99 protein-coding genes and 1 pseudogene (2 of these 100 cut by a window edge) are annotated in these 115,343 nt (G+C 58.8%); 57 read left to right on the top strand and 43 right to left on the bottom strand.

Features of this window, described 5'->3' with window-relative positions; all coding sequences use genetic code 11:
* The 3 genes from QPJ95_RS05700 to pdxR form a co-directional block, all read right to left on the bottom strand.
* Nucleotides 1-1,040, bottom strand: the 5' portion of a protein-coding gene (locus QPJ95_RS05700) for a rod shape-determining protein (RefSeq protein WP_270919355.1). The gene continues 7 nt to the left of window position 1, outside the view; only the first 1,040 of its 1,047 coding nucleotides appear in the window; the start codon lies at nt 1,038-1,040; its stop codon lies off the left edge, out of view.
* A 770-nt stretch (nt 1,041-1,810) separates the two neighbouring features.
* Nucleotides 1,811-3,385, bottom strand: a complete 1,575-nt coding sequence (locus QPJ95_RS05695) for a 2-isopropylmalate synthase (RefSeq protein WP_270919354.1) — start codon at nt 3,383-3,385, stop codon at nt 1,811-1,813.
* Between the two features lie 205 nt (nt 3,386-3,590).
* Nucleotides 3,591-4,979: a MocR-like pyridoxine biosynthesis transcription factor PdxR gene (gene pdxR / locus QPJ95_RS05690; RefSeq protein WP_270919353.1), complete on the bottom strand. Its 1,389-nt coding sequence runs from the start codon at nt 4,977-4,979 to the stop codon at nt 3,591-3,593.
* Nucleotides 4,980-5,078: 99 nt separating this feature from the next.
* Here pdxR and QPJ95_RS05685 point away from each other — a divergent pair, with 99 nt between their 5' ends.
* The gene (locus QPJ95_RS05685; protein WP_270919352.1) at nt 5,079-5,756 is read left to right on the top strand and encodes a pyridoxamine 5'-phosphate oxidase family protein; all 678 of its coding nucleotides are present in this window, start codon (nt 5,079-5,081) and stop codon (nt 5,754-5,756) included.
* Nucleotides 5,757-5,810: 54 nt separating this feature from the next.
* On the opposite strand, the gene QPJ95_RS05680 is transcribed toward QPJ95_RS05685, so the two are convergent.
* Nucleotides 5,811-7,280, bottom strand: coding sequence for an MORN repeat-containing protein (locus QPJ95_RS05680; RefSeq protein ID WP_270919351.1), 1,470 nt, complete (start codon nt 7,278-7,280; stop codon nt 5,811-5,813).
* A gap of 165 nt (nt 7,281-7,445) precedes the next feature.
* Between QPJ95_RS05680 and QPJ95_RS05675 the strand changes: the two genes are divergently transcribed.
* The 10 genes from QPJ95_RS05675 (at nt 7,446) to QPJ95_RS05630 (ending at nt 17,122) form a co-directional block, all read left to right on the top strand.
* On the top strand, nt 7,446-9,104 hold the full coding sequence (locus tag QPJ95_RS05675; RefSeq protein WP_270919350.1) for an NAD+ synthase: 1,659 nt from the start codon (nt 7,446-7,448) through the stop codon (nt 9,102-9,104).
* Between the two features lie 298 nt (nt 9,105-9,402).
* A complete protein-coding gene (locus QPJ95_RS05670) occupies nt 9,403-9,660 on the top strand; it encodes a hypothetical protein (protein WP_270919349.1) in 258 nt (85 codons plus the stop codon).
* 650 nt (nt 9,661-10,310) lie between these two features.
* Nucleotides 10,311-10,643: a hypothetical protein gene (locus QPJ95_RS05665; RefSeq protein WP_270919348.1), complete on the top strand. Its 333-nt coding sequence runs from the start codon at nt 10,311-10,313 to the stop codon at nt 10,641-10,643.
* Nucleotides 10,640-10,957 carry a hypothetical protein gene (locus QPJ95_RS05660; RefSeq protein ID WP_270919347.1) on the top strand — a complete coding sequence of 106 codons (318 nt, stop codon included), beginning with the start codon at nt 10,640-10,642 and terminating at the stop codon, nt 10,955-10,957. The genes QPJ95_RS05665 and QPJ95_RS05660 overlap by 4 nt, the downstream gene beginning before the upstream one ends.
* 40 nt (nt 10,958-10,997) lie before the next feature.
* On the top strand, nt 10,998-11,360 hold the full coding sequence (locus QPJ95_RS05655; RefSeq protein WP_270919346.1) for a regulatory protein GemA: 363 nt from the start codon (nt 10,998-11,000) through the stop codon (nt 11,358-11,360).
* A gap of 442 nt (nt 11,361-11,802) precedes the next feature.
* Nucleotides 11,803-12,270, top strand: a complete 468-nt coding sequence (locus tag QPJ95_RS05650; RefSeq protein WP_270919345.1) for a hypothetical protein — start codon at nt 11,803-11,805, stop codon at nt 12,268-12,270.
* Nucleotides 12,271-12,757: 487 nt separating this feature from the next.
* Complete coding sequence (locus QPJ95_RS05645) at nt 12,758-13,387, top strand: hypothetical protein (protein ID WP_270919344.1); 630 nt, start codon at nt 12,758-12,760, stop codon at nt 13,385-13,387.
* Between the two features lie 115 nt (nt 13,388-13,502).
* The gene (locus QPJ95_RS05640) at nt 13,503-14,834 is read left to right on the top strand and encodes an NAD(P)/FAD-dependent oxidoreductase (protein ID WP_270919343.1); all 1,332 of its coding nucleotides are present in this window, start codon (nt 13,503-13,505) and stop codon (nt 14,832-14,834) included.
* 134 nt (nt 14,835-14,968) lie between these two features.
* On the top strand, nt 14,969-16,294 hold the full coding sequence (gene gltX / locus QPJ95_RS05635; protein WP_270919342.1) for a glutamate--tRNA ligase: 1,326 nt from the start codon (nt 14,969-14,971) through the stop codon (nt 16,292-16,294).
* A gap of 456 nt (nt 16,295-16,750) precedes the next feature.
* A complete protein-coding gene (locus QPJ95_RS05630; RefSeq protein WP_270919341.1) occupies nt 16,751-17,122 on the top strand; it encodes an eCIS core domain-containing protein in 372 nt (123 codons plus the stop codon).
* A 113-nt stretch (nt 17,123-17,235) separates the two neighbouring features.
* Here the strand turns inward: QPJ95_RS05630 and trxC are convergent, their stop codons facing one another.
* Complete coding sequence (gene trxC / locus QPJ95_RS05625) at nt 17,236-17,661, bottom strand: thioredoxin TrxC (protein ID WP_270919340.1); 426 nt, start codon at nt 17,659-17,661, stop codon at nt 17,236-17,238.
* Between the two features lie 178 nt (nt 17,662-17,839).
* Here trxC and QPJ95_RS05620 point away from each other — a divergent pair, with 178 nt between their 5' ends.
* Nucleotides 17,840-18,421, top strand: a complete 582-nt coding sequence (locus QPJ95_RS05620) for a L,D-transpeptidase (protein WP_270919339.1) — start codon at nt 17,840-17,842, stop codon at nt 18,419-18,421.
* Between the two features lie 68 nt (nt 18,422-18,489).
* On the opposite strand, the gene QPJ95_RS05615 is transcribed toward QPJ95_RS05620, so the two are convergent.
* A complete protein-coding gene (locus QPJ95_RS05615) occupies nt 18,490-19,134 on the bottom strand; it encodes an arylesterase (protein WP_270919338.1) in 645 nt (214 codons plus the stop codon).
* Nucleotides 19,135-19,183: 49 nt separating this feature from the next.
* On the opposite strand from QPJ95_RS05615, the gene QPJ95_RS05610 reads away from it, so the two are divergent.
* Together QPJ95_RS05610 and QPJ95_RS05605 are read left to right on the top strand one after the other, a co-directional pair.
* The gene (locus tag QPJ95_RS05610) at nt 19,184-19,891 is read left to right on the top strand and encodes an ABC transporter ATP-binding protein (protein ID WP_270919337.1); all 708 of its coding nucleotides are present in this window, start codon (nt 19,184-19,186) and stop codon (nt 19,889-19,891) included.
* Nucleotides 19,888-22,419, top strand: a complete 2,532-nt coding sequence (locus tag QPJ95_RS05605; RefSeq protein ID WP_270919336.1) for an ABC transporter permease — start codon at nt 19,888-19,890, stop codon at nt 22,417-22,419. The genes QPJ95_RS05610 and QPJ95_RS05605 overlap by 4 nt, the downstream gene beginning before the upstream one ends.
* Nucleotides 22,420-22,439: 20 nt before the next feature.
* Here the strand turns inward: QPJ95_RS05605 and QPJ95_RS05600 are convergent, their stop codons facing one another.
* Complete coding sequence (locus tag QPJ95_RS05600; RefSeq protein WP_270919335.1) at nt 22,440-22,886, bottom strand: RrF2 family transcriptional regulator; 447 nt, start codon at nt 22,884-22,886, stop codon at nt 22,440-22,442.
* A gap of 106 nt (nt 22,887-22,992) precedes the next feature.
* Between QPJ95_RS05600 and QPJ95_RS05595 the strand changes: the two genes are divergently transcribed.
* Nucleotides 22,993-23,562, top strand: a complete 570-nt coding sequence (locus tag QPJ95_RS05595; protein ID WP_270919393.1) for a gamma-glutamylcyclotransferase family protein — start codon at nt 22,993-22,995, stop codon at nt 23,560-23,562.
* A 247-nt stretch (nt 23,563-23,809) separates the two neighbouring features.
* Here the strand turns inward: QPJ95_RS05595 and QPJ95_RS05590 are convergent, their stop codons facing one another.
* Nucleotides 23,810-24,178 carry a hypothetical protein gene (locus QPJ95_RS05590; protein WP_270919334.1) on the bottom strand — a complete coding sequence of 123 codons (369 nt, stop codon included), beginning with the start codon at nt 24,176-24,178 and terminating at the stop codon, nt 23,810-23,812.
* Nucleotides 24,179-24,373: 195 nt separating this feature from the next.
* Here QPJ95_RS05590 and QPJ95_RS05585 point away from each other — a divergent pair, with 195 nt between their 5' ends.
* Nucleotides 24,374-24,769 (top strand): hypothetical protein, encoded by a 396-nt coding sequence (locus QPJ95_RS05585; RefSeq protein WP_270919333.1) that lies wholly within the window; start codon nt 24,374-24,376, stop codon nt 24,767-24,769.
* A 73-nt stretch (nt 24,770-24,842) separates the two neighbouring features.
* On the opposite strand, the gene ettA is transcribed toward QPJ95_RS05585, so the two are convergent.
* Nucleotides 24,843-26,498, bottom strand: a complete 1,656-nt coding sequence (gene ettA, locus QPJ95_RS05580; RefSeq protein WP_270919332.1) for an energy-dependent translational throttle protein EttA — start codon at nt 26,496-26,498, stop codon at nt 24,843-24,845.
* 182 nt (nt 26,499-26,680) lie between these two features.
* On the opposite strand from ettA, the gene QPJ95_RS05575 reads away from it, so the two are divergent.
* From QPJ95_RS05575 to QPJ95_RS05565, 3 genes are all read left to right on the top strand, one after another.
* Nucleotides 26,681-27,022: a hypothetical protein gene (locus QPJ95_RS05575; RefSeq protein ID WP_270919331.1), complete on the top strand. Its 342-nt coding sequence runs from the start codon at nt 26,681-26,683 to the stop codon at nt 27,020-27,022.
* Between the two features lie 55 nt (nt 27,023-27,077).
* On the top strand, nt 27,078-27,608 hold the full coding sequence (locus tag QPJ95_RS05570; protein ID WP_270919330.1) for a YcnI family copper-binding membrane protein: 531 nt from the start codon (nt 27,078-27,080) through the stop codon (nt 27,606-27,608).
* A gap of 103 nt (nt 27,609-27,711) precedes the next feature.
* Nucleotides 27,712-28,356 (top strand): nicotinate-nucleotide adenylyltransferase, encoded by a 645-nt coding sequence (locus QPJ95_RS05565; protein WP_270919329.1) that lies wholly within the window; start codon nt 27,712-27,714, stop codon nt 28,354-28,356.
* Here the strand turns inward: QPJ95_RS05565 and QPJ95_RS05560 are convergent.
* Nucleotides 28,306-29,133, bottom strand: a complete 828-nt coding sequence (locus QPJ95_RS05560) for a DMT family transporter (protein WP_270919328.1) — start codon at nt 29,131-29,133, stop codon at nt 28,306-28,308. The two genes, QPJ95_RS05565 and QPJ95_RS05560, sit on opposite strands and share 51 nt — an antisense overlap.
* 94 nt (nt 29,134-29,227) lie before the next feature.
* On the opposite strand from QPJ95_RS05560, the gene dacB reads away from it, so the two are divergent.
* Nucleotides 29,228-30,718, top strand: a complete 1,491-nt coding sequence (gene dacB / locus QPJ95_RS05555; protein ID WP_270919327.1) for a D-alanyl-D-alanine carboxypeptidase/D-alanyl-D-alanine endopeptidase — start codon at nt 29,228-29,230, stop codon at nt 30,716-30,718.
* A 285-nt stretch (nt 30,719-31,003) separates the two neighbouring features.
* Nucleotides 31,004-31,678, top strand: coding sequence for a hypothetical protein (locus QPJ95_RS05550; protein WP_270919326.1), 675 nt, complete (start codon nt 31,004-31,006; stop codon nt 31,676-31,678).
* Between the two features lie 91 nt (nt 31,679-31,769).
* On the opposite strand, the gene QPJ95_RS05545 is transcribed toward QPJ95_RS05550, so the two are convergent.
* Together QPJ95_RS05545 and QPJ95_RS05540 are read right to left on the bottom strand one after the other, a co-directional pair.
* Entirely contained in the window at nt 31,770-32,192 is a 423-nt protein-coding gene (locus QPJ95_RS05545) for a tellurite resistance TerB family protein (RefSeq protein ID WP_270919325.1), read from the bottom strand.
* 134 nt (nt 32,193-32,326) lie between these two features.
* Nucleotides 32,327-33,631, bottom strand: coding sequence for a TlpA family protein disulfide reductase (locus QPJ95_RS05540; protein WP_270919324.1), 1,305 nt, complete (start codon nt 33,629-33,631; stop codon nt 32,327-32,329).
* A 245-nt stretch (nt 33,632-33,876) separates the two neighbouring features.
* On the opposite strand from QPJ95_RS05540, the gene QPJ95_RS05535 reads away from it, so the two are divergent.
* Nucleotides 33,877-35,520 carry a lysine--tRNA ligase gene (locus QPJ95_RS05535; protein WP_270919323.1) on the top strand — a complete coding sequence of 548 codons (1,644 nt, stop codon included), beginning with the start codon at nt 33,877-33,879 and terminating at the stop codon, nt 35,518-35,520.
* A gap of 100 nt (nt 35,521-35,620) precedes the next feature.
* On the opposite strand, the gene QPJ95_RS05530 is transcribed toward QPJ95_RS05535, so the two are convergent.
* The 4 genes from QPJ95_RS05530 to QPJ95_RS05510 form a co-directional block, all read right to left on the bottom strand.
* On the bottom strand, nt 35,621-37,531 hold the full coding sequence (locus tag QPJ95_RS05530) for a methyl-accepting chemotaxis protein (RefSeq protein ID WP_390923780.1): 1,911 nt from the start codon (nt 37,529-37,531) through the stop codon (nt 35,621-35,623).
* Nucleotides 37,449-37,703 (bottom strand): hypothetical protein, encoded by a 255-nt coding sequence (locus QPJ95_RS05520; RefSeq protein WP_270919395.1) that lies wholly within the window; start codon nt 37,701-37,703, stop codon nt 37,449-37,451. Before QPJ95_RS05520 ends, QPJ95_RS05530 begins: the two co-directional genes overlap by 83 nt.
* A gap of 88 nt (nt 37,704-37,791) precedes the next feature.
* Nucleotides 37,792-40,164, bottom strand: coding sequence for a methyl-accepting chemotaxis protein (locus tag QPJ95_RS05515; protein ID WP_449301432.1), 2,373 nt, complete (start codon nt 40,162-40,164; stop codon nt 37,792-37,794).
* 344 nt (nt 40,165-40,508) lie between these two features.
* The gene (locus QPJ95_RS05510) at nt 40,509-42,722 is read right to left on the bottom strand and encodes an NADP-dependent isocitrate dehydrogenase (protein WP_270919321.1); all 2,214 of its coding nucleotides are present in this window, start codon (nt 42,720-42,722) and stop codon (nt 40,509-40,511) included.
* Between the two features lie 403 nt (nt 42,723-43,125).
* Here QPJ95_RS05510 and nrtS point away from each other — a divergent pair, with 403 nt between their 5' ends.
* A complete protein-coding gene (gene nrtS / locus QPJ95_RS05505) occupies nt 43,126-43,434 on the top strand; it encodes a nitrate/nitrite transporter NrtS (protein WP_270919320.1) in 309 nt (102 codons plus the stop codon).
* Complete coding sequence (locus QPJ95_RS05500) at nt 43,424-44,704, top strand: adenylate/guanylate cyclase domain-containing protein (RefSeq protein ID WP_270919319.1); 1,281 nt, start codon at nt 43,424-43,426, stop codon at nt 44,702-44,704. Before nrtS ends, QPJ95_RS05500 begins: the two co-directional genes overlap by 11 nt.
* A 12-nt stretch (nt 44,705-44,716) precedes the next feature.
* Here the strand turns inward: QPJ95_RS05500 and QPJ95_RS05495 are convergent, their stop codons facing one another.
* The 5 genes from QPJ95_RS05495 to QPJ95_RS05475 all read right to left on the bottom strand — a co-directional run bounded on the left by QPJ95_RS05495 (nt 44,717) and on the right by QPJ95_RS05475 (nt 48,845).
* Nucleotides 44,717-45,325 (bottom strand): carboxymuconolactone decarboxylase family protein, encoded by a 609-nt coding sequence (locus tag QPJ95_RS05495; RefSeq protein WP_270919318.1) that lies wholly within the window; start codon nt 45,323-45,325, stop codon nt 44,717-44,719.
* Nucleotides 45,326-45,389: 64 nt separating this feature from the next.
* A complete protein-coding gene (locus tag QPJ95_RS05490; protein WP_270919317.1) occupies nt 45,390-46,199 on the bottom strand; it encodes an ABC transporter permease in 810 nt (269 codons plus the stop codon).
* The gene (locus QPJ95_RS05485) at nt 46,192-46,959 is read right to left on the bottom strand and encodes an ABC transporter ATP-binding protein (RefSeq protein WP_270919316.1); all 768 of its coding nucleotides are present in this window, start codon (nt 46,957-46,959) and stop codon (nt 46,192-46,194) included. Before QPJ95_RS05485 ends, QPJ95_RS05490 begins: the two co-directional genes overlap by 8 nt.
* 112 nt (nt 46,960-47,071) lie before the next feature.
* Nucleotides 47,072-48,091, bottom strand: a complete 1,020-nt coding sequence (locus QPJ95_RS05480; protein ID WP_270919315.1) for an ABC transporter substrate-binding protein — start codon at nt 48,089-48,091, stop codon at nt 47,072-47,074.
* A 271-nt stretch (nt 48,092-48,362) separates the two neighbouring features.
* Nucleotides 48,363-48,845 carry an SH3 domain-containing protein gene (locus tag QPJ95_RS05475; RefSeq protein ID WP_390923778.1) on the bottom strand — a complete coding sequence of 161 codons (483 nt, stop codon included), beginning with the start codon at nt 48,843-48,845 and terminating at the stop codon, nt 48,363-48,365.
* Nucleotides 48,846-49,101: 256 nt separating this feature from the next.
* Here QPJ95_RS05475 and QPJ95_RS05470 point away from each other — a divergent pair, with 256 nt between their 5' ends.
* The 10 genes from QPJ95_RS05470 to QPJ95_RS05425 all read left to right on the top strand — a co-directional run bounded on the left by QPJ95_RS05470 (nt 49,102) and on the right by QPJ95_RS05425 (nt 60,124).
* Complete coding sequence (locus QPJ95_RS05470) at nt 49,102-50,088, top strand: 2-hydroxyacid dehydrogenase (RefSeq protein ID WP_270919314.1); 987 nt, start codon at nt 49,102-49,104, stop codon at nt 50,086-50,088.
* A gap of 30 nt (nt 50,089-50,118) precedes the next feature.
* Nucleotides 50,119-50,667: an RNA 2',3'-cyclic phosphodiesterase gene (thpR, locus tag QPJ95_RS05465; protein WP_270919313.1), complete on the top strand. Its 549-nt coding sequence runs from the start codon at nt 50,119-50,121 to the stop codon at nt 50,665-50,667.
* A 60-nt stretch (nt 50,668-50,727) separates the two neighbouring features.
* The gene (gene ggt, locus QPJ95_RS05460) at nt 50,728-52,524 is read left to right on the top strand and encodes a gamma-glutamyltransferase (protein ID WP_270919312.1); all 1,797 of its coding nucleotides are present in this window, start codon (nt 50,728-50,730) and stop codon (nt 52,522-52,524) included.
* A 102-nt stretch (nt 52,525-52,626) separates the two neighbouring features.
* The gene (locus QPJ95_RS05455; protein WP_270919311.1) at nt 52,627-54,030 is read left to right on the top strand and encodes an FAD-binding oxidoreductase; all 1,404 of its coding nucleotides are present in this window, start codon (nt 52,627-52,629) and stop codon (nt 54,028-54,030) included.
* Between the two features lie 129 nt (nt 54,031-54,159).
* The gene (locus QPJ95_RS05450; RefSeq protein ID WP_270919310.1) at nt 54,160-54,474 is read left to right on the top strand and encodes a hypothetical protein; all 315 of its coding nucleotides are present in this window, start codon (nt 54,160-54,162) and stop codon (nt 54,472-54,474) included.
* A gap of 115 nt (nt 54,475-54,589) precedes the next feature.
* Nucleotides 54,590-54,982, top strand: coding sequence for a hypothetical protein (locus QPJ95_RS05445; protein WP_270919309.1), 393 nt, complete (start codon nt 54,590-54,592; stop codon nt 54,980-54,982).
* A 233-nt stretch (nt 54,983-55,215) separates the two neighbouring features.
* Nucleotides 55,216-57,714, top strand: coding sequence for a GcvT family protein (locus QPJ95_RS05440; protein ID WP_270919308.1), 2,499 nt, complete (start codon nt 55,216-55,218; stop codon nt 57,712-57,714).
* Between the two features lie 331 nt (nt 57,715-58,045).
* Nucleotides 58,046-58,738: a phosphatidylserine decarboxylase gene (locus tag QPJ95_RS05435; protein WP_270919307.1), complete on the top strand. Its 693-nt coding sequence runs from the start codon at nt 58,046-58,048 to the stop codon at nt 58,736-58,738.
* Nucleotides 58,739-58,741: 3 nt separating this feature from the next.
* A complete protein-coding gene (gene pssA, locus QPJ95_RS05430) occupies nt 58,742-59,494 on the top strand; it encodes a CDP-diacylglycerol--serine O-phosphatidyltransferase (protein WP_270919306.1) in 753 nt (250 codons plus the stop codon).
* A gap of 3 nt (nt 59,495-59,497) precedes the next feature.
* A complete protein-coding gene (locus QPJ95_RS05425) occupies nt 59,498-60,124 on the top strand; it encodes a class I SAM-dependent methyltransferase (RefSeq protein WP_270919305.1) in 627 nt (208 codons plus the stop codon).
* 85 nt (nt 60,125-60,209) lie between these two features.
* On the opposite strand, the gene QPJ95_RS05420 is transcribed toward QPJ95_RS05425, so the two are convergent.
* The 3 genes from QPJ95_RS05420 to QPJ95_RS05410 all read right to left on the bottom strand — a co-directional run bounded on the left by QPJ95_RS05420 (nt 60,210) and on the right by QPJ95_RS05410 (nt 62,355).
* Nucleotides 60,210-60,545 (bottom strand): carboxymuconolactone decarboxylase family protein, encoded by a 336-nt coding sequence (locus tag QPJ95_RS05420; RefSeq protein ID WP_270919304.1) that lies wholly within the window; start codon nt 60,543-60,545, stop codon nt 60,210-60,212.
* Between the two features lie 74 nt (nt 60,546-60,619).
* A complete protein-coding gene (locus QPJ95_RS05415) occupies nt 60,620-61,279 on the bottom strand; it encodes a DUF938 domain-containing protein (RefSeq protein WP_270919303.1) in 660 nt (219 codons plus the stop codon).
* Nucleotides 61,279-62,355, bottom strand: a complete 1,077-nt coding sequence (locus QPJ95_RS05410; protein ID WP_270919302.1) for an NAD(P)/FAD-dependent oxidoreductase — start codon at nt 62,353-62,355, stop codon at nt 61,279-61,281. Before QPJ95_RS05410 ends, QPJ95_RS05415 begins: the two co-directional genes overlap by 1 nt.
* A 203-nt stretch (nt 62,356-62,558) precedes the next feature.
* Here QPJ95_RS05410 and QPJ95_RS05405 point away from each other — a divergent pair, with 203 nt between their 5' ends.
* Both QPJ95_RS05405 and QPJ95_RS05400 read left to right on the top strand, forming a co-directional pair.
* Nucleotides 62,559-63,038 (top strand): hypothetical protein, encoded by a 480-nt coding sequence (locus tag QPJ95_RS05405; RefSeq protein WP_313851512.1) that lies wholly within the window; start codon nt 62,559-62,561, stop codon nt 63,036-63,038.
* A complete protein-coding gene (locus QPJ95_RS05400) occupies nt 63,031-64,266 on the top strand; it encodes an HlyD family secretion protein (RefSeq protein WP_270919301.1) in 1,236 nt (411 codons plus the stop codon). The genes QPJ95_RS05405 and QPJ95_RS05400 overlap by 8 nt, the downstream gene beginning before the upstream one ends.
* A gap of 256 nt (nt 64,267-64,522) precedes the next feature.
* Here QPJ95_RS05400 and QPJ95_RS05395 read toward each other — a convergent pair whose 3' ends face one another.
* From QPJ95_RS05395 to xdhA, 7 genes are all read right to left on the bottom strand, one after another.
* Nucleotides 64,523-65,596, bottom strand: coding sequence for a BMP family ABC transporter substrate-binding protein (locus QPJ95_RS05395; protein ID WP_270919300.1), 1,074 nt, complete (start codon nt 65,594-65,596; stop codon nt 64,523-64,525).
* Nucleotides 65,597-65,665: 69 nt separating this feature from the next.
* On the bottom strand, nt 65,666-66,586 hold the full coding sequence (locus tag QPJ95_RS05390) for an ABC transporter permease (protein ID WP_270919299.1): 921 nt from the start codon (nt 66,584-66,586) through the stop codon (nt 65,666-65,668).
* Between the two features lies 1 nt (nt 66,587).
* Nucleotides 66,588-67,670, bottom strand: a complete 1,083-nt coding sequence (locus tag QPJ95_RS05385) for an ABC transporter permease (RefSeq protein WP_270919298.1) — start codon at nt 67,668-67,670, stop codon at nt 66,588-66,590.
* A 77-nt stretch (nt 67,671-67,747) separates the two neighbouring features.
* Nucleotides 67,748-69,265, bottom strand: a complete 1,518-nt coding sequence (locus QPJ95_RS05380; RefSeq protein ID WP_270919297.1) for an ABC transporter ATP-binding protein — start codon at nt 69,263-69,265, stop codon at nt 67,748-67,750.
* On the bottom strand, nt 69,262-70,206 hold the full coding sequence (gene xdhC, locus QPJ95_RS05375; protein WP_270919296.1) for a xanthine dehydrogenase accessory protein XdhC: 945 nt from the start codon (nt 70,204-70,206) through the stop codon (nt 69,262-69,264). The genes QPJ95_RS05380 and xdhC overlap by 4 nt, the downstream gene beginning before the upstream one ends.
* A complete protein-coding gene (gene xdhB, locus QPJ95_RS05370; RefSeq protein ID WP_270919295.1) occupies nt 70,196-72,580 on the bottom strand; it encodes a xanthine dehydrogenase molybdopterin binding subunit in 2,385 nt (794 codons plus the stop codon). Before xdhB ends, xdhC begins: the two co-directional genes overlap by 11 nt.
* Nucleotides 72,577-73,956 (bottom strand): xanthine dehydrogenase small subunit, encoded by a 1,380-nt coding sequence (gene xdhA, locus QPJ95_RS05365; RefSeq protein WP_270919294.1) that lies wholly within the window; start codon nt 73,954-73,956, stop codon nt 72,577-72,579. Before xdhA ends, xdhB begins: the two co-directional genes overlap by 4 nt.
* A 356-nt stretch (nt 73,957-74,312) precedes the next feature.
* Here xdhA and dnaE point away from each other — a divergent pair, with 356 nt between their 5' ends.
* Both dnaE and QPJ95_RS05355 read left to right on the top strand, forming a co-directional pair.
* The gene (dnaE, locus tag QPJ95_RS05360) at nt 74,313-77,825 is read left to right on the top strand and encodes a DNA polymerase III subunit alpha (RefSeq protein WP_270919293.1); all 3,513 of its coding nucleotides are present in this window, start codon (nt 74,313-74,315) and stop codon (nt 77,823-77,825) included.
* Nucleotides 77,826-78,101: 276 nt separating this feature from the next.
* Nucleotides 78,102-78,533, top strand: coding sequence for a nuclear transport factor 2 family protein (locus QPJ95_RS05355; RefSeq protein ID WP_270919292.1), 432 nt, complete (start codon nt 78,102-78,104; stop codon nt 78,531-78,533).
* Between the two features lie 64 nt (nt 78,534-78,597).
* Here the strand turns inward: QPJ95_RS05355 and QPJ95_RS05350 are convergent, their stop codons facing one another.
* Nucleotides 78,598-78,792, bottom strand: coding sequence for a SlyX family protein (locus QPJ95_RS05350; protein ID WP_270919291.1), 195 nt, complete (start codon nt 78,790-78,792; stop codon nt 78,598-78,600).
* A gap of 236 nt (nt 78,793-79,028) precedes the next feature.
* Between QPJ95_RS05350 and hisS the strand changes: the two genes are divergently transcribed.
* The 3 genes from hisS to hisG are packed head-to-tail and all read left to right on the top strand — an operon-like array spanning nt 79,029 to nt 82,303.
* Entirely contained in the window at nt 79,029-80,516 is a 1,488-nt protein-coding gene (gene hisS / locus QPJ95_RS05345; RefSeq protein ID WP_270919290.1) for a histidine--tRNA ligase, read from the top strand.
* Between the two features lie 3 nt (nt 80,517-80,519).
* Nucleotides 80,520-81,608, top strand: coding sequence for an ATP phosphoribosyltransferase regulatory subunit (locus QPJ95_RS05340; protein WP_270919289.1), 1,089 nt, complete (start codon nt 80,520-80,522; stop codon nt 81,606-81,608).
* The gene (hisG, locus tag QPJ95_RS05335) at nt 81,605-82,303 is read left to right on the top strand and encodes an ATP phosphoribosyltransferase (protein WP_270919288.1); all 699 of its coding nucleotides are present in this window, start codon (nt 81,605-81,607) and stop codon (nt 82,301-82,303) included. Before QPJ95_RS05340 ends, hisG begins: the two co-directional genes overlap by 4 nt.
* 80 nt (nt 82,304-82,383) lie before the next feature.
* Here hisG and QPJ95_RS05330 read toward each other — a convergent pair whose 3' ends face one another.
* Nucleotides 82,384-82,815 (bottom strand): DUF1489 family protein, encoded by a 432-nt coding sequence (locus QPJ95_RS05330; RefSeq protein ID WP_270919287.1) that lies wholly within the window; start codon nt 82,813-82,815, stop codon nt 82,384-82,386.
* Nucleotides 82,816-82,991: 176 nt separating this feature from the next.
* On the opposite strand from QPJ95_RS05330, the gene QPJ95_RS05325 reads away from it, so the two are divergent.
* Both QPJ95_RS05325 and htpG read left to right on the top strand, forming a co-directional pair.
* On the top strand, nt 82,992-85,274 hold the full coding sequence (locus QPJ95_RS05325) for an adenosylcobalamin-dependent ribonucleoside-diphosphate reductase (RefSeq protein ID WP_270919286.1): 2,283 nt from the start codon (nt 82,992-82,994) through the stop codon (nt 85,272-85,274).
* A 390-nt stretch (nt 85,275-85,664) separates the two neighbouring features.
* Nucleotides 85,665-87,530 carry a molecular chaperone HtpG gene (htpG, locus tag QPJ95_RS05320; protein ID WP_270919285.1) on the top strand — a complete coding sequence of 622 codons (1,866 nt, stop codon included), beginning with the start codon at nt 85,665-85,667 and terminating at the stop codon, nt 87,528-87,530.
* Nucleotides 87,531-88,032: 502 nt separating this feature from the next.
* On the opposite strand, the gene QPJ95_RS05315 is transcribed toward htpG, so the two are convergent.
* Nucleotides 88,033-88,743 carry a helix-turn-helix transcriptional regulator gene (locus QPJ95_RS05315; RefSeq protein ID WP_270919284.1) on the bottom strand — a complete coding sequence of 237 codons (711 nt, stop codon included), beginning with the start codon at nt 88,741-88,743 and terminating at the stop codon, nt 88,033-88,035.
* A gap of 161 nt (nt 88,744-88,904) precedes the next feature.
* Between QPJ95_RS05315 and QPJ95_RS05310 the strand changes: the two genes are divergently transcribed.
* From QPJ95_RS05310 to QPJ95_RS05290, 5 genes and pseudogenes are all read left to right on the top strand, one after another.
* A complete protein-coding gene (locus QPJ95_RS05310) occupies nt 88,905-89,465 on the top strand; it encodes a glutathione S-transferase family protein (protein WP_313860120.1) in 561 nt (186 codons plus the stop codon).
* Nucleotides 89,425-89,799, top strand: a pseudogene (locus QPJ95_RS05305) (helix-turn-helix domain-containing protein); the annotation flags it as partial. The gene QPJ95_RS05310 and the pseudogene QPJ95_RS05305, both read left to right, overlap by 41 nt.
* A gap of 492 nt (nt 89,800-90,291) precedes the next feature.
* Nucleotides 90,292-90,840, top strand: coding sequence for a YaeQ family protein (locus QPJ95_RS05300; RefSeq protein WP_270919282.1), 549 nt, complete (start codon nt 90,292-90,294; stop codon nt 90,838-90,840).
* Nucleotides 90,841-91,173: 333 nt separating this feature from the next.
* Nucleotides 91,174-92,303 (top strand): IS3 family transposase gene (locus QPJ95_RS05295; RefSeq protein WP_390922366.1). Its coding sequence is split into 2 segments (ribosomal slippage): nt 91,174-91,417 and nt 91,417-92,303, totalling 1,131 coding nucleotides; the frame shifts between segments, so codons are not numbered across the junction.
* Nucleotides 92,304-92,443: 140 nt separating this feature from the next.
* Nucleotides 92,444-92,923, top strand: a complete 480-nt coding sequence (locus tag QPJ95_RS05290) for an IS110 family transposase (protein ID WP_270920830.1) — start codon at nt 92,444-92,446, stop codon at nt 92,921-92,923.
* 190 nt (nt 92,924-93,113) lie between these two features.
* Here the strand turns inward: QPJ95_RS05290 and QPJ95_RS05285 are convergent, their stop codons facing one another.
* The 3 genes from QPJ95_RS05285 to QPJ95_RS05270 form a co-directional block, all read right to left on the bottom strand.
* Nucleotides 93,114-93,938, bottom strand: coding sequence for a glycosyltransferase (locus tag QPJ95_RS05285; RefSeq protein WP_270920829.1), 825 nt, complete (start codon nt 93,936-93,938; stop codon nt 93,114-93,116).
* Between the two features lie 841 nt (nt 93,939-94,779).
* Nucleotides 94,780-96,606, bottom strand: a complete 1,827-nt coding sequence (locus tag QPJ95_RS05275; RefSeq protein ID WP_270920828.1) for a methyl-accepting chemotaxis protein — start codon at nt 96,604-96,606, stop codon at nt 94,780-94,782.
* 44 nt (nt 96,607-96,650) lie between these two features.
* A complete protein-coding gene (locus QPJ95_RS05270; protein WP_270920827.1) occupies nt 96,651-97,229 on the bottom strand; it encodes a hypothetical protein in 579 nt (192 codons plus the stop codon).
* 257 nt (nt 97,230-97,486) lie between these two features.
* Between QPJ95_RS05270 and QPJ95_RS05265 the strand changes: the two genes are divergently transcribed.
* Nucleotides 97,487-97,834, top strand: coding sequence for a RidA family protein (locus QPJ95_RS05265; protein ID WP_270920826.1), 348 nt, complete (start codon nt 97,487-97,489; stop codon nt 97,832-97,834).
* Between the two features lie 5 nt (nt 97,835-97,839).
* On the opposite strand, the gene QPJ95_RS05260 is transcribed toward QPJ95_RS05265, so the two are convergent.
* From QPJ95_RS05260 to QPJ95_RS05250, 3 genes are all read right to left on the bottom strand, one after another.
* The gene (locus QPJ95_RS05260; protein ID WP_270920825.1) at nt 97,840-100,044 is read right to left on the bottom strand and encodes a hybrid sensor histidine kinase/response regulator; all 2,205 of its coding nucleotides are present in this window, start codon (nt 100,042-100,044) and stop codon (nt 97,840-97,842) included.
* Nucleotides 100,041-101,231 carry an FIST N-terminal domain-containing protein gene (locus QPJ95_RS05255; RefSeq protein ID WP_270920824.1) on the bottom strand — a complete coding sequence of 397 codons (1,191 nt, stop codon included), beginning with the start codon at nt 101,229-101,231 and terminating at the stop codon, nt 100,041-100,043. The genes QPJ95_RS05260 and QPJ95_RS05255 overlap by 4 nt, the downstream gene beginning before the upstream one ends.
* 70 nt (nt 101,232-101,301) lie before the next feature.
* Nucleotides 101,302-101,994 carry a response regulator gene (locus QPJ95_RS05250; RefSeq protein ID WP_270920823.1) on the bottom strand — a complete coding sequence of 231 codons (693 nt, stop codon included), beginning with the start codon at nt 101,992-101,994 and terminating at the stop codon, nt 101,302-101,304.
* Between the two features lie 216 nt (nt 101,995-102,210).
* Here QPJ95_RS05250 and QPJ95_RS05245 point away from each other — a divergent pair, with 216 nt between their 5' ends.
* The 3 genes from QPJ95_RS05245 (at nt 102,211) to fdhF (ending at nt 107,663) form a co-directional block, all read left to right on the top strand.
* Nucleotides 102,211-103,098 (top strand): LysR family transcriptional regulator, encoded by an 888-nt coding sequence (locus tag QPJ95_RS05245; protein WP_270920822.1) that lies wholly within the window; start codon nt 102,211-102,213, stop codon nt 103,096-103,098.
* A gap of 95 nt (nt 103,099-103,193) precedes the next feature.
* Nucleotides 103,194-104,882, top strand: a complete 1,689-nt coding sequence (locus QPJ95_RS05240; RefSeq protein WP_270920821.1) for an NAD(P)H-dependent oxidoreductase subunit E — start codon at nt 103,194-103,196, stop codon at nt 104,880-104,882.
* Between the two features lie 3 nt (nt 104,883-104,885).
* Nucleotides 104,886-107,663 carry a formate dehydrogenase subunit alpha gene (gene fdhF, locus QPJ95_RS05235; RefSeq protein WP_270920820.1) on the top strand — a complete coding sequence of 926 codons (2,778 nt, stop codon included), beginning with the start codon at nt 104,886-104,888 and terminating at the stop codon, nt 107,661-107,663.
* Between the two features lie 99 nt (nt 107,664-107,762).
* Here the strand turns inward: fdhF and QPJ95_RS05230 are convergent, their stop codons facing one another.
* The 3 genes from QPJ95_RS05230 to QPJ95_RS05220 all read right to left on the bottom strand — a co-directional run bounded on the left by QPJ95_RS05230 (nt 107,763) and on the right by QPJ95_RS05220 (nt 111,043).
* Nucleotides 107,763-109,193, bottom strand: a complete 1,431-nt coding sequence (locus tag QPJ95_RS05230; protein ID WP_270920819.1) for an NAD-dependent succinate-semialdehyde dehydrogenase — start codon at nt 109,191-109,193, stop codon at nt 107,763-107,765.
* A 104-nt stretch (nt 109,194-109,297) separates the two neighbouring features.
* Nucleotides 109,298-110,242: a LysR substrate-binding domain-containing protein gene (locus QPJ95_RS05225; RefSeq protein WP_270920818.1), complete on the bottom strand. Its 945-nt coding sequence runs from the start codon at nt 110,240-110,242 to the stop codon at nt 109,298-109,300.
* Between the two features lie 9 nt (nt 110,243-110,251).
* On the bottom strand, nt 110,252-111,043 hold the full coding sequence (locus QPJ95_RS05220; protein ID WP_270920817.1) for an aspartate dehydrogenase: 792 nt from the start codon (nt 111,041-111,043) through the stop codon (nt 110,252-110,254).
* A gap of 157 nt (nt 111,044-111,200) precedes the next feature.
* Here QPJ95_RS05220 and QPJ95_RS05215 point away from each other — a divergent pair, with 157 nt between their 5' ends.
* The 5 genes from QPJ95_RS05215 to QPJ95_RS05195 all read left to right on the top strand — a co-directional run.
* Nucleotides 111,201-112,154, top strand: coding sequence for a dihydrodipicolinate synthase family protein (locus tag QPJ95_RS05215; RefSeq protein ID WP_270920816.1), 954 nt, complete (start codon nt 111,201-111,203; stop codon nt 112,152-112,154).
* Nucleotides 112,155-112,320: 166 nt separating this feature from the next.
* Nucleotides 112,321-112,881, top strand: coding sequence for a 3-hydroxyanthranilate 3,4-dioxygenase (locus QPJ95_RS05210; RefSeq protein ID WP_270920815.1), 561 nt, complete (start codon nt 112,321-112,323; stop codon nt 112,879-112,881).
* A gap of 29 nt (nt 112,882-112,910) precedes the next feature.
* Nucleotides 112,911-113,885, top strand: a complete 975-nt coding sequence (locus QPJ95_RS05205; protein WP_270920814.1) for a TRAP transporter substrate-binding protein — start codon at nt 112,911-112,913, stop codon at nt 113,883-113,885.
* A gap of 65 nt (nt 113,886-113,950) precedes the next feature.
* Nucleotides 113,951-114,484: a TRAP transporter small permease gene (locus QPJ95_RS05200; protein ID WP_270920813.1), complete on the top strand. Its 534-nt coding sequence runs from the start codon at nt 113,951-113,953 to the stop codon at nt 114,482-114,484.
* On the top strand, nt 114,481-115,343 hold the 5' portion of the coding sequence (locus QPJ95_RS05195) for a TRAP transporter large permease (protein ID WP_270920812.1). The gene runs 397 nt beyond the window's last position; only the first 863 of its 1,260 coding nucleotides appear in the window; it begins with the start codon at nt 114,481-114,483; the stop codon falls past the right edge of the window. Before QPJ95_RS05200 ends, QPJ95_RS05195 begins: the two co-directional genes overlap by 4 nt.

Raw genomic sequence — 115,343 nt, 5'->3', positions numbered from 1 at the left:
TCGTAATCAATTGCGTGGCGCAGTTGCTTTTCAAATTCCAGCGCCTTGCCAGTGCCCAGAGCCACGCAATTCAGACTTTCATCGGCAATCGACACCGCCAATCCGGTCTGTTCACGCAATGTCAGGTCCAGGTCGCCGAGCAGGGCGCCGCCACCGGTCAGCATGACGCCACGGTCGACAATATCCGCGGCCAGATCCGGCGGTGTGGCCTCAAGCGCTGTCATCACCGCTTCGCAGATTTGCTGAACCGGTTCGGCCAGCGCCTCGGCGATTTGCGCCTGACTGATCTCGATTTCCTTGGGGACGCCGTTCAGCAGGTCACGACCGCGAATCTGCATCGACTGGCCGCGGCCATCGTCGGGCATCCGGGCGGTGCCGATTGAGGTCTTGATGCGCTCAGCGGTGGCTTCACCGACCAACAGATTCTGCTGACGTCGCAGATAAGAAATAATCGCTTCGTCCATCCGGTCGCCGCCAACCCGCACCGAGCGCGCATAGACGATGTCACCCAGCGACAGGACCGCCACTTCGGTGGTGCCGCCGCCAATATCGACCACCATATTGCCGGTGGGGTCGGTGATGGGCATTCCAGCCCCAATGGCCGCCGCAATCGGTTCGGCAATCAGCCCGGCCTTGCGGGCCCCGGCTGACAGCACCGATTGTCGGATTGCCCGCTTCTCAACCGGCGTGGCACCATATGGCACACAGACGATAATCTTGGGTTTGGAGAAGGTTGACCGTTTGTGGACCTTGCGGATGAAGTACTTGATCATCTCTTCGGCGGTGTCAAAATCGGCAATGACACCTTCGCGCATTGGCCGGATCGCCTCGATCGAGCCGGGGGTTCGGCCCAGCATCAGCTTGGCGTCCTCGCCGACAGCCAGCACGGTCTTGACGCCATCCTTGACGTGATAAGCCACCACCGAAGGTTCGGACAGGATCACGCCCCGGCCTTTGACGTAGACCAGGGTGTTTGCTGTTCCAAGGTCAATAGCCATATCCGACGTGAACAGGCCGGACAAAAATCCAAAGATCGACATATTAAAGGGATCCTGTAAATGCTGTACCAGTGGCCCGCGACTCCGCGTAAATCGCGGGCATCAGATCTTATAAGCGGCACAGCGGCGTCGCGAAAGAGTGTTTTCTGTCCAACTAGCGCCTTTTCGCCGGGCGCGCCCGCTTTTCGCGGCTCAGGTCTTGGGTATTGGAGCCCGGTCTGCAGCCACTTCACTCCGGGTGCGGGTAAAGGCCGCCGCGCCACCCTGACACCGAGCTCCGCGCCAGCGCCAAGGCGCTGTAGCCCTGCCGTGATGTCGCAGCGAACCGGGCTGAGGGTTTACACACGACCGATAGGTAGCGGCCCAGCTTTAGTGGCCGCCTATTGATCTAGGCGGTGCACTCCCGCGCCTTTGCCGCTCATCACAGATGAGAGGCAAAGCCTTGGGCGTGGCGCCGCTGCGCGGCGCAGGTCAGCTGATTTGGCGGGTTTATCACTTCCTGGTGCAAGGCGCAGTGCGCACTTTTTGATCTGATGGCGCCCCGGTGTTTTATCAGACATATCTGCAGGTCGCCTTGGTTCTCAAATGAAGCCTGCAACTGCAGCCCATCAATGGCGCATTCAGGGCAGACCTGTCGCTGAAACGTTTCCCCCGCAACACTTTGCACCGCGTAGCGGTGCCGGGCCCAAGGCCCTAATCTGTTGCGGCGCAGCCGCACCAGCTTGGGGCGCGGGAGATCGCCGTTTCAAAGCCGCTGGGAAACAAAAAGGGCCACCCAGATGGATGGCCCCTCTCTATCCTGACGTCACCACTCAGGTGACGTCTTTATACGAGATCTCGCGGGTGTCGGCACCTTCACCAACTTTTCCACGGCGTATGATCAGCCGGTTCAGCGCGTTCACATAGGCCTTGGCCGAGGCCACAACCGTGTCGGTATTTGCGCTCTCACCGGTGGCAATCATGCCGTCCTCTTCCAGCCGCACCGAAACCGTGGCCTGGGCGTCGGTGCCCTCGGTCACCGCCTGCACCTGATACAGTTGCAGGCGGGCGGTGTTGGGGTGAATCTCCCGGATCGCCTTGAAGGTGGCATCCACCGGGCCGTCGCCACTGGCGGTGGCGCTGACATCCTGACCGTCGATCTCCATCTCAATGGTGGCTTCCGCCGGGCCGCCGGTGCCGCAGACCACCTTCATCGACACGATCTGCAGATGATCATTCTCGGCATCCTCGCCGGACCGCATCAGGGCGATGATATCGTCGTCAAACACCTCTTTCTTGCGGTCGGCCAGCTCTTTGAAGCGCACAAAGACGTCCCTGAGCTGGTTGTCACCCACCTCAAAGCCAAACTGCTGCAGCTTGTCGCGCAGCGCCGCCCGGCCCGAGTGTTTGCCCAGCGGCAATGACGTCCCGGACAGCCCCACATCCGAGGGCCGCATGATCTCGAACGTCTCGGCGTTTTTAAGCATGCCGTCCTGATGGATGCCAGACTCGTGGGCAAAGGCGTTCTTACCGACAATCGCTTTGTTGAACTGCACCGCAAAGCCGGACACCGCCGCCACCCGGCGCGAGATATGCATGATCTTTCGGGTGTCGATGCCGGTGCTCCAGGGCATGATGTCATTGCGCACTTTCAGCGCCATCACCACCTCTTCCAATGCGGTATTGCCGGCCCGCTCGCCGAGCCCGTTGATGGTGCATTCGATCTGCCGCGCGCCGCCAGCCACAGCTGCCAGCGAGTTCGCCGTCGCCATGCCCAGGTCATTGTGACAATGGGTGGCAAAGATCACCTCATCGGCGCCCGGCACCGTTTCGATCAGACGTTTGATCAGCTCAGCGCTTTCCACCGGGGCCGTGTAACCAACCGTGTCGGGGATGTTGATGGTGCTGGCACCGGCCTTGATGGCGATCTCGATCACCCGGCACAGATAGTCCCACTCGGTGCGGGTGGCATCCATCGGCGACCACTGCACGTTGTCGCACAGGTTGCGGGCATGGGTGACCGATTTGTGGATCACATCGGCCATCTCATCCATCGTCAGGTTTGGAATAGCGCGGTGCAGCGGCGAGGTGCCGATGAAGGTATGGATGCGGTTCTTCTCGGCGTGTCTTATCGCCTCCCAGCAGCGGTCTATATCGCCGGTCTTGGCACGCGCCAAGCCGCAGATGCGGCTATTGGTGGCGTTCTTTGCAATCTCGGATACGGCGTTGAAATCGCCCTCAGATGCAATTGGGAAGCCGGCCTCGATGATATCGACGCCCATGTCATCCAGCAGCCCGGCAATCTCGAGCTTTTCATTGTGGGTCATGGTGGCGCCGGGGCTTTGTTCGCCGTCGCGCAGGGTGGTGTCAAAGATCACCACGCGGTCTTTGTCAGATGTCATAGTCATATTGGGTATCTTTCGTGTCTGTCCTAAGCCAAATGGCGCGCTGGCGATCCCCTCTGAGCGGACGCGCCGAATGGCACGCTCAGAGGCGAGTTAGGATCAGTAGGCCACGCAGCGAGGCGCTGCAAACAGCAGCGGCAGGGGAAAGGATATGTGCGCGGTTGATCATGGCTGCGATTTATACATCCCCTTTGGTAAATGAAAAGCCTCAATCGGCAGAATTTTTGCAGCCCTGAAGAACCGCGCGCAGGGCGTCATATTGACCGGCAATGTCTTCTGGTTGCGACTGACAGAACCCGATGAGCAAGCCCTGTGCCTGACCTGACGGGTCACAGCCCGACAGCCCGCGAATGGCAAAGCCGGCTGCATTGGCGGCGGTGACGAGGGTTTGCTCATCCTGCGCTTGGTCCAAATGCAGGGCGATTTGCATCCCGGCCTCGTGCCTGCGGAACTGTCCCAGTTCAGCAGGCCAGCCCTCCAGCGCCTTTACGGCAGCGCCGTAGCGCTGGGCATAAAGCCGTCGGGCGCGGCGGATATGCCGGTCGTATTGCCCCGAGGCCATGAAGTCGGCCAGGGGTCGTTGGGCGGTAACGGCGGCACTGCTGGTGGGGTGTCTCAGGGCGGCGCGAAACCGGTCAACCAGCCCCGGCGGCAGGATCAGATAGCCCAGTCGCAGCGCATGGGAAAAGGTTTTTGAGAAGGTGCCGACATAGATGCATCGACCATCGTGATCCAGCGCCGCCATAGCGGCGAGCGGCTGACCTGCATAGCGAAACTCGCTGTCAAAATCATCCTCAACGATCCAGCCACCACAGCCTGCAGCGGCTTTTAGGAACGCCTGACGCATCGCTATGGGCAGGCTGCCCCCCAAGGGAAACTGGTGCGAGGGGGTCAGCACTGTCACCGGTGAAGGATGCGGTGGCAGCTGCACGCCCGATGCCGTCACCGGCATCCAGTTAACCTGCCACCCCCGCGCCGCAGCAAACATTTGGGTGGGCACATAGCCCGGAGCCTCCAGCGCCAGTTGCCCCTCGCGGACCAGCAGCGCCAAGGCCAGCTCCAGGCCGGCGCTGGCGCCACTGGTCACCAGAACCTGATCCGCCGTCGCCGTGATTCCGCGCCACCTGCCAGCATATGCCGCAATCTGCTGCCGTAGCTCAGGGTCTCCAAAAGGATCGTCAAGATGCACCAGCGCCTTGGGCGCCATGCGCGCGACCCGGGCGATGATTTTGGCCCAGGGCTGCACCGGAAAGACCTCCGGGTCCGGGGTGCCCGGCGCCAATAGTCCTGAGATGGCAGGGACAACCGCCGTGGCCGTAGCGGCTACCGCCATGGGAGTGGTCAGTGGCGCAATGTCGCAGACATAGATCCCCGATCCCCGGCGGCTTTCCAGATAGCCTTCGGCGACCAGCTGGTCATAGGCCAAGACAACCGTGGACCGGGCCACCCCGAGGTCCTGTGCCAGGGCGCGCGAGGCGGGCAGGCGGCGGCCCGCGCTCAGGCTTCCTTCGGTCATCTGCGCCCGCAATCCCGCGCTGATCTGCAAATAACGCGGCGCCGCAGCACTCGGGGACAGCAGGCGGGCAAGGTCAGGCATGATTGGACTGCTCATTATGTCAAAAAGTGGAGCTTAATAGAAGTCCACATTGTGGCTATCCGTCAAGCCAATTGATGAACTTGATAAAGGGCCCAGCAGATGCGCCAGACCTCCGCCGACAGTCTCAAGACAGACACACTCAAAACCGACCGCAGCCGCCTGCGCCGCGCCCACGAGAAGGGATCTTATGACCGCGACAGCCTGCATGCGGTGCTCGATGCGATGCCGCTGTGCCACATTGGCTATCAGATCGACGGCAAGCCCTCGGTGCTGCCAACCCTGCAATGGCGCGAGGGCGATCACATCTATTGGCACGGCTCCTCAGCCAGCCGCGCCATTCGCGCAATGGAGGCGGCGGATGTCTGCCTGACCGTCACCGTGCTGGACGGTTATGTGCTGGCACGCTCGGCCTTTCACCACTCGGTCAATCACCGGTCCGCGATGGTCTTTGGACGTCCGCAAAAGGTGACAGACACCGCCGCCAAACAGGCACATCTGAAAACCATGGTCGAGATGATCTTTCCCGGCCGCTGGGAAACCCTGCGGCCGATGACGGATCAAGAGGTCAAGGCGACAACGGTGCTGCGGATGCCAATCACCGAAGGGGCCGCCAAGCTGCGAAGTGGGCCGCCGGTGGATGATGACGAAGATTACGCCTTGGCGATCTGGGCTGGGGTGGTGCCGATGTCACTGCAGTTGCATCCCCCCGAGCCGGACCCGGCGAACCTGCAGGGTCTGGCGATGCCCGACCACCTCAGCCGCATTCGGATCGGTTGAGGTTACTGTAGGGTGCGTGCTTGCACGCACCGCCTGCCACTGGCTGACGCTGGCTTAGTTGCCAGCGTCATTTGTACCCGTGTTACTTGTGTCTGCGGTATCCGACGGCTCACCACTCACCGCTTCACCGGACGCGCCCCCCAGTGCACCATTGTCCCAACTGCCGCTGTCCTCTTCGCCGGTGGCATAACGCATGGTGCCAGAACCCTGACGCTTGCTGTTCAGAAAATATCCCTCATAAACGTCGCCATTGGCATAGGTGGCAACACCCTGACCACTGATTTTACCCTGCTGCCAGTCACCCTGGTAAACGAACCCGTCCGGCCTTTCGATTTTGCCGTTGCCATGGCGCTGCCCTTCGTAAAACGCGCCGGTGTAAATTGAGCCGTCGGCATAGGTGACCCTGGCCTCACCATGGCGCACACTGTTTTGCCAGTTGCCATCATAGCGATAGCCGTCGGTATAGGTCATGACACCCTGACCGTGGTTGCGCGCATTCTTGAAGGCGCCTGTATAGATCAGCCCGTTGGGGTATGTGGCGGTGCCCTGGCCTTCGATAACGCCCGCGATCCAGTCGCCCTCATAGGTCGATCCATCCCGGTAGGTGATCTTCCCCTGACCATCGGGCAGATCGGCGCGGAACTGGCCCTCATAGACCGAGCCGTCCGAATAGGTCACATGGCCCTGGCCCTCAATTTGGCCGCCCTGCCAGGCACCGGTGTAGACATATCCGTCGGTGCCAGAAAATATGCCCTGACCATGGCGCAGATCGTTGTTGTAGTTGCCGGTGTAAATATCGCCGCTGGCATAGGTCTGTTTGCCTTGCCCATGCCGCCGCCCGGCGTCCAGTGGCCCCTCATAGATATCGCCATTGGGCAGTGTCAGAACCCCGGTGCCATGCATCTGATCGTCGGCCCAGCTGCCGTCGTAGATCAACCCGTCAGGCAGGGTCAGTTTGCCCTGGCCATGCAGCTTGCCCGCCAGCACATCGCCTTTATAAACCGCACCATTGGGATAGGAGATCACTGCCTTGCCCTCTTTTCTGCCGTTCACCCATTCGCCGTCATATTCATAGCCGCCGGGGTTTTGCATGGTGCCGTGACCGGAGTGCTGGCCATCTACAAAGCCCCCTTCGTAGCGCACCCCATTGGCGTAGATAGAGATGCCCTGACCGTTGATGACACCATCGGCCCAGTTGCCCTCAAAGGTGCCCCCGTCTGAGAAGGTGATCTTGCCCAGCCCCTCTTGTTTGCCCTTGGCAAAGGCGCCTTCATAGACAGATCCATTGGGAAAACGCGCAACCCCCTGGCCGAGAACCTCGCCATCAACCCAATCGCCTGAATATTCATACCCGTTGGGCAGCCGATAGGTGCCGGTGCCATGCTGTAGCCCGCCGCGAAAGGTGCCTTCATAAACACCGCCGATTTCGTCCTGGGTTGAAATCACCGGGCCATCCTGCGCCAGTGCTGCCGAGCCCATCACGAGAGCCAGGGAAAATGCAAGTATGTTGCCAAATCGGATCATCGGAACCTCTGCCTGCGCCTGAATTAAACTGCCGCAGCGTATCACGGCTTGACGTAAAGCTAGGGCAGCCCGCAGTTTGCCGCAATGTCTTTTGCGTCTGCTCTCTTTCCCTTGATGCCAGATCTGTTAAATGGCTGCATTGGATTGTTAAAGGACTAGAGCAGGATGACTGATCGCTTCCGCGTAACCCTGGCCCAGCTGAACCCCATTGTGGGAGACCTGCCCGGCAATGCCGCCCAGGCCCTGCAGGCCTGGCAACAGGGGCGCGACGCCGGTGCCGATCTGGTGGCGCTGCCAGAGATGTTCATAACCGGTTACAATACCCAAGATCTGGTGATGAAACCCGCGTTTCATCAGGCCGCCATTACTGAGGTCGAAAAACTGGCCGCCGCAGTGACCGATGGCCCCGCACTGGCTCTGGGCGCGCCCTGGGTTGAGGGCGGCAAGCTCTACAACGCCTACCTGATCCTCAAAGGTGGCAAGATCGCCAGCCGTATCCTGAAACACCACCTGCCCAATGAAACCGTGTTTGACGAGGTCCGCATATTCTCCGCCGGACCGCTGGGCGGACCTTATGCGGTGGGCGATACCCGCATTGGCAGCCCGATCTGCGAGGATGGCTGGCACGAAGACGTCGCCGAAACCCTCGGGGAAACCGGCGCCGAATTTCTGCTGATCCCCAATGGCTCGCCCTATTACCGCAACAAGATGGAGGTGCGGTTCAACCACATGGTGGCCCGCGCGGTTGAGACCGGCCTGCCGGTGATCTATCTGAATATGGTTGGCGGCCAGGACGATCAGGTGTTTGACGGCGGCTCCTTTGCGCTGAACCCCAGCGGCGCACTGGCGCTGCAAATGCCGGTGTTTGACGCGGCAATCACCCATCTCGATCTGGAGCGCACCGCCGACGGCTGGCGCGCCGTCGATGGTGAAAAGGCACATCTGCCAGACGCGTGGGAGCAGGATTACCGTGTCATGGTCGAGTCTTTGCGCGACTACCTGCGCAAATCCGGCTTCTCCAAAGTGCTGCTGGGCCTGTCCGGCGGGGTGGATTCTGCCATTGTCGCCGCCATTGCGGTGGATGCGATCGGCCCGCAAAATGTCCGCTGCGTGATGCTGCCATCCGAATACACCAGCTCGGACTCGCTGGACGATGCCGAGGCGGTCGCTAAGGCGCTTGGCGTGCATTACGATTATGTCCCGATAGACGCGGGCCGAAGCGCCATCACCAATACCCTGGCGCCGCTGTTCGCCGGACGTGACGCCGATGTCACCGAGGAAAACATCCAGTCCCGCCTGCGCGGGCTGCTGCTGATGGCGATGTCCAACAAATTTGGCGAAATGCTGCTGACCACCGGCAATAAATCCGAGGTCGCAGTGGGCTATGCCACCATCTATGGCGACATGAACGGCGGCTACAATCCGATCAAGGACATGTATAAAACTCGCGTCTTTGAAACCTGCCGCTGGCGCAACGCCAACCACCGCCCTTGGATGAAGGGCCCTCTGGGCGAGGTGATCCGCGCCAATGTGATCGACAAACCGCCCACGGCGGAACTGCGAGACGACCAAAAAGACAGTGACAGCCTGCCGGACTACCCTGAGCTGGACGCCATTCTGGACATTCTGGTAGATCAGGATGGCTCCATCGCCGATTGCGTTGCTGCCGGTTTTGATCGCGATGTGGCCAAACGGGTCGAACACCTGCTCTATATCAGTGAATACAAACGCCACCAGTCCGCCCCCGGCGCCCGCCTGACGCCGCGCGCCTTCTGGCTCGACCGCCGCTACCCAATCGTCAACCGCTGGCGCGACCCCAGCTAAGGCCGCAGGCCTCAGCTCTGCTACTGATCTGGCGATTGACCCGGCTGGTTTCTCGTTGTCAAAAATACCTCCTGGGGGGAATGGACCGCCAATCTATTGGCTGTACAGAGGGGGCATCTGAGCGCTTTCATTAGGTTTGATTCCCCTCGACAAATTTTCATCATCAAATCAATCCCTTACAGATACGCAATTTCTTAGGGTTTGATGCCTTTGAGGGAATTCCAGCAATAATTTGGGGTGGGACACTTGAGATTGCATTAAATAACCCAATGAATTCAATAGGCGACCGTAGTCGATAGTGTCCACCGACCACCGCTCGTTACGCTATGACTTAACGATTAACGGTCATTCCTTGGCTTTGAACTCTTTTCCGCTCATCGTATTCAATGCCTCGGACCTCCCGAAGCCGGAACGCCTTGCTTACTTTCGCCGCCAGATCGAAGAGCAAAAGCTTGACCCCGGCACCCATAACGATGCGGCACATGCAGCCTTCATAGAAGCCACGCTTGCACGGCGGGACCGTGCGGAACGCAAAGCCGCGATTGCACGCTTGTAGGTGGTTCTGGGGCAAAGTGTGGCTGGTCAGAGCGTATCCGCTTGGTGCAAGAATAGTACGGGTCAGAAGGCACCTCAAAACCCCGTTTAGAGGTCCTATTAAGGGCCGTTAAAGGGGTTGACCCGATCAACTATGCGCCTGCTTTACTGGACAACTTCAAAGGCAAGAGCTCAACGGCAGAAAACACGCCTCAGGCATGGTCCTTTTTCTGACGACAATCCGAGATGCAGCGCCAGAATTCCCATTGATACAGGCTTGGCGCGACACACGCGATATAGGGCGCAAGTCTGGTTGGGCGTGGCCGTCTTATCCCACTGTCTACCGGCGTTGGAAGGCGATGGGCGAGGCTCAGAAACTTGCAGCACGGCACGGGCGAGCCGACGCGGCAAAACAGCTTACCCAGCCCGCACACCGCGACAAAACGTCTATCGGAGTTCTGGAATGGGTTTCGCTTGATGGCCGGATGCAGGATTTTTGGGTGGATTGGGGCGATGGGCGGGCTGTTCGGCCTATCATGCTGGCGCTTGTTGATGTGGCTACCAAGGAGTGCGTCGAGTTCTAGTGGTGGATGAAGCGCAATACTTATACCAAAAAATCCCAAGACCGGACAAACTGGTGAAGCTTTTGAATGGCTTCGCGCCACAGCTGACATGGGTGGCTTTGACCTGGTGTTCTGCGGAGACCTCCAGCTGCCCAATGCCATCAACGCTATGCCTCAGTTGCAAAGCAGGATGTTGCGTCCGGTGATCGTCAAAGAGGTGAGCCGCGCAGATGTAGCCGCAGTGGTTGAAGGCACTGCCTTTGCTAGTGAGAGGGCAATTGATGCCCTGCACGCGGTTGCGCGGCAGAAAGGTGGACTACGCAATGTGGCCAATGTCACACGAATTGCCCAGCTTTTTTCTGGAGCAGGCAACCCCACACCAGCCCATTTGAAGGCTGCGATACTGGATTTGAAGCTGGCACCTAGGGGAGCGAAACTATGAGCGGGACAATAGCGGTTGAAATTGAGGTATCCGAAGCCCCAGACCAGATTTCGCAACGGTGCGATGGCTTGGTGGATTTACTGCACTTTTACCTTCAAGCAGGAGAGGTTGTCAGCCTTCTTCGTAAGCAGATCAGCGGTGGAGAACATCACCAGAACCCAGCCCTCGTACATTCGCTAATTTCCGTTCTAGACGATGCACTCAACCAGCACTGGAGCGTCAAGGCCAGTCAGGCGATTAATTGCGTTGAGAACCTGGGTGGCGCATTTCTCCTAGAGGCCGCCTCACTCAAGGAGGCTGTTCATGCTGCTTAGTCGCAAATAAATCGCACTGCTCCACGTTGCCAAGGGGAAATTGAAACTTTCAGAGGTGAGTTTCCGGTCTGCGCTGGTCCAGATCGGCGGCGTTGCCAGTCTGAAGGATCTGGACCAACAGGGCTTTGAAGCCCTCATTGGGTTCTTTGAATATCTGGGTTTTGCGCCGCTGGTGACGCAAGGGCGCACCTATGGAAAACGCCCTGACATGGCGTCACTTGCCCAGATCGAGTTAATCCGCACCTTGTGGGGTGAGTTCACTCGTGGCGCTTATGATGGTGAGGACGAATTGAACAAGTGGCTTGAACTTAGTTGGAAGATTTCCAGTCTGCGCTTTCTCAAAGTGGAGACTGCCCGCAAGATAATCACGGCACTCAAGGCGATGAAGGCCCGAGCGGCTTAGGACCGTCTGAGCTTCTTGCCAAGAGGAGGGCGGCGCGAGAAATCGTACCGCCCTTAGCATTTACAGAAAAGCGGTCCACGGAAATTAGCCCGTACAGTTTCTGAAGTGGCCAGTCCTGCATGGGCACCTCATGAAATTCCACAAAGGCCCTTTAAGTGGTATTTAACGCGGCTCTCAGGCGGCAACCCGACTGCCCGCTACCATGCCATCGCTCGCGATATCCAGAAAAATGCAATTTGCTGATGGTTTTGCTTTCGATATGATTATTCGTGCTGACCGGCGCATGTGACCGTCAGGCTCATAACCTGAAATCGTTTCGGACGTTAGAGGCGGGGCCGATCAGCACTCCTCCACATTCAATGCACCCGCACCCTGGTGCGGGTTAATTTATATCCGCCGCCTTCCTATCCTGTCCCAGATTATCCCGACAGGAGACCATCAGGTGACAGCTCTTACATCCGACCGAAACACGCCATCCACTCTTGGTGACATACGGCAAGGCTCCATGGCCGCCGACGAAAAGATTTTCGCCGGAGCATTCGTCATGCGCAATGCTGCTGGCTACCTGGTCAAAGGCGTTACCGGGTTGAACTTGATCGGCGTAGGGCGTGCCGAAGACACGATCGACAACACCGGTGGGGCAAATGGGGGCGCGTCGCTGACCTATCGCGCTGGCGTGTTTCGATACGTCAACGACGGCACTGACCCCATCACCATGGCCGATATCGGACAGGTTTGCTTTGTGATTGATGACCAGATCGTCGCCAAGACAGATGGGACCGCCACCCGCTCTCGCGCCGGAATTGTTGAGCTGATCGAGACCCAAGGTGTTTGGGTGCGCTTCGACGAAGCCCTGGCCCGCGCGGCTGTGCTATCGCCGCGAGAATATAAACCACCCCAACTTCAATAACTCGAGCACAGGGTCAGATACAATGAACTTACCGGCCAGACCGTTCCCAAAACCTCCGACACAGGTCGAAATCTATGTGAAAACCCTTGGAACGGACCTGACAATTGAATTCCTGTTAAAGTTCGGTGGGGCAGAACTTTATATCCCAGAGGCACCCCAGGAGCGTTCACGGTTAACGGTATTGATCGGAATTGAGAAAACTAAAGAACTGGCTAAGCAGGACCACTCCCCCCCCCCCAAAAGACTCCCCCCCCCATACATAGAATCACCTATCTGAGATCACCCTTCCGGCTGAACTGTCTCCGATCCCGCAACAATGCCGTGAGCCTGCCGAATTGTCGCCGCATCACCGCCATTCATCGGGCATTTTCGACGAATTTGAGGCAAAATGAACAAAGCTGTGGCGAAACGGTCTAATTGTCATTTTCGGTCGGGCAGGCTCCAGGACAGGTGCCACTGCCCAGGTTTGATGTTGAGGAGCTGCCAAATGGGACAGAATTATCAGCCGGATTTTGACAAGCTGATCCAGGGACAAAGCACCATGGCCAGCGATGCGGAAATCATGGCGGAAATCCGCAAGGTGATGATTGCCGACACGGTTGTGCACCCCGAGAGTGTCAGGCCCCGGAAACGGCAGCCAAAGCCAACAGTGACAGCCACACCACAAAGCCCGTCTCCAGTGAAAACCGGGGGCCGTCGGCTCGCTCTGCGCCGGCTCACAGGCTACCAGCCCCGCTGGAGCCACAACCTGCTGATCCTGGCACTGGCGGCACTGCTCTACAGCCCGATGGCGGTGGTGACGGTGGTGACCCTGTTGCTGGCCGCACTGGCGCTGTTGTTCTGGAGTGTCGGGCCGGGTCGGCTGGCGACTTTTGGCCGCGCTTGTTTCGGCCACTACCACCGACTGCTGCCGGTGCAGGCGGATCAGGTCACGGATTGGGCCAACCGGGTCAGTGACCGGATGCAGGCCCTGTCTAACCGACTGCCCGCTGGTTTGACCCAGGGGCTCTATCTGCCCAGTTTCTCCCGCCAACCGATGGCTGAGCTGGATCTGGTGGAACCTTTTGACCGGCTGTTGGCGCGGCGCCGCGGTGAGCGTCAAGCCACCGCCGAGTGATCCGGCCCAGCTCCCAGCCGCACAGCGGCTGATTTCCCTTTTCACGGGTTCCGGGTCTTTGCATAGTGCAGCACATTGAACCTGCCCGTGAACCTGCCTGTGTCGGAGTCTCTATTTGCCTGGTCCTGAATTGCCGTCCTTTCCCGAGGACAAACGCCTGCCTAAATCTGTGGATACCGTGGTCATCGGCGGTGGTATCGTCGGCGCCGCAACCGCGCTGGAACTGGCGACGCGCGGCGTGTCGGTGCTGCTCTGTGAAAAAGGCCGTATCGGCGGTGAACAAAGCTCCCGCAATTGGGGCTGGGTGCGCCTGTCACAGCGCGACCCGCGTGAAATCCCGCTGATGATCGAGTCGATGTCAATCTGGCAGGGGCTAGAGGCCCGCACCGGCTACCGCACCGGCTATCATCGCTGCGGCAGCCTGTTTGTGGCCAATGGCGCCAAGCGAAGCGCGCATTTGCAGCGCTGGGCCCAGAACCTGCAAGACAGTGATGTTGCCAGCCATATGGTCAGCGGCGCTGCGCTGCAGGCCCTGTTGCCGGGCCACCGGGGCCCGATCCACTCGGCGCTTTCGACACCATTGGATGGCCGTGCCGAGCCGCAATGGGCAACCCACGCCATTGCCATGGGCGCACGCGACGCCGGGGCCGCTGTGATGACCCATTGCGCGGTGCGCTCTGTGGAGCTGCAGGCGGGCCAGATCGCCGGAGTGATCACCGAACGGGGCCGGGTGGCCTGCCGCTCGGTGGTGGTGGCCGGCGGCGCCTGGTCGCGGCTGTTCCTTGGCAATGCCGGGATCTCTCTGCCCCAGCTGAAGGTGCTGAACTCGGTGCTGCGCTGCTCAGCGGTGGCGGGCGGGCCGGACGTCGCCCTCTGGGCGGATGGCTACGCCCTCAGGAAGCGCGCCGACGGCGGCTATACCGTGGCCAATGGCACTGAGAACATGGTCGATATCGTGCCCGACAGCCTGCGCCTGGGGCTGCAATTCCTGCCGGCCTTTCTCAGCGAGTGGCGCTCGCTGCGGTTTCGCCTGTCGGGGCGCTGGCAGGAGGAGGCCGCCCAGTCGCGACGCTGGACGCCAGATCAGCAAACCGCATTTGAACAGTACCGGATCCTCGACCCGGCCGCCTCGCAATCGGCGCTGAAATCCGGCTGGGCGTCCGCGCAGCAGGCCTTTCCCTTTTTACAACAGGCCGAGGTGGTGCAAAGCTGGGGCGGCTTGATCGACGTCACCCCGGATGCCATTCCGGTGATCTCACCGGTGGAGCAGCTGCCGGGGCTGTTCATCGCAACCGGCTTCTCCGGTCACGGCTTTGGCATTGGCCCAGGGGCGGGGCGATTGATGGCAGATATGGTCACTGGGGCTACTCCGATTGTCGATCCACAGGCCTTTCGTCTGTCGCGGTTCAGCGATGGCAGCCGGGTGCGTCTGGACAACGGCACCTGACCTCAGAATTCCGGCCAGGGTTTCTTTTTGCTAAAATACTCGCGCCGCAGGCCCGCGCCTCTGGCGCGGCTCACGCGCATCAACTGGACAAAACCTTGCCTATGTGAGATGGGCAGGGCAACAGGAGACATGTGATGACCACCACCCGTTTTGCCCCGTCGCCCACCGGATATATCCACGTTGGCAACCTGCGTACCGCGCTGATGAACTACCTGATCGCCCGCAAGGCCGGCGGCACCTTCATTCTGCGTATCGACGACACCGACCCAAACCGGTCCGAGGAAAAATATGTCGATGCCATCAAGCGGGACATGGAATGGCTTGGCCTGACCTGGGACCGGGTTGAGCGCCAGTCCGAACGGCTGGAACAATACGCCGATGCCGCCGCCAAGCTGCGCGACATAGGTCGCTTCTACGAGGCGTTTGAAACCCCGATCGAGCTGGACCTGAAACGCAAAAAACAGCTCAACATGGGCAAACCGCCGGTCTATGATCGCGCTGCACTGGCGCTGTCGGATGCTGAAAAAAACACCCTGCGCGGCGAGCGTGGCGATGGTGTCTGGCGCTTCAAACTGGATCTTGAGCGGATCGAGTGGAACGATGGCGTGCTGGGCGATATCTCGATTGATGCCGCTTCAGTCTCCGACCCGGTGCTGATCCGCGGTGACGGCCAGGTGCTCTATACTATCGCGTCGGTGGTCGATGACACCGAAATGGGCGTCACCAATGTGGTGCGTGGCTCCGATCACGTGACCAATACCGCCACCCAGATCCAGATCATCAAGGCGCTGGGCGGCACCCCGCCCGAATTCGCCCACCACTCATTGCTGACCGGCCCTCAGGGCGAGGCCCTGAGCAAACGTCTGGGCACATTGGCGCTGCGCGATCTGCGCGAACAGGGGGTGCAGCCGATGGCACTGCTGTCGCAGATGGCCCGTCTTGGCTCCTCCGATCCGATTGAGCTGCGCTCTGAGATGGCCGAGCTGATCGACGGTTTCGACCTCAACCGCTTTGGCGCGGCGCCCACCAAATTTGACGTACAGGACCTGTTCCCGCTGACCGGTCGCTATCTGCAGTCCCTGCCGCTGGAAAAGGTGCAGTCCGACCTCGACGCGCTGGGCGTTCCGGCAGACAAACAACCCGCCTTCTGGGATGTGGCCAAAGAGAATATCACCACCCTGGGTGATCTTGAGACCTGGTGGAGCCTGTGCCGCGATGGCGCCGAGCCGCTGATCGCGGATGAGGACAAAGAGTTCATTGCCCAGGCGATGGCGCTGCTGCCCGAGGGTCCCTATGACGCGGACACCTGGAAAACCTGGACCACCGCGGTGAAAGAGGCCACAGGCCGCAAGGGCAAGGGCCTGTTCATGCCGCTGCGCCACGCGGTGACCGGCATGGAGCGTGGCCCGGACATGAGCGCGCTTCTGTCGCTGATGCAAGTGGTCCGCGCCCGCGGCTAACCGGGTTTCTCTCCTGAATTTTGAACCGCGCCTGCCAGATTGGCGGGCGCGGTTTTTTGTTGCCCTTTATCGCCCCGACCGTTCGCTCAATTAGCGTCAGCTTTACCCCGGTCTGGCAAAACGCTCCCCAATCGCGATTACCGCCGGGCCTGACATCCCCGGCACCTGGAACAGGGCCCCGCAAAGACTGGGGCGCGCAGAGACAACGTTTAGCACACGGGATTGATCTCCCGTCCAAATCCGCTTTGGTGGCGCCGCCACTTCTATCACCCGATTTAGCAATATTTGAGTGCAACCTGACTGTAGTACCGGAGGCCACGCGCTGACCGGCCTATTGACCTGCGGCAAGGTTATGATCCAGCACGTCGTTGTGTGGGTGAAATTTGACAGAATCCTCAGGAAATCTATTCTGGCCTGCAAGTCCAACGCGTGTTTCTACAGGAAGTGGAGTCTCCAATGGCCAAAAGCCCAGAAGAAATTGCCGCCATGGTCGAGGCCACTGGCGGTAAGAAGGCCAAACGCAAGGCGCTAAAAAACGCGCCCGAAGGAACCAAAGAAAAGAAACTGCCGAAAGATGTCCGTGACGGTCTGGAAAAGCACTTTGGTGCGAAGCTGGCCAAAGTGCGGGTGCACACCGGTGGCAACACCAAAGAGATCTGCAAAGAGCTCAAGGCCAAGGCATTTACCCAAGGGCCCAACGTGTACTTCATGCGTCCCGGGGATGCCAAGAAACCCGAAACGCTGGTGCATGAACTTGCCCATGTGCTGCAACAAACACGGGGCAAGGTCGCCAAGGTCAAAGAGGGCGAAGCACTGATCGCCAAGTAGCGTCAGTGGCAGTTCTCATATGGAAATGGTCTCGTTCAGATTGTCATCTGGCTGCCCGGGGCTCCGCCCGTTCGGGGTTGAAACACTTCCCCAGAGTGTTTCCCAGCCACCCCTCACCCTTTGACCCAGCCGACAATCTGACCTTCCCGCAGGGCACCCGACTGACGTTTCTTTTCCTTGCCACGCTCAAAGGCGATCATCGTGGGGATGCCCTTGATACGATAGCGCGCTCCGGTGGATTGGTGGGCCTGGGTGTTCAGCTTGACCAGCCGCGCCTTGCCGCTCAGCTTTTTGGCCGCCTTGGTGAACTCAGGTCCCATTGCCTTGCAGGGTCCACACCAGGGCGCCCAGAAATCGACGATCAGCGGCAGGTCATCGTTCTGCGCCGCCTTTTGCAACACCGCCGGGTCCACATCCACTGGCTTGACCGGCATCAGCGCCGCGCCGCAGGTGCCACAGATCGGCGCCGCGCGCAGTTTGTCCTCGGGGACCCGGTTCAACTGGGCACAAGACAGACAGGTCAGGGTTTTCGCCCCCATGATGCATCCTCCGCAACTGTATTCGAATTCCCGTATAGGCTTTGTGGCCCGGGGCTCAAGTTCAATTAATCGTCATCCAAGGTGATCGTGAAACAAGACATACAACCGCTAAAACCGTTGACCCAACTGGCCGCTGCGCCAACTGTGAACTCAGTGTTCCCAATTTACGAGTGTTGCCATGTTCCCTATCTGCCTTAATCGACGCCGTTTCCTCCACTCTGCTGTTGCTGGCGGGGCTGCCTTGTCGCTGCCCCATTTGGCAAGGGCCAGATCAAAGCCCGCAGTGTTTGACCCCACACCGCAAGAGGTGCGGATCAAAAAAGAGTTTGAGCCGGGGCAGATGCTGATCCTGCCGCGCTCATACTATCTGTATCTGGTCACCGATAAGCGCAAAGCGATGCGCTACGGTGTTGGCGTTGGCAAGGCGGGGTTGGAGTTCACCGGCGCGGCGGTGATCGAGGTCAAAAAGGAATGGCCGACCTGGCGTCCGACCGATGAGATGATCGAGCGCGAACCCCGCAGCTATGCGAAGTTTGTCGACAACAAATATGTGCAGCCCGGAGGTCCCGATAACCCACTGGGCGCGCGGGCGCTCTATCTGTTCCAAAACGGTGTCGACACCTATTTCCGCATCCATGGCACCACCCAGCCGCAAACCATCGGCCAATCCGTTTCAAATGGCTGCATCCGCATGCTGAACGAGCACGTCATTGACCTGTATCAGCGGGTTCCACTGGGAACTGTGGTGACGGTTCTTTGACCGGTTCAACATAACCAACTTTGCCGTTTGCGCTAATTTCCCTTGGCCGGCCCGCCGCCTGGCAAGAGCTAGGGACCGGAAATTCGCGCCACCAGTTTCAACGCTACAGGCCCCAGCGCCGCGACATTCAGCGCCACGCCTTCGGCATTGGGGTGAATGCCATCGCCCTGCAAATAGCGCTGTGCGGCGACCGGATCGCCAGAGACCTGCGCGGATATCCCGGCAAAGGCATCCTCAAACAGCAGGCTGTCATATTGCGCTGCCAGATCGCCATAGATCGCATCAAACTCGGCCTTGTAGACGGGTCCAAAATTGCCCGGTGCCAGCATCCCAATCAGCAGCACCTCGACCCCCTGTGCTTGGGCTGCGGACAGAATGGCCGACAGATTGGTCTTGGCCCTGTCGGCTGGCATGCCGCGCAGCAGGTCATTGCCACCCAGCAGTACGATCAGCCCCTGAGGATCATCGCTCAGCGTCCAGTCGATCCGCGCCGCGCCGCCCGCCGTGGTGTCGCCCGACACACCGGCATTGGTCAGCGTCACCTCGGCGCCGTGGTCCGTCAGCCAGCTCTGCAGTTGCGGCACCAGCCCCTGATCCGGGCCCAAACCATAGCCATGCACCAGACTGTCGCCAAATGCGGTGATGCGCAGCGGTTCGGCCAGGGCCCCGGTGGTAATAAATATAAAGGCCAAAGCGGCCAGCACCTTGTGCATTTCTGTAGAACCTCCATATCGCTACGATAAACCAATTAGGCAGAGCCCCATGACATTGCAAACCACCGCTCCAATTCTTCGTCTCCAAGATGCGTCTTTGTCGCTGAATGGCAATACCGGAGTGGTGGATATCCTGCAGCAGATCAATTTGGATGTTGCTGTCGGCGAGACACTGGGGCTGGTCGGCCCCTCGGGCTCGGGCAAGTCGTCGCTGCTGATGCTGATGGGCGGGCTGGAACAGGCCAGCGGCGGCATCATCACCGCGCTGGGCCAGGATCTGACCGCCATGAACGAGGACGCGCTGGCCCGGTTCCGCCGCGACCACATGGGCGTGGTGTTCCAGAGCTTCCACCTGATCCCCACCATGACCGCACTGGAAAACGTCGCCACGCCGCTGGAACTGGCCGGCCACACCGATGCCTTTGAGCGGGCCCAGGCTGAACTAGAGGCAGTGGGGCTGGGCGCGCGTGCGGGTCATTTCCCGGCGCAGCTGTCGGGCGGCGAACAACAGCGGGTGGCGCTGGCCCGCGCGGTGGCACCACGGCCTGACATTCTGCTGGCGGATGAACCCACCGGCAATCTGGACGAGGCCAATGGCCGCGCGATCATGGACCTGTTGTTTGACCTGCGCGACCGCCATGGTGCCACCCTGATCATGGTCACCCACGCCCCCGAACTGGCGGCGCGCTGTGATCGTGTGGTGCATCTGCGCGATGGTCATATTGATGCCGCAGCCAATCAAAAGGCCGCGGAATGAGCTCCCTGTTTCCCTCCCTGTCGCTGGCCTGGCGCTTTGCCCGCCGCGAGCTGCGTGGTGGGCTGCGAGGGTTTCGTATCTTTCTGGCCTGTCTGGCGCTTGGCGTTGCGGTGATCGCCGCCATTGGCACCGTGCGGGCCTCGATTGAATATGGCCTGTCCAGTCAGGGCGCGGTGATCCTTGGCGGTGACGCCGAGATGGAGTTCACCTATCGCTTTGCCGATGACGACAGCCGCGCCTGGATGGCAGACCGCGCCACCACAGTGTCCGAGATCGCCGAGTTCCGTTCCATGGCGGTGGTGGGCGAGGATCGCGCCCTAACGCAGGTCAAAGCGGTGGATGATCTGTACCCATTGACTGGCACCGTAGAGCTGGCGCCACCGATGCCACTAGAGCAGGCCTTGGCTGGCGCCGACGGAGTACCGGGTGCGGTCATGCAGCTGGCCTTGTCGGCGCGTCTGGGGCTGCTGCCGGGTGATGTCTTTCAACTGGGCACGCAGGATTTTCGTCTGATGGCGGATATCGTGGTTGAACCGGATGCGGCGGCTTCGGGCTTTACCATTGGGCCACGCACCTTGGTCGCAACCCATGCGCTGCAAGCCTCGGGTCTGCTGGCCCCTGGCACCTTGTTTGAAACCAAATACCGCATGGATCTGCCGGACGGCACCGATCTGGAGATGATCAAGCAACAGGCGCTGAGCCAGTTCGGGGACAGCGGCATGCGCTGGAGCGATGCCCGTAACGGCGCCCCCGGTATCACCCGGTTTGTCGAGCGACTGAGCTCGTTTCTGATCCTTGTTGGCCTGTCCGGTCTGGCGGTTGGTGGCATCGGGGTCTCGGCTGCGGTGCGGGCCTATCTGGCGACCAAGACCTCGACCATTGCCATCCTGCGCACCCTTGGCGCTGATCGATCAACCATCTTTCTGACCTATTTCCTGCAGATTGGCGCCTTGGCGCTACTGGGGATCGCCATTGGTCTACTGATTGGCGGCTTGGGACCGGTGCTGCTGGGGCCACTGATTGCGGCGCAGCTGCCGTTCCCGGCGGATTTCTCACTGTCCCCCTCGGCGCTGGCTGAGGCGGCAATTTATGGCGGGCTGACCGCCTTTATCTTTACCCTCTGGCCACTGGCCCGCGCCGAACGCATTCGGGCCGCAGCGCTGTTTCGCGATGCTTTTGCGGGTCGCAACCACCTGCCTGCACCGCGCTATCTGCTGGCCACCGCCCTGGCGCTGGCGCTGCTGGTGGGATCGGCGGCGCTGTTTAGCGGATCGCCTGAATTGACCCTGTGGAGCGCCGCTGGTTTGGCAGCGGCACTGTCGGTGCTGCTGCTGGCGGCGCTGGCGCTTGGCGCTGTGGCGCGGCGCTCAACCCGATTGGCGCGGGGGCGTCCGGCGCTGCGCTGGGCACTGTCGGCGATTGGCACTGCCCGTGACGGCGCCACTCCGGTTGTGCTGTCGTTGGGACTGGGGCTGACGGTGCTGGCGGCGATTGGCCAGATCGACGGCAACATGCGCCGCGCCATTGGCGATAACCTGCCAGACCGCGCGCCGTCTTATTTCTTTGTCGATATCCAACGCGACCAGATGCCGGCCTTTGCCAAACGCATCAATGATGATCCGGCAGTGTCGAAAATGCAAAGCGCGCCGATGCTGCGCGGCGTTGTCACCAAGATCAACGGCCAGCCCGCGCGCGAAGTTGCCGGCGATCACTGGGTGGTCCGGGGCGACCGCGGCATCACCTATGCGGGCGCGCAGCCCGAGGGCACCCAGATCACCGCCGGCAGCTGGTGGCCAGAGGATTACAGCGGTCCGCCGCAGATCAGTTTTGCCACTGAGGAGGCCGAGGAACTGGGGCTGCAGCTGGGCGACAGCCTGACCCTGAATATTCTTGGCCGCGACATCACTGCAAGTATCACCAGCCTGCGCGAAGTGGATTTCTCCAGCGCCGGAATGGGCTTTGTGCTGGTGCTGAACGAGGCGGCGCTGGCCAAGGCACCGCACAGCTTTATCGCTACGGTTTATTCCGACGAGCAGGCCGAGGCGCAGATCCTGCGCGATCTGGGCCGCGACATGCCCAATGTCACCGCGATCCGGGTGCGCGACGCGATTGAGCGGGTGTCCGAGATCCTGCGCCAGATCGCCTCGGCCACCGCTTACGGTGCGGCAGCAACGCTGCTGACCGGGTTTCTGGTGCTGCTGGGGACCGCTGCTGCGGGGGAGCCGGCACGGCGCTACGAGGCGGCGCTGCTGAAAACCCTTGGTGCGTCACGGGCGCGTATTCTGGCCAGCTTTGCCCTGCGCTCGGTTATTCTGGGGGCAGGGGCCGGGTTGGTGGCACTGGCGGCCGGAACCGCAGGGGCCTGGGCGGTGAACACATATGTGTTTGAAATCAGCTATCAGGTGATCTGGCCCAATGCGCTTGCCATCATCGCCGGCGGTGTGCTGGCCACTCTGCTGGCCGGGCTGGCCTTTGCCTGGCAACCGCTGGCGACCCGTCCGGCCGGGCAGCTTCGGTCCCGCGAATAGGATCAAATCTTAGCTGCGGCTTAGCGGCCGCAGCTGATGGGTTGCAGGATCTTCATTAGATCATGGTTGTCACAGACCAGCGCCTCGAGGGTGATATCGTCCAGCGCGCCATAAAAGGCCTGCGCCGCATCTGTCAGCGCCATCTTCAGGCGGCAGGCATTGGTCAGCGGGCAGCTGTTGTCCGAATCGGCAAAACACTCGCCGCTGGGCACTTCGCCTTCGACCTTGCGGAACACGTCGCCGATGCGGATCTGGCCGGTGGGCCGGGCCAGGGTCATGCCGCCGTTGCGGCCCCGCTGGGTGTTTAGAAAACCCAATTGGCCCAATTGATTGATCACCTGGGCCAGATGGTTTTCAGAGACATTGCAGCACTTGGCGATCTCGGCCTTGGTGACCAGGCGATCGGGGTTTGCGGCACAGTACATCAGCAACCGCACCGCGATGTTGGTTCTTTTGGTAATGCGCATTTGCAATGCTCCAATTGGAATTTCGCATTCTGTATTGCACAGTGCGGCAAAAAGCGGTTTGACATACATCAAAACCCTGATCGACTGCCTGCGAGGCCCTGAGCGGATGTCCCCCCCCTATTTCTTTGGCTATGGCAGCCTGGTGAACCTGGGCACCCATGCCTATCACGACCCGCAACCAGCGCGCCTATCCGGCTGGCGCCGCGCCTGGGTGCATACTGAATTGCGCGAGGTGGCGTTTCTGTCGGCAGTGCCCTGCGCTGGCAGCGAGATCGACGGGCTGATCGCGGCGGTGCCGGGGGCGGATTGGGACGCACTGGACGGTCGTGAATACGCCTATGACCGGCTGCCGCTTTTGGGCGCGGTTGCGCATGGGCTGCGGCCGGCGCCCGAGATCTCGCTATACGCGGTGCCACGTTCTGCCCAAATGCCGGGGTCGGCGCGGCATCCGATCTTGCTGAGCTATCTGGATGTGGTGGTGCAGGGTTATGATCAGGTGTTTGGCGTGGCGGGTGTGGCGGCGTTTTTCGCCAGCACCGACGGCTGGGAGGCCCCCATCCTGAACGACCGCGCCGCACCGATCTATCCCCGTCATCAATTGCTAGAGGTCGCACAGCGAGAGCTGGTGGATCATCATCTGGATGCCATCGGTGCGAAGGTTATTGTGGTGGGGTAGGGCGGTTCTGCCTACTTTGGGACGTAAGGCGAAGCCGCACGGCCCGCGCCTGATCTTCCCCCCGGGAAGGCGCATTCACGCCTCCCCAAGGTCAGGCGCGGGCCTGTTGTCGGGGGCGCTAGTCGGGAACTCAGGATGGGACGCAACGCTCACGTTAGTCGAACGAATCCAAAAATGTGAAAGCTCCCATTATCTTGAAGTTCATTGTTAAAACGGAACCAGAATCACCACGTCCCATTCGATATTCCTACATATTATACACCACTTGAAACATGGCTATTGGCGCGATAATCGCGGTTTGTGCCATAACTAGAAAACAAAACCCCACGACAATCTTTTGCCGCAGCCGAAGCGCTTTCATCGCGCTTGAACCCAGTTCCAAAGAGATTAAGTCATTTGACGCGTAATAATTATACTGGCCCTCGGTGATATATCCATGAGACTGAAGCACCTTGAGTAATAAAAAACGCATGAAACCCTTCGGATCTCGAACATAGGATGACTTTCCCAGCCTTAAGCCTGCTGACCGACAAAGAAACACCAAGACGAGAACGGTTGCGGTAGTGAAGGCAAACATAAATCCCAGCGGTATCAATAAGTCTTTGTAATCTGCCATTTGCGCGGCCCCTAGTCAGAAATTTCCCCCGAGAAGGCGAGGGGCTGTCGCAGTGTATTGTCTGCCAGCAATCCAACCTGTACGTTATGAGTGTATTGGATTTAAGGTTGTTCCCTTTGAGCGAAAAAAGATCATCTGTCAAACGCCATGTTATTAAGTGGGCAATTCTATTGCGAATTCAGGAGCATCCTAGTTGTGCTACTTAGTCTAGTTCTTAAGGTGCCAAGGCTGAAATATGCATTGGCGCGTGTTCGATTTCTGAAATTGTACGCCTCTTGCCTCGAGATTTCATCAAAAGGCTGGTTTTTTGCATGGATTGTGTTTGTGATGATTTCCGTGGTTGCGAGCTGGCTGGAATCTGCCTTTGACCTAATTGATGAATATAGCGCCGTGCTGGGTGCTCACGGACTGGGTGTCATGCTCATAGTCGTTATCTCTTTGCCGTTAGGAATATTGATATTCGTGACCTGCATGGATTGTATGATCGCTGGTCTTCGGGCTCGAAATCAGTTTCTTTTGGGCAGTCTTTTCAGCAGTAAATCTTACGATGAAAAACAAGCTAAATTGCTACGTCAAATTGAGAGTTGTTGATCGCCAATAAGAATAAATAGTCTGAGGTAGAGTGGACCAAGTGCAAAAAGGTACTTGATCCACTCCAGTATTATTACCGCACAAACTTCTTATGCTTCAACCGCTTGGGCTCTAGCGCATCGGCGCCCAGACGGCGTTTCTTGTCTTCCTCATAGTCTTCAAAGTTACCCTCGAACCATTCCACATGGGCATCGCCTTCAAAGGCCAGCATGTGGGTACAGATCCGATCAAGGAAGAAACGATCGTGCGAGATCACCACGGCGCAGCCGGCGAAATCGACCAGCGCGTCTTCCAGTGCGCGCAGGGTTTCCACGTCCAGATCGTTGGTCGGCTCATCGAGCAGCAGCACGTTGCCGCCTTCCTTGAGCAGCCGCGCCATGTGGACCCGGTTACGCTCACCACCCGATAGCAGTTTCAGCGGCTTCTGCTGATCGCCACCCTTGAAGTTGAAGGACGAGCAATAGGCGCGGGAATTGACCTGCGCATCGCCCAGCTCGATGATTTCAGCGCCGCCGGAAATCGCCTGCCAGACGGTCTCGTCGTCTTTCAGGTCATCGCGCGACTGATCCACATAAGACAGTTTGACCGTGTCACCAAAGCTGACCGAGCCCTGATCGGGTTGTTCCTGACCGGTCAACATGCGGAACAGGGTGGATTTACCGGCGCCGTTGGGGCCGATGACGCCGACGATACCGCCGGGTGGCAGATCAAAGGTCAGACCCTCGACCAGCTGTTTGTCGCCATAGTGCTTGGCCAGATTTTCGACCTCGATCACCTTGTTGCCCAGACGTGGGCCGTTGGGGATGACGATCTGGGCGCGGGTTAGCTTCTCGCGTTCGGACTGGTCGGCCAGATCGTTATAGGCGTTGATCCGGGCCTTGCTCTTGGCCTGGCGTGCCTTGGCACCCTGACGCATCCAGTCCAGCTCGCGTTGCAGGGTCTGCTGCTTGGATTTGTCCTCGCGGGCCTCCTGGCTCAGGCGTTTGGCCTTTTGCTCCAGCCAGTCAGAGTAGTTGCCCTCATTCGGGATACCCTTGCCGCGGTCCAGTTCCAGAATCCAGCTGGTGATGTCATCCAGGAAGTAACGGTCGTGGGTGACGATCAGGATGGTGCCCTTGTAGTCCATCAGGTGCTGTTGCAGCCAGGCGATGGTTTCGGCGTCCAGGTGGTTGGTCGGCTCATCCAGCAGCAGCATGTCCGGCGCTTCGAGCAGCAGCTTGCACAGCGCCACGCGACGCAGCTCACCACCCGAGAGGTTGGCGATTTCGGCGTCATCCGGCGGGCAGCGCAGGGCCTCCATCGAGACGTCAATCTGGCTGTCCAGATCCCACAGGTCCTGGGCGTCGATCTTGTCCTGCAGCTCGGCCATCTCGTCGGCGGTCTCGTCCGAGTAGTTCATCGCCAGTTCGTTATAGCGATCCAGGATCGCCTTTTTCGGCGCCACACCCAGCATGACGTTTTCACGCACGGTCAGCGTCGCGTCCAGCTTGGGTTCCTGCGGCAGATAGCCAACCCGGGCACCTTCGGCGGCCCAGGCCTCGCCGGTGAAGTCCTTGTCGAGACCGGCCATGATCTTCATCAGGGTCGATTTACCGGAGCCGTTGACGCCGACAACACCGATTTTAACGCCGGGGAGAAAGGACAGGTGGATGTTTTCAAAGCATTTTTTGCCACCCGGGTAGGTCTTGGAGACACCCTGCATGTGGTAGACGTATTGATAGGCGGCCATGATAGGGCTCCGTGATGAGGGGATTTGAATTTGGGAGGAGTGATAGCGGATGGGACGGGTGGGGGCAATGTCAGGTATTGACCCTTGGGCGGTAGTTTGTTGCGCTGGATCAAAGAGTGTGATCCGTCGCTTAGTTAGGTGAGGTGGAACCACGGTAATGGGTCAAAGGGTAAACAGGCAGAATGGCGGCTTGGCAGAGGCATAAAACGGGACTGGCGCTGATCGCGGCGCTGTGTTTTGCCGTATTGTCGGGTTTGCATGCTGCACGTCCGGTCTCGGCTGAAGTCGTGTTCTCGGCCTATGGTTACGCGGCGGGGGATATTTGCGGGTTTGGCCAAGAGGCTGGCCAACCTGACTGTCCAAACTGTACATTGGCCACTGGCCTTGTGGTGTTGGGACATGTCGATTTTCTGGTCTGGCAGGCTGTTTCTACCGGGCGGCTATTGCTGCTCAGATCAGATATCGCAAACTGCGGTGGGGCAATTGATCCCCATCAGGCACGGGGTCCGCCACTGTTCACATGATACTCATCGCCGGGCGCGCCCGGCACAGATAAATATGTGAACAGGACTAAAACAAATGAAACTGATCAAATTTGCTTCGGCTGCGCTGTTGGCGGCTGCTCTTGGAACCTCGGCTACGGCACATGCGTCGTTGGAACAGCAAGAGGCCAAAACCGGCTCGTTCTACAAAGGCGTGATGCGTATTGGCCATGGCTGTGGCGAGCAGGCGACGTTAAGGCTGCGGATCACCATTCCCGAAGGTGTGGTTTCGGTGAAGCCAATGCCAAAGCCGGGTTGGGCGCTGGAGACCGTGACCGGGGCGTATGAAGGCAGCTATGACTATTACGGAAAAACCCTGACCGAAGGTGTGACCGAGATTATCTGGACCGGAGAACTGGCCGCAGAACATTACGACGAATTCACCTTTCGCGGCAAACTGCATGACACGCTGGAAGCTGACAAGACGTTGTTTTTTCCAACTGTGCAAGAATGCGCGGATGGTGAAAATGGCTGGGTCGAGATCCCTGCAGAGGGTCAGGACCCACATGAGCTGAAACGCCCGGCGCCGGGACTGCATCTGGTCGCACCAGACGCGCATACTCATTAACTGTTCAAAATCGCGGTGAAACAGGGCAGCACGCAATCGCGTGCTGCCCTATGTTTTGCGCAGGGCTTGGAATCCCTTGCCAAATATGTGCATCAAGCCGGGGATGAGACATGGGTTTCCATATCTTCGCCCCGGCATGACCGTGGGGCTGCTGGGTGGATCTTTTGATCCGGCCCACATGGGTCATGTGCAGATCAGCCGGGCGGCGCTGGCGCAGTTTGGGCTGGACCGGGTCTGGTGGCTGGTGTCTCCGGGTAATCCGCTAAAACGCCATCAGCCGGCCCCGCTAGAGCAGCGGATGGCGGCGGCGCGGGCGATCATGCGGCACCCAAACATCCATATCAGCGATGCCGAGGCGCAGCTGGGAACACGCTATACCGCACAGACCCTGCGGCATCTGCGCAGGCTCTATCCCGGTGTGCGTTTTGTCTGGCTGATGGGGGCCGATAATCTGGCGCAGTTTCATCGCTGGAGGGACTGGCGGCAGATCCTAGATACGGTGCCGGTCGGCGTGATGGCACGACCGGGGGATCGGATCTCGGCGCGGCTGTCACCGGCGGCGCGGATCTATGCGCCATATCGGTTGAAGGGGAGCGAGAGCCGCCTGTTGGCTCATGCACAGTGCCCGGCCTGGTGTTTTGTCAATGTGCCAATGGTTGACGCCAGCTCCTCGGCGATCCGGGCGCGCGGAGAGTGGTCAGCGTCGCAGGAGCGCCGAGCCAAGACCGGCGCTGACGACCACAGCTAGACCCAGCCAGGTCAGCATGTCCGGCAATTGGCCAAAGGCGGCCCAGCCAAGCGTCACTGCGGCGATCAGCTGGAAATAGACCATCGGCGCCAGTTTGGTGGCTGCGACCTTGCTGTAGGCAAACAGCAGAATCAGATTACCCAGCATCGAAAACGCGGCGCTGCCCAGCGTCAGGATCGAGGTGCTCAGGGTGAGCTCGGGCAGGTTTGCCAACCCCATTGGCAGCATGACAAGGGCGGCCAGCAGCAATTGGATCAGGCTCAGCTCTAGCGGTGACCCAAGATGTGAAAGCCAGCGGCCGGTGGTCAGAAAACAGCCGTAGAAACCGCCGGCAAGCACCGCCCACAACAGGTTGATCGAGCCTCCGAAGCCGGGGCGAACCACCAAAATAACACCGGCAAAGCCGACAAGCATGAGCAGCGACCGCAGCCAGGTGGTGGGTTCGCGCAGGAACACAGCCGACAGACCATAGCTGATGATCGGGCCGATAAAGAAGGCGGCGAACACATCTGCCATCGGCTCGGTCTTAAGGGCTGTCTGCACCGAAACGATGCCGCCGACCAGCAACAGGGCCCGCAGCCACATGCGGCGATCTTTCATTAATGAATACGCGCGAAGCGGAACAAAGGGCAGCAACAAGGCGCTACCAATGACAAAACGCGAAGAGGCGATGAAAGCCGGTGTGGCAATGCCACTGCTGGTCAGCAGTTTGCCACATAGATCACCCGCAGGGATCATTGACATAGCGACGAACATGAGAGTGACTGCCTGTAACATGGTTTCACCCTCTAACAGGCAGTGCGCTTACTAAGAACCCCAAATCGCCTGACTGTTTGCCGTTTCGAAATGAATTTATTACACTAAGGGTGATATGGTTACGCGACGATTTTTTCTGCTTTCTGGTTCTGCCCTGATCGGGGCAGGTGGGGCCTGGGCCAATGCCCCGGTCACCTCCTTGCGACCTCATGCCCGACGTCAGGCTGTTATGCACAGCCCGGCGGACGGGCTCAAACGTGTGCTGCAGCGGGCGGGGCTGCCGGGAGAGGTGGCCTGCGCTGTGGCGGACGTGGAGACAGGTCTGCGGCTTGAGGCCGAGAATGGCGCCTCGGGACTGCCACCGGCCAGCGTCGCCAAGGCGCTGACCTCGCTTTACGCGCTGGATGTGCTGGGGGCCGAGCATCGGTTTCACACCCGGGTGATGGCCACGGGCGGCGTTATCGGCGGCGTGGTGCAGGGGGATTTGATCCTGGTTGGTGGCGGCGACCCCACATTGACCACCGATCATCTGGCGCAACTGGCCAAAGCGCTGAAATCTGCCGGCGTGCGCGAGGTCAGGGGCGGCTTTAAGCTGTGGGACGGGGCGCTGCCCTATGTGCACACCATTGACGCCGATCAGCCGGATCACGTCGGCTATAGCCCGGCGATCTCGGGGCTGGCGCTGAACTATAACCGGGTGCATTTTGAATGGAAACGGGCAGGCCAGGGCTGGTCGGTCAGCATGGATGCCAGGACTGAGAAATACCGCCCCGAGGTGGCCGTGGCCCGGATGAAAGTGGCAAAGCGAACCGCCCCGGTCTACACCTATGCCGACAGCGGCGGTGCCGATCAGTGGACGGTGGCCAATGCTGCCTTGGGCAAGGGCGGCTCGCGCTGGCTACCGGTGCGCCGTCCGGCTGAATACGTAGGCGATGTTTTCCGCACCATGGCGCGGGCGCATGGGATCGTGCTGGCCAAGCCGCAAGTGGTGAAATCCCTGCCACAGGGTCAGGGGCAGGTGCTGGCGCAGCACAGCAGTACGGCGCTGTTGGTGATGCTGCGCCGCATGTTGAAATACTCAAACAATCTGATGGCCGAGATGATCGGCATGTCCGCCACCGCGGCATCTGGGCGTCGGCCCGGATCGCTAAGGGCCTCGGCGCAGGCGATGAACAGCTGGGCGGGTGCCAAATATGGCATGACCGGCACCCGGCTGGTGGATCATTCGGGTCTGGGCGACGCGTCGCGGATGACGCCCGACGATCTGGTTGGGGCATTGATTGCCGCGCGCAAGGTGGGTCAGTTGAAACCACTGCTGAAACCGTTCCTGCTGCGCGATGCCAATGGCAAGGTGAACAAGACCCACCCGATCAAGGTGAATGCCAAAACCGGCACGCTGAATTTTGTCTCAGGGCTGGGCGGTTTCATGACCGCCGCTGACGGCACCGAGCTGGCCTTTGCCATCTTTGCCGCCGATCAGGGCGCGCGGTCCCGTATCAAACGCGCTGACCGCGAACGGCCACAGGGGGCCCGCAGCTGGAACCGCAAGGCCAAGAAGATGCAGCAAAAGCTGATCGAGCGATGGGGCACGGTCTACGGCAGTTGAGGCCGTTTGGCTGTGGTTCGCATGGCCTGTGTTGCAATCAATCGACTGGGAAACACGCGGCCACTGGGATGGATTCTCAACCCTGGGGAGATTTCTTGCGTCCTGCGGTGGGCGATATTCCCTTATAGAATGTAAATGTCTTACATTTGAAGAATTCTATTGCTTTGCGTTGTACCCGTACCGTTTAGTTTGACGAGATGGTATTGGGGCACAGCAAACATGATTGAAAATAATAGAGAAAATGTGAAAATTTCGATGGGGTATTTTCTCCGGGGCCGTTGGCGCATGGCGGGGCTGTTAGCGATAGCACTGTCGCAGACGGCCTGTACTGCCGCGGTGATTGCCACTGGCGCGGCTGATCCGTTTTATTCGGCGGTTGATGCCGCCGCAGAACGGCGCCTCCAAGAAGAATACCGGCAGAAGTATCCGGGCGTGGACATCAATGACGATTACGCCTTGGGCCGGGCCATGTTCGAAGAGGCCAAGCGTGACAACCCTGCTCAGATGGGGCATTTGACCATGCCGTCGCGGTCAGTCTGGGAAGCGAACAATGCAAAAGTGAACGGGGGGGCAGCTGCATCTGTCGGCCAGTCAAGCGCCCCAGTTGCGGCCGCGTCGGCGCCTGTAGTGTCGTCATCGCGGGTTGCGCAGGATCAGGCGGCATTGAAACGGGCCGGGACGCCCTGGGCCACAGTATCCAAAAGCTGGCCCTATGACGCGCTGAACCTGTCGTCAGTGGCGCCTTATGCCTGCGGCATCAAAAAGATGCAGTTTTCGGTCAATGGCGGCGCCACCAAAACACAGGGGTTTTCGTCCTGTGCTTCGGGGGCTGCCAAGGCGGATCCGCCTTACTGGACTTTCGATCAAAACTCGATCGAGACGGTCAGTGTGACAATGACCTTTGCCAATGGATCGCGGCAAACCCGGAATTTCACGCGTGACGAGATTTTCCAGCGCTGACCCCGGAGCCTTATTCAGGGAAGAGAAAGGCTGTTCCCTGAATAAGACAAACCCGAAAGTTCTCTTATTCTAATCCCACCGGTCTTAGGTCTCAGGTCACGTGCCGCGCCCGGGCGCCGCGCTCAATTGCAGCGGCGTGCAGCCGGTCGATGTTCAACTCATAGCGGATCTCGGCCAGGAACTCCAATTCGGTTTCATTCAGCCGCCCATCTGAGGCCGCCACGTCGCAGGCCAGCGCATAGGCGGTTTCATGCAGCCGCTCGGGCAGGTTTTCGCGGATCAGGCCAAACAGCGCATCCAGCCCGTCCTCCTGCTCAAACAAGTCCAGCACCGTTTGCGACATCCGTTTGATCCGGTCGATATCATAGTCCGCAAACACCGGCAGCATATTCACTGCGGACTGGATCTCGATCAGTTCCGAGGTGCGGATGTTTTCGTCCGAGGCCGACACCGCCACCATGATCGCAACAAGACAATCCTGGGGAGAAAGCGGGCGAGGGGAGGTCTCGGTCATGGTGATATCCTTTTGGGCTGAGTGTTAGAGTCAGAATAGGCAGGCAGCCAAGGGGGTTCAACACTTGCCTGCGATTTATCGGCGGCAATCGGCCATGGTGCAATAACCGCCGCAAATGCGGTGTCCCGAAGAGATCAGGACGCCGGATCCGATTGCAAAAATGCCGGATCCTGATTGCGCCCGATGGCCTGCCAATAGCCGTCTTCCTCGGCCAGACCTTCGACACTCAGGACGATGCCATCGCGGTTCAAGATATAGAGCGACGGGAAGGCGTCAACCTTTAGCTGTGCAACAGCGGCATCTGTTGCATCAAACAGCACGCGAAACGGCACGGATGCTGATTTCAGCTGATCCTCAATCTGATTGCTGTGACGCCAGAAACTGTCGTCTGGGTCCTGATCATAGGCGGTGATGACATGCACCTCGGCGATCCTGTCGGGGGCCAATTGATGCAACGCTATCAGGTTTTCCAACTCCTGCTGAAATGGACCATTGGTGCGATATTCCCCCAGACAGTAGACCAACAGGAACTGCCCGTCCTGCAGCGTCGCCAGGGTGTCGGGCAGCGATACCGGCGGGCCACCCGGCCAGGTGTCAAAGGGATCATGCTGCGGCAGGCGATAATCGAACGGAAACCTTTTGCCCAGCAGCGGCGACCAGAGGATCAGGCCCTCGCGGTTGGCAACCGAGGCGTAGAGACGGCGCAGCCCGTTCAGTTCCGGGTAGCCTGCCACCGCAGTCTCGGCCATTTCAAGGGCCTCATCGGTGGCGCCGATGCCCAGCTTTATCAGGATATCAATGAACCAGATCAGCCCGAAATACTGGCTTGGCATCCGCTCTATGCCCTGCTTTTCACGGTGGTGTTCGGCGGTTTCAATCGCCTTTTGAGCCAGATCATTCAGCCCCAGGGCCTTATAGCTCAGCGCCAGCAGGATCATGTTGCCGATATCGTCTGAGGCAAAAATCCGGGCTTGGCGGCGGGCGGGGTTGATGAAGCGGTCAACCAGCGAGGCGCCAAACGGCAGGACCGCGCTCTCAAACGCGCCCCGCAACTTGGCAAATTCGCCCCAGTCGCCGTGGTTCCAGATTGCGTGTAGCGCCTGAAAATCGGCGTTTGCGGATTTTATATCGGCGATCAGCCTATCGTTGACACAGGGGATGACCTTAATGCCATGCGGCCATGCCCCGGCAGGAATGGACCAGATCTCGTCGGTCTCGGGGTTTTGAAAGGTGATGCGGTCAATGCCGTTGCGTTTGGATCGCAGTAAGGCATGATCGGTTGGCGCATCCCCGTCGATCTGCAGAATGAGCCATCCCGGCATCAGCCCAATGGCCTCGGCGGGGCTGCCCTGAAAAACCGCGGCAATTTCACGGCAGGACGAACGGGATTTGGTGACCCGCGGCAAGGGCCAGATTTCGGCCGTGAGAGTGCGAAACAATCTGAAGTCTTTCGGGGAAAATTGAATTACTGTCTGTAGTTGAACACTACGTTTGGTTGGGGAAAATTAACAAGGTTATTCTGTCAATCTGGCGGTAACCGCCGATTTCTTCCCGGCGATGGGGGATGGGGCGCTTGCAAATATTGACTCATGCTGCACTAGCACAATAGACCAAGCCAGTCGGCTGCATAGGGTGGCCTAGATACGCAATGCGGCCCGATCCGGGTCCGCTGATGGAGAACAACATGTCTGATCTGCGCGAAACTGCTCTGCAGAGCAAAGCCTGGCCGTTTGAAGAAGCCCGCAAGGTGCTCAAACGTTTTGCCAAGGGCGCGCCGGAAAAGGGCTTTGTTTTGTTCGAGACCGGCTATGGCCCGTCCGGCCTGCCGCATATCGGCACCTTTGGTGAGGTGGCCCGCACCACCATGGTCAAACGCGCCTTTGAGCTGATCAGCGATATCCCGACCAAACTGGTGTGTTTCTCGGATGATCTGGACGGTATGCGCAAGGTGCCGGGCAATGTTCCGAACTCGGAAAGCCTGCATGAATATCTGCAAATGCCACTAACCGCTGTGCCGGATCCGTTTGGCACCCACGAGAGCTTTGGCCATCACAACAACGCCATGCTGCGCCGGTTTCTGGATACCTTTGGCTTTGAATACGAATTCATCTCGGCCGCCGAATTCTATCGTTCGGGTCAGTTCGACGAGGTGCTGAAGCGCGCCGTTGATAAATACGACGAGGTGATGGCGGTGATGCTGAAAAGCTTGCGCGAAGAGCGGGCGGCGACCTATTCGATCTTCCTGCCGATCCACCCCGAGACCGGCCGGGTGATGTATGTGCCGATGAAAAAGGTCTGCGCTGAGACCTATACCATCACCTTTGATGATGAGGACGGCAAGGAATGGACGCTGCCGGTCACCGGCGGCAATGTCAAACTGCAGTGGAAGCCGGATTTTGGCGCCCGCTGGGCGGCGCTGGGCGTCGATTTTGAGATGTACGGCAAGGATCACAGCACCAACACGCCGATCTATGACAGCATCTGCCGCATTCTGGGCCACCGCGCGCCGGACCACTTCACCTATGAATTGTTCCTGGACGCCAATGGTCAAAAGATCTCAAAAACCTCAGGCAACGGTATTTCGATCGACGAATGGCTGACCTATGCCAGCGCTGAAAGCCTGACCTATTTCATGTATCTTAAGCCGAAGACGGCCAAGCGGATGCATTTCGACGTGATCCCCAAGGCGGTGGACGAGTATCACCAGCAGCTGCGGGCCTATCACGGGCAGGACGCCAAGGCGCAGCTGAACAACCCGGTGTGGCACATCCACGGCGGTGATGTTCCGCAGTCGGATATGGTGGTGCCCTTTGCCATGCTGCTGAATATCGCCAGCGTGTCCAACGCCGAGGACAAGGAAACCCTGTGGGGCTTTATCAACAAATACGCCCCTGACGCGACACCGGTCAGCAACCCGACCCTGGATCAGGCGGCGGGCTTTGCGGTGGCTTACTTCAACGATTTTGTGAAACCGGCCAAAGTGTACCGTCTGCCCACAGATCAGGAACGCGCCGCCCTGTCCGACCTGGCCGAGGCGCTGAAATCGCCCGATGCGGCGCTGGCCGCGATTGCCAAGAAGAACGCGCTGGATGGCAAGGATGTGGCGCTGCCAGAGGTCGATTTTGGCAGTGATGAATTCCTGCAGTCAGTGGTGTTTGCCATCGGTAAGATCCACGGTTTCGACCCACTGCGGGCCTGGTTCTCGGCGATCTACGAGGTGCTGTTGGGGGCCACGCAAGGCCCGCGTTTTGGTGGCTTTATTGCGCTGTATGGCGTCGAAGAGACCATTGTGTTGATCGACAAGGCACTGGCCGGCGATCTGGTCTGATCCCGCGTATCGGATCGCAGCTATGCTGATCGAAACAGGCGTTTAGAAATTCATCCCGCAGTGTCCGTTGGTGGACACTGCGGGATGTTGTCATGCGACGTTAGAAGTTCTCCCAGACATCTTTTGATGGCGACGCTTCGTTGACGGCCCTTGCGCGGGGCAGTCTCTCTGGTTCGCTATCCCAACCTGTTCCGTGCGCCGCTGGGGTGGCATTATTGGGGCCAGGTTTGCTGTTGCCCTGGCGGCCTTTGTTGCCATCAATGTTGAAATGCGCCACCAGGTCGGCCAGCTTGCTGGCATCGGTGGTCAGCAAGTGGCTGGCTGCGGTGGCTTCTTCGACCATGGCGGCGTTCTGTTGGGTGACCTGATCCAGCTGGGTAACACCTGTGTTGATTTCGTCCAAACCGGTGGATTGTTCGGCGGATCCAACGGCAATTTCGGACACCAGTTGCGAGATATGGCCGACGCGGGTGACGATGCTGTTCAGGGCCTCGCCCGCTTTGCCAACCAGATCTACCCCATGCTCGACCTGCTTGGAGCTGTCGACGATCAGCGTTTTGATCTCCATCGCTGCATCCGAGGACCGCTGCGCCAGGGCCCGCACCTCTGAGGCGACCACAGCAAAGCCGCGACCGGCTTCGCCAGCCCGTGCCGCTTCGACACCGGCATTCAGCGCCAGCAGGTTGGTCTGAAAGGCGATGTCGTCGATCACGCCGATGATCTGGCTGATGTGACGGGAAGATTTCTCAATCTCGGTCATTGCCGACACCGCGTGCCGCACCACCTTGTCACTTTCAATGGCCTCAGTTTTTGCTTCGTTGACAATGGCCTCCACGCTGTGTGCCCCATCGGCAGCGGATTTGACGCTTGCTGTCATTTGCTCCAGTGCCGCGGCCGTCTGCTCCAGCGTTGCCGCCTGACTTTCGGTACGCTCCGACAGATCGCTCGACGCTCGGTTTATCTCGGTTGCGCCACTGCGGATACTGGCAGCCGAACTGATCACCTCAACAATGGTTGAGCTAAGGGTCTTCAGCGTGCGATTGAAATCGCTGCGCAGTTGTTCATGGTCGGCAGGGAATGGTTCGACAAGTGGTTTCGAGAAGTCACCTTTTGCCAAATCGTCCAACCCGTGACTTAGTTTCTCGACCACTTGTTGCTGTTCTTGTTGCTGCTCGGCGCGTTGTTCCTCAGCGCTACTTGCCCGCTTTAGGTCGTCTCTCAAACTGACCAGCGTCTGGCCGATCTTGCCAAGCTCGTCGCCACGTTCCGCTGATGTGATATCTCCGTCCAGATCACCTGCAGACACGGCTTCCATGCTTTTACAAATTTCGGCGATCGGGCGGGTGATGGTTCGGGTGGTGAACAACACGACCAGCATCATGCCAAGCCCGGACAGTGCCACGCCAATCAGGATGTTGCGGGTCAGGGTATTTGAGGCAGTCAGTGAGGTCTGGATGTTCTCGCGCACCTCAAGAACTCCGCGCACATCGCCCACCTGCCAACCAACCTTCGGCGTGTCAGGGTGGGAATTGTGGCAAGAGACGCAGCCCTCGTCTATCATGCGGTCAGCCACCGCGACTCTTAAAAAGGTTTCTCCGTTTTCTACTTCGTGGCGTTTGTAGATGCCGTCCGGATTATTGTTCAGGTACGCCCAAGCCTCTTGCATGAAATCGTCCATTTGGCGGTCCGCTCTGCCCGGAAACGGAAAGCCGCTATAAAGGGACAAGCTGAGACCCTGTTTTGCAAACAGGCTGCTTAGGTCATGTACAAAAGTTGCTGGCAGGGGGATTACGCTGGGGTCGTTTTTATGGTCGATCCCTGCCGATATATCAGTCGAATTCTTGACGTCCTTGACTACATTTTGGGTGTAGTAGCCGCGGATTGCTTTGATCTGGTTGACCACATTGGTTGCCGAGGACGTCGCAAAGTCAATCGTGTTCTTTTCTAGAACGCGTGGAATGGTTGCCCAGGCGATACCAAGGCAAATTATGATAAATAGGGGGATTGGCATAGTCAACCGAAAGGCGATTGACTGTATCATCTTCTGCATGTCGGGCGCTCCATTCAGTCCAAGCCGATGCTGCCGCCATTCTGGGTTCAGGATGTCGAGCATCCTTGGCGGGCACCTCTTTGGGCTCACATTCATATTGTAAGCCTGGAGTTACCGTAAAATCGTTACGCATGGCTTAAGCCGGCACGGATGCCGACTGACCTGTTTCGGGTATTACACGGACCTGTATCTGGCCCGTGTAACGCTGGTTGAGGCCCGTACTAGAAGTCCTGCCAGTCCCCGGCTGAACCGGGGGATTCGTTTGCGGACCTTGCGCGGGGCAGTCTCTCTGGTTCGCTGTCCCAACCTGTTCCATGCGCGGTTGGGGCGGCCCCTTCATCGGTATCTTCGGTGACAGGTCGCCGACCACTCTGGTGGCCACTGTGGCCCTCAATGCTGAAATGTGACACCACCTTGGACAGTTTGCTGGCATCAGAGATCAGCAAATGGCCGGCGGCGGTGGCCTGTTCCACCATGGCGGCATTTTGCTGGGTGACCTGATCCAACTGGGTAACACCTATGTTGATTTCGTTCAGCCCGGTGGACTGTTCGGCGGACCCGACGGCAATTTCGGACACCAGTTGCGAGATATGGCCGACGCGGGTGACGATGCTGTTCAGGGCCTCGCCCGCTTTGCCAACCAGATCTACGCCATGCTCGACCTGTTTAGAGCTGTCGACGATCAGCGTTTTGATCTCCATCGCTGCATCCGAGGACCGCTGCGCCAGGGCGCGCACCTCTGAGGCGACCACAGCAAAGCCGCGACCGGCTTCGCCAGCCCGTGCCGCCTCGACACCGGCATTCAGGGCCAGCAGGTTGGTCTGAAAGGCGATGTCGTCGATCACGCCGATAATCTGGCTGATGTGGCGGGCAGATTCCTCAATCTCGGTCATTGCCGACACCGCTTGCTGCACCACCTTGTCGCTCTCTTCGGCTTCGACTTTGGCTTCGTTGACGATGTTTTCCACGCTATGGGCCCCATCGGCGGCGGATTTGACGCTTGCCGTCATTTCCTCAAGTGCCGCCGCTGTCTGCTCCAGCGTTGCTGCCTGGCTTTCGGTGCGTTGCGACAGATCATCCGACGCGCGGCTGATCTCGGTGGCGCCGCCGCGGATACTTTCGGCCGAACTGATCACCTCATCAATGGTTGAGCTAAGCGTTTTCAGGGTGCGATTAAAGTCGTTGCGCAGTTGCTCATGGTCGGCAGGGAAGGGTTTGACCAGCGGTTGCGACAGATCACCGTTGGCCAGATTGAGCAGACCTCCACTTAATTGCTCGACAACATCACGCTGTTGATCTTGCTGGATTTTTACGTCCTCTTGCGCCAATGATGCGGCTTTCAGCTCAGCTTTGAAGCCTTCCAGGGTGCGGGCGATGGTGCCAAATTCATCCCGCGAGTCGGCGTCGGCAACCGGACTATCATAATCTTTCTGCGCTATGTTTTCGACACTGCGCGCCAGTGAGACGACACGGCGGGAAACGCCGCGCGCGGCGAACCAGGATAATAGGGCGACGATCAACGAAACCACCAGGACTTGCAGCACCGATGAGCGGAGCATTTCGTTTTCGGTGGCCAGGGCCTCTGTGCTGTCGATCTCCAACACGATGCCCCATGTTTTGCCTCTGAATGTAAATGGGATTGATTCAGCTTCGACCAATTGATCTGTCAGCCCTTTGACACCGGACAAGGAATGGTGCCCTTCGAGAAAGGATTCTGAAATTTGGGGTAAGTTGGGCAATGGGTCCAGAATTTGATGGCCATCAGTATGAGGGGATGCGGTCAGGGCAACCCCATCTTCACGGACCAGATAGACCAATCCAGTCTCGCCCAGTATGCTTGATTGAGACAAAATATCAGACATGTGATCGATTGGAATTTGAAGGACAAATACCCCGAGCAATTCGCCCTTGCGGAAAACCGGAGTGGAAATGAACATGGCAGGTGCCCCGTGGCTGGGAGCATAGGCCGCCATCGAGGTTAAATGAACTTCGCCTTCAGGCAGTGTCATAGCCGCGCGAAATGCCTCTCCCAACCCAGACGTGCTATAGGGGCCGGACTGAAAATTGGTGGCGAAATCGTCTTCTTTGAAGACCGAATAGATCAGGTCGCCCTGCGGATTCAGCAGAAAAAAATCATAATACTCCAGCTCGCGTTGGAAGATTTGGAACCCCGGATGATACTCTTGATGCAGGTTTGACCAAAGCGACTGGTCTGTGGCCACTACGAGTTCATCTTTTTCACCCAGAGGATTGGGGTTATCGAATATATAGGCGTTGCGCAGGTGCTCTCCGGGGGAGTCACCCAGTTTTTGCCAGGCCCTGTCAAATTCGCCCAAGGCGGATGCAATGCTCTTGCTGGCACTGATGGCTCGAGTTTCAGTTTCCACCCGTTCCAGCCAGTCTTTCAGCGCGTGGCGCCGTTCAGATAACAGCGTATAAAAGGCCGTCTCACGATCTTCTTTAAGGGCCGAATGGGATTGCCAAGTGTATATGAAGCCTGATGCTATTGTCAGCATGATTGTAGGTAAGGCAATCAAGAGCGGTAATTTCTTACTCAACCGGAGGCCATTCCATAGTGAGACTAGGCTGGTCATGATAGCGGATCTCTCTTCTAACAGGTGTTACTATTTACAGGGCCGGACGGAACCATGGCCTGACAATAAACTGTTCCCAATTCATTTCAGTACCGTTAATGTTGTGATATTCTATAGATATTATGCAATTAAAGATTGCAATCAGCTACTTAAAGGCAATCGGTCAGCTTCTTTATTGACCGCCTAGGCAGGTGATGCTGGAATCTCTCGGCCGTAAGGTGGTCTTAAAACGAATTCAGGTTGGGCGTCGCTGGGGACGATAAAATGTCGCTGCCAAAATCATGCAGCCAAGAAAAAAGGCGCCCGGATGCGGACGCCTTTTTTCAACTCAATGAGAACAACTGTCAGCCGATGATGGCGTTCAGGGTGGCGCTGGGGCGCATCACGGCGGCTGTTTTGGCCGGGTCGGTGTGGAAATATCCGCCCAGATCAGCCGGTTTACCCTGTGCCGCTGCCAGCTCAGCCAGGATCTGCTGTTCTTTGGCTGCCAGATCGGCTGCAACCGGAGCAAAATGCGCCGCCAGATCAGCATCGTCTGACTGTGCGGCCAGTGCCTCGGCCCAGTAGCGGGCGAACCAATAGTGGCTGTCACGGTTGTCTGGCTCACCCACTTTGCGCGACGGCGAGCGGTTATTGTCCAGAATGCCCTGAGTCGCGGTCTCGGCAGCAACCCCCAGAATGCCGGCCTTGGCATTGCCCTGACTGTCGGCCAGGAAATTCAGACTTTCACCCAAGGCGCAGAATTCGCCCATTGAATCCCAGCGCAGGTGGTTTTGTTCAACCAGCTGCTGCACGTGCTTGGGGGCAGAGCCACCGGCACCGGTCTCAAACAGACCGCCACCGTTCATCAGCTTGACGATTGACAGCATCTTGGCCGAGGTGCCCAGTTCCAGAATTGGGAACAGGTCGGTCAGATAGTCCCGCAGCACGTTGCCCGAGATAGCAATGCTGTCGTTGCCTGCGGTGATGGTCTTCAGCGACTGCGCAGTGGCTTCGCGCGGGGTCATGATCTGGAACTTGTCGGCCACACCGGCTGCGGCCAGCGCCGGGGTGACATAGGCGATCAGCTGCGCATCATGGGCGCGACCTGCGTCCAACCAAAAGATCGACTCAGAGCCGGTCAGACGTTGACGGTCCATCGCCAGCTCGATCCAGTTCTCGATCGGTGCTTTCTTGGCAGTGCAGGCGCGCCAGATGTCACCCGCCTCAACCCCGTGGCTGTGCAGGGTGTCGCCGTTGGCCAGAACCACCCGGATCACACCGTCTGCCGGGGCTTGAAACGTGGTGGGGTGCGAGCCGTATTCTTCGGCCTTTTGCGCCATCAGACCGACGTTGGCCACCGAGCCAGCGGTGGTGACGTCCAGCGCGCCGTTGGCTTTGAAGAAGTTGATCGCTTCGTCATAGATGGTGGCATAGCAACGGTCGGGGATCACGCAATTGGTGTCGCCCTTGTTGCCAGCAGCGTCCCAGCCTTTACCACCGGCGCGGATAATCGCCGGCATCGAGGCGTCGATGATCACATCGGACGGCACGTGCAGGTTGGTGATGCCCTTGTCGCTGTCGACCATATACATGGCAGGACGATCTGCAGTCACCGCATCAACGGCGGCCATGATCTCGGCGTTGTCTGCGACCCGGTCCAGCAGGTCACCCATGCCGGAATTTGCGTTGACACCCAAGGCCTCCAGCTCAGCGCCGAATTTGTCAAACACTGGCGCCAGCCAGGCCTTGACCGCGTGGCCAAAGATGATCGGGTCCGAGACCTTCATCATGGTGGCCTTCATGTGCAGCGAGAACATGGTGCCGTCGGCTTTGGTGTCCTCAATCGCATCGGTCAGGAATGCAGCCAGTGCCTTGGCGGACATGAAGGTCGCATCGGCAATGGTGCCTTCTTCCAGCGGCCAGCTGTCTTTCAACGTGGTCACAGTGCCGTCGGAGCCGACAAATTCGATCTTCGCGTCACCTGCCTGAGCGGCGGTGATGGTCGCGGCTTTCTCGTTGGCGTAAAAGTCATCGGCCGGCATGGACGAGACTTTGGTTTTGCTGTCGCTTGCCCATTTGCCCATCGAATGTGGGTTGTTCTGGGCGTAGGTCTTCACTGCTTTGGCGGCGCGGCGGTCCGAGTTGCCTTCGCGCAGAACCGGGTTCACCGCAGAGCCCTTGATCGCGTCATAGCCAGCACGGGCTGTCTTTTCGGCATCGGTTGAGGGCTCTTCTGGGTAATCCGGCAGCGCGTAGCCCTGCGACTGAAGCTCGGAGATGGCTGCAACCAGCTGAGGCACCGAAGCGGAGATGTTCGGCAGTTTGATGACGTTGGCCTCTGGTGTTTTCACCAATGTGCCCAGCTCGGCCAGATCGTTGATTTGGCGCTGCGCAGCGGTCAGACTGTCGGGAAAGGCGGAAAGAATGCGGGCGGCCAGCGAAATATTCTTGGTGCCAACGTTGACGCCTGCGGCCGCCGCAAAGGTGCGGATGATGGGCAGTAGCGATGCGCTGGCCAACTCGGGCGCTTCGTCTACGATGGTATACAATACGTCGGGGTTAGATTTATCTGACATAGTTCACAACCTTTCAGCGATCTTGGAAGCTTGGTAAATCAGCGCAGCAGGACTGCACCTTTGATGATCCCATATTGCCGCGCAGGTCTCGTGGAGACCGACTCTCGCGGCAAACATTATGGCCTCATGTAAAACAAGCAGCCCCGACGTTCAATTGCCTGTGGCAATAATTGCCTGAACATATTGACGCGCTTTGGTTTGGCGATGCAGAACCCGCCGCGCGGGCCACGGCAATGGAGGGTATCCGATCGCGGTTTTGACACCCCATTGGGGGGGGTGGAATTTTGTTCATGCTTTTTTGAACAGCTTCTTTAGACTGTCTGAGCAGCTTGACTCTGACCGACAGACTGATGGCTGGACCAGACCAGAACGCAAACCAGTGTTTTACGCAGGGGGCAGGAATATGACCAAGTCTAAGGTGACGCAGCGGACAGAACCCGGCGTATTGCACATGGTGTTGGGCGATGGAACGCCGCAAAAGGCACTGGCAACTGCGCTTGTCGTGGGCTCGGCTCTGACTTTGATAAATCACGGAGATCAGCTATTTGGCGGTGAATTTCCACCTGCCTGGAAGGTGCTGCTGACCTATTTCACACCCTATTGTGTCACCACTTGGGGCGCGGTCACCGGCAAGCGGGCACAATGGAAGCTGGATTTTGCCCCGGGCCGCGCAGACCGGCGCCAGAAACCGGAGCATGACCATGAAAGTTGAAGATTTTTTCAACCAAAGCAATATCGTCGAGCTGAGCTTTTTCAACTTCAGAAATGCCATCACGGCGGCCTATTACGCCAATCAAGACTTTGAAATCCTCAAGGTGAACGAGAATTTCCTGCGCTTCTTTCCGGTGCTGGGCAATGTCTCAAACGCCTATTTCCCCGATGTGCTGGAGCAATTGGGGGTGCCCGGAGCGCAGATTGATACCTGGATTTCCGGCATTCGCGAACAGGGCTCGGTGCGGATTCCCGAAATCCATATCACCGACAACGGCAACAGCCGGGTCTTTGCACTGATGTCGACACGCACCGAAGATGACAGCTTTTCCTATTTGAACGGTATTCAGGGTCAGTTTGTTGACCGAACAGACGAATGGAACCTGCGGCACGAGCGCGAGGTATTGCTGGAACAGAAAATCCGCGATCGCGAGATCATCGAAGAGAAAAGCGCTCAGCTGCAGCATCTGGCCAATCGGTTGGCAAAATACCTGTCACCGCAGATCTACGACAGCATATTTTCAGGCAAGCAGGACGGCAGTATCGCAACCAAGCGCAAGAACCTGACCATCTTCTTTTCCGACATCGAACAGTTCACCGACCTGTCCGAAGCTCTGGAGCCCGAGCGGCTGACGATGGTGATCAATTCCTACCTGTCCGAGATGTCGCTGATTGCGCTCCAATGTGGCGGCACCATCGACAAGTTCATCGGCGATGCGGTGATGGTGTTTTTTGGCGACCCCGACAGTGACGGCGAAGAGGAAGACGCGCTCAAGGCGGTGGAGATGGCGATGCGGATGCAGCAACGTGTGGGCGAGCTGCAAAGCCATTGGAAAAAGCTGGGGGTGCCCAAACCGATGAGGGTGCGAATGGGGATAACCTCGGGCTATTGCACGGTTGGCAATTTCGGCTCGGACCAGCGGCTTGATTACACCGTGCTGGGGCGGCCGGTGAATCTGGCGGCCCGGCTGGAGGGGCTGGCCGATCCGGGCAGCGTGTTGATCTCGGACAGCACGTTTAGTCTGATTTCTGAACATGTGGCCTGTGACTCTGTTGGTGAGGTAAACCCAAAGGGGTTCTCGCGCCCTGTTGAGGTTTTCAAAGTGCTGGAGTTCCGATCCGCCGCGCACCGTGACCGCTTGCAGCGGCGACGGTTGTCGCGCAGCGGCGATCATGTGGAGGTCAATGTGATCGACAGCAGCGATATTCGTGCCGCTATCGAAGAGCTGCGTCGCATTCAGCTAGAGTTCGAACAGCAGTTGGGGGAATAAGACCTGCGGCTGCTAGCTGTGGCTCCAGTCCTCGGGGTTTGCCGATTTGTTGGGGGACAGGCCCAGAATGTCGCCCTCGGTCGAGCAACCCAGCCCCAGCACAGTGCGGTTGGCATAGTTGAAATAGGCGGTGACCTGATTGATCTCCAGCACCTCGCCATCGGTATAGCCGGCCGCGCGCAGTTGCAGCACGATGTCCTGGGTCATGCCGCCGGGATCGCGGGTCAGCTGGCGGGCATAACCCATAGCCAGCCTCTGGCCCTCGTCCAGTGGCGCGGCGGATATGTTGCGGGTCTCGATCGCCGCCCGCAGCGCATCTGCCCTGGCATCATCCTGCAACAACCGCTTCAGCCCCGAGAAATGGTGCTCGACGCAATAGTCGCAGTCGTTCAGGCGGCTGACCCAGACCCCCAGCGTTTCCAGGAACCATTTGGGCACCGTATTGCCGGTGTGATGCAGCACGTATTTGTAGATCGCCATGTGCCCCTCCATTGAATGGGGGCGCAAGGAGTGCATCATCATGATGTTGTCGACGTTGTCATCAGGGCCTTTGACCCGGTCATACAGCATCTTCAGCTTACCCACTGCGTCGGTGTAGGGGATGGTTTTGATCCAGGCCATGAGGTGTTCCTTGTCATACTATTGTTGAAGGTCAGGCGCGCCCGGCCTATCGGCCGGGCAAAACCTAAACCCGCCAGCGCAGCAACCGCCGCTCGATCATGCCGATGCAGGCACTCAGCGTCACCCCCAGAATAGACAGGATGGCGACCCCTACAAACAACCGTTCCAGATCATACAGCGAGCCGGCCTCAAGGATATAGGCGCCAATGCCATATTCCGCGCCCAGCATTTCAGCCGCGACCAGCAGGATGATGGCAATGGCCAGACTGATGCGCAGCCCCGACAGGATGCCGGGCATGGCGCCGGGCAGGACGATCTTGCGAACAATCGACCACCAGCTGAGGTTAAAGCTCTGCCCCATGCGGATCAGGCCGCGGTCCACATTGTCCACCGCGCCGTAAGTGGCCACCACCGTGGGGGTAAAGGTGCCAAAGGCGATCAGCGCGTATTTTGAGCCCTCGTCGATGCCAAACCAGATCACGAATAGCGGCAGCAGGGCGATCTTGGGGATCGGGAACAGCGCCGCCACCAGCGGCAGCAACCCGGCCCGCACATAGGAAAACAGCCCGATCATCACCCCCACCGCGATGCCGACACTGGCGCCCAGGGTGGCGCCCACCAGCAGCCGCGACAGCGACACGCTCAGATGTTTCCACAGCAGCCCCGAGCTATAGAGCTCGCCAAAGGTCTTGAGCACGTCCGACGGCTTGGGCAGGGTCAGCGGGGTGATGAAGCCGGTCTGGGTGCCAAGCTCGGCCAGGGCAATCAGCGCCATGAAGACGGCAAGCCCGACCCCACGGCGACCAGTGGGGGCAAAACCGCCGCCGCGAAACGGCACCTGGTGCATTTCATTGTGGTTTGACAGCTCAGACATCTATCAGCTCCGCATCTGCCGCCCGCGCTTCATCGCGCATCAGCTGCCACAGGTATTTCTGTTTTTCGTCCATCTCGGCATTGCCCAACCCGCGCTGCTCCAGAGGGGTGTCCAGATGCACAATTTCGCGGATCTGACCGGGGCGACGCGACATCACCACGATGGAATGGCCCAGACGCACCGCCTCGGCCAGGTTGTGAGTCACATAGACCGCCGTGAACGGCGTGCGGCTCCACAGGGCGATCAGGTCATCCATCAGCAATTCACGGGTCTGGCTGTCCAGTGCCGACAGTGGCTCGTCCATCAGCATTACCGCCGGGTTCACCGCCAGCGCCCGGGCAATGGCCACCCGTTGTTTCATGCCGCCGGACAGTTGCTTGGGCAGGGCCTCGGCAAAATCAGACAGTTTGGTGCGGGCCAGCACATCGCGGATGATCTCAGCCGCCGCTTTGCCGCGAATGCCGTGATCCTCCAGCACCAGCGAGATATTACCACGCACCGTGCGCCAGGGCAGCAGGGCAAAGTCCTGAAAGATATAGGTCAGCGGGTTCAGGCAATCGGCCGGAGGGGTGCCGAGCTGATGGATCTCGCCCGCGCTGGGCCGCTCCAGCCCGCCAATCAGCCGCAGCAGGGTGGATTTGCCGCAGCCCGAGGGGCCGACAATGCAGACAATCCGCCCGGATGGGATCTCCAGCGAGATGTCGCGCAGAACTTCGGTTTGATCGTAGAAATGGCTGACGCCAGAGAGGCGAATGTCCATGGGTTATGGTCCTGTGGGCATTAGGGCGGCGCTTGACCTTGGGGAGGTGCAAAGCGCCTTCCCGTGGGGAAGGTCAGGCGCCGCCCGACCTATCGGCCGGGCGAAAGAGTAGTCAGCCCAGTGTCTTGACGTAGCTGCTGTCGACAACTGTTTCCAGCGTGATGTCACTGCCCACCAAACCCTCGGACTGGTACCAGCTCAGCTGATCCTGCAGCGATGCGGTGTTCAGCGCCGCACCCTCGTTCAGCCGCATGGTGCCGTTGATGATCGACTTGGCAGCCTTTTCGCGCGGGCGGTCGGCGTAGACGTATTTGTGGATCAGATCGACCATCTCGACCACACCGTCGTCACCGTGGGCGTGGTCGATCATGGTGGCGTTGTAATCCGCAACACCCCTTGAGAACCCGGCCAGGAAATCGCCGGTCATGCCGCGTTCATCGGCTGCGTTCTTGGCCGAGGTGAATACGGTGGTGACCTGATAGTCAGGGATATAGTCGGCGACATTGCCGATGATATGGACCTTGCCCGAGCCGGCCAGCGGTTTGGCGATATGGGGCACGATGGACCAGGCGTCTATCTGGCCCGACTTCAGCGCACCGATGATGGCGCCAACCTTTTGCAGCGGCTTGAAGGACAGCGAGATACCCTCGGCTTGCGCCAGTTTGGAACCCATGTAGTGGAACGAGGATCCGGCGCTGGTGATGCCATAGCTTTTGCCGTCGAGCATCGCCGGGCTGGTCACGCCGGCCTGGAATGCCGCGTCCGAGACCAGGTATTTCTGACCGTCGATGCCGGCTTCTTCGGAGAGCGCGCCACCGATGATCTTGATGGCGCCCTTATCGGCCAGCGACACCAGACCGCCAGACATCGCAGTCACCGCATAGTCCACATCGCCCGAGGCAATCGCCACAGCCATTGGGGTGGAGGCCTGAAAGAACTTCAGCTCGACATCCAGACCGGCCTGTTTGAAGTAATCCCGCTGTAGCGCGATAAAGCTGGCCGAGTGGCTGGTGAAACGCAGCGCGCCGACGGTGATCTTGCGGCCCTGCGACAGTGCCGGAGTTGACAGGCCAGCGGCGGCAATGGTGCCGCCCATCAGTGCCAGTGCCTTGCGGCGGTTCAATGAAATCATGGTTTTCCCTCTCAGAGTGGTCATCCTTGCCGCGACGTATCGACCGGTCAGTCGCGATAGTAATTGGCCTTATCTTGACCGCAGCGATACCGGAGTCAATCGGAGCTGTCGGGAAAGCCAATATCGCTTCATTTGACGTCACAGCCGTGCGATTGCCGCACGAAACGGCCCCTGCAGAGGGCACGACAGAGGGCACGACAGAGGACGCGGCGGGTGGTGACGCTTACGGCGACAGGCTGACGGGGACAAGACGGGGAAAAGACGGGGAAAATCAGTCGCGCAACTCTTGCGGAGTGACGCCCCACAGCTTGGCCTTTGGCACCCAGCCGCGATAGCCGCCGGCTGAAATACGGCACCAGTTCGGCGAGCACGCCCCAAGGCGGGCCACCACGCCCAGCTCAAAGGCGGCGGTGACCGGCGCGTTCTTATTGGGTTGTGCGCGAACGGTCAGCATGTCTTCCTCGATCAGCACCGTGCGGGTGCCCGACAGCAAGGCATAATGCACCCAGCCGCCGACGCCATCGCGGTCACGGACCCGGCGCCAATGGCCGTATTCGGCGGTGATTTCCAGCGGCATGTCGCGGCGTTTGAACACCCAGTCTATCCGGTGCGTCAGCGACGGGCCCCGCCGCACGTTGCCCTCTGATGCCTTCATCGACACAAAGCGGGGCAGCGGCAGGTTGGTCACCGAACCCCGCGGATGCTCGGGCGCCGGGTTGCCAGCCGAAAGGCAGAGGGAGGGCATCAGCAGCATGCATAGCGCTGCCACCCATAGGCGCAATCTGGAAACCGAAACTGTCACTGCCCGCTGCTCGCTCTTGTCATTGTTGCCCGTAATCCACCGCGCCAGATGCATTTCTTGCCGTTGCCTCTGCCGGGGGTCCCGCGGGCTGGTTCCAGAAAACTGCGTCACTTGGCGTCGATGAGGTGCAAGGGTTCTTGTGCCCTCTGCCATCCTGCGCCACGATGGCACAAAGCAGGCTAGTTAGAAAAGCTATGGGAGTGGATCAGTGGCAAGAGAACGTCTGAGTGTTGTCGTAACGCGACGGTTGCCGGAACCGGTCGAGACGCGGTTGAGCGAATTGTTTGATGTCACTCTGCGTAGCGAGGACACGCCCTTAAGCCGGGCGCAACTGGTCGAGGCGATGGCAACGGCGGATGTTCTGGTGCCGACGGTAACGGATGTCATTGATGCCCGGTTGCTGGGGCAGGCGGGTGAGCGGTTGAAATTGATCGCTAATTTTGGTGCCGGGGTCGATCACATTGATGTGGATACCGCCCGACAGCGTGGCATTCTGGTCTCCAACACCCCCGGTGTTCTGACCGATGATACCGCCGATATGACCATGGCGCTGATCATGGCTGTGGTGCGTCGCATCCCCGAGGGTCTGGCCATCATGCAAAAAGGTGACTGGCAGGGCTGGTCGCCGACGGCACTGCTGGGCGGTCGCATGGCTGGCCGCCGGCTGGGCATTTTGGGGATGGGCAGCATTGGTCAGGCGGTGGCCCGCCGGGCAGCTGCCTTTGGTATGCAGGTGCATTACCACAACCGCCGCCGCCTGCGCAGTGAGACCGAGGCCGAGCTGCAGGCCACCTATTGGGAGAGTCTCGATCAGATGGTGGCGCGGATGGACGTTATCTCGATCAACTGCCCATCGACTCCCTCGACGTTTCACCTGATGAACGCCCGCCGCTTGAAGCTGATGAAACCGGATGCGGTGATCGTCAACACCTCACGCGGGGAAGTGATCGATGAAATGGCGCTGACTCGGATGCTGCGCGCAGGCGAGATCGCCGGCGCGGGTCTGGATGTCTATGAGAAGGGCACCAACATCAACCCACGCCTGCGCGAGCAGCCCAACGTGGTGCTGTTGCCGCATATGGGATCCGCCACCGTTGAGGGTCGGATTGAGACCGGTGAAAAAGTGCTGTTGAACATCAAGACATTCGAGGACGGCCACCGGCCACCGGATCAGGTGGTGCCGGGGATGCTCTGATCCGCAGCGGATACAGCAGGGGGAAACGGGATGCGTGCCTTTGTGGCGATTGAGCTGCCTGAAGACGTTACCTTTGCCCTGTCACAGCTGAGCCTGTCCCTGCCGGTGGGGCGGGTGATGGCGGAGGAAAACCTGCATCTTACCCTGGTGTTTCTGGGCGATCAGTCCGAGGCGCAACTGCAAGAGCTGCACCATGAATTGGCAGCTATCCCGGCGCCGCAGTTTGAACTGGGCTTTGACGGGCTTGGCTGTTTTGGTGCGGCAGCGCCCAAGATCCTCTATGCCCGCATCGCCGAAAGTCAGGCGCTGAGCGATCTGCATCAGCAGTTGCGCCGCGCCGCCCATCGCGTCGGCATTGTGCTGGCCCGGCAACGCTACAACCCGCATGTGACGCTGGCGCGGTTCGGGCGTGGGTTGTCCTGGCGCGAGACCGAGCGTCTGGAGGGGTTTATCGCCACCCATTCTCAGGTGGATCTGCCGGGGTTCTCGGTTGCCGGGTTTTCGCTGTTTCAGTCCAAACTGCACCGCGACGGCGCTATTCACGAGCAAATGGCAAGTTACGGGTTTAAGTTCCAATAAGGTTCAGTTCTGTGTCAGATCGCTCTAGGCTCCCCCTATTCGTTTTGGATGGAGGTCATTATGCGTCACGTTTTTCTAGCCCTGCTGGCCAGTACAGCAATTGCAACTCAGGCATTCGCTCAACAAGCGGCGGACGGTGTTGCCCCGGAAGCTGCAACAAGCGGAGCCTTCGAGGCGCTGTCGCCTGCTGTGGCGGCCTCGCTTCAGGCCAAACTGGCAGGTCAGCCAGTACAGGCCGACAACTGGATGATCGCCGCCGCCAACCCGCATGCGGTTGAGGCCGGCGCTGCGGTGTTGCGCGCCGGTGGCTCAGCGGCGGATGCGATGGTGGCTGTGCAAGCGGTGCTGGGACTGGTGGAACCGCAGTCCTCGGGGTTGGGGGGTGGTGCCTTTCTGGTCTGGTATGACGCTGCCAGCGGCAAGCTGACAACGCTGGATGGCCGCGAAACCGCGCCGCTGGCGGCAACGCCTACCCTGTTTCAGGATGAAAATGGTGAGCCACTGAAATTCTTTGATGCCGTTGTAGGTGGCCGTTCGGTTGGCACCCCCGGCACCCCGGCGCTGATGGAGGAGGCGCACCGCCGTTGGGGCCGCGCAGAATGGTCTTCGTTGTTCGAGGCAGGAACCCGGCTGGCTAAGGATGGGTTTACCGTGTCGCCACGTCTGGCCGGTTTGATTGAACGTGACGCAGACCGGCTGTCGCGGTTTTCACGCACGGCGGACTATTTCTTCCCGGATGGCGTCGCGCTGCAGGCGGGCGATCTGCTGATCAATAAGGACTACGCGCATACATTGGGCGTTTTGGCAAAGAAGGGCGCAGACGGCTTTTATTTTGGCCGGATTGCAGATGAGATCGTCGGCGCAGTGACCCATGCACCGGGCAACCCCGGTGTTTTATCGTCGATGGATATGGCGCTGTATCAGGTGAAGGAACGCGAACCTGTCTGCGTGAGTTACCGCGCCTTTGAGGTCTGTGGCATGGGACCACCGTCGTCCGGGGCGCTGACCGTCGGTCAGATTTTGGGTATGGTCGGGCAGTATGATCTGGCAGCGCTGGGCGCTGATAATCCCGAAAGCTGGCGGTTGATCGGCGATGCCTCGCGGCTGGCGTTTGCGGATCGGGGCCGCTACATGGCCGATAGTGATTATGTGCCGATGCCCACAAACGGTCTGCTGGACGCCGAATACCTGACCCAACGGGCCGCCTTGCTATCCGGTGATGAGGCGCTGGCCGAAGTGGCCCCAGGGTCGCCCGAGTTTGATCATGCGCAGGTCAATCCATTGTGGGCTGATGACGAGTCGATCGAGCTGCCGTCGACCTCGCACATCTCGATCGTTGATCAATATGGCAATGCGCTGTCGATGACGACAACCGTTGAAAACGCCTTTGGCTCGCGCCTTATGGTGCATGGGTTCCTGCTCAATAATGAACTCACCGATTTCTCATTCCGCAGCCACCGCGATGGGGTGCCGATTGCCAACCGGCTGGAACCGGGAAAACGGCCCCGTTCGTCGATGGCCCCAACGATTGTGATGCAAGAGGGTAAGCCGGTGCTGGTGATCGGATCCCCTGGCGGCAGCCGCATCATCGGCTATGTCGCCAGTTCGATCATTGCCTGGGCCGATTGGGGGCTGAACATACAGCAGGCGGTCGCCTTACCCCATGCGGTGAACCGGTTCGGCAGCTATGATCTTGAGGAGGAGACGGGTGCCGCCGAAATGGAAACAGCGCTGACCGGATTGGGCTATGAGGTGAAGCTGCGCAGCCTGAATTCGGGGCTGCACGCGATTGAAATCGGCGATCACTTGTTGGGCGCGGCTGATCCCCGCCGCGAAGGCATCGCGCTGGGCGAATAGGGGCAGCTACCGGGGGTTGGGTATTGAACTGCCTTGCGGCAGTGCCTTAAACTTAACCTGTGAAGTTGTGGCACTCGGGTGCCGCCTAAAAGGAGACTATCTATGGCGCATGCAACCGCCCTTCCGCGCAACGAGGCCGGGATCAAGGCCGCCATCGGCGTGCTCAAGCAGCTCTTTGGGGATCGCTTGCAAACCGGCGCGGCGATCCGCGAGCAGCATGGCCATACCACCACCTGGATCGAAAACCAGATGCCCGACGCGGTGGTCTTTCCGGCTGACACAACCGAGGTGTCGCAGATCGTCAAAGCCTGCGCTGAATACGGCGTGCCGATCATTCCCTTCGGCACCGGCACCTCGCTGGAGGGCCATGTGAACGCCCCCGCCGGTGGTATTTCCGTCGATACCAGCCAGATGAACAAGATCCTGGCGGTACATGCCGAGGATCTGGACGTTGTGGTGCAGCCCGGCGTCACCCGTGAACAGCTCAATACCTTCCTGCGCGATCAGGGCTTGTTCTTTCCCATTGATCCCGGCGCCAATGCCTCGCTTGGTGGCATGGCAGCAACCCGGGCCTCGGGCACCAATGCGGTGCGCTATGGCACCATGAAGGACAACGTCATGGCGCTGGAGGTGGTGATGGCGGATGGCACGGTGATCCGCACCGCGCAACGGGCCAAGAAGTCCTCGGCGGGTTATGACATGACGCGGCTGATGGTCGGATCCGAGGGCACCCTGGGTCTGATCACCGAGCTGACGCTGAAATTGCAGGGCATCCCCGAGGCCATCAGCTCGGCCCGCTGTTCGTTCCGCAGCATAGATGACGCCTGCCGCGCGGTGATGATGACGATCCAGTATGGCATCCCGGTTGCCCGCATCGAGCTGCTGGACGAGATGAGCGTCAAGGCCGCCAATGCCTATTCCAAGCTGGAACTGCCGGAAACGCCGCTGTTGCTGCTTGAATTCCACGGATCCGATGCCGGCGTTGCCGAGCAGGCCGAGACCTTCAGCTCCATCGCCGAGGAGTTCAACGGTTTTGACATCGCCACCACCGCATCCACTGAGGAGCGCAACAAGCTGTGGCAGGCGCGTCACGATATGTATTGGGCCAGTTTGCAGATCCGCCCCGGAGCCAAGGGGATCTCCACCGACGTCTGTGTGCCGATCTCACGGCTGGCAGAATGCGTTGTGGCCGCGCAGGAAAAAGCTGCCGATATGGGACTGCTTTCCCCCATTGTCGGCCATGTGGGTGACGGAAACTTTCACTGCCTGCTGCTGATTGATATCGACAACGCAGAAGAGCGCGCCCGCGCCGGTGACTTCGTTTCCTGGTTGAACCAAACGGCGATTGCGATGGATGGAACCTGCACCGGAGAACATGGCATCGGTCAGGGTAAGCGCGGCTATCTCAAGGCGGAATTGGGCGAAACAACCCGCTATATGGCCGCAATAAAGGTGGCTCTGGACCCGGATAACATCCTCAACCCCGGCAAGATCCTGATTGATTAAGGGTTATTAGTCGTCCCCTTGTACCGCCCAGGTGGCGCGATGTGCGCCGTTGCAACCTGCCATAATTTTGCACCGGATCACCCTGTACCAGATGGCGCAGGGTGAGGGTGCCATTTTGGGAGCAGGCAGATGGGGTTGCGGAAATCATTGGGGATTGTGGCCTTCTGCACCCAGGCGGTGGTGGCTGTGGATTATAACATGCAGAGCCAAAAGGCCGGTCTGGGCCCCGGTGAGCTGAGCATGAAGGCCTATAGTGTCATTGTTCAGGCGCGTTATAACCGACCCGCGGCACCGGGGGCGCGTGCTGGCCCTCAGTTCGACCCCCAGTTCGACCCCCAGTCTGGCCCCCAGTCCGACCCCGCTACAGGCGCCGGGGCGCCAGGCAGCGCGGCGGCGCCGACCCCCATCTGTATCCGCCGCGCCGCCGCGCTGACCTGTCAATAGCGCCCGCAGCAAGTCAGTCAAAATGCCTTGCCCGCGCCGCATTAATGTCGAAGTTTTCAAGCATATAGCCCTCGGGATATAACCCTTACCCACCGCGCCTTTATGGAGAATCCTGATGGCGATTGCTCAGAATATCTGTTTTGCCGCAACCTGTGGCCTGGTCGTTCTCGGCGCTGATTACACTCAGCAGTCGCGCCGCGCCCAGATCCCCGTTGGCCAGATGGGGGCGGTGCAGTATGCCAGCCTGTTCAGCAGGCGCTTGGCAGCGATTGAGGGCGTTTCCAGCATCAACCTGTCCGCCATTGCCGAGATGACCCCGGACTGGGTGCCCTCCAGCGCAGCAAAGCCTATCGACCCAACGGTGCCGCAGCTGATGACCAATCCAGATCAGCGCCAAGACAGGATCGGTGTCCGCGTCAACAAGGGGCTGGCCGGCGCCACAGCGCGCGCCACTTCCCACCGCGCTGCTGGCGGCTGCGTCCGGCGCGGCACCATCCTGAACTGCTAAGGCGCCTCCATAAATACAAAAAATTCCCGCGGCTTTGCGGTTGTGGCAGCACAGAGTCCCGCGGCTTCTTTTTGCCAAAAATACTCAAATCCCAACAGCCCCCCGGAAAATATACCGACGAATGGCCTGTGAGGTCGGTTTTGCCGGTTTATGCGTCGGATGGATTTGGCCCGTGACCTTTGGCTTGGGCATAACGGTACCAAAGCGAGTCATATTTGTCGGAGAACGGCCCCATGAAAACTCAAGTCAAAGCCCTGGTCATCGGTGGCGGTGCCGTTGGTACCTCGATTGCCTATCACCTGGCCAAAGCAGGCTGGGACGACGTCATGCTGCTGGAGCGGGACGAGCTGACATCAGGCTCAACCTGGCACGCAGCTGGCCTGCTGCCGCTGTTCAACATGTCCTATGCGACAACCCATATCCACAAATACTCGGTCGACTTCTACAAGTCTCTGGAAGAAGAAACCGGTCTGAACGCTGGCTTTGCGGTGGTCGGCAATCTGCGCATGGCGCAAACGGACGAGCGGATGGACGAATATAAGCTCTACGCTTCGACCGCTGAAACCTGCGGCGTGCCTTATGAGTGGCTCACCCCGGACGAGATTAAATCGCGTTGGCCACTGATCAAGACCGATGATCTGAAAGGCGCGATCTATCACGCCACCGATGGCTACATTAACCCGGCTGATATGACCCAGGCGATGGCCAAAGGGGCCCGTCAGCGCGGTGTGGAAATCGTGCGCAGGATGCAGGCGGATGCGGTTCACTGGACCGGCACCCATTGGGAAGTCACCTGTACCAAAATGGTCGAACAGGGCGGCAATCTGGTGCCCTCGGACGAACAAGTGGTGATCACCGCCGAACACGTGGTGACTGCATCGGGCAACCACTCACAGCGCACCGCCAAGATGTTGGGCATCAAAATGCCTGCGATCCCGGTTGAACACCAGTTCATCGTCATGGACCAGGATCCCGATCTGGTGAAATACCGCGCAGAGGGCCATCCCGAGCACCCGGTGATCCGCGATGCCGATGCGCAGTCATATGTGCGCGAAGAACGCGGCGGCTGGATTCTGGGGGTCTATGAAAAACACGCGCCGGTCTGTTTTGAGCACGGCGTGCCCGACAGTTTCCGCGCTGACCTGTTCCCGCTGGCGCTGGATCGCATCGAAGAGCAATATATGGCGATGATCCACCGTATTCCCTCCTGCGAGGAATCCGGTCTGAAAGACGACTTTAACGGCCCGATCTGCTACACGCCTGACGGCAACCCACTGGTGGGGCCGGCCCCCGGCCTGCGCAACATGTGGCTGGCCGAAGGCTTCTCGTTTGGCATCACCGCCGCCGGTGGCACCGGCTATTATCTGGCCCAGATGATGGTTGACGGCGAAGCCGAGATCGATATGGCAAGCCTGGATCCAAAACGCTATTCCTCCAGCTGGATGACCACCGAATTTGCCGCCCGCAAGAACGAAGAATGCTACGAGCACGTCTACACCCTGCACCACCCGGACGAAGAGCGCCCCGCCGCGCGCGGCCTGCGCACCTCGCCGGCCTATGACCGCCAGAAAGAGCGCGGCGCGCAATTTGGCTGGGTCAACGGCTGGGAACGCCCGAACTACTATGCGCCGCTTGGCTTCAACGACGAGGCGTCGCGCAGCTTCCGTCGCGGTGGCTGGTGGAAACATGTGGTCGAAGAGGCCAAGGCAATCCGCGAGGGTGTCGGCCTGGTTGACGCCACTGCGTTCACCAAACACGTCGTCAAGGGCCCCGGTGCCACTCAATTTCTGGACTGGTTCACCTGCAACAAGCTGCCAAAAATCGGCCGCATCAACTTGACTTATGCGCTGACCAACTTTGGGACCACCCGCACCGAATACACCATCGTGCGCAACGGTGAGAATAACTACTATCTGGTCTCGGCTGGCGCCTGGACCGAATACGACGCCGACTTCCTGCGCAAGGCCGCCGAAGACAAAATGGAGGAGTTCGGCTATATCGAGATCCAGGATGTCACCACCCAATGGGGCGTCTTTGCCATCGCCGGCCCCAAATCGCGTGATGTGCTGAAAGAGATCATCGTTGATGCGGACCCGGACAGCGCCCTGTCCAACAAACGCTTCCCATGGCTGTCGGCGCGTCAGATAGAGCTGGGCATGTGCCCGGTCAATGCGATCCGTGTGGCCTATACGGGCGAGCTGGGCTGGGAGCTGCACCACCCGATCGAGATGCAGAACTACCTGTTCGACCTGCTGGAAAAGGCCGGTGAGAAACACGGTATGAAGCTGGTTGGTGCGCGGGCGCAGAACTGGCTGCGGCTGGAGAAGTCCTATCGCGCCTTTGGCACCGAGCTGGGCCGTGATGCCACCCCGGCCGAGGCAGACCTGCCGCGCTTTATCGACCTGTCCAAGGACTTCCACGGCAAGGAGGCCATGGTCGAAACCGGGGTGCGGGTGAAATGCTGTACCCTGCTGATTGACGGCCCGGCGGATGCCGATCCCTGGGGCCGCGAAGTGCTCTATACTCCTGAAGGTGAGCGGGTTGGTCGCCTGACCTCGGGCGGCTATTCGGTGGCTTTCGAGAAATCGATCGGCATGGGCTATGTCAAACCCGAGCTGGCGGTGCCGGGCACCCGGCTGAAGGTTAAGATGCTGGACCAGTTGTGGGATGCCGAGGTCACCGCCGACAGCCCCTATGACCCCAAAAACGCAACCATCCGGGTGACGGGCTGACCACAAAACTCTGAGTGGGGGGAGCCGCCGCAACCCGGCTCTCCCGCCCGTCCGCGTCAGATTGAAAATCTGCCACCTCCCGTTGGGCCAAGCAGGCCGCGCCTTTGGCGCGGCCTGCTTGGCCCGTGGCGACGCGCATCGCGCGGCGCAATGCCTGTTCTTTTTTGCAACCTTTTTAAATATCTTTGCTGTTTGTCGCTGCTCCGCGTAAACGGGGCTAAGCAAAATCAAGCGCCTGGCCGTCGGCAGCGCATAATTTGGATATTCGTGTTGTACCTCCCGTAGGGGTGGGCAAAAAGCGACTATCCCCCACCAAAAGGCGACATGCTCCATGCGGATGCGCGATACATTTATTAAACCGATGCACCCCGAGGGCCGCAAATTCGTCGCCATTTTTGCGGCAATTGCCTTTGTGTTGTTTCTGCTGGCGGATTTCCTGGGCTGGATTGGCGTTGGTCTAACGGTCTGGTGCTATTATTTCTTTCGCGATCCCAAGCGCGCCACGCCGACCCGCGAGGGGCTGCTGGTCAGCCCGGCGGATGGCATTGTGTCGCTGATCGAAAAGGCGGTGCCGCCTGCGGAACTGGGGATGTCCGATCAGGCATTGACCCGCGTCAGCGTGTTCATGAGCGTGTTCAACTGCCACGTGAACCGGACGCCAATCGCGGGCAAGATCCTCGCCATTGGCTATCGCCCGGGTAAGTTCCTCAACGCCTCGCTGGACAAGGCAAGCGTCGATAACGAGCGCAACAGCCTGTGCATCGAAATGGCTGATGGCCGACAGATCGCTGTGGTGCAGATCGCTGGTCTGGTGGCCCGCCGGATCGTTTGTTTCGTCAGCAAGGGGCAGCTGATGCAGACCGGCGAGCGATTTGGTCTGATCCGCTTTGGCTCGCGGCTGGATGTTTACCTGCCCGAAGGTGTGGAGCCGCTGGTCAGCTTAGGTCAAACCATGGTGGCGGGTGAAAGCGTGATTGCCGATTTCACCGCGCAGGAAGCCGCCCGTATTGCCCGGACTGGATAAGCCATGAGTGACCGTTCCCATAGCCCAAGAGCTGATCTGCCGATTGTGCACCTGCTGCCAAACCTGTTGACCTTTGCCGCCATTTGCGCCGGTCTGACGGCGATACGGTTTGGCTTTCAGGGTGATTTTGAACGGGCGGTCTATCTGATCCTGCTGGCCTGTGTGCTGGATGGCTTTGATGGCCGTCTGGCCCGCTTGCTCAAGGCGCAGTCGCTGATCGGAGCCGAGCTGGACTCGCTGGCTGACTTTCTCAATTTCGGCGTCGCCCCGGCACTGATCCTATATGTCTGGGGGCTGCAGGACATGAGCCGGGCAGGTTGGATCGCAGTGCTGGTCTATGCGATCTGCTGCGTGTTGCGTTTGGCCCGCTTCAATGTCTCCAGCAAGTCGGGCGACGATACAGTGGACACGTCCTATTTTGTTGGGGTGCCCTCCCCGGCAGGCGCATTTCTAGTTATGTTGCCGATGTTTGTCTCATTCCTGTTCCCGGAGATGCCATCGCTGCCGCCGTTGCTGATTGCGTTATATACGGTGGCTGTTGGTCTTTTGATGATCAGCCACATACCGACCTATTCGTTTAAGAACCTGGCGATCATGCGGGACAAGGCCAAATTTGTGGTGCTGGGAGCAGTGCTGCTGGTGGCCGCTTTGTTGACCTATCTCTGGGCTACGCTGGTATTTCTGAATGTTTTGTATATTTTAAGTATTCTCTGGGCCCTGCGTGCGTCCAGGAAATTGAAGACAAAGCAAGGGTAGATCATGGACATCAATGCAGTGAAGACCTCCTATGCGAGGTGGGCACCGGTCTATGACAAGACGTTTGGGGCGATCACCAATGTCGGCCGCCGCCGTTCAGTTGCCTATGTCAATCAGCGCAGTGGCGGCAAAGTGCTTGAGGTTGGGGTCGGAACCGGAATGGCCTTGCCGTTTTACGATTCAAGAATGAACGTCACGGGCATCGATTTCAGCGATGACATGTTGGAAAAAGCCCGCATCAAAGTGCGCAAAAAAGAGCTGAAGCACGTCACAAGCCTGCAACAGATGGATGCGCGCAATCTCGACTTTCCGGACAATCATTTTGATACCGTGGCGGCCATGCATATTGTCTCGGTGGTGCCCGAGCCCGAGCGGGTGGTGTCGGAAATGGCGCGGGTCTGCAAGCCCGGCGGTCATATCGTGATCACCAACCACTTTGCCCGCGACAAGGGCTTTCTGGCGGCGGTTGAGCGGTTATCGGCACCGTTTTCAAACCTGCTGGGCTGGCACTCGGATTTTGACGTCAGCACAGTATTGGGAGAGCCGTGCCTGTCGGTGGTCGAACGTAAATCCCTGCCGCCAATGGGCATGATGACTTTTCTGGTGCTGGAGAAATCCCAGGCGGCGTGATCATGCCGCGCGTTGGATTTTAGATAGCCCCCTGCGCGTCCCGTTAGAGAGGGCGCGCAGGGGGCACCGGCCATGTGGTCGGTTTTCAGGTGGTCAGCTCATCATAGCAGGTCATGGCTTTGGCGGCGTACATCATGGCGGGGCCGCCGCCCATCTGGATCGCCATCGCCAGCACATCGGCAATTTCATCGCGGCTGGCATCGGCCTTGATCAGCGCCTCGATGTGCAGGCCGATACAGTCTTCGCAGCGCCCGGTTACCGCGATGCCCAGGGCCACAAACTCTTTGGTTTTGAAGTCCAGAACACCCCCCTGTTTGACCGCCTTGCCCAGCCCGCCAAAGGCCTGGGTCACCTCGGGGATGGCGCCGTTCAGAGTACGCAATCCTTTGCGAGTGTCTTTCAGTTTGTCCTGCCAGCTCATGTCTGATCCTTCATATTACACATTCCAGTTGATGAATGCGTAGGGCCGAAATCTTCGCGCCTCTTTGATCCAGATCAGATTGGTGACTTTTTTGATATCAGTGCCAGATTGTTGGCAGGCATCTCGACGGTTTCGAGCACATCCAGCCCTGCGTCCTGCAACCAGCCTATGGTCTCAATATCATCCTTATAACCGGTCTCGGGGTCATGGGCGGTCAGGCTGGCGTGAAAGGCTCTGTCGCCATCGCTGGTCAGCGCGGATCTGCGCATGAAGGGGCCGTAGATCAGCAGGCGGCCATCTTCCGCCAGCGCCGTTGCGGCCTCAGAGATCAGGATGCGGGCCTCGCCTTCGCTGATCAGGTGCAGCAGGTTGCTGAGCACGATCAGATCCTGCGACCCATTCAGCTGGCGGCCCCAACCAAGTGAGGTGGCGTCCAGCGCGCGGGCGGTGAGGATGTTGCCCAGATCGGCCTCGCGGGCATAGGCGTCGATGCTGGCGCGGCGCGCTGCGTCGACTTCGGTGGGTTGCCAGGTCAGGCCGGGCAGGCGGCAGGCATAGCCCACCACATGCTGGCCGGTGCCACTGGCGATCTCTAACGCGCGCCCCTGCAGCGGCGCCACCCGCGCTAACAGATCCCCCAGCGCGCCCATGTTGGTGGCGGCCGAAGGAGCAAACAGTTTGCCACCCTCAGGCGTGGCGACCGAGGCACTGCCGGGGACTGATCGGATGGGCATCAGCGAAACCGGGCCGGTGACAATTGCGCGATGATCTCGGCCCCTAGTTCGGGTGTGCAGCCTGCGACCAGGTCGGCCACCAGCCGGGAGGCGGCGGGGGCGGTCTGGAAGCCATATCCACCCTGCGCCGCGCTCCAGATAAAGGACGGCTGATCCGGGTCTGGCCCCAGCACCAGCGCCTTGTCCGGAGCAAAGCTGCGCAGCCCGGCCCAGTTGTTTTCTACCCGTGTCACCGGTTCAGTGACCATCTCTTCGTAGCGGGCCAGCCCCTCGGCCAGCACCATGTCGTCGGCATAGGCGTCATGCGGCGTGACCAGATCCGCATCAGCGGGAGAGACCAGCCACTTACCGGCGTCCGGTTTGGCGTACCAGGCCTCACCCACGCCCATCAGCATCGGCCAATTGGTCACATCATGCCCCCCCGGAGCGGGCAGCCGGGCCATGGAGCGGCGCAGGGGAGTGATGCCGATGGGGGCGACTCCGGCCATGACTGCAATCTGATCGACCCAAGCTCCGGCGGCGTTGACCAGCTGGCTGGCCTCGTAGACCGTGCCGCCCGCGGTGACTTGCCAGCCGTGGTCGGTCTTGCTGATGGCGGTGACCGCTGCCTTGGTGATCACCTGACCGCCAGCCGCACGCACCACCCTGGCGAAATCCTGGATCATGCGATCTGTATCAAGATCCAGCGCATCCGAATGAAGGGCGGCCTGCGTCACCCGGTCCGGGTTCAGGATCGGAATATGCGACAGGGCCTCGTCCATCGAGATCTGATGCAGGTTCAAAGCGACCAGATCGTCGGCAAAGCCCTGCGCCTGATGCGCCGCCGCCACCAGCAAAAGCCCGCGCGGCGTCAGATAGCCGCCATTGGCGCTGTGATGATAGTTAGCGCTGGCGCGGTTCAGCGCAACGGTGGACGCATTGCCGTAGTTCTCTTCGAACATCGCCGCCGAGCGGCCCGAGGCGTGATAGCCTAGTGCCTCTTCCATCTCCAATACGGTGACGGTGCCGTGCTCTGACAGCCGTGCCGCCGTGCTGATGCCGGCGATACCGCCGCCGATAACGATGAAATCAGTCATGCATTTGGTCCTGTTAGTCTAATCTGTCAGCCGCAGTGGCATCCACAATTGCGGGTTTCACGGAGCATGGCATGGCCATTCCAGTTGAGAAAGCCAAAAGCGGCCAATCCGGGCGAGACCAGTTTAATCTTGGTTTTTGAGTGCACCTAGTGCCAATGTGTTGCAAAGAAATAGTTAGTTTGATTGATTTTGGAGGAAGAGCTGTGTCCACAGACATTACTACCGCCACCCACGCCATGGCGACCGCGCATATACCGGGGTTTCTGCCGGGCGCGGATGGCAGTGACCCGCTGTTCACCGGGATGGTGGTGTTTACCATTTTACTGGTGATGGTTATCGGGTCATTTTACTTTAAATTGCACGCAATACCCGAGCATATGGCACATGCGGACAATCATGCGCAGATGCAGGTGATTGGCATTTTGGCGCTGTTGGCGCTGTTTACCCACAATAATATGTTCTGGGTTCTGGCCCTGCTGGTTGCAGCCTTTCGGATGCCGGATTTCCTGACGCCCCTGCAGTCGATTGCGGGCTCTCTGGACTCGTTGAACAAACGTGAGCAAGCGGCGGTTGAGCTGGACAGCTCGGCAGCACCGTCTCAACAGCCCGCGCCGCAACAACCGTCGCAGGAGCAGCCACAGACGCAACCACAGACGCAGCCGCAAGGAGACACTCATGCTTGAGCTTTTGTTCTGCTCGATTCTGACAATTTTGCCGGATTTCCTGTTTCGCCGCTATGTGCAGGGCAAGCGGATTGGGCAAGAGATCAACCTGTTCTCGGTCTGGTTTGAGTTGCGCTGGGGCATTACCGCCTGCGCCATCCTGACAATCTCGCTGATTACCACGATCTTTTATTACCACCCGGCCACCACCAGCGTGGCGAATTATTTCCGCACCGTGACCATCCTGCCGGAAAAGGGCGGCCGGGTGAGTGACGTGCAGGTTATAAATAATCAAATGGTCAAAGCGGGCGACGTCTTGTTCCGGTTGGGTGATACCAGTCAGCGCACCGCTGTCGCGACCTCACAGGCCCGGATCAAAGAGGTCGAGGCGCTGCAAGCGGTGGCCGCCACCGATCTGGCCGCCGCCGAGGCCGGCATAGATCAGGTCGAAGCCTCGCTTAAGCAGGCAAACGATGATCTGGCGCGGAACCTTGAGTTGAAGGACCGCGGCTCCAGCGCCGTGCGCCAGACCGAGATCGACCGGTTGCAAAACCTGGTTGGCCAGCGCGAAGCGCAACTGGACGCGGCCAAGGCCAGCAAGGCAGCGGTTGAAACCAACATCGGCGTGCTGATCCCGGCACAGCGGGCCAGCGCAATTGCGGCCCTGGAACAGGCCGAGGCGGAGCTGGCCAAGACCATTGTTTATGCCGGTGTGACAGGCCGGGTTGAGCAATTTTCGCTTCAGGTCGGCGATTATGTGAATCCGATCCTGCGGCCTGCCGGCTTGCTAATTCCTGACGAGTTCACCGAGCGGGACCGTTTTGCGGCGGGCTTTTCTCAGTTGACGGCCAATGTGATCAAGCCGGGCATGTATGCGGAAATGGGCTGTCTCAGCAAACCGTTCACCATCATCCCGATGGTTGTGGTTGGTATACAAAGCGTGATTCCGTCGGGTCAGATGCGCCCCACAGACGCGCTGCGTGATCCACAAGACATCGGTCGCCCCGGCACCATTACCGTCTTCCTGGAGCCGGTTTATGAAGGTCAGGCAGCCGATATCCTGCCGGGCAGTACCTGTCTTGCCAATGCCTATACCAACAACCACGAAAAGCTGGCGGATCCAGATCTCGGCACTGGCGAATGGCTGTTCCTGCATATGGTGGATACGGTTGGTATCGTTCACGCGCTGTTGCTGCGGATCCAGATGCTGATGCTGCCAGTGCAGAACCTGGTGTTCTCGGGGCACTGATCGGCGCGGCACAGTGATGCGTATAAGATAAAGCAAAACAGGCCCCCTTATGTGGGGCCTGTTTTTTTGACCTTCAGGCCGATGGGACATCCGTGACATCACCCCGGATGCATTTGCATAATGTACCATGAGGTCTCGGGCCGCTCCGTTGACGCCGGTAAATACCTGTGTCGGCGGCTGATCTGGCTGTCAGGTGGCGCGCATGAAAAAGGCCCGCCAAATTGACGGGCCTTTCCTAATTCAATGGGACAGACGCTTACTGCGGGATGTCGCCTTCGATGCCTTCAACAAAGAAGTTCATGCCAGCCAGGGTGCCATCGTCAGCGGTTTCGCCGTCGGCCAGCCAGACCGAACCGTCCTGCTTGTTCACTGGACCGGTGAAGGCGTGGTAGGAGCCGTCAGCCAAAGAGGCCTGCAGAGCCAGCGCGGCGGATTTCACGTCAGCAGGAACCGCATCCGAGATCTCGCCGATGCCAACCATGCCAGCGCCGATGCCATCCCAGGTGTCTACGCTGGTCCAGGTGCCGTCCATCACAGCCTGGGTGCGGGCCAGGTAGTAGGGCGCCCAGTTGTCGATGATCGACGAAACCCGAGGCTTGGGGCCGTACTCGGACATATCCGAAGCCTGACCAAAGGTGATCACATTGCCAGCAGCCTGTGCGGCGGCCTGTGGCGCGGTTGAATCGGTGTGCTGCAGGATCACGTCAGCGCCCTGTTCGATCAGCACCTTGGCGGCGTCAGCCTCTTTGGCCGGGTCGAACCAGGTAAAGGCCCAGACGATTTTGAACTGAACGTCAGGGTTGACCTTTTTGGCGTGGATATAAGCCGAGTTGATGCCGCGGATCACTTCGGGGATCGGATAGGAGCCGATATAGCCGACGATGTTGCTCTCGGTCATGCTGCCAGCGATGGTGCCCTGAACGGCGCGACCTTCATAGAAACGTGCCGAATAGGTCGATACGTTGTCGGCGCGCTTATAACCGGTGGCGTGCTCGAATTTCACATTGGGGAATTTCTTGGCCACGTTGATGGTGGGATCCATGTAACCAAACGAGGTGGTAAAGATCAGATCGGCCCCTTCCAGCGCCATCTGGGTCATCACCCGCTCGGCGTCCGGACCTTCGGCGACGTTCTCGACATAGACGGTTTCCACCTTGTCGCCGTAAGCCTCTTCCACGGCCAGACGGCCCTGGTTGTGCTCATAGGTCCAGCCGCCGTCGCCGACGGGGCCGACGAAGACAAAGCCCACTTTGGTTTTGTCGGCAGCCACCGCAACGGTGGCCAGACCCAAGGCCATCGCGGCGCTGGTCAATAGAGTAGTCAGTTTCATAAAGGTTTCCCCCAGTTGGTTTTTGTTTGGCCCCCGGCAAAAGGGGGCAGGAGAGTGCGCGCCCCGCAGTTAGCGGGAGGCGTGGAAGTTGCGGCCCAAAGCGGCTGGTGCGCTGCTTTTGTCGGCGGAAAGAATGACAAGTACAATGATTGTAATCACATAGGGCGACATTGCCAGATATTCGACCGGAATGGCAACGCCTGCCGCCTGCAGATTAAGCTGGACCACGGTGACGCCGCCAAAAAGATAGGCTCCCAGCAGCGCACGCCAGGGTTTCCAGCTGGCAAACACCACCAGCGCCAGGGCAATCCAGCCCACCCCGGCAGTCATGCCCTCGGTCCACTGCGGCACCCGGATCAGGCTGATATAAGCGCCACCCAGACCAGCACAGGCGCCACCAAACATGATCGCCATAATGCGAATGCGGATCACCTTGTAGCCCAGTGCATGGGCGGCGTCGTGGTTCTCACCCACCGCCCGCAGCACCAGTCCGGCGCGGGTGAATTTCAGCAGCGCCCAGACGCCAGCGGTCAGTGCAATGCCAAGATAAAGGATCGGATCATGACCAAACAGGATCGGCCCTATCACCGGCAGATCGCTCAGCAGTGGAATGTCCAGCTTGCCCATCTGCGGTGGCCGGATGCCCACATAGCTCTGCCCCAAAAGCGCCGACAGGCCGAGACCAGTCAGCGTCAGCGCCAGCCCCGAGGCCACCTGATTGGCCTTTGCCACCTGGGTCAGCAGCACAAACAGCAGCGAGAACACCGCGCCCGCCACCGCCGAGGCGACAAAACCCAGCCAGGGTGAGCCACTTTCAACAGCAATGGCAAAGCCGCTGACCGCACCGATGATCATCATGCCCTCAACGCCAAGGTTCAGCACCCCGGATTTCTCCACCACCAATTCGCCGATAGCGGCCAGCAGGATTGGGGTTGCCGCCACCATCAGCGAGGCGATCAGCAGGACGGGATTAATTGCGCTCAAGTCCATCTCACGCCACCTCTACTTTGCGCAAACTCACGCGGAAATTTGTCAACAGGTCCAGCGCCAGCAGGAAGAACAGCAACATGCCCTGGAACACCTGGATAGCGGCTGAGGGCAACCCGAGATTGGATTGCGCGATGTCGCCGCCAATATAGGTCAGCGCCATCAGCCCGCCAGCCAGCAGAATGCCCACCGGATGCAATCGGCCCAGAAAGGCCACGATGATCGCGGTAAAGCCATAGCCGACGTTGAAATCAATGCTGATCTGCCCGGCTGGCCCTGAGACCTCGAACAAGCCGGCCAAGCCGGCCAGCGCCCCTGACATGCCCAAGCATAGCAGGATCAGCCGCGCCGGATTGACCCCGGCAAACTTTGCCGCGCGCGGTGCCTCGCCGGTCAGCCGGATATGAAACCCCACCATATGCCGGTTCAGCAGCACATAGGCAAAGATCACTGCGATCAAGGCTGCGACCACCCCCCAGTGCATGCCGGATCCTGCGATCAGATCGGCGTTGAAGGCACTCTCATAGCTCTGCAGATTGCGCGAGCCGGGAAAGCCAAAGCCTTCGGGGTTCTTCAGAAACCGCAGCGAGGCCGAGGCCAGCAGCTGTTCCGCCACATAGACCAGCATCAGCGACACCAGGATCTCGTTGGTGCCAAAACGCACCTTCAGAACCGCCGGGATCATCGCCCAGATCCAGCCCCCCAGCGCGCCACCGATCACCATCAGCGGGAAAATATACCAGGCTTCATAGGGATAAAACGCCAGCCCAACCGAGGCGCCGACAATGGCCCCCATGATATACTGACCCTCGGCGCCGATGTTCCAGATGCCGGCCTTGAAGCCGAGGCTCAAACCAATGGCAATCAGCACCAGCGGCGCCCCTTTGATCAGCAGTTGCGGCCGGTAGTAAAAGGCAAACTCGCCAAACAGCGGTTCCCAGAAAATGGTCCGGATCGCCTCGACCGGATCCTTGCCCAGTGCTGCAAACAACAGACCGCCAAACAGCATTGTTGCCAGCACCGCCACCAGCGGCGTCGCCAGCGACCAGGCCCGCGACGGCTGCGGCCTCTTCTCAAGCCTGATCATGTCGCGGCCCCCTGCTTCTTTTTGGGTTTCTTTTTGCTAAAATACTCTCGCCGAAGGCGATCCTGTGACGCGCCAGCTCAGTCATGCGCAACCTCCATGCCATGCGCGCCGCCCAACATCAGGCCAATTTCATCCACCGTCAGCCCTGCGGCAGCGCGCGGTGCGCTCAACCGGCCCTCGTTCAGGGCGGCAAAATTGTCAGAAATTTCCATCAGCTCGTCCAGATCCTGACTGATACAGATAACCGCAGCCCCCTTGGCGGCCAGATCCAGCAGCGACTGGCGAATGTCCGCCGCCGCCGCCGCATCAACCCCCCAGGTCGGCTGGTTCACCACCAGAACATCCGGGTCTTGCAATACCTCGCGGCCAATCACGAACTTCTGCAGATTGCCGCCGGACAGGGACCGGGCGGTGTTTTGTGGCCCCGGGGTGCGGACGTCAAAATCCTTGATTATGGCCTCGGCAAAATCCTTGGCAGCGCCCCAGTTCAAAAACCCCCTGGTTTCCAATCCCTGACGTACAGCGCCGGTCAGCATGGCATTCTCGGTCAGGCTCATATCCGGCACCGCAGCATGGCCTAGCCGCTCTTCTGGTGCCGCCAAGACCCCCAATCGGCGGCGCTCCACCGGGCCCAACTGGCCAATCGCCACGCCGCCCAGTTTGACTGCATCTGCCTGGGTGGTGGTCTCCCCCGACAAAACATTCAGCAGTTCATCCTGACCATTGCCGGCCACGCCGCCAATGCCCAGCACCTCGCCCTTGCGGACCGTCATATGCACATTTTTCAAGGCGGTGCCAAAGGCCGAAGGGGCAGGCACCGACAGGCCCGAGATGTCCAGCGCCACCGCGCCAAACTCAACGCCGACCCGCTCGGGGGTGTGCAGGGTCGAGCCAACCATCAACTCGGCCATCTCACGGGCGGAGGTTTCGGCGGGCGTACATTCGCCGACATTTTTGCCCAGCCGCAGGATGGTGGCGTGATCACACAGGGTGCGGATCTCTTCCAGCTTGTGACTGATATAGAGGATCGAAGTCCCCTCAGAGCGCAGTTTCTGCAGCGTCTGGAACAGGATATCCACCTCTTGCGGGGTCAGAACCGAGGTCGGCTCGTCCATGATCAGCAATTTCGGATCTTGCAGCAGGCAGCGAATGATCTCGACCCGCTGGCGTTCGCCAGCCGACAGGTTGCCAACGGTGCGAAAGGGATCCAGCGGCAGACCATAGGCCTCGGATACATCGCGGATACGCGACGCCAGGTCCTTCATCGGGGGTGGGTTTTCCATGCCAAGGGCGATGTTCTCTGCCACATTCAGCGCGTCAAACAGCGAGAAATGCTGGAACACCATGGCGATACCGTCGCCCCGTGCAGCGCGCGGTTCAGGCGGCGCATAAGGTGCACCGCGCAGCAGCATCTGGCCGCTGTCCGGTTTCACCAAACCATAGATCATCTTCACCAGAGTTGATTTGCCAGCGCCGTTTTCGCCCAGCAGGGCGTGGACTTCTCCCTCGCCGATGTCGAACGAGACAGCATCATTGGCGACGACACCGGGATAGGCTTTGGTCAGCCCTTGCAGGCTCAGCAATGGAACACTCACGCGCGATGGTCCTTTCTCAAATCTTCTGTCATGTCACGCCGCAGTAATTGCGCCGCAACGCCGACCGCAATCATCTGCGGGTGTTTGCCCAGGGCCGGATCGCCGATCGGGCAGCTGATCCGGCTGATCTGCGCCGGGCTGTGCCCCAGTGCCGCCAAGCGCGAGCGAAACCGCGCCCATTTGGTCGCCGAGCCGATCAGCCCGGCAAAGGCAAAATCATGGCTCAGCAGGGAATGGCATAACCCCAGATCCAGAGTATGGGAATAGGTAAGCACCAGATGTTGTGCATTTACAGGGGCATGTGTCACTAAAAGCGCTGGATCAGCTGCCGGAACAGGCGTCACGCCCTGCGGAATGTCACTGGGGAACCGCTCAGGCCCGGTATCGACCCAGGTGATTGAAAAATCAGGCATCGGCGACAGCACATCAACCAAGGCGCGACCAACGTGCCCGGCGCCCCAGATCCACAGCGGCACCTCGGGGTGATGCACCGGCTCAATCATCCAACCGTCAACCAGCTGCGGTGTCGGGCGCAGCCCCTGACTGCGCGCACTGGCCAAAAGCCGTTTCACCGCCAGTGGCATGGCGCCGTCAGCCGCCGCCCTAACCGGCCTGACTATCAGCTCGTGGTCCAGCGCGGCCAGCCGGGTGGCATCATAGACCTCGCTCAGCAAGGTCACCACACCGCCACAGCACTGGCCCAGATCAGGGCCCAGTGCATGGCTGCCCAGCACCCGGTCCTGGATCTGGCTGCGGGCCGCGTGACTGGCCTCATATTCCAGCGTGCCGCCGCCGATGGTGCCGGACTGGCCCTGTTGCCAGACCAGCATTGCGGCGCCGACCTCACGCGGCGACGAGCCGCGGATCGCGGCAATCACCACCCGGGTGACCTGACCATGTGCGGCAACAGCCGCGCGCAATCCGTCCAGATCAAACCCCATCCCGGACCCTCCGGATCGCCGACCAAAGCTGCTCTGCCGTGGCAGGTGCATCCAGCGCCGGATAGGCCTCACCATATGCGGATACCGCATGGCTCAGCGCCAGATAGGCCGAAATGCCCAGCATGAATGGCGGCTCTCCCACCGCCTTGGAGCGGTAGATGCTGTCCTCGCGGTTCTGACCGTCCCACAGGGCGACGTTGAACACATCCGGGCGATCTGAGCAGGCGGGGATCTTGTAGGTTGAGGGCGCATGGGTGCTGAGGCGACCGTTGCCGTCCCAAACCAGCTCCTCGGTGGTCAGCCAGCCGACCCCCTGCACATAACCGCCCTCAACCTGACCAATATCCAAGTGAGGGTTCAGCGAGACACCGGCATCGTGCAGAATATCGCTGCGCAAAATCCGGTTCTCACCGCTGAGCCGGTCCACCACCACCTCGGTCACCGAGGCACCATAGGCAAAATAGAAAAACGGCCGCCCCTGACCCTTGATCCGGTCCCATTCCACCTTGGGGGTTTTGTAGAACCCTGTCGCCGACAGGCTGATGCGACCTTGATAACAGAGCATCGCCGCCTGTTCAAAAGTCATCTCATCGGCGCCCGCAATGACCCTACCATCCTCAAACCGCACCGATGCGACACTACACTGGTGGTGCTGGGCCAGAAACGTGGCCATGCGGTCGCGAATGGTGTCACAGGCGGCTTTGACCGCCATACCGTTCAGGTCGGTACCGGATGAGGCCGCGGTGGCCGAGGTATTGGGCACTTTGGCGGTGTCGGTGGCGGTGATCTTCACCAGCTCCATACCAACGCCAAACCGCGAGGCCGCCACCTGCGCCACCTTCTGAAACAATCCCTGTCCCATCTCGGTGCCGCCATGGTTCAAATGGATTGAGCCATCCTGATAGACATGCACCAGTGCGCCCGCCTGATTAAGATGCGTCAGGGTAAAGGATATCCCGAACTTCACCGGCGAAAATCCAATGCCACGCTTGAGCTGGTCCTGGGTTTTGTTCCACGCCGTGATCTCAGCCCGCCGCGCCTGATAATCTGAAGTCTCCAGCAGTCGCGCGGTCATCCCATGCAGCTCAAAATCCGAGACCTCCATGCCATAAGGCGTGGTATTGTCCTTCTTTTTGCCTGAACTACTCCGGGGGGAGGCCGCAGGCCGGGGGGCAGCGCCCCCCTGATCCGCCGCCAATTTAGCAGTTTCTGGCGCATCATAATAGTTGACCTGCCGAACAGAGACTGGATCCAGCCCGAGATCATGGGCAATGTGATCCATCACCCGCTCAATCCCCACCATACCCTGTGGGCCACCAAAGCCACGATAGGCGGTGGCGCTCTGAGTGTTGGTCTTTAAGCGATGGCTCTCAATGCGGATCGCCGGAATGGCATAGGCGTTGTCCGCATGCAGCATGGCGCGGTCAGCCACCGGCAGCGACAGATCCTGGGCCCAGCCACAGCGCACCAGATGGGTGAACTCCACGCCGCTCAGGGCGCCGTCATCGCCAAACCCGGCGCGGTAGGAAATGCGAAAATCATGCCGCTTGCCGGTGATCACCATGTCGTCGTCGCGATCATAGCGCATCTTGCAGGGCTTGCCGGTGGCGCGGGCGGCAATGGCGCAGGACACCGCCAGCGCATTGCCCTGACTTTCCTTGCCACCAAAGCCGCCACCCATGCGGCGGATCTCGACCCGCACCGCGTGCATCGGTAGCCCAATGGCCTCGGCCACCTTATGCTGGATCTCGGTCGGGTGCTGGGTCGAGCTGGTCACCAGCATGTCGCCGCCCTCTTGCGGCAGCGCCAAGGCCGCCTGGCCTTCCAGATAGAAATGTTCCTGCCCGCCGAGCTCCATCACCCCCTCGACCAGATGCGGTGCGGCGGCAATGGCGGCAGCCGCATCGCCCTTGTTATAGATCCGAGGGCCGTCTTCGAACCGGCTGTCGGCAGCCAGCGCCTGATCCACCGTCAGGATCGGAGTCTCCTGCGCATATTCAATCTGCCCCTTGCGGGCGGCGACTCGGGCGGCGCGATGGCTGCTGGCCACCACCAGAAACAGCGGCTGCCCGACATAATGCACGCGGCCATCCGACAGTAGCGGCTCATCATGGGCCGCCGGTGAGACGTCATTGGAGAACGGCAGGTCCTGCGCCACCAGCACCAGCACCACGCCATCACTGGCCCTTACCGCGTCCAGATCCATCGCGGTGATCCGGCCTTTGGCAATGGTCGAAATCCCAAAGGCCAAATGCAGGCAACCTGCGGGCATCGGGATATCATCCACATATCGTGCGGCGCCCGTCACATGCAGCTTGGCGGCATCATGGGGCAGGGGCTTCGCAACAGGGCCTGTCTTCGATAGGATGCTCATAGCACCACCTCCAGCACTGAAACGGTGTCGCCGTTCAGCTCGGCGTAATACCGCGCCAGCAGGTTGCGCGCAGTTTCCAGCCGGTACCGGGCTGAGGCCCGCATGTCGCTCATCGGAGTGAAATCCTTGTCAAACTCGGCCTGCGCTGCGCGGACCGTCGCTGGGGTCCAGGGCTGACCCAGCAGTGCTGCCTCAACATGTGAGGCGCGTTTCGGGGTCGCCGCCATGCCGCCGAAGGCAATGCGGGCGCCGGTGACAGTGCCATTCACGATGGTGACGTTAAAGGCGCCCAGCACGGCGGAAATATCCTGGTCAAACCGTTTCGACAGCTTATAGCAGCGCAGGCTGTCGGGTTGACGGGCAAAGCTCACCGCCTCGACAAATTCGCCGGGCAACCGGTCCTGCTTGCCATAGGCAACAAAGAAATCCTCCAGTGGCAATGATCGCCGGGTGTCGCCCTGGCGCAGATGCAAGGTCGCGCCCAGGGCGATCAGGGCGGGTGGGTTGTCGCCAATGGGGGAGCCATTGGCGATATTGCCGCCCAGGGTGGCCGCCCCGCGCACCTGTTGACTGGCATAGCGGCGGATCATCTCGCCATAAGACGGATGCAGTGGCGCGATTGCCGCGCGCATGGCGTTCATATCCACCATCGCGCCCAGCCGGACCTGATCATCGGAGATCTCGATCTGCTTCAGATCAGTGCAGCCCTCCAGGAAAATGACATCTTCCAGATCGCGCAATCCCTTGGTCACCCAGAGCGCCACATCGGTGGCCCCTGCAATCAGCACCGCCTGCGGGTTTTGCACATAGGCCGCAGCCAGCTCATCACTTGAGCGGGGCGCGTAGGGTGTGTGGTTCTGCGCCGCAGGCGCGGGTTCACGCACCGCGGCGTCTTTGGCGACCCAGGCCGGAACCGGCATATCCTCAACCGCCTCGGCGGCGCGGATGATGGGGGCATAGCCGGTGCAGCGACACAGGTTGCCAGCCAGTTGCACGTCGTGATCTTTGGCGCCGTTGTTATGCGCGGTGACCATCGACATCACAAAGCCGGGGGTGCAGAAGCCGCATTGCGAGCCGTGATGGGTGATCATCGCCTGCTGCACCGGGTGCAGCTCACCATCGGGGCCGCTGACACCTTCGACGGTGCGAATGGCCTTGCCGTTCAGTTGAGGCAGAAACAACAGGCAGGCGTTCAGCGCCTTGGCGCCACGATCATCGGTCACCATCACCGAACAGGCACCGCAATCGCCTTCGTTGCAGCCTTCCTTGGTGCCGGTCAGATAGCGGTCCTCGCGCAGCCAGTCCAGCAGTGTGGTTGTTGGCGAAACGCCCGAAAGCGTGACCTCTTCACCGTTGAGATGAAAGGTGATCTCCATTGTCGTAACCCGTCGCGTTACAGTGTTTTGCCGAGAGTGCCTTCCTTCGATGCGACGTAGAAGAAGAGGCGGGCATAATGGCTTGCTGATAACAGCCTAGAAAGCAGATCCTTGGTCTGGCAAGGAAAAGTCGTGCGGCTTGAACCCGTACTCTAAGCGGATGCTATCTATAATAGTCACCTATTCTCGGTGTTTTTGTTTGTTTTCAGCAGATTGATGCCATTTTGCTGTTTTGAGGCAAAAAAGGACTTTCAAATTTTTCAGAACAATAACGGCCATTGTCGCGCCAAAGGAATGGTCGCCGGCCGCCGATAATCAGCTTTCGCACCCTCCTGTCATTGGGGTAGCTTGAGCCCATGACCAGCTCTCCCCGATTCATTCACCTGCGCACCCATACCGAATACTCCCTGTTAGAGGGGGCGTTGCGGCTGAAAAAGCTATCCGATCTGTGCAAGGGCGCAGAGATGCCGGCCATTGCGGTGACCGATACCAACAACATGTTCGCCGCACTGGAGTTTTCCGTCACGCTGTCCGGCGCGGGCATCCAGCCGATCCTGGGCTGTCAGGTGGATTTTACCTATCAGCAGGCGGCCCCGGGCGAGAAGCCAAGGACACCGGCCCCACTGGTTCTGCTGGCACAGTCCGAGGTCGGCTATGAAAACCTGATGAAGCTGAACTCTTGTCTGTATCTGGACAAGGGGCACCAGCTGCCACAGGTGACACTGGACGAGCTGCAACAGTATTCCGCTGGCTTAATTTGCCTGTCCGGTGGTCCTAACGGGCCGATTGGCATGTTGCTGCAACAGGGCCAGCTGCCAGCCGCCCAGGATCTGATGCAGCGGTTGAAGTCAATTTTTCCAGGTAGGCTCTATGTGGAGCTGCAGCGTCACCCCGGTGAGGGCGGCCAGCCGCAGGCGGAAAAGGCGACAGAGCGCGGCCATATCGAGATGGCCTATGCGATGGATCTGCCGCTGGTGGCCACCAATGATGTCTATTTCCCCAAGACCGAGATGTACGAGGCGCATGACGCGCTGATCTGTATCGCTGAGGGCGCCTATGTGGATCAGGCCGAAGGCCGTCGCCGCCTGACTGCGCAACACTATTTCAAAAGCCAGCAGGAAATGGTCACCCTGTTTGCCGATCTGCCCGAGGCGATCGAGAACACGGTGGAGATTGCCAAACGCTGTGCCTTCATGGCCTATCGCCGCGACCCGATCCTGCCCAAGTTTGCCGATGATGAGGTCGCCGAGCTGCGCCGTCAGGCCAATGAGGGGCTGCAGGACCGTCTGGCGGTGATCCCCCATGCAGTCAGCCTTGAGGACTATCAGAAACGGCTGGATTTTGAGCTCGACATCATCGAGGGCATGGGATTCCCTGGCTATTTCCTGATCGTTGCCGACTTTATCCATTGGGCCAAGGAACAGGGCATTCCGGTGGGGCCGGGCCGGGGCTCGGGGGCGGGGTCGCTGGTGGCCTATGCGCTGACCGTGACCGATCTTGACCCGCTGCGCTATTCCTTGCTGTTTGAGCGCTTCCTGAACCCCGAGCGGGTGTCGATGCCCGACTTTGACATCGACTTTTGCATGGACCGCCGCGAAGAGGTGATCCGCTATGTGCAGCAGAAATATGGCCGCGACCGGGTCGGGCAGATCATCACCTTCGGAGCGCTGCTGTCCAAGGCGGCGGTGCGTGACATTGGCCGGGTTTTGCAGATGCCTTACGGGCAGGTGGACCGGCTGTCCAAACTGATCCCGGTTGAAGGCGTCAAGCCGATGTCGATTGCCGACAGCCTGAAGGAAGAACCGCGCCTGCGCGAAGAGGCCCGCAACGAAGAAGTTGTGAACCGGTTGCTGACCTATGGCCAACAGGTCGAAGGCCTGCTGCGCAATGCCTCGACCCACGCGGCGGGGGTGGTGATTGGCGACCGTCCAATTGACGAGCTGGTACCGCTGTACCAGGATCCGCGCTCTGACATGCCCGCCACTCAGTTCAACATGAAATGGGTGGAGCAGGCCGGGCTGGTCAAGTTTGACTTTCTGGGCCTGAAAACCCTGACGGTTATCCAAAGCGCGGTGGATCTGATCAAGGGCGAGGGCCGCGATCTGCATATCGCCGCCGACGGCAGCCAGCTCTATGATCCCCCCGAAGGCGGGGTGAACGAGATCAACGCCATCCCGCTGGATGATATCCCCACCTATAAGCTGTACGCGGCGGCCAAGACGGTGGCGGTGTTCCAGGTGGAATCCAGCGGCATGATGGATGCGCTGAAGCGGATGAAACCCAACTGCATCGAGGACATCGTGGCGCTGGTGGCGCTGTACCGTCCCGGCCCGATGGAGAACATTCCGACCTATTGCGAGGTCAAGAACGGGCTCAAAAAGATCGAGTCCGTACACCCGCTGATCGACCATCTGCTGGCCGAAACCCAGGGCATTATCGTCTATCAGGAACAGGTGATGCAGATTGCCCAGGTGATGGCGGGCTATTCGCTGGGTGGTGCGGATCTGCTGCGCCGCGCTATGGGTAAGAAGATCGCCGCTGAGATGGCCAAGGAACGCCCCAAGTTCGAAAAAGGCGCGATGGAAAACGGCGTTCCGGCCAAGAAAGCCTCTGAGGTTTTCGATCTGCTGGAAAAATTCGCCAACTACGGCTTCAACAAAAGCCACGCGGCGGCCTATGCGGTGGTGTCCTACCAGACCGGCTGGCTGAAGGCGAACCACCCGGTTGAGTTCATGGGCGGGGTGATGAACTGCGATATCCACCTCACCGACAAGCTGGCGGTCTATTTTGAAGAGGTCAAGAAGGGGCTGGGTCTGCCTTATGTGCCACCCTGCGTGAACCGCTCTGAGGCGACGTTCAACGTGATCAAGGGCGAGCTGATCTATGCGCTGGGCGCGCTGAAAAATGTCGGCGTCGAGGCGATGCGGCTGATCACTGCGGCCCGCCGGGTTGACGGCTTTGAGCGGCCCTTTGCGACGCTGTATGATTTTGCCCGAAGGGTGGACCTGAAAAAGGTCGGCAAGCGGCCCCTGGAAATGCTGGCGCGGGCGGGTGGCTTTGACCAGCTGGACCCCAACCGCCGCCGGGTGTTTGACAGTCTGGAGCGGCTGGTCGGCTATTCCGCCGCGATCCACGAGCAAAAGAACTCTAACCAGGTGTCGCTGTTTGGCGAGGCCGGCGATGATCTGCCGGAGCCTCGGCTGTCCGGCACCCCGGACTGGCTGCCGGCCGAGCGGCTGAGCGAGGAATTCAAGGCGATTGGGTTTTACCTGTCCGGCCATCCGCTGGACGACTATATGCCGGCGCTGAAACGCAAGGGGGTGATGACCCTGGACGAGGTGATGGAGAAGGCGCGGCGCGGCCCGTTCCTGGCCAAGATGGCCGGGGTTGTTGCCGGGCGGCAGGAACGCAAATCAGCGCGCGGCAATCGCTTTGCATTTGCCCAGCTGTCGGACACCACCGGCGGCTTTGAGGTGACCTTGTTTTCCGAGGCGCTGGAGAAAAGCCGCGAACATCTGGAGACCGGTGCCAAGGTGGTGCTGAGTGCCGAGGCCACGATGGAGAGCGATCAGCTGAAACTGCTGGCCCGATCCGTCGGTCCCATTGACGCCGCGGTGTCGGATGCCGGAGCCAGCAGCCTGCGGGTCTATATCACCGAGGCCGCTGCGGTCGCAACCGTAGCCACGGTGCTGGAGGAGGCGCGCGCCGCCGCCAAGAACGCCAACCGGGGTGAAGTGCTGATGTATCTGCAGGACCCGACATTACCGGGCGATGTGGAACTGGACCTGGGCCAGTATTTCCCCATCAACCCGCAGATCAAGGGCGCCATCAAATCGCTGGACGGGGTGCTGGATGTTGAGGAGATCTGAGGGCTTGCCTCCACCCGTATTTGAATAGGCCCGTATGTGACAAATAGGGGTGTGGGTGACAAATAGGGGGGTGTCTGACCTTTGGGGACGTGGCCCGAGGCTGCCGAGCTGGGAACTCCGCACCGGATATTCCTGTGATGGGAAAACCGTTGAACAAAAGATGCTCACCAGCCTTTATTAAAGCCCGGGAGATGGTTAAAGCAATTGTATATGTGCCATGTACCTTAGGTGAGTTCCGACGCATCCCCATGTGACGGGTGTTAAAAAGAAGTGACTATGACGAAATTCAAACTGTTGCAGAGCTGGTTTTCCCAGGTCTGGGTTGCCGGGGATGCCTCGGCACTGGATGTCTTGCTTTCGCCTGAAATTAATGTGGACACTGTTTTCGATGGGTTTCTTGCCCCACGTAACGAACTCCCGGAGTTGATACAAATTGTTCATCAACTCATAGGCCCATTTGAGATTGATATCACCCGGTTCATCGAGGACGGTGACTGGTGTTCAGCTAACTATGTCATGACAGCTGATGGCCCCTATGGAATCACCCCGGTTTCAGTTGGTGGCTCGATGATGGCGCGGGTTAAGAACAATCAGTTTATTGAAATGACGACCAACTTTGATGCGTTCACCTTGTTCGAACAACTTGGCCAGTTGCCGGAAGATGCTTTGATGGCTTGCCTGACCGGGCAGAAATTGAGCTGGGCCTGAGGTCACGCCCGCGGCGCAACTTTCTGCAATTCAGGATGGCAAGCTGTTCTATACCTTAGCGGAGTTAATAATGCGGTGGGCGTTCATTGCCAAAGGTGGCGCTGCCGCCGCCGCTTTCTTCCCGGCCCGCCTCACGCTCCATTAGCATCTGTACCCGGCGGGTTAGGGTGGCAATCTCAGTCTGCTGGCGCGCCATCACGTCGCTGATGTCTTCGACCGTGCGGGTCAGGTGGGCGATTTGTTCTTCGAGGTTTTGCATCGGGCTCTCCTACGGGCGTTGAGGCTGTCATAGGGCGTTGGATTGGGGTGGTCCATGGTCGCGCCCAGAAGATTGCAGGTTTTTGGCAAAACCGGCAGGCCTCCGGCGGGGATATTTAAGGCCAGATGAAAAATGGATCTGGTCCGTGGCGTGGGAACGCGGCCGCCAATACCTTGCTCCTGTACCACGCATCGGCTAAACCCCGCGCGACAACACATCCAGAGGGACCATGACCCATGGCCAAGCAAAAGAAAGCCCCACGCCCCAAGGCCCAGACGCCGAAGGGGTTTCGCGACTATTTTGGGGCTGAGGTCACTCAGCGCACCGAAATGCTGCAGGCGATTGCCGGGGTCTACCATCACTATGGCTTTGAGGCGCTGGAAAGTGCTGGCGTTGAAACGGTTGAGGCGCTGGGTAAGTTCCTGCCGGATGTGGACCGCCCCAATGAGGGGGTGTTTGCCTGGCAGGAATTCGACGAGAAAAATAATGGCGACTGGCTGGCGCTGCGCTATGATCTGACAGCGCCGCTGGCGCGGGTCTATGCGCAGCACCGCAATGATCTGCCGATCCCCTATCGTCGCTATGCGATGGGGCCGGTGTGGCGCAATGAAAAGCCGGGACCGGGGCGCTATCGTCAGTTCTATCAGTGTGATGCGGATACGGTTGGATCGGCCTCGATGGCGGCGGATGCTGAAATTTGTGCGATGCTGTCGGACACACTGGAGGCCGTCGGCATTGCGCGCGGCGACTATCTGGTGCGGGTCAACAACCGCAAGGTTCTGAACGGCGTGCTGGAGGCCATGGGCCTGGCTGAGGGCGACGGGGCGCGTGACAATGTGCTGCGCACCATCGACAAGTTCGACAAGGTGGGCGAGGCCGGTGTGCGCCAGTTGCTGACCAAGGGGCGGCTGGATGCCTCTGGTGCCTATATCGATGGGGTTGGCCTATCTGATGAGCAAGCCGAGCCGGTGATTGCCTTTCTGACCTCGAAAGCGGCGGATGCGGCGGGCACTCTGGCCAATCTGCGGGCTGCGGTTGGCGACAGCAAGGTCGGGGCCGAGGGCATTGCCGAGCTGGAACAGATTGGCGAATTGCTGGCGGCGGGTGGCTATGGACCGGACCGGATCGAGATTGATCCGTCTGTTGTGCGGGGCCTGGGCTATTACACCGGCCCGGTTTACGAGGCTGAACTGACCTTTGAGATCCTCGACGACAAGGGCCGCAAGCGGCAGTTTGGTTCGGTTGCAGGCGGCGGGCGTTATGACGATCTGGTCAAACGCTTTACCGGCCAGGAAGTGCCAGCCACCGGGGTCTCGATTGGGGTTGACCGGCTGCTGGCGGCGCTGCGTGAAAAGGGCCGGATCACCGCTGAAGTATCAGGTCCGGTGGTGGTGACGGTGATGGATAAGACGCGGATGGCGGATTATCAGGCGATGGTGGCCGAGCTGCGCAATGCCGGCATTCGCGCCGAGGTCTATCTGGGCAACCCCAAGAATTTTGGCAATCAGCTGAAATATGCGGACAAGCGGAACTCGCCGATTGCGGTGATTGAGGGTGGCGACGAAAAGGACAAGGGTGTGGTGCAGATCAAAGACCTGATCCTGGGCGCCAAGATTGCTGAAAATGCAACGCTGGAGGAATGGAAAGCCCGTCCCAGCCAGTTCGAAGTGCCGCGCGATCAACTGGTCGCACGGGTGCGTGAAATCCTCGACGGACAGGGATGAGAGATGCCAGATCGTTCTGATATCCGCCTGCGCGCCGCGCAGTTGCTGGCTGATTTCGAAAATGCGGGGGCGCTGGTGGTGGATCCGCCATTGCTGCAGCCTGCCGGCTTGCTGCTGGACCTCTACGGTGAGGACATTCGGGCGCGGGCCTATGTGACCTCGGACGGGCTGCGCGGCGAACAGATGCTGCGGCCGGATTTCACCGTACCAGTGGTGCAGATGCATATGCGCGACGGGGCTGAACCGGCGCGTTATACCTATGCAGGCGAGGTGTTCCGGCGCCAGGAGCATGATCCTGACCGTGCCAATGAATATGTCCAGGTCGGCTATGAGATCTTTGATCGCGATAATTCCGCAGCGGCGGACGCCGAGGTGTTTGCGCTGATGGCCAATAGCGTCGCCGGTCTGGGACTGCGCGCGGCGACCGGCGATATCGGCATTCTGATGGCAGCCGTCGAGGGGTTGAAGACCACCGCGCGGCGCAAGGCGGCCCTGATGCGTCACATCTGGCGGCCACGGCGGTTTCGGGCGCTGCTGGATCGGTTCGCGCACCGGGTGCCGGTGCCTCAATCGCGTCAGGCGCTACTGTCGACCGAGGGCGTCTTGACCGACGCCGACGTCGAGATCGGCAAACGCAGCCGCGCCGAGATTGACGAGCGTATTGCAGCGCTGCGCGAGGATGCCGTGGCGCCACCGATTGCCGAGAATGAATTGCTGGCACTGGAAACGCTGATGGCGGTGCGCGAAACCGTGCCCTACGCGCTGGAACAGATGCGCGATATTGCGGTTGACCTGCCGTCGATTTCTGCAGCATTGGACCGGCTGGAGGCGCGATCAGTGGCTTTGGCGGCGCGCGGCGTCGATGTCCAGCATCTCGACTTTGAGGTTTCATATGGCCGCACGTCGATGGAATATTATGACGGGTTTGTGTTTGGCTTTTACGCCGAGACACGCCCGGACCTGCCGCCAATTGCCAGCGGCGGGCGCTATGATGCGCTGACCCGGCAATTGGGGCAGGGGGCGGAGATCCCCGCCGTGGGCGCCGTGTTGCGCCCGGACCTGATGTTAATGTTGGAGAAGGCGTCGTCATGAGCCTCAAGCTGGGAGTGCCGTCCAAGGGGCGGCTGATGGAAAAGACCTTTAGCTGGTTTGAAAAACGCGGTGTGACACTGTCGCGTACCGGGTCAGATCGGGAATATGCCGGTCAGGTCGACGGTGTGGACGGGGTCGAGCTGGTTCTGCTGTCGGCAGGTGAGATTCCGCGAGAGCTGGCGGCGGGTCGCATTCATCTTGGCGTCACCGGTACCGATCTGGTGTATGAGAAGCTGCCGCGCTGGGAACAGCAGGTGCAGCAGATCGAGGTGATGGGATTCGGTCAGGCGGATCTGATCCTGGCGGTGCCGAAGTCTTGGATCGACGTCGACACACTGGATGATCTGGATGCGGTGGCGGCGGCCTTTCGCGCCCGGCATGGTCACCGGTTGCGGATCGCCACCAAATATCACCGGCTGGTGCGTGAATTCCTCACCGATGGCGGCGTCGCTGATTATCAGCTGGTCGACAGTCAGGGGGCAACCGAAGGCACGGTCAAGAACGAGACTGCGGAAATGGTGGCGGATATCACCTCGACCGGGGAAACCCTGCGCGCCAATCACCTGAAGATCTTGAGCGCCGGACCGGTGCTGAAATCACAGGCAACCCTGTGGCGCAGCCGCACCGCAGCCATGTCCGCCGAGGAAAAGCTTGCATTGAAGCAGATGCTGGCCCTGCTGCACGGCGGGGTCTGATTTCACCATGATCTTAACTGTGGCCGGAATTTTCAAAAATTCCGGGCCGGAAAATTTGAATTTTCCGGTGACCGCCGAGATCAGATGACGCCGATTTCTGCCAGCGCCTGGTTCATCTCGGGTGGCAGCGCGTCATCACTGGTCAGCCCCTCACGCAGGTCAGGCGGGCTGTCTTCGGGTTTGAGATAGCGCCAGCCCTGAAACGGGCGACGCAGTGCGTTGTGGGTACGGTGAATCACCGGGTCGAGTACAAAGGCGCAGCGGCGAATGCCATCCTCGCCAATCACCTCATCAAATCGCAGGATCTTTTGGCGACATTGAACCGCGCCTTTGATCACCCAGTAGATTGACCCACCGGCCACGATTTCCGCCTCACGTTTGGGCCACATACGGGTAACGTGACGCGCCAACCCATCCGCAGATTGTGCGCGGCGCATCTCTTGCCAGTCGATCAGGGTTTCGACATTTTCCGAGCCAACGGAAAGTTTGATCAGATTTGTAAAGTTATCCACCGGTAATCCACAGAGTCGTCCATAGGGTCATCAGCATATTGTAGTCATTATCTGGGCAGCAACAAGGTATTGTGGTACGCTGCGCAGAAATTCGCGGGACTCAGGACGATTTTACGTTGAGACTCGCGGCCTGCCTGTTTATCGAGACCGCTTCTCAAGCCTAAAGGATTCGCTTAATGAGCCGCTTTGCTGCCCCCATCGCCGCACAGATCTGGGATATGAAGTACCGCTTCAAGGAGGCCGATGGTACCCCCATTGATGCCACCGTCGAAGACAGCTGGCGCCGTATCGCCCGCGATCTGGCCAAGGTGGAGAAAGACCCGGCAGCTTGGGAGGACACGTTCTACGCAGCGCTGGAAGACTTCAAATACCTACCGGCCGGCCGGATCACCGCCGGTGCGGGGACCGCGCGCAAGGTCACATTGTTCAACTGCTTTGTGATGGGCACCATCCCTGACAGCATGTCCGGTATTTTCGACATGCTGAAAGAGGCGGCGCTGACCATGCAGCAGGGCGGTGGCATTGGCTATGACTTCTCGACCGTGCGGCCACGTGGCGCCGATGTCAAAGGGGTGGCTGCGGATGCCTCGGGGCCGCTGTCGTTCATGGATGTCTGGGATTCGATGTGCCGTACCATCATGTCGGCCGGCTCGCGGCGCGGTGCGATGATGGCGACCATGCGCTGCGATCACCCGGATATTAAGGATTTCATTTCGGCCAAATCCGATGCCGCCCGCTTGCGCATGTTCAACATGTCGGTGCTGATCACCGATGATTTCATGGATGCGGTCAAGGCGGATGGCTCGTGGGATCTGGTGTTCGGTGGCAAGGTCTATCACACCGTGCAGGCGCTGGATCTGTGGAACACAATCATGCAGGCCACCTATGATTTTGCCGAGCCGGGGGTGATTTTCATCGACCGGATCAACACCGCCAACAACCTGAACTACATCGAGACGATCTCGGCCACCAACCCCTGCGGTGAGCAGCCACTGCCGCCTTATGGCGCCTGCCTGCTGGGCTCGATCAATATGGCGCGTCTGGTCACCAAACCGTTTGAGGCTGGGGCCGAGATGGACGAAGCCGTGATGACCGATCTGGTCGCCACCGCGGTGCGGATGATGGACAATGTGGTGGATGCCTCGAATTTCCCATTGCCCGAACAACAGGCCGAGGCGCTGGCCAAGCGCCGTATCGGGCTGGGGGTCACCGGGCTGGCCGATGCGCTGCTGATGGTTGGGCTGCGCTATGGCTCGGACGCGGCGGCGCGTCAAACCGAAGCCTGGCTGAAAGCGATCGCCCGCGCCGCCTATCTGGCCTCGGTGGATCTGGCTAAGGAAAAAGGCGCCTTCCCGCTGTTTGACGCCGAGCCCTATCTGGCCTCTGGCACCATGATGGCGATGGACGACGATGTGCGTGAGGCTGTGCGCAGCCACGGTATCCGCAATGCGCTGCTGACCTCGATCGCGCCCACCGGCACCATTTCGCTGTACGCGGGCAATGTCAGTTCAGGCATCGAGCCGGTGTTTGCCTATGCCTATACCCGCAAGGTGCTGCAAAAAGACGGCAGCCGCAGCGAAGAGGAAGTGGTCGATTATGCGGTGCAGATGTGGCGCGACAAGTTTGGCGACAAAGAGCTGCCTGACTATTTCGTCAACGCGCAAACGCTGGCGCCCTCTGAACATGTGAAAATGCAGGCGGCGGCGCAGAAATGGGTCGACAGCTCGATCTCGAAGACCATCAACTGCCCCGAAGACATCAGCTTTGACGACTTCAAAGAGGTCTATATGCTGGCCTGGGATCAGGGCTGCAAAGGCTGCACCACCTACCGTCCCAACGAGGTCACCGGTTCGGTTCTGACGGTCAGCGAAAGCTCGGATCAAGCCCCCGGTGAAACCGCAGATGCGCCACAGGTCAGCAATGGCGCCGAGGTGGTCTATATGTCGGAACCGCTGGACCGGCCGCAGAGCCTGGAGGGTCATACCTACAAGCTGAAGTGGCCTGACAGCGAACATGCGATCTATCTGACCATCAACGACATCATTCTGAACGGTCATCGACGCCCGTTTGAGGTCTTCATCAACTCCAAAAATATGGAGCATTACGCCTGGACGCTGGCATTGACCCGGATGATTTCGGCGGTGTTCCGTCGCGGCGGTGATGTGTCCTTTGTGGTCGAGGAGCTGATGGCGGTGTTTGATCCGCGTGGCGGCGCCTGGGTTAAGGGGAAATATATCCCCTCGATCCTGGCGGCCATTGGCGGCGTGATCGAGACCCATATGATCAATACCGGCTTTATCGAAGGCGAAGGCATGGGGTTGAAGACGGATCCCACCGCCGAGGTGGTGAACTTAGGCACGCCGCGTGGCAAAGCCTGCCCCAGCTGCGGTCAGTACGGCCTGCAGATGGTTGAAGGCTGCATGACCTGCCGCAGCTGCGGTCACTCCAAATGCGGCTAGGGCGGCGTTTGATACTGTTGTTAAACCAACCATAAATTGCCCAAATGGGTGAGTTAGGCCGGTTTTTACAGGCATAAAACACCCAAAACTTCGCGAACCCTTGTTCTACTAGGGTTCGCGAACATCGCTAAACAGTGTTTTGCGAGCGCGGATAATCCTGAGACCATCAAACTAAAGTGGCTCCGACGCGGTTTTCAAGAGAATACTTTTAGTGGGAACTTTAGGGCTATTCTGGTTGTGGCTGGGCTGGCCTTTTGTTCTCGACGATTGATAGGCAGTCTGACACCCGTTGATCCATGTTAGAAACGTGAGGTTGAAACACCTGTTTCCCTTCCCTAGATTGGCGCACGAACTCGACCACTTTCCGCAAGAAAACCAGGGGCTTTATCTGTGACTGATACCGGCGTTAAAGAGACATTTTCCTTTCAAACTGAGGTTGGCCAATTACTCGATATTGTCGCCGGATCGCTATACTCGAACCGCGAAATCTTCCTTAGAGAGCTCGTGTCAAACGCGTCTGATGCTTGTGATAAGCTTCGCTACGAGGCCCTCACGGATTCGTCGTTAACTGACGGTTCTGATAAGTTTTCAGTTTCGCTTGAGATAGACACGAAAGCCAAAACCCTATCCGTTTCGGACAATGGAATTGGGATGAACCACGATGACCTACTTGAAACGCTCGGAACAATCGCGAAGTCAGGTACGGGGGCTTTTCTCAACGCCTTGAAGGACGGCGAAAAGGGAGAAATGGGTCTCATTGGCCAGTTTGGTGTTGGTTTCTATTCTGCATTCATGGTTGCCGACAACGTCGAAGTTATGACGCGAAAAGCTGGCGAAGACACGAGCTGGCAGTGGACATCGGATGGAAAAGGCGAATTTACAATTGAGCCCGGTGACAGGGGCACATGCGGCACGACTGTGGTGCTACACCTGAAAAAGGACGCGAAAGAGTTCCTCGAAGAAGTCCGCGTTCGCCATATTATCAAAACCTACTCTGATCACATTAGTTTCCCGGTGATGCTTGGTGGGGAAACACTGAATTCGGCCTCTGCCATTTGGACCCGTGCTCCGAAGGATGTAACCGAAGAGCAGCACACAGAGTTTTATCATCACACATCGCATGCCTTTGATAAGCCTTGGCTTACCTTGCATAGCCATGTCGAAGGCTCAGTCAGCCACACCAGCCTTCTATACGTGCCGTCGACGGCCCCAATGGATTTGTACGATGCTGAACGCAAAAGCCATGTGAAGCTCTATGTGAACCGGGTGTTTATCTCGGAAAATACCAAAGACCTTGTTCCGGCATATTTGCGGTTCCTTCGCGGGGTTGTTGACTCACAAGATCTCACTTTGAATGTATCCCGCGAGATGCTCCAATCAGACCCGAAGCTTGCGAAGATCAAGACAGCGCTCAGCAAGAAGGTGATCGGAGCGCTCAAGAAAAAAGCCAACAAAGCCCCAGAAGAATATACCAACTTTTGGGAGAATTTTGGCGCGGTATTAAAGGAAGGCCTGATCGAAGATCCTGGCTTGCGGGATCGGCTTCTCGAGATTTGTCGTTTCTCTTCAACCCATAATGGTGAGCTGACCAGCCTTTCGGATTACGTGGGTCGCTGCAAAGAGGGCCAGGACGCGATTTACTACATGGCGGGTGACGATGCGAAAAAGATATCGCAGTCACCACATCTGGAAGGCTTTAAGGCCAAGGGCGTAGAAGTGCTGTTGCTGGCAGACCATGTCGATGAGTTCTGGCTTCAACACATTACTGAATTTGAGGGCAAGACCTTCAAATCTGTAACCCGCGGAGCAACTGATCTAGACAAAATCAGTGGCGATGCAGATGCTGCCGACGACAAAGATGATGCCGAGTCACCCGAGCTCGATAATCTAATTGCAGCAATAAAGCTGGAACTCGGTGATTTGGTCAAAGATGTGCGTCCTTCCAAGCGGCTAACTGATAGCCCTGTGTGCCTTATCGCTGACGATGGGGATATGGACGTCAATCTGGAAAGGCTGCTGAAACAACACGGCCAGTTGACGGATGGCATGCCACGGGTTCTGGAATTAAACCCGGGCCACAGGGTTGTTAAAAAGCTAGCCGAACGTGCAAAAGGCGATGAGGCTGCATCAGATGCACTGCTACAGGATGCCGCTCACTTGTTGTTGGATCAGGCGCGGATTTCAGATGGCGAAGCGCCCTCTGATCCGGCGGAATTTGTTCGCCGCCTTAGCTCAATAATGGACAGCGCGCTTTAGCGTCTCTTTGTCGTGCACAAAATGAAGCCTGTTAGCCATTTCCTGTCTGGCCGCCGGGATGGCTGACCGAACGTGACGCCTCGGTTGCAGAGTGCTGAATGACTACCCATGGCCGAAGCTTCGCAGCTTCGGTCAGCGTCCATGGTTGCCAAGCCAATTCATGGGCTGTGTTGAGACGCAGAATGCGAATTATGTTGGCACTTAATCGCCTAAAAAACGCACTGCATCAGGACAAATTCAATCTGGCATTTTCAGCTTTCTTTCGTAGTTACGCGTTTGCGTCGAGTTGCGCCTTCCAGAACAGAGGGGGGAGTGCCGAAATGTGCTGGTGCAGCATTCGGAACATTTCCCTCTCCCATAACGGTTGCTTTCGGTCGAGGCTGTGTGAAAGCTCGGATTTTCGGGAATTTCACGGGAAGATGAGAGGTGGTCGTAGTGCAAATACCCAGTGCAATGATAGCGGACCTTCACGGCAACATGGGTGAAACCCAAAATCAAAAAGTCAGTATTTTGAGGGCATTCTGCGCATTTTCCGCGCCTTGAGAGCCGCTATATAGTCCCGTAATAAAGATACGCGCCGGGGACGAAAGCTTTCACCACTTTGCGCATAGCCTTCAATTCGAGTGACGTGAAACATACGGAAATCTGCGCGCAGGCAACACCATGCCAATAGCATCACAGCCCTGTCGTGGTACGCAATGGCCAAGGGAAAGATGCGCCGTTGAGTAGAGATATCGTCTCGGTCTTTGTAGCCAATATCAAGCGCCTCTTCAGTCCACATCGCCTCGCGCAATAGCGTCATATCAATCGTGGGAGCCACAGGAATGCTAAACCGGTGTACAAGGTTTACGGCATGCATAGCCTGGCGCTGTTGGCGTTCTGGCAAAGTCGCAAGAATTTTGGTCAACGCATCCCTAGCGGCCAGTGCCAAGTCAACGTCCCCGCGTTGGCTGACGTCTGACAAACCAAGAGTGAGCGCTTCGATCTCAATTTGCGTAAACGTCTGCGGCGGCAATGCAGGATCTTCGATCATGGTATAGCCAAGTCCTGCTTCGCCATCGATCCGCGCACCTGCTGCCCGTAGGCTGTCGATGTCACGATAGATAGTGCGCGCGGAGACCTCCATGGCAGCTGCCAGCCGTGCAGCAGTCACCGGAGGAGTAAGTCCCCGAATAAGATGGAGTAGGCGAAAAAGGCGATCTGATTTGGCCATGGGGTACTCTACGCAAAACATCCTGACAGAAATTGGCAGTATCTTAGTGGCATAGGTGCTCCACCAACAACAGTCAGGTTTTTGAAAGGCCTCTTGAAATGCCAACTCTTTATCATTCTCCGCACACACGATCCTCTCGGGTCATTTCCCAGCTCATGCTGATGGGGAAACTCGATCAGGTCAAAGTGGTCATTGTTGATATCGTCAAAAACGATGGCAGCGGTCGCAGAGATCCAAACAACGCCCACCCCGAAGGTAAGGTGCCGTTCTTGGTGACCGATGAAGGCGATACCATTCGCGAAAGCGCAGCCATCATGATGTATCTTGACGAGATTTTTGGACACCCCTTCAGCATCAAACCTGGTGATGCGGGACGCGGTTCTTTCCTGTCCTGGATGAGCTACTATTGTGGCGTTCTGGAGCCTGCAATGGTGGTACATTTTGCGAAACTGGATCATCCAATTCTCAAAAGCACCTTCCGCACAATGGCCGAGGTTAGTGAGCAGATTATGTCTGGCTTGGGCGACAAACCTTTCCTTGTCGGTGATAAGCTGACGATCGCGGATATCATCATGGCCTCTGCGTTTCAGTGGGCACCACATCTCATACCTGAGACCCCTACAGTCAAAGCCTGGATCAAACGGGTTGAGGGTGCGCAAGATGGCGCTGGGTTAGAGGCTTTTGAAACACAAGCTTTTTCAGCCCTTAAGATGCAAGCCTAACCTCGGAGGCAACGTATCCAAAGCCTGCCAGGTGATGGGCATTTCACGCGACACCTTTTACCGCTACAAATCGGTGGTCGAGGGAGGTGGTGTCGAGGCGCTGTTTGAACGCACCCGGCGCAAACCCACCCTGGCAAATCGCATAGATTAGGCGACCGAGGAAGCGGTCATTAAAAATGCCGCCGACTTCCCGGCCTATGGCCAGGCCCGCACCTCCAATGAACTATGTAAGTTGGGGGTGTCATCCGGTGTGCGATCCATCTGGCTGCGTCATGATCTGGCCAAATTCAAAAACCGCCTGAAGGCATTGGATGCCAAAATTGCCGAGGACGGCGGCATCCATATCGCCGGACGACAGGCACCCTTGTTGGTGGCAACTGGCGCGAGCAGGACCGCCTTCGCACAAAGCATGGATCATTTGATCACGATGAGCCAAGAACACTCTCTTATCAAATACCGCTATTTGGACCCATAGGCGCTGACGTCAGACACAGCAATTCTTTGAAAAAGCCGCTCATTAGGGCGGATTGCCGACATTTGCTGCAATCTGCATTGATGACTGCTTTGTGCAGGAAATACTCGTTGCAAAGTTTTCAACTCGGACACAAAGCGGTGATGATCAGAATGTCCGTGTTGATGCAGACATGTGGTTTGAGGTGATGACTATAGTGGTCATCAGCGGTACGGACCAACTATCCTACCTCGACAAGTCAAACAACTTGGCAACACCCATTTTGCCCCCTGTTTTCGGGCCCTTTTTTTATCTACTTTCACAAAGTCACCAGACGCATTAGTCATCCATATCTTCGCAATTGTGGGAAAAATCATGGCGCAAAAAGCCACCATTTATAAAGTTGAACTTTCCGTCTCCGATATGGATCGTCACTACTATGAGACCCACAAACTGACCGTAGCCAAACATCCGTCGGAGACGGACGAACGGCTGATGGTACGTCTTCTCGCTTTTGCGCTGAATGCCCATGAGAAATTGGAACTCACGAAGGGCCTTTCAACGGATGACGAGCCAGACATTTGGCAGAAAAGCCTGAGTGGAGAGCTTGAGTTGTGGGTGGCGTTGGGACTTCCGAGCGAGAAGATTGTTCGTCAATCCTGTGGCAAATCCAACGAGGTGATTGTCTATTGTTACGGCGGCAGGACGGCTGAGATGTGGTGGGAGAAGATCAAAAACAGCACCACTCGGTTTGATAACCTAAAGGTTGTCAATTTTTCAGAGACGGACACCCGCGAACTGGGAAACCTAGCAAGTCGCTCGATGAAGCTGCAGGTTAATATTCAGGACGGCGATGTGATGGTCAGTGTTGATGATAGCATCGTTTACGTGGCCCCGGCCAAATGGAAAAATTCTGGTCATTGACCGCCGAGCTGCTCAGATCGCGTATAAGAGCCCAGGCTGTAGAATGCTGCGTCGTTGACCGATGTCTGCCGGATAGACGGACCGGGCCAATCGACAGAGGAATAGCGGCTTGCGGTGGCACATCACTGCAAAGAGACCAAGCCCAGACGCTTCTCTCTTAGTACCAACGGTAACGTCACTGTTTGCTGCGCAGGGCATCAATGGCAGCTTGAACGAGCCGCGCCGCAGCATTCGCAAGGACGTCTGAACGTCGGTCAGGTTAGGGCCGTTTGGACCTGTCACGGTATTGTTCCGCCCCTTTGAGAGCATATTCTGCCCCAAAGGAGATACACCATGGCACCACGACCATCCGAAGAATTCAAACGCGACGCAGTGCGGATCGCACTGACCAGCGGGCTGACCCGCCGACAGGCGTCCTCCGATCTTGGGGTTGGTATGTCCACCCTGTGCAAGTGGATCAGAACCTATCGTGACGCGGACGTTGTTTCGAAAGAGGATCAGGAACTGGCCAATGAGAACGAGCGCCTTCGCCGGGAAAACCGCCTTCTACGTGAGGAGAGGGAGCTGCTAAAAAAAGCAACAATCTTCTTTGCGGACCAAAGCAAATGAGGTTTTCATTTGTTGAAAAGCACCGCAATAGCATTCCCACAGAGCGACTTTGCCGGATTGTGGATGTCACCCCACGTGGCTACCGAGCCTGGCGCAAACGCCCTGCCTGCCAGCGTCAACGTGGGGATATGGTTCTGTTGGCCCACATCCGGGAGCAGCACCGCCTGAGTTTGCAGAGCTACGGCCGACCGAGAATGGTCGAAGAACTGAAAGAGCTTGGTCTGGATATTGGTCACCGCCGTGTCGGCCGATTGATGCGCCAGAACGGCATATCTGTTGTCAGAACCCGTAAGTACAAGGCCACAACGGACAGCAATCACAAGTTCAACATCACGCCAAACCTGCTGAACCGGAACTTCTCAGCAGATCGACCCAATCAAAAATGGGTTGTTGATATCAGCTACATCTGGACCCGCGAGGGCTGGCTCTATCTGGCCGTGGTTCTGGACCTGTACTCCAGGCGCGTGGTCGGTTGGGCTGTCAGCAACCGGATGAAGCGCGATCTGGCCATACGGGCGCTGAACATGGCCATAACCCTGCGCAGGCCGCCCAAAGGATGCATCCATCATTCTGATAGGGGCAGCCAATATTGCTCGCAGGATTACCAGAAAATCCTGCGCCGGTATGGCTTCAAGGTATCCATGAGCGGCAAGGGTAATTGCTATGATAACGCCGCAATGGAAACCTTCTTCAAAACCATCAAAGCGGAATTGATCTGGCGGCACTCTTGGCAAACCCGCAGGGCTGCTGAGATCGCCATCTTCGAGTACATTAATGGGTTCTATAATCCCCGCCGGAGACACTCGGCATTAGGCTGGAAAAGTCCCTTGGCTTTTGAAAAGATCGCCGCCTAAATGAGCACAAGGGGCGGAACGAAAGCGGGACAGGTCCAATGTTGGCTATGCGCAGGTAGCATGCGTAATTGGGCTACCTCTGTTTTGAGGTCGAGCTCCCGGTATGATCACAAGATAGCCGTGAACAAGGGAGAGAGATGATGGACTACTTTGTTGGACTTGATGTGTCACTTCGGTCGTGCGCGCTTTGCGTTGTTGATACGAAGGGCAAGGTCGTTCTCGAACGCGAGCTGGCTTGCGAGGTCGATGACATTGCAGCGTACCTCTCTGATTTTGAGTTTCCGATAGACCGCATCGATTTGGAAGCTGGTACGATGAGCCAACACCTTTACTTTGGACTGCAGGCCGCAGGTTTTGATGTGGTTTGCATGGAGGCGCGTCAGGTAAACGCAGCCCTGTCTGCGATGCGAAACAGGACCGACAAAAATGATGCCAAAGATATTGCGCATGTTCTGCGCACTGGTTGGTTCAGCCCGGTCCACATGAAAAGCCGAGAGGCCCATGGTCTCAGAGCGCTACTCAGTACACGCAAGGCATTGCTCAAGAAGACGATGGATCTGAACCGTGTCGGGTCTGAACATGATGGAGGGTGCTTGCATCCCAACAACATTCTACCCTGAGTGAGCATTTTGGGACGGATGGTGCTGCCGTTTATTGAGCTTTCGCTTTTGCGAAAAGATCGGGTTGCAAGCGGGGTGGATGGTTAAGCGCTGTTGCCGCACCGATGGATGAGCCAAATATTGTAAAAACCCGGGCAATAATGCTCCGCCATTTTGGCGTGAACCGTGATGTCTTCGCACCCCCTTAGCTTCAACGGCTGAGTTCCCAAGACCTTTTTTGGTGATCAAAATTTATTGTGCGTATTGACGTTTCACTTGGGCAAACGCGCTTTGCCCACTGCCGCATAATAAGCGCGCTGAACCGTTCGGTTAGTTTTGGGCGCCGACGTATCGACCGCAGCTCTCTTCTGTACGCACCAGGAACGGTTTGAGAAAGCTGCCCCGGCTCGTTTGTGAAACTTCCTAAGTGGGCGTTAACCACATACAATTCGTAGTGCTGGGCAAGGCACCGCCACAGATAGTAGTCACCTGCCAGCTTCAGGGTCTTTAGTTTCTCCAGATCAAAATGCTGTGTAAGATCTGAACGCCAGAACGTGCTTTCTTGCTGTATCACCGTCAGGCGCGTCCCATACATGCCACAATCAATTAAATTTCGAAGGAAGGGCCGGGGAAGCTCTGAGGTGATGATATGCAGGTCGGCGTTTCTGGTTATCGCACGCCCAGTGAGCCATGAAACCTCTGAGTGGCTCTGTAACACATGGGAGACAATTTCAAAGGCTGATGGATCAAACAGCTCCCCAGCGCTTAGGTAGCAGGTAACATCTTGCATCGTACCGTCGAGCCCCTTTGCGAGCGCTTCATACATGCCTTCGTCTGCTTCGCTGATGATCTTGATCCGCGGGTCGTTGAACGAACGCGCTCTTTGAACCGTGTCATCAATCGATGCGCCATCCACCACAATGCATTGCACAGTGTCCTTTCCCGCTAACACACTGTTTTGCAACAGGATGCTGGAGAGGGTGCGCTCAATCTTTGCGCCACCGTTGTAGACGGGCAGAACGACGTTGAAATTCATCCTCAGATCTCTTTCAAAAACACAATTTCTGGCTAAAATATACGCTCACTATATCTCAAGTATTCGTTTTGAACTATAGCTGATTTATTCAAATATCCGTTTCGTCGTATTTCGTAGAGGCTTGCCTGTATTGAATAGAGAGGTGGTCGCGGGAATTCGGACCAGTGGTTGAAGTGGATCACCTTGTGAGAGAGATGATCCGAAATGACCAAGAGAAAGAGCCATTCGTCCCGCAGCCCGGCAGTGGTTTGCAAGCAAACCATGAAAGGGGGGGCGACGTCCTTTGCGTCTTATGGTTTTGGTTCCAATCCATCAGGCGCCAAGCACCAGTAAAAAGGACCTCCAGCACAAGATTTACCCTTACCTTCTTCGGGGTCTGACGATTGACCAGCCAAATCAGGTTCTCCTCTCACGCATGTAAACATGCGCTGCCAGGCCGTGCATGGATGGCAAGGGTCGCTGACCCGCTCTCATGATTGCTATAGCACCGAACGCGCCCATTTGCCCCATGGGACATTTACGCCGAACGAGGCTTATGAGACCCAAAAGACACCCATGAGATTGGCCGCCTAAATGAAACCCGGATCCCCTTTAAACAGGCTGCAAACGGGTCGAAAAAATAGGACCACCTCTGTTATGTTCTTCATAAATCAGGCCCGTGTGGGATCCAGAACTTGCCGGCGCAGATTTCTACAGGGCGTCAGACCTCTGATTAGACGCAAACCGCTTGATAAGCCGATCAACTGAGCTGTGTCTTTCAGGGCACACAGATAAAAAGCGCGGAGCTGTGAGGCTCCGTGCTTTTTTGGTCCTTGAGGGTCGGTTGGTCGCGGCCTGTTGGTTAGAAGTCTTCCCAGCCGGACACGCGGCGCGGTTCCGGGGTGTTAAAATCCGGTTCATGGGCAGAGAAATCAGCGATCTCCATTGACCCTGTTGGGACAGATTCAAAACGCCCTATAGTGCCGTCGTCATTACCGGTTTTGAACACCGATACCTGACGGGCCAGCTCGCTTGCGTCATTGCGCAGCAACTGGCTGGCGGCGGTGGATTCTTCGACCATGGCGGCGTTGTGCTGTGTCACCTGGTCCAGCTGCAACACACCCGAGTTAATTTCGGCCAGAGCGACCGACTGTTCTTCGGCGCCTGAGGCGATCCCCATGACGTGACTGGAAATGGTGCCGACGCTGTCGATGATCTTGCGCAACTCGTCGCCGGTGCGGCCAACAAGTTCGACGCCGTGCTTCACCTGCTGAGAGCTGTCGCTGATCAGCAGTTTGATTTCCTGCGCCGCGTCTGATGACCGCTGTGCCAAGGCCCGCACTTCGGAGGCAACCACAGCAAACCCACGGCCTGCTTCGCCTGCCCGTGCCGCCTCGACCCCGGCGTTGAGAGCCAGCAGGTTGGTTTGGAACGAGATATCGTCAATCACCGAAATGATCTGCGAGATCTTTCCGGATGATTTTTCAATCAACGACATGGCATCTACCGCTTCGCGCATGACTATTCCGCTCTGTTCTGCGGTGGTGCCGGCACTGGCGACGATGCTTTCAACTTCTTTTGCACCGGAGGCGGCAGATTTCACGCTGGCCGTCAGCTCATCCAGCGCGGCGGCGGTCTGTTCCAGTGTGGCCGCCTGACTTTCGGTGCGTTGGGAGAGGTCGTTGGACGATTGGTTGATCTCTTCAGAACTGCCACGGATTTTTTCCGAGTTGCCGATCACCGAGTCGATGATACCAACCAGGGTACTGATGGTGCGGTTGTAGTTTTCCCGCAGCACTTCGTAGTCGTCTGTGAAAGCCCGGTCGATCGTTTGGGTCAGATCCCCTTCGGAGAGCCGTTGCAGAGCGCTGGTCAGGGTGTCGACCACGCGGCTTTGCTCTTGTTGTGCGTGAACGCGATCATTCTCCACTTCGCGGGCCTGTGCCAGCTGGACTTTCAGGTTCTCGACGGTGCGTGCAATGGCACCGATTTCGTCACCACGTTCCAGGTGGATCGGGTCCTGATCTAACGTGCCATTGGCAATCTCGTCGATCAGGGTGCCGACCTCCTGAAGCGGCCGCGACAGAATGGCCCGCAGCAACAAGGTCGAAATGGCGCACATGATCAGAAATGCCACACCGGCCACCAGGTAAGTGATCATTTTGGCCTTGGCGAGCTCGGCAAAGGCCAGGTCTGGTGACCAGATGATGGCGACCGATCCGACAATGCTGTCGCCTTTGGCCCCTGCTGTGGCAGGCATTGCGATGTAATATCCGTTGCCAGTCGTTTCACCGGCCCCGGTTGCAAAGGAGGCCGCGGCAAGCGTTGCCAATTGACTGGCCTCGTCTTGGTCAGCGGCGCCCGAGGTTGCAATCACCTCGTTAGAGCTGTTGGTGGCGATGGCGTAAACAGCGCTACCATTGGATTCGTCCAGGATGCGATCCAGAGCAGCCTGCACGCCGCTGGCATCGCCAAACCGCATTGCGCCGCCATTGCGGGCGCCTGCGGCTTGGGTGATTTCTGACGCCAGGCCCAGAATGCCATCTTCAATGGCTTTGCTGACCATGCGCTGGGACTGAAACATCAAGATTGCAGCCACAATCAATGTCGTTGCGGTTATCAACAGAGTACATTTGATAAAAACCGACATACCGTTGAACACCGGAGTAAGTGGATTACGAAATTTCATGTGAATGCCTTATATGTTTGCAGCCCTAGCGAATTTGACCGAGTTTAAATCAGGGATTCAGCATCGATGCCGATGGTCATCGCGCCAATCGCCTGTCCCGTTGTCGGGTCGGTGATCGTCAGTGAAATCTGACCCTGATAGCTTTGGGTAGATTCATCCAATTCAACGTCCCCGAAGTGAACGGCGTCGGGGCCAACTCTGTAGGTCTGCGCGTGTTTGGCTTCATCGCCTTGCCACATGTCCGAGGTCATACTTGACGCGGCTACGTTTAGGCCGTGAGCATCCATGATGAAGACTTCGGTGACACGGCCGCCAGAGGCCACCACCTGGCTGCGCAGAAACTCAGCTGCGGCATTGTCCAGAACCGGAGTGATGGTTGGCGTTGATGCGGCCCCAATTTCCGCGCGCCAGGTCAGGTCCAGTTGGTCGATCATCCCCTGATCGTAATCACTGGTCCGCAGGTTCTGGGCGTTGATGGCATCCACCAGAATTGGTGCATGTGCCCAGGACTGGATTTCATTTTCCAGGTAGGCAGACATCGCAGGCGCATATTCATTTGCGGATACAGAAGTTGCAACCGCGGGCAGCATGACTGCCAAGACGGCAAGTGTAGTCGATTTCATTGGTCGTTCCCTTGTGTAGATACCTCTGAGTGAAAGAGGACGAGTCACATCTGGGTGCTGGAGCTTAAAGCCGCATTAAAGTACCGTAAATTAACTTCCACATTTTTATCGAAATTGGGCGGTCGGGGTGATGTGTGGTTGTTTTTGCTGAATTTTCACCGTTGCGCTTGTCTTATGGCGCTGTGGCGATTTATCAAAAGGCGATGTGAGTTGCCGCTGTCGGCGGCTCTCGATGTGAACATAGGGAAGGTATTAGAATGTCTGAAATTACGCGAACACACGTGGGGGCCCGGATGAGCCAGATTGTTGTGCATGGCGATACGATCTATTTGGCGGGGCAAGTTGGCACCGCCGGAGACAGCGTTGCCGATCAAACCCGCAGCTGTCTGGAGAAGATCGACACATTGCTGGGTGAAGCAGGTTCGGACAAGACGCGCATTCTGCAGACAACCATCTGGCTGGCCGATATGGCGGATTTTTCGGAGATGAATGCGGTCTGGGATAGCTGGGTGCCAGAGGGACACACCCCGGCGCGCGCCTGTGGCGAAGCAAAGCTGGCGCTTCCCGAATTCAAGGTCGAGTTTCTGGTGACAGCAGCCCGATAAGTTTTTCAGGCTTGGTCTGTTGGCAGGCGGCTGAGCAACAGCAGGCGCAAGTCGGATGGATTGATCGGCTTGTGCAGCAGATCTGCACCGATGCTTTTGCACAGCCTGGCCAGCTCGGGATTCCGGTTGGCGGTGATCAGACAAGCGGGCAGCGGCCCGTGTCGTTGCCTGAGCTGGGCAATGGCATCGCTGCCCAGCAGACCGTCATCCAGCTGGTAATCGGCAATCACCAGATCCGGGGCGATGTCCACTTTTTGCAGCAGCGACATCGCCTCGCGGGCGCTGGCACAGGCAAAGACGTCCAGCCCCCAAGCCTCGAGCGCGACGGTCAGGGCGCTGCGCAACCCGCTGTCGTTTTCGATCAGCAGCACAATGGCTGATGGCAAATCGGCTTGGCCGTGACCCTTGGTTGGGGTGGGGTCCACCGCGACCTGAGGGTTTGACAGCGGCAGAGTCACGGCAAACATGGTGTGGCCGGGCTGCGAGTGCAGCTGCAACGGATGATCTAGCAAGTCGCAGGCTCGCTTAACGATGGTCAGCCCCAGTCCCACACCTTCGGTTGGGCGCGACGGGGTGTTGAGGCGGTGAAATTCGTCGAAAATGCGCTGGTGCTGGTCGGCGGGGATACCGGGGCCGGTATCATGCACTTCGATTCGCACCACGTTGCCGCAGCGCCGGGCCCCCACTAATATTTTTCCGCTGCTGGTATAGCGCACCGCATTTGAGATCAGATTTTGCAGGATGCGGCGCAGGAAAGTGGCGTCGCTGCGCACCGTGGCGCCGGGCAGAACGATGCGAAAGTCGAGCCCCTTTTTCGCCGCCAGTGGTGCCAGCTCGTCGCTCAGCTGGCCCAGCATGTCCCCCAGCGCCACATCTGTCAGCTCAACAGCCACCTGGCCACTGTCCAGTTTGGATATATCGAGCAGGGCCCCGAGAATGTCTTCGACGCCTGCCAGCGCATTGGTCGCCTTGTCCAGATGGCTAAGCAATTCCGGGGTGTGGAGGCCTTCGGCCAGAGACGCCATATAGAGTTTGGCCGCCGACAGGGGCTGCATCAGATCATGGCTGGCGGCGGCGACAAAGCGGGATTTGGAGGCATTGGCGCGCTCGGCATCGCTCAAAGCCGCCTCCAGCTCCAGAGTGCGTTCAGCCACTCGGCGTTCCAGCGTCTCGTTGGCCACGACCAGCGCCTGCGCCGCAGCGCGTTCGGTGGTAATATCGGTGAACGATATGACAAACCCGCCGTCGGGCATCTGCTGGGCAAAGGCGGTCAGCGCACGCGCACCAATCAGCACCTCAAAGGACAGCGGCGCGCGCGTGTCCTTGCTGATCATCCAGGCGCGCAGCCGGGTCGCAGAATTGGCATCGGGAAACTGGCCGTGGTCGCGCAGAAACTGGTACAGCCGCTCGGCCCGGCTACCAATCGTCAAATGGTGCATCGGCAGGGTCAGCAACTCGCTGGCGCGTTGGTTGCTGCCCGCCAGCAGGTTGTGGGTGTCGAAGATGCAGACCCCCTGATCCAGGTGGTCCAGAGTGGCGCGGATCAGCCGGGCCTGATCGTCCAGCAACCGGTCCCTCTCGCGCCGTTCTAGCCGCATCATGTCGGTGACATCGGTCTGCAGGATCACGGTGCCGCCGTCACTGGTACGCTGCTCGCTGATCTGTAGCCAGCGCTGCCCGGCAATGCGCGAGTTGAAAACCGCGTGTTTTTCGCGATGATGCGACATCCGCCGTTTGGCCCATTGCGCAGGCGATACGCCGCTTGGCAGCGCCAGGAAGTGACTGCGCGAAACCAGCTGAACATAAGTTTTAAAGCGGAGCCCCGGTCGCAGCTGCGGGTGGACGTCGCGCATCCATTTGCCAAACCGGCTGTTGCACATCACCAGGGTGTCACTGGCATTGAACAGCGCAAAGCCGTCGTGGATGGTTTCAATTGCGTTGCTCAGATCGGCCCGCGCCGTTTCGGTGGCGGCATTGGCCTGCGCCAGCTGGCTATGGGTGAGGTTCAGCTGGTCCAGCGCCTGTTCCAGATCAAAGGTGCGATTGCGAACCTCCTCCTCTAGCAGCGCGGCGCGTTCGAACTGGGCATAGGCCAGCCCCGATTCCGAGGGGCTCTGCTCGGCCCGGCGCATCAGCGCCTCGGCGATCTTCAGCAGTTTCTGGTTCTGCCGCTGCAGACTGTCGGTGGCGATGATCAGGGTGTGGCTCATGTTTTGAGCCCGTTTTTGGGCCCGTTTTTGGGCCTGCCCAGTGGCATCTCTGGCGGATAGATTGCAACGCCTGTCAGGGTCTGGTTCACATGCATCGAATTCACCTGCTCGCCATAGGTGGAAAAGCCAAACACCCGGTTGGCGGACAAGAGGCGAGAGACCGCATAGTCTTGTTGCTTTTGCTCGGCGTCGATGCGGCGTAACAGGCAGTCACAGGCCAGCACCATATCGGGCGGCGTCGGAGTGCTCAGCTGGCGCATTTCCTGGTCCAGATGGCTCACCATGTCTTGTTGGTCGGCCAGCGCCAGCACCACGCCCTCGTCAATCGCCGAAAAGAACACCAATGCACCGTCTGGTGCCACCCGCTGGATGGCGCGCACATGGTGTTGATCGCCCAGGCGCACCAGCAGCGGGTGGGCGGCAAAGGTAAAGGTGGACAGTTGCTCGGGGTCCTTGCCCAGAACCCGGGCCAGCTCGCGGGCGGCGGGTTCGGCGTTGATCTCATGCACCCGCCGCTGTCCGGGCTCCGCCGCAGTGACCACCATGCGCGTGTCCGTCGGGATCAGATTGTCGGTCTTGAACACCTTGACCGGACAGCTGGACCGGATCTGAGCCAGTACTGCGGCATTGTCATGCGCCCTGCCGTCAAACAGAACCGAAGTGCGCTCAAAAGCGTCGCCATCTCCGGCCGAGCCACCAAACAATGGCACTGGCCCCAGACCCGCTGCCAGTTGCCCGGTCAGCGCATCCTCGCGGCGGGACAATCCATCAACCATCAGAAATGCAAATTCAGAGCTCCAGTCCGGCGCATCCTGCGCCATCTGATTGCGGTTCTGGATGATCTGGTCCAGGGCGGGCTGCACTTCGGCGCTCTCCAGATCCCGGATCAGGGTGCAGCGTGCGATGAAATGGGATTTGGGGAAGCCAATGGCAACAATGCCGCCTTTGCCATAGCCGTGCTGGGAAATCTCTCCGGCAGTGGTGCAGCCAATCACCGGCACCGGCGCAAACAGCTGACAGGTCTCAGCCGCGATCCGCGCGATGTCACCCTGCGGCGAGACAAACAGCACCACCAGCTCCAAATCCGCATTTGGCGGATCGGCTGCCTTCAGCGGCGGGCGGGATAATCCATGAAAGAGCATCATGGCGGCGCTGGGGTGACGGCAATCGACATGGGCTGTTCGCATCAGCCTGGGCGCGGTGTTAAAGGGATGTTGCAGAATGGATGGCCCCTGTTCTCTATGCCGGTAGGCTACCCTAGGCGCCGCCGCCACTGTTGGGCAAGGCCTGGTGGAAACCGGCATCCCCGGCCCGAAGAACCGCCTGAGTGCGGCTGTGAACGCCCAGTTTGCGCATGATGGCGGTGACATGCGCTTTGACCGTGGTCTCCGCGATTGTCAGGTCATAGGCGATCTGCTTGTTCAGTTTGCCCTCGCAGATGAGCCGCAGAATGCGTGTCTGCTGCTGGGTAAGGCTACGCACCCTTGCGGCCGCGTCACTGCCGGTTGGGGCTTTGACCGCTGGTAGCAGGATATACCCCGATGGCACAAAACGCTCGCCCCGTCGCAGCCCCTCCACTGCGGCCCGAAACACCTCGCGCTGGCTGTGCTTGGGGATAAACCCGGCGGCGCCTGCGTGCAGGGCCGCACTGATCACCCGGTTGTCCGCCATGGATGAAATCACCAATACCGGAGCCTTGCTCAGCCGCTTCAATTGCGTCAGCCCCTCCAGCCCCTGCACATCCGGCAGGTTCAGATCCAGCAGGATCAGGTCCGGCTGGTGCTGCAGCTGTAGCAGCGCGTCTTGCAGGCAGGGCGCGGTAAAGACCTCTTGCAGCCCGGCCACCGATTGCAGGGTCATCACCAGCGCATCGCAGAACAGCGGATGATCATCGATAATCAAGGCTGAGGTAAAAGGGATGGGGTCAGTTTTGGCTGCCAATGGCGTCATGCTGGGGGCTCCTTGCCAGGTCAGATTAGCAAACCATTCCGGATCGTCAAATCGCACCTGGATCGCAGGCGTGCCCGGGGAGGCTTCATCTGGCCATAAATATCCTCGGGGGTCCGGGGGCAGACAGCCCCCGGCGGCGGCCAGGGAGTCTTTCACCTGTTCATTTTGCCTCATCAGCGCCAAGATGCCCCTCAACACCGCGCGATGAGAGACCCCATGATCGAGTTGAAAGACCTGCAGCTGCTGGCCGCTCTGGCGCGGCACCAGCATTTTGCCAAAGCCGCGCAGGACTGCGGTATATCGCAACCGGCCTTTTCCATGCGCATTCGCAACATGGAAGACAAACTGGGGGTTTCCATCGTGCGGCGGGCCAACCGGTTTCAGGGCCTGACCGAAGAGGGCCAGATGATCCTGCGCCGCACCCGCGGAATTCTCGATGATGTCAAAGCGCTGGAACAGGAAATCGCCGCCAGCAGGGGAGAGGTGTCGGGGATTTTGGTGCTGGGCGTGGTGCCGACAGCGATGGCCTATGCCGCCCAGCTGGTTGTTCAGCTGCTGAGCTCTCATCCAAAAATCCTGCCGCGCATTGAATCCACCACCTCGCTGGCGATCCAGCGGCGGCTCTATGATGGAACCATCGACGCAGGCATCACCTATGATGATAGTTTGGGGCGTGATATGGTAACGCTGCAGCCGCTGTACGATGAAACCTATGTACTGCTGGCGCCTGAGCACATGGTGGCGGATTTTGAAGGCAATATCCGCTGGGCCGAGGCCGCAGAATTGCCCCTGTGCCTGCTGGACACTCAGATGCAGAACCGCCGAATTCTGGACCGGGTTTTTGGCGACCTGGGGCTGAAACCCCGCATCGTGTCAGAGGCCAATGGGTTCATGGCTGCGATGGTGATGGCCCGGCTTGGATCTGCCGCGACGATTGTACCGCGGGCCTTGGTTGATGCGTTGGGAAATCTGGGCGGCACCCGGGTGCTGGACCTGATCGACCCGGTTCAGGCGCGACCTATTTGTATCGCCACTTTGGACCGCACCCCCGAGCTGACCACGGTGCGGGCGCTGAAAGCACTGGTTGCCGGTTTCTCGCGATAAGATTTCGTTATCGTGCCATTCAATTTTCAAATTTGACGATACAGATTGCTGATGGCATTGCGCTGAGAAAAGACACCTGCGAATTGGAGATCATCATGGCCCCTTTGGATGACCGTAAAGGCGTTTGGAAATCCGGCAAAGGCAAAGGGCGCAAGACGCCTAAAGGCCGCCAGGTTGACGATACCGCACTGGAGCAGGTTCAGGCCTTGCTGGGTGAGCTACCGCGCAACCGGGATCTGTTGATCGAGTTTCTGCACTTGATCCAGGATGAGTACGGCCACCTGAGTGGCGCCCATATCCGTGCCCTGGCCGAAGTCTTGCGCACTGGTCAGGCCGAGATTTATGAGGTCGCCAGTTTTTACGCTCACTTTGATGTGGTGCGCGAGGGCGAAACACCGCCTCCCGCGCTGACCATTCGGGTCTGCGATTCCCTGTCCTGTGAGCTGGCAGGCGCCGAGCAGTTGCAGCAGGCGCTGAAAGACGGGCTGGACGAAAGCCAGGTCCGCGTCTTGCGCGCACCCTGCATGGGGCGCTGTGATACCGCGCCGGTGCTGGAAATCGGCCACAATCACATTGATCACGCCACGCCAGAAAAAGTGCAGGCAGCGATTGCGGCCAATGATACCCACGCGCATCTGCCAGCCTACGAAGGTTTCGATGCCTATGTGACCGGCGGTGGCTACGCCGTGTTGAAAGACTTGCGCGCCAATGGCGATTGGGAAGTGGTTCAGGCCAAGATCAAAGAGGCCGGTTTGCGCGGTCTGGGCGGCGCCGGATTCCCCTCGGGCACCAAATGGGGTTTTGTGCGTGCCAATGCGGGCCCGCGCTATCTGGCGGTGAACGGCGACGAGGGCGAACCCGGCACCTTCAAGGACCGCTACTACCTGGAACGCACGCCACATCTGTTCCTTGAGGGCATGCTGATCGCCGCCTGGGCTGTCGAAGCCGAGAAAGCCTTTATCTATATGCGCGACGAATATCCGGCGGTGCTGGAGATCCTCGCGACTGAAATCCGCGCACTTGAGGATGCTGGCATTGTTGAGCCGGGCTATATTGATCTGCGCCGTGGTGCTGGCGCCTATATCTGCGGCGAAGAAAGCGCGATGATCGAAAGCATCGAGGGCAAACGCGGCATGCCGCGCCATCGGCCGCCGTTTGTGGCGCAGGTGGGGATCTTTGGTCGCCCGACGCTGGTGCATAATGTTGAAACCCTGATGTGGGTTGCACGGATCAACCGCGAAGGGCCAGAATGTCTGAACGCGGTTGAAAAGAACGGCCGCAAGGGGCTGCGGTCCTATTCGGTATCAGGCCGGGTGAACAATCCCGGTGTCTATCTGCTGCCGGCCGGTTCCACCATCACCGACATCATCGAGACCTGTGGTGGCATGATCGAAGGTCACGCCTTCAAGGCCTATCAGCCGGGCGGGCCGTCCTCGGGGTTGTTGCCTGCCTCGATGCATGATGTGCCGCTGGATTTTGACACATTGCAACCACATGGCACCTTTATCGGCTCGGCTGCCGTGGTGGTGCTGTCGGATCAGGATTCTGCCCGTGACGCAGCGCTGAACATGCTGCGGTTCTTTGAGGATGAAAGCTGTGGCCAGTGTACCCCGTGCCGGGTGGGCTGCGAGAAGGCGGTCAAACTGATGAGCGCGCCAAAATGGGATCAGGGTCTGCTGGAAGAGCTGAGCGCCGCTATGGTTGATACTTCGATCTGCGGCTTGGGGCAGGCTGCGCCGAACCCGATCCGCCTGACCATCAAACATTTCCCGGATGAGGTATAAGCCATGAGCAACTCAATCACCTTTACCCTCGATGGCAAAGAAGTCACCGCTGAAGCGGGGCTGAGCATCTGGGAAGTCGCCAATGGCCGGGGTTTGATAATCCCACATCTGTGTCACAAGCCGGCGCCGGGCTATCGCCCCGACGGCAACTGCCGCGCCTGTATGGTCGAGATCGAGGGCGAACGCACTTTGGCGGCCTCCTGTATCCGCGAACCTGTCGAGGGCATGGTGGTCACCACCAATAACCCGCGCGCGACCAATGCCCGCAAGATGGTGATGGAACTACTGGTTGCCGACCAACCCAAACAGGAAGAGGCGCATGACAAGTCGAGCCACCTGTGGGACATGGCGGCGCTGAACGGGGTTTCGGACTCCCGCTTCCCGAAACTGGAAGCGGGTCGCATCCCGTTGCTGGACGACAGCCACGTCGCAATGTCGGTGAACCTGGATGCCTGTATCTCGTGCAACCTGTGTGTGCAGGCCTGTCGTGAGGTTCAGGTCAACGATGTGATCGGCATGGCCGGTCGTGGCCACGGTGCCTATCCGGTGTTTGATATTGCCGATCCGATGGGCGAGTCCTCTTGCGTGGCTTGCGGTGAATGCGTGCAGGCCTGTCCCACCGGGGCGCTGATGGCCACGGCGGTGCTGGACGATGCCGGTCAGGGCGATTCAAAAGATTTCGACACTGAGACCGAAACGGTCTGTCCGTTCTGCGGCGTCGGCTGCAAGGTCTCGCTGAAGGTCAAGGACGGCAAGGTCAAATCGGTTGAGGGCATCAATGGCCCGGCAAACGAGGGCCGTCTCTGCGTCAAGGGGCGCTTTGGCTTTGACTATATCCATCACCCGCACCGGCTGACCAAACCGCTGATCCGCCGCGATGATGCGCCTGCCAAGGGGCTGAACGTCGATCCCGGCAATCTGGGCACCCATTTCCGCGAAGCGACATGGGACGAGGCGCTGGATCTGGCCGCCAAAGGGCTGGTCGATCTGAAGGAGACCCACGGCGGCCGTTCGGTTGCCGGCTTTGGCTCGGCCAAATGCACCAACGAAGAGGCCTATCTGTTCCAGAAGTTCATCCGTCAGGGATTCAAGCACAACAACGTCGATCACTGTACCCGGTTGTGCCACGCCTCATCCGTGGCGGCACTGATGGAGAACGTTGGATCTGGTGCGGTGACGGCCACCTTCAATCAGATCGAAAATTCGGACGTGGCGATCATCATCGGTTCAAACCCGATTGAAAACCACCCGGTTGCGGCGACCTATTTCAAACAGTTCACCAAACGCGGTGGCAAGCTGATTGTGATGGACCCGCGCGGTGTGGGCATGCGGCGGTTCGCCACCGAGATGGTGCAGTTCCGTCCCGGCGCCGATGTGTCGATGCTGAACGCGATCATGAATGTGATCGTCGAAGAAGGCCTGTATGATCAGGCCTATATCGAAAAATACACCGAGAACTGGGAGGCTCAGAAAGCCCATCTGGCGCCGTTCACCCCTGAGGCCATGTCGGAGATTTGTGGCGTGTCGCCGGACCAGCTGCGCCGCGTCGCCCGGATCTATGCCAATGGCAAAGCGTCGCTGATCTTCTGGGGCATGGGCATTTCGCAGCACATCCACGGCACCGACAATTCGCGCTGCCTGATCTCATTGGCGCTGATGACTGGCAATGTCGGCAAACCCGGCGCTGGTCTGCACCCGCTGCGGGGGCAGAACAACGTGCAGGGGGCCTCCGATGCTGGTCTGGTGCCGATGTTCCTGCCGGATTATCAATCGGTGATGGATGACGGTATCCGCAAGGCGTTCACCGATGTCTGGGGCAGCGATGACTTCTCGAACGAGAAGGGGCTGACCGTCACCGAGATCGTTGATCAGGTCTATGCGGGCAATATCAAGGGGATGTATATTCAGGGCGAAAACCCGGCAATGTCAGACCCGGATGTGGAACATGCCCGCGATGCCTTTGCCAAGCTGGAGCTACTGGTGGTGCAGGATATCTTCCTGACCGAAACCGCCAACTATGCCGATATCATCCTGCCGGCCTCGACGCTGTATGAAAAGAACGGCACCGTGTCCAATACCAACCGTCAGGTGCAGCGGGTTCGCCCCGCCGTGGCACCTCCGGGTGAGGCGCGGGAAGACTGGGCGATCACCACCGATCTGGCGCAGCGGATTGGGCTGAACTGGGGTTACACGGATGTGAGCGAAGTCTTCAACGAGATGAAGCTCAACATGAAGTCGCTGAACAACATCACCTGGGAGCGGTTGAAGACGGAGACGATTACCTATCCGTCGCTGACCCCGACAGACCCCGGTCAGGCGATTGTGTTTGGCGATGGTTTCCCACGGGCCGATGGCCGCGCCAAGTTCACTCCGGCCAGCGTGATTGCGCCGGATGAGGCACCGGATGCCGAATATCCGATGATCATGACCACCGGTCGTCAGCTGGAGCACTGGCACACCGGCTCGATGACCCGTCGGTCGCTGGTGCTGGATGCGGTCGAACCGGAGGCGAACTGTTCGCTCAATCCCAAAACCTTGCGCCAGATGGGGGTCGAGCCGGGTGAGATGGTGCGACTGACCACCCGGCGTGGCTCTATCGAGATCATGGCGCGGGCGGACCGGGCGATCGCCGAGGATATGGTGTTTGTGCCCTTTGCCTATGTTGAGGCGGCGGCCAATGTTCTGACCAACCCGGCGATTGACCCCTACGGCAAGATCCCCGAGTTCAAATTCGCAGCGGTGCGGATTGAAAAAGTCGAGGGTCAGATTGCAGCCGAGTGAGCTGTACTACGGTTTGATGAAACAGGGCGGGCGCGGAGCATAATGCTCCGCGCCCGCGTCTTTGGTGGCGCCGCGCTGACGCGCGGCGCGGCGCCTGGCTCACGCGATGTCCGCTGAATGCCAGACATTCTTAATCGTCATGTAGTTATCCAAACCTTCGGTGCCACCTTCGCGGCCATAGCCACTGGATTTGACGCCGCCAAAAGGCGTCTCCGGCATCGACGCTTCAAGAGTGTTGATCGACAAGTTGCCGACTTCGACAGTGTCGATCATGTGGTCGATATAGTCGGCCCGATTGGTGAAGGCATAACCCGCCAGACCATATGGCACCGAATTTGCCTGTTGAATGGCGTTCTCCAGACATGAAACCGGGTTGATGACAGCAATCGGACCAAAGGGTTCTTCTTGCATGATATGTGCGTGATCCGGAACGTTTGTCAGAACTGTTGGCTGGAAGAAATAGCCTGTGGTGCCGTGCCGTGCGCCACCGGTCCTTACCTCGGCCCCCGCAGCGCGGGCGTTCTCGACCTGTTGCGTCAGTGCAGGAACCCGGCGTTCATTGGCCAGCGGACCCATCTCTACCCCATCATCCATACCATTGCCGACCACGGTGGCAGCGGCACGTTCAACAAATTTCTCGGTAAAGCTGTCAAAGATGCTTTCATGCACGAAAAACCGTGTGGGCGAGGTGCAGACCTGTCCGGCGTTGCGCATCTTTCGCATGGCGCCGCTGATGGCGGCCTTTTCCACATCGGTATCTTCGCAGACGATCACCGGCGCATGGCCGCCCAATTCCATTAGGACGGGGGTCATATGCTGCGCGGCCAATGTGGTCAAATGACGCCCCACTGCGGTAGATCCAGTGAAGGCCACAAGGCGAACAGAGCTCTGTGGGATCAGGTGATCAGAAATTTCCGAGGGGGTGCCAAACACCAGGTTCAGAACCCCAGCAGGCAACCCGGCCTCTGCAAAGGCGCGCACAATGTGGATGGCGCCAGCAGGGGTTTCCTCAGCCGCCTTGAGGATGATTGAACATCCCGCAGCCAACGCCCCGCCGATTTTACGCGCAGGTTGGCTCAGCGGGAAATTCCACGGCGAGAAAGCGGCTACGACGCCAATGGGTTGGTGGTGAACGGTGAATTTCTGACCGCGCGCTGCGGGGATTACCCTGCCGTAGGTTCGCATCGCTTCGCCGGCATCCCACTCAAAAAACTCGGCACCGCGGATGACTTCTTGGCGCGCCTGGGGCAATGGTTTCCCATGTTCAGCAGTGATCGCCAGCGCGATCTCGTCCTGACGGGCACGCAGTATTGCGGCGGCCCGCAGAATGGTATCAGCGCGATCACGTGGCGCGGTTTTGCTCCAGAGTTGAAACCCCTTTTCAGCGGCCTCTAATGCGTCATCCAGGTCTTTCTTCTCAGCATGTGGCAACCGCCCGATCTCTTCTTCGGTTGCGGGGTTCACCACCGGCATATCTCGCGCGGTTTTGCGCCACTTGCCGCCGATAAACAGTTCCAGATTAGGGTACATGAGCCACGCGCCTCCTTAATTGTATTCCTGCAGATCATAAAAATTCGGCCCCTTCTTCAAGTGAATTAGCCGAATACAGGTATAAGAAAGCGGAATATCTGAAGCTACATTCCCTGTGCCGTGTGATGCAGTGCCTGCAAAAAGGCGCGTCCGGCAGGCGATAGACTCTCGTTGCCTCGGTACGACAGGCCCACAGGTCCGGCGCCAAAGGGAACGGCCCAGTTCAGCCGCTTTAACAACCCGTTTGCGACGTCCTCGGCAGCAACATGCGCAGGCATCAGACTGACCAGATTGCGGGACCGCAAAAGCGCGCGATTGGTAAGATATGATACCGATTCAACAAAGTGAGGCGGCGCATATTGCGCCTGGCTGACAAAGAACTGATCCACCTGTCTGCGAAGCGTCGTCTCTAAGGGGGGCAATATCCAACCAAAGGGCTTGATTTTCTCAAAGGACACCGACGGCTCACTGGCCAGCGGATGTTGATTGCCGACAACCGCATGGATGCGTTCATCGTATAGCGTTTCCTGGGTAATTTTGTCCCTGTGGCGCTGCGATGGAAGACGCCCCACCACCATATCAATCTCACCTGACAGCAAGGCAGGCATCAGAACCTCATTGGTTCCTTCCGTTATTTTTATCGCAACTTTCGGCCGTTCCGTTAACAGGATCTCGATCGCCCCGGGCAACAAGCTGGGAGAGGCGGCCAGCAGGGTGCCAATGACCACACGGCCACTGCTGCCCTCGTTCAGATCATCCAACTCCTGTGCAGCGCTTGAAACCTGAGCAAAAATCAGTTTTCCGTGACGGATCAAGGTATCGCCGAATACCGTCGGGATGACACCGCGATTGGTGCGCTGAAACAGCGTGACCTCGAAATCCAGCTCAAGATCCTGGATCATCTTGGTGGCCGCAGGCTGCGACACACCCAACTCGCGCGCCGCATTTTGAATGTTACCGTGGCGGCCGACGGCGACAAGCAGCCGCAGTTGCCGCAGCTTTAGTCGGCTAAGAGCACGATCTACAATTCGGGAGTGTTTGGCTGCCATGGTGAATGTTTACAACATAATAGGGTTGGTGAGTTGCTCTAGCTTACTGACCACACTCATGGCTGCCAGCGCAGAACTGCGTGGGTTGTCAGGCAAAGATTTGCCTCGGATCTGGAATTGAAAGCTGCCAAAATCACCGATCGCTTCAATCTCGTGGATATTCTCTGAGATGGCGGCATCTGCAATCAGCTTCACGCTTGTTTTCTCAAACCCCAGCCCTGCCAGTGCCACCGCTGCGGCAACATTGGCGTTCTTGGGGTAAGCTAGGGCTGCTTCGCGTGCTGATCCCTCAAAATGGACGGCGGCGCCGGTGGTCATGGCCTCAAGGTCAAGCACCTGTTCGGCAGGCGATCCGACCCATCCTATGGGTGGCTTTCGCCCCACATAGGTGACGCTTGCCAATTGTCCGGTTCGCGCCGCCTGCAGGCAATCCAGAGCGCCAATCGCGCCGCTTGCAAGATGAAGCTTGGCGTTGCCCTGCAGGGCGGAGTCCTGCAATTTGTCATACAGTTTCTGGTCGGCCAAAGCGCCAATGGAAACCGTGATCAGATTGGTGCCGCGTCGCAAAATATCTGCGCCATAGGCCGACAAAGCACTGTGTCCGGCGCAGTCGATCATCAGATCAAGATCGTCCGGCAATTCGCCGACCGAGTAGACATGATGGTCGCCCCCGTGTTCTTCACCGTGTTCCCGCCGCCGTTCTGGCCGCAGCAAGACCGCGCCAAGGCTATGGTTGGATGACGCAATATGCTCTCTCACATGGCGCGCGATCGCCCCGTTGCCGATAATTCCTACAATCATTGCCGCCTCCGTTTGACAGATGCTGTGTAGCTTTAACTCAGATTGAGTTGCTATAGTTTTTTTTGATACCTGAATTGGCTGTTTGGAATTGGTCGTTGCGACGGTTTGCGCGCAGAAAGGCGGCAAAGACCGCCGACACTCATATAAGGTTCACGCCATGAAATACTCAAAATCCGAGGCCAAAGAATACGCCCGTGAGACGATGCGCGGCATTTGGGCGGCTGCCCTGAATCCGTTTCACCCCGATGGCTCGCTGAACGAGGCAGGCCTGCGCAGCAACATCCGCCACTGGATTGATGATCTGGAAATTCAGGGGCTGTTCATTGCCGGCAAGCAGGGCGAATTTTTCTCCTTGAGCCTTGAAGAACGCAAGCGCAATATGACGCTTGCGGTTGACGAATGTGGCGACAAAGCCGGCACAATCATGTCGATCTCGGATCAGAACGTGAATACGGTGCTTGAGCTGGGCCAGCATGCTCAGGACTGCGGCGCCGATTATGTGGTGGTGCATGCGCCGGTTCTCAGCTTCTGCAGCGACCGAAACGAAGTTCTGTTCAATTACTACAAGTACCTGTGTGACCGTCTGGATATTGGCATCGCCATGTGGAGCCATCCGGACAGCGGTTACCTGATGGAGCCGGAAACCTGTGCGCGTATCGCTGAGTTGCCAAACATCATGGCGATCAAATATTCAGTGCCACGAGAGATGTATAAACGGCTGAGCCATATGATTGGCGACAAAATCCATGTTTCAACATCCGCCGAGGATGATTGGTTGGAGAACATCGAGGAGCTGGACTGGAAGCTCTACCTCTGTTCATCGCCGCCCTATCAGCTGCAGACGAAACACGACAAGCGGATGCACGAATACACCCAATTGGCGTTTCAGGGGAATTTCACCGAAGCCCGCAGGGTGCGCGACAGCCTGAACCCTGTTCGCCAGGCGATCAAAAGCACCAAGCCGGGTGGCAAGCCCACGGCGCATGGCAAATATTGGCAAGAGCTGCTGGGGCAGGTCGGCGGGGCGGTTCGCCATCCAATGCTGGAGCTGACAGAGGCTGAAAAAGAGTCCGTTCGAGCCGCGTTTGAGGGATGTGGTCTGAAGCTGTAACCGCGCGCCGGACAGGGACCCGCAATGCTTGTCCGGTGGCAATCAAATCTCGGATGTCGGCGTTTCCAATCTGGTCTCGATATAAGATTTTCCGATATCTACTTGCCGCAATACTCTTTGCTGTTATGGCCAAAATCTCTCAGGGTTTGGCGAACAGGAGGGTCCCATGAATTTGCATCCAACACTGACACCGTTCAATTTCCAGAAATGGGTTGAAGACAATCAGGACAAACTGAAGCCACCGGTCAACAATCAATTGCTGCACAAAGAAGGCGATATGATTGTCATGGTTGTTGGCGGCCCCAACACGCGCGTCGATTTTCACGATGACCCGGTCGAGGAATGGTTTTTTCAGATCAAGGGCGACATGGTCATTAAGATCGCAGACGGCGGCAAGATCTATGACGTTCCGGTGCGTGAGGGCGAAGTATTCCTGATGCCTCCGCATACCATCCACGCGCCTCAGCGGCCAAATGAGGGTCTGGGAATTGTGGTGGAAGCGCCGCGTCAACCCGGCATGATGGAAGGCTTTGAATGGCACTGTTTCAACTGTGAAACACGGGTGCATCGCGTTGAGGTATCGCTGGGAGAGCCACAAGGCATCGTGACCGCGCTTCCGAAAATCTATGACGCGTTCCACAACGACATGGCTGCGCGGACCTGTCCCGAATGCGGCACCATCCACCCCGGCAAAGGCAAGCCGCCCGAAGGCTGGGTCCAAACTTAGATTTGCAACAAAAGATATAAGGGAATGCTATGAAAAACATCGCAAGAGCACTGGTTTCGACCGCAATGATCGCCGGATCAGCAATCGCTGCGCAGGCTGACGAATTCCGGTTGGGATTGATCACACCTCCGCCGCATATCTGGACCAAGGCGGCCGAAGCCTTTGGTGCGGAGCTGGCTGAAAAAAGCGGCGGCGCACATAGCGTTTCAGTCTTTCCAGCCCGCCAGCTTGGCAATGAGGCCGAGATGCTGCAGCAGCTTCAGACCGGGGCGCTGGATATGGCCTTTATGACGGTTGCCGAAGTTTCAAACCGTGCCCCCAACCTCGGCGCGTTCTATGCGCCCTATCTGGCCAATGATATTGCCCATGCCGGGCGTATTCTGCGGTCTGACACGGCCAAATCCATGCTCAGCCCGCTGCCGGGTCAGGTCGGGGTGGTTGGTGTTGGTTATGGTATGGCGGGGCTGCGCCAGATCGTGAGCCGCGGCGACGTGAGCAGCATGGCGGATCTCGAAGGTCGCAAATTGCGGATCACTCCGTTTGCACCGATTCTGGATTTTTACAAAGCTGTTGGCGCCGCGCCAACGCCGATGCCGCTGCCTTCGGTGTATGACGCGCTGGCAAATGGTCAGGTTGATGCCATTGATATGGACGCCGAGCTGATCTGGGTGCTGAAATATTATGAGCACGCAGATACAATCCTGCAGTCCGATCATATGATGTTCCCGATGGTGGGTCTTGTATCGGCACGGGTCTGGGCGGGCCTGTCAGAGCAGGATCGTGCGATGATTGGCGACTTGATGGCCAGTCATGTCGATAGCACCATCGACAGCTATATTGAGAAAGAAGCCGGCTGGCTGCAACAGATCAAGGACACCGGCAAAACCTTTACCAAGGTCGATGCCTCCTTCTTTGGCGATGTCATCGACGAATGGAACGTCGCTTGGGAGCAGAAGTCAGAGTCGCTTGGCGACCTGCGTACAACGGCTTCGGAAACCCGGTAACAAACAAAACTATGACTGAAGGACGCGGGTCAATCCTGCGTCCTTTTTTTGGGGGAGGGGGGTATATGCTCTATCAGCTATCACGATCTTGGGCGAAACTGGAGCTTTGGTGTTCGGCTTTTCTGGCATTAATGATTACCCTCTTGATCCTGTTGAACGTGGTGACCCGCTATCTTGGCGCGGCACTGTTCTGGGTCGACGAACTGGCCATCTACGCGATGGTCTGGATGACATTTTTTGGCGCTTCGGCGGCAATGCACTACCGAACATCGGTCTCAATAACCTTGCTCACTGACGCGGTGCCCCCAGCGGTCAAGGTCATCATCGAAAAACTGGTTGATCTGATCGTGTTCGCCTTTGCAATTGCCGTGGTGTGGTTTTGCTGGCGCTGGTTCTCGCCGCTTGAGCTGGTCCGGGCCGGGTTTGACACGGTGGCGTTTCAGGGCGCGACGTTCAATTTCATCTATGCTGAGCCGACTTCGACGCTTGGCCTGCCGAAATATATGTTCTGGTCGGTGATGTGGTTCTTTGCTTTCGGGGCGACGTTTCATTCCGCTGTGCACCTGTTGTGCTGGCCGGTTCGGGAGGCAGAGCAATGACTGCGATCGTTTTCCTTGCCACATTAATCCTGTCGGTCCCGGTGGCCATCGTCCTTGTCATCGCCGCTGTTTGGTACATTTGGGAGAGCGGCAATACGGTGCTCTATGACAGTATCGCCCTGAAAATGTTTGGTGGGCTGGAAAACTACGGCCTGCTGGCAATTCCGCTGTTTATGCTCACAGGAGAGTTGATGAACGAAGGCGGTATGACAAAGCGGCTGATCAATGCAGCACGGGTTTTTGTCGGCGGCTTTCGCGGTGGTCTGGCCTATATCAACCTTTTGGCCAATATGTTCATGGCTGCGATCATTGGCTCTGCCACGGCGCAGATCGCGGTTATGTCGCGGGCCATGGTGCCAGCCATGGAGGAAGAGGGCTACGACAAGGGATTTGCCGCCGCCACAACGGCTGCGGGTGGGCTGCTTGCCCCGGTTATCCCGCCCTCAATGATGTTTGTGATTTACGGCGTGTTGGCGCAAATCCCCATTGGCGAAATGTTCATGGCCGGAATTATCCCCGGTTTGCTTTTGGCCTCGTCCTTCGCCCTGGTTATTACTGCCATCGGCTGGGTCCACCAATTTCCCAAAGGCAGCTGGCTAACCCGCAGGGAGGCTGCCAGCGCCCTTCGCGACGCCCTGCCGGCCCTGCTGATCCCCTTCTCGATCATTGGTGGCATTCTGTTTGGCATCGCCACACCAACCGAATCCGCTGCCATCGCGTCTCTGATCGCCTTTCTTGTTGGCTGGCTGTTTTATGGCGAGTTGAAGCCATCGCATCTGGGCGAGATGTTCAAGCGCACCGCCGCCAACGCTTCGATGATCATCTTCATGATTGCCGCGGCCAGTGTGTTTGGTTGGGT

Origin of the sequence: Parasedimentitalea psychrophila (assembly GCF_030285785.1) — a bacterium.
Classification (GTDB): domain Bacteria; phylum Pseudomonadota; class Alphaproteobacteria; order Rhodobacterales; family Rhodobacteraceae; genus Parasedimentitalea; species Parasedimentitalea psychrophila.
The sequence above is the reverse complement of the archived record's forward strand: the minus strand, read 5'-3'. Positions and strand labels throughout refer to the sequence as shown.

Bases quoted from the DNA above. Each gene is read 5' to 3' on its own strand.
- QPJ95_RS05435 (WP_270919307.1), top strand. From the start codon at position 58,046: ATGCGGATGCGCGATACATTTATTAAACCGATGCACCCCGAGGGCCGC.
- QPJ95_RS05560 (WP_270919328.1), bottom strand. From the start codon at position 29,133: ATGTTACAGGCAGTCACTCTCATGTTCGTCGCTATGTCAATGATCCCT.
- QPJ95_RS05450 (WP_270919310.1), top strand. From the start codon at position 54,160: ATGGGGTTGCGGAAATCATTGGGGATTGTGGCCTTCTGCACCCAGGCG.
- QPJ95_RS05680 (WP_270919351.1), bottom strand. From the start codon at position 7,280: ATGATCCGATTTGGCAACATACTTGCATTTTCCCTGGCTCTCGTGATG.
- QPJ95_RS05230 (WP_270920819.1), bottom strand. From the start codon at position 109,193: ATGTACCCTAATCTGGAACTGTTTATCGGCGGCAAGTGGCGCAAAACC.
- QPJ95_RS05355 (WP_270919292.1), top strand. From the start codon at position 78,102: ATGACGAAATTCAAACTGTTGCAGAGCTGGTTTTCCCAGGTCTGGGTT.
- QPJ95_RS05240 (WP_270920821.1), top strand. From the start codon at position 103,194: ATGGCCCCTTTGGATGACCGTAAAGGCGTTTGGAAATCCGGCAAAGGC.
- QPJ95_RS05510 (WP_270919321.1), bottom strand. From the start codon at position 42,722: ATGTCAGATAAATCTAACCCCGACGTATTGTATACCATCGTAGACGAA.
- QPJ95_RS05420 (WP_270919304.1), bottom strand. From the start codon at position 60,545: ATGAGCTGGCAGGACAAACTGAAAGACACTCGCAAAGGATTGCGTACT.
- QPJ95_RS05490 (WP_270919317.1), bottom strand. From the start codon at position 46,199: ATGTCTGAGCTGTCAAACCACAATGAAATGCACCAGGTGCCGTTTCGC.
- QPJ95_RS05615 (WP_270919338.1), bottom strand. From the start codon at position 19,134: ATGCACAAGGTGCTGGCCGCTTTGGCCTTTATATTTATTACCACCGGG.
- QPJ95_RS05395 (WP_270919300.1), bottom strand. From the start codon at position 65,596: ATGAAACTGACTACTCTATTGACCAGCGCCGCGATGGCCTTGGGTCTG.
- ggt (WP_270919312.1), top strand. From the start codon at position 50,728: ATGCGTCACGTTTTTCTAGCCCTGCTGGCCAGTACAGCAATTGCAACT.
- QPJ95_RS05285 (WP_270920829.1), bottom strand. From the start codon at position 93,938: ATGAATTTCAACGTCGTTCTGCCCGTCTACAACGGTGGCGCAAAGATT.
- QPJ95_RS05200 (WP_270920813.1), top strand. From the start codon at position 113,951: ATGCTCTATCAGCTATCACGATCTTGGGCGAAACTGGAGCTTTGGTGT.
- QPJ95_RS05600 (WP_270919335.1), bottom strand. From the start codon at position 22,886: ATGCGCATTACCAAAAGAACCAACATCGCGGTGCGGTTGCTGATGTAC.
- QPJ95_RS05270 (WP_270920827.1), bottom strand. From the start codon at position 97,229: ATGAAATCGACTACACTTGCCGTCTTGGCAGTCATGCTGCCCGCGGTT.
- gltX (WP_270919342.1), top strand. From the start codon at position 14,969: ATGACCACCACCCGTTTTGCCCCGTCGCCCACCGGATATATCCACGTT.
- QPJ95_RS05250 (WP_270920823.1), bottom strand. From the start codon at position 101,994: ATGACGCCATTGGCAGCCAAAACTGACCCCATCCCTTTTACCTCAGCC.
- xdhC (WP_270919296.1), bottom strand. From the start codon at position 70,206: ATGGGGTTTGATCTGGACGGATTGCGCGCGGCTGTTGCCGCACATGGT.
- QPJ95_RS05415 (WP_270919303.1), bottom strand. From the start codon at position 61,279: ATGCCCATCCGATCAGTCCCCGGCAGTGCCTCGGTCGCCACGCCTGAG.
- QPJ95_RS05315 (WP_270919284.1), bottom strand. From the start codon at position 88,743: ATGGCCAAATCAGATCGCCTTTTTCGCCTACTCCATCTTATTCGGGGA.
- QPJ95_RS05665 (WP_270919348.1), top strand. From the start codon at position 10,311: ATGGGTGGCTTTGACCTGGTGTTCTGCGGAGACCTCCAGCTGCCCAAT.
- QPJ95_RS05385 (WP_270919298.1), bottom strand. From the start codon at position 67,670: ATGATCAGGCTTGAGAAGAGGCCGCAGCCGTCGCGGGCCTGGTCGCTG.
- xdhA (WP_270919294.1), bottom strand. From the start codon at position 73,956: ATGGAGATCACCTTTCATCTCAACGGTGAAGAGGTCACGCTTTCGGGC.
- QPJ95_RS05520 (WP_270919395.1), bottom strand. From the start codon at position 37,703: ATGCGTAACGATTTTACGGTAACTCCAGGCTTACAATATGAATGTGAG.
- QPJ95_RS05205 (WP_270920814.1), top strand. From the start codon at position 112,911: ATGAAAAACATCGCAAGAGCACTGGTTTCGACCGCAATGATCGCCGGA.
- QPJ95_RS05575 (WP_270919331.1), top strand. From the start codon at position 26,681: ATGGCGGCTTGGCAGAGGCATAAAACGGGACTGGCGCTGATCGCGGCG.
- QPJ95_RS05340 (WP_270919289.1), top strand. From the start codon at position 80,520: ATGCCAGATCGTTCTGATATCCGCCTGCGCGCCGCGCAGTTGCTGGCT.
- QPJ95_RS05685 (WP_270919352.1), top strand. From the start codon at position 5,079: ATGCGCCAGACCTCCGCCGACAGTCTCAAGACAGACACACTCAAAACC.
- QPJ95_RS05610 (WP_270919337.1), top strand. From the start codon at position 19,184: ATGACATTGCAAACCACCGCTCCAATTCTTCGTCTCCAAGATGCGTCT.
- QPJ95_RS05425 (WP_270919305.1), top strand. From the start codon at position 59,498: ATGGACATCAATGCAGTGAAGACCTCCTATGCGAGGTGGGCACCGGTC.
- QPJ95_RS05485 (WP_270919316.1), bottom strand. From the start codon at position 46,959: ATGGACATTCGCCTCTCTGGCGTCAGCCATTTCTACGATCAAACCGAA.
- QPJ95_RS05290 (WP_270920830.1), top strand. From the start codon at position 92,444: ATGGACTACTTTGTTGGACTTGATGTGTCACTTCGGTCGTGCGCGCTT.
- QPJ95_RS05390 (WP_270919299.1), bottom strand. From the start codon at position 66,586: ATGGACTTGAGCGCAATTAATCCCGTCCTGCTGATCGCCTCGCTGATG.
- QPJ95_RS05440 (WP_270919308.1), top strand. From the start codon at position 55,216: ATGAAAACTCAAGTCAAAGCCCTGGTCATCGGTGGCGGTGCCGTTGGT.
- QPJ95_RS05215 (WP_270920816.1), top strand. From the start codon at position 111,201: ATGAAATACTCAAAATCCGAGGCCAAAGAATACGCCCGTGAGACGATG.
- trxC (WP_270919340.1), bottom strand. From the start codon at position 17,661: ATGGGGGCGAAAACCCTGACCTGTCTGTCTTGTGCCCAGTTGAACCGG.
- QPJ95_RS05535 (WP_270919323.1), top strand. From the start codon at position 33,877: ATGTCTGATCTGCGCGAAACTGCTCTGCAGAGCAAAGCCTGGCCGTTT.
- QPJ95_RS05260 (WP_270920825.1), bottom strand. From the start codon at position 100,044: ATGAGCCACACCCTGATCATCGCCACCGACAGTCTGCAGCGGCAGAAC.
- QPJ95_RS05530 (WP_390923780.1), bottom strand. From the start codon at position 37,531: ATGCCAATCCCCCTATTTATCATAATTTGCCTTGGTATCGCCTGGGCA.
- xdhB (WP_270919295.1), bottom strand. From the start codon at position 72,580: ATGAGCATCCTATCGAAGACAGGCCCTGTTGCGAAGCCCCTGCCCCAT.
- QPJ95_RS05275 (WP_270920828.1), bottom strand. From the start codon at position 96,606: ATGAAATTTCGTAATCCACTTACTCCGGTGTTCAACGGTATGTCGGTT.
- hisS (WP_270919290.1), top strand. From the start codon at position 79,029: ATGGCCAAGCAAAAGAAAGCCCCACGCCCCAAGGCCCAGACGCCGAAG.
- QPJ95_RS05570 (WP_270919330.1), top strand. From the start codon at position 27,078: ATGAAACTGATCAAATTTGCTTCGGCTGCGCTGTTGGCGGCTGCTCTT.
- dnaE (WP_270919293.1), top strand. From the start codon at position 74,313: ATGACCAGCTCTCCCCGATTCATTCACCTGCGCACCCATACCGAATAC.
- QPJ95_RS05445 (WP_270919309.1), top strand. From the start codon at position 54,590: ATGGCGATTGCTCAGAATATCTGTTTTGCCGCAACCTGTGGCCTGGTC.
- QPJ95_RS05605 (WP_270919336.1), top strand. From the start codon at position 19,888: ATGAGCTCCCTGTTTCCCTCCCTGTCGCTGGCCTGGCGCTTTGCCCGC.
- QPJ95_RS05695 (WP_270919354.1), bottom strand. From the start codon at position 3,385: ATGACTATGACATCTGACAAAGACCGCGTGGTGATCTTTGACACCACC.
- QPJ95_RS05455 (WP_270919311.1), top strand. From the start codon at position 52,627: ATGGCGCATGCAACCGCCCTTCCGCGCAACGAGGCCGGGATCAAGGCC.
- QPJ95_RS05620 (WP_270919339.1), top strand. From the start codon at position 17,840: ATGTTCCCTATCTGCCTTAATCGACGCCGTTTCCTCCACTCTGCTGTT.
- QPJ95_RS05210 (WP_270920815.1), top strand. From the start codon at position 112,321: ATGAATTTGCATCCAACACTGACACCGTTCAATTTCCAGAAATGGGTT.
- thpR (WP_270919313.1), top strand. From the start codon at position 50,119: ATGCGTGCCTTTGTGGCGATTGAGCTGCCTGAAGACGTTACCTTTGCC.
- QPJ95_RS05500 (WP_270919319.1), top strand. From the start codon at position 43,424: ATGAAAGTTGAAGATTTTTTCAACCAAAGCAATATCGTCGAGCTGAGC.
- QPJ95_RS05475 (WP_390923778.1), bottom strand. From the start codon at position 48,845: ATGCTGCTGATGCCCTCCCTCTGCCTTTCGGCTGGCAACCCGGCGCCC.
- QPJ95_RS05265 (WP_270920826.1), top strand. From the start codon at position 97,487: ATGTCTGAAATTACGCGAACACACGTGGGGGCCCGGATGAGCCAGATT.
- QPJ95_RS05565 (WP_270919329.1), top strand. From the start codon at position 27,712: ATGAGACATGGGTTTCCATATCTTCGCCCCGGCATGACCGTGGGGCTG.
- QPJ95_RS05630 (WP_270919341.1), top strand. From the start codon at position 16,751: ATGGCCAAAAGCCCAGAAGAAATTGCCGCCATGGTCGAGGCCACTGGC.
- QPJ95_RS05325 (WP_270919286.1), top strand. From the start codon at position 82,992: ATGAGCCGCTTTGCTGCCCCCATCGCCGCACAGATCTGGGATATGAAG.
- QPJ95_RS05550 (WP_270919326.1), top strand. From the start codon at position 31,004: ATGGCGGGGCTGTTAGCGATAGCACTGTCGCAGACGGCCTGTACTGCC.
- hisG (WP_270919288.1), top strand. From the start codon at position 81,605: ATGAGCCTCAAGCTGGGAGTGCCGTCCAAGGGGCGGCTGATGGAAAAG.
- QPJ95_RS05645 (WP_270919344.1), top strand. From the start codon at position 12,758: ATGGGACAGAATTATCAGCCGGATTTTGACAAGCTGATCCAGGGACAA.
- QPJ95_RS05590 (WP_270919334.1), bottom strand. From the start codon at position 24,178: ATGGCAGATTACAAAGACTTATTGATACCGCTGGGATTTATGTTTGCC.
- QPJ95_RS05400 (WP_270919301.1), top strand. From the start codon at position 63,031: ATGCTTGAGCTTTTGTTCTGCTCGATTCTGACAATTTTGCCGGATTTC.
- nrtS (WP_270919320.1), top strand. From the start codon at position 43,126: ATGACCAAGTCTAAGGTGACGCAGCGGACAGAACCCGGCGTATTGCAC.
- QPJ95_RS05310 (WP_313860120.1), top strand. From the start codon at position 88,905: ATGGGGAAACTCGATCAGGTCAAAGTGGTCATTGTTGATATCGTCAAA.
- fdhF (WP_270920820.1), top strand. From the start codon at position 104,886: ATGAGCAACTCAATCACCTTTACCCTCGATGGCAAAGAAGTCACCGCT.
- QPJ95_RS05245 (WP_270920822.1), top strand. From the start codon at position 102,211: ATGATCGAGTTGAAAGACCTGCAGCTGCTGGCCGCTCTGGCGCGGCAC.
- QPJ95_RS05660 (WP_270919347.1), top strand. From the start codon at position 10,640: ATGAGCGGGACAATAGCGGTTGAAATTGAGGTATCCGAAGCCCCAGAC.
- QPJ95_RS05675 (WP_270919350.1), top strand. From the start codon at position 7,446: ATGACTGATCGCTTCCGCGTAACCCTGGCCCAGCTGAACCCCATTGTG.
- QPJ95_RS05480 (WP_270919315.1), bottom strand. From the start codon at position 48,091: ATGATTTCATTGAACCGCCGCAAGGCACTGGCACTGATGGGCGGCACC.
- QPJ95_RS05350 (WP_270919291.1), bottom strand. From the start codon at position 78,792: ATGCAAAACCTCGAAGAACAAATCGCCCACCTGACCCGCACGGTCGAA.
- pssA (WP_270919306.1), top strand. From the start codon at position 58,742: ATGAGTGACCGTTCCCATAGCCCAAGAGCTGATCTGCCGATTGTGCAC.
- QPJ95_RS05515 (WP_449301432.1), bottom strand. From the start codon at position 40,164: ATGACCAGCCTAGTCTCACTATGGAATGGCCTCCGGTTGAGTAAGAAA.
- QPJ95_RS05255 (WP_270920824.1), bottom strand. From the start codon at position 101,231: ATGCGAACAGCCCATGTCGATTGCCGTCACCCCAGCGCCGCCATGATG.
- QPJ95_RS05495 (WP_270919318.1), bottom strand. From the start codon at position 45,325: ATGGCCTGGATCAAAACCATCCCCTACACCGACGCAGTGGGTAAGCTG.
- QPJ95_RS05300 (WP_270919282.1), top strand. From the start codon at position 90,292: ATGGCGCAAAAAGCCACCATTTATAAAGTTGAACTTTCCGTCTCCGAT.
- QPJ95_RS05225 (WP_270920818.1), bottom strand. From the start codon at position 110,242: ATGGCAGCCAAACACTCCCGAATTGTAGATCGTGCTCTTAGCCGACTA.
- QPJ95_RS05545 (WP_270919325.1), bottom strand. From the start codon at position 32,192: ATGACCGAGACCTCCCCTCGCCCGCTTTCTCCCCAGGATTGTCTTGTT.
- QPJ95_RS05220 (WP_270920817.1), bottom strand. From the start codon at position 111,043: ATGATTGTAGGAATTATCGGCAACGGGGCGATCGCGCGCCATGTGAGA.
- ettA (WP_270919332.1), bottom strand. From the start codon at position 26,498: ATGGCCGCCTATCAATACGTCTACCACATGCAGGGTGTCTCCAAGACC.
- QPJ95_RS05595 (WP_270919393.1), top strand. From the start codon at position 22,993: ATGTCCCCCCCCTATTTCTTTGGCTATGGCAGCCTGGTGAACCTGGGC.
- dacB (WP_270919327.1), top strand. From the start codon at position 29,228: ATGGTTACGCGACGATTTTTTCTGCTTTCTGGTTCTGCCCTGATCGGG.
- QPJ95_RS05410 (WP_270919302.1), bottom strand. From the start codon at position 62,355: ATGACTGATTTCATCGTTATCGGCGGCGGTATCGCCGGCATCAGCACG.
- pdxR (WP_270919353.1), bottom strand. From the start codon at position 4,979: ATGCCTGACCTTGCCCGCCTGCTGTCCCCGAGTGCTGCGGCGCCGCGT.